Here is a 115,343-nt window from a genome sequence, read left to right as displayed (position 1 = left end):
TCCCTGCCGAGGACGTCACCATCGGCTTCGACCAGGGCCGCCCGGTGACGATCAACGGCAAGGAGTTCGGCAGCGCCGTCGACCTGGTGCTGGAGGCCAACGCCATCGGCGGCCGGCACGGCCTGGGCATGTCCGACCAGATCGAGAACCGGATCATCGAGGCCAAGAGCCGGGGCATCTACGAGGCGCCCGGCATGGCGCTGCTGCACGCCGCGTACGAGCGGCTCGTCAACGCCATCCACAACGAGGACACGCTGGCGAACTACCACAACGAGGGCCGGCGCCTCGGCCGCCTCATGTACGAGGGCCGCTGGCTGGACCCGCAGGCGCTGATGCTGCGCGAGTCGTTGCAGCGCTGGGTCGGCACGGCGGTCACCGGCGAGGTCACGCTGCGGCTGCGCCGGGGCGAGGACTACTCGATCCTGGACACCACCGGCCCGGCGTTCAGCTACCACCCGGACAAGCTGTCGATGGAGCGCACCCAGGACTCGGCGTTCGGCCCGGCCGACCGGATCGGCCAGCTCACCATGCGCAACCTCGACATCGCCGACTCGCGGGCCAAGCTGGAGCAGTACGCCTCCGTCGGCATGGTCGGCGGCGGCACCCCGCAGCGGGTCGTCGGCGCCGCCCAGGCGGCCTCGACCGGGCTGATCGGCGCCATGCCGCAGGGCGGCGCGGAGGCCATCGCGTCCCGGGGCGTGCCCACCGCCGAGGACGAGGCGCTCGACCGCGCCGCGATGGAGTTCGGCGTCGACTGACCGCCGCTTGTGTCTGACCGCCCGCCGGTCCCGCCTCTCCGGTGGGCCGGCGGGCGGTGTGGCTTTCGGCGACGGTGGTGACGCAGGGTAGCGTATCGCCCGTGTTCCCTACCGTGCGTGAGGTGCTGGACCTGGTGCCCGTGCGTCACGGCGCGCCCCGCCTGGTCGCCGGGAACGCCGGACTGGACCGGTCGGTGCGCTGGGTGCACATCGCCGAGGTGCCGGACATCGCCACCCTGCTCGGCGGCGGGGAACTCGTCCTGACCACCGGGATCGGGCTGCCGGCCGACGACGCCGGTCTCCGCGAGTTCATCGGCACCCTGGCCGACGTCGGCGCCTCCGGGCTGGTGGTCGAGCTGGGCCGCCGCTACCTCACCGGAGTGCCCCGGGTGATGGCCGCCGCCGCCGAACGCCGCGGCCTGCCCCTGATCGAGCTGCGCCGGGGCACCCCGTTCGTCCGGATCACCGAGGCGGTGCACGCGCTGATCGTGGACGCCCAGCTCACCGAGCTGCGCGCCACCGAGGAGATCCACCAGCGGTTCACCGAGCTGTCGGTGGAGGGTGCCGAGCCGGCCGAGGTGCTGCGGCAGGCCGCCGAGCTGGCCGGCTGCCCGATGGTGCTGGAGAACCTCTCCCGGCAGGTGCTCGCGTACGACCCGGCGGGGGAGAATGCCGAACTGCTGCTGGACGGCTGGGAGCGGCACTCGCGGCAGATCCGCCCGCCCGGGCGGACCGCGTACGACCCGGACAGTGGCTGGCTGGTCACCACCGTCGGCGCGCGGGGACAGGACTGGGGACGGCTGCTGCTGCGCTGGCCGGCGACCGAGTCGCCCCCGCCGACCCGGCTGACCATCCTGATCGAGCGGGCCGCCTCCACGCTGGCCCTGGGCCGGCTGATCCGGCGCGACGCCGAGGGCCTGGAACGACAGATCCACCGCACGCTGCTGACCGCCCTGATCGACCACACCCGCCCGGTGGACGAGGTGGCGCTGCGGGCCAAGGCGCTCGGCGTCGTTCTGGACCGACGGCACCTGGTCGGCGTCGTGGTCCGGCACCGCGCCGACGAACTCGCCGGTGATCCGGGCGCCCCCGACGACGAGGCCACCCCCGCCCGGCGCGGCACGCGCCGCGACACCGACGCCGAAGGTCCGCAGGCCGGCCCGGCCCGCCTGCGCGACCTCGCCGAGGCGGTCAGCCAGGCCGTCCGGGACGCCAAGCTCACCGCGCTGACCAGCCCGCTCGACGACCAGGCGGTCGGCGCGCTGCTGGCGCTGCCCGACCCGGCCGCCGAGGAGAAGGCCCTCGCCGCGTTCGCCACGGCGTTGCGCCGGGTACGCCTCGACGCCGTCCCCGCCGCCCGCTCGGCTCGACCGGCCGACGCTACCGACCGGCCCGGCGGTAGGGCTGTGGCGTCCGGGAACGGGCGGCCCGTCGACGCGCCGCCCCGGGCGGCGATCGTGGTGGCGGCCGGGTCCGGCGTGGGCAGCCTGCGCGAGGCACGCCGGTCGCTGATCGAGGCGCGGCAGGTCGCCGAGGCGGCCCGGCGGGATCCCCGGGATCTGCCCTGCTACCGGCTGCCGCACGTCGGGCTGGCCGGGCTGCTGCACCTGCTGCGTGACGAGCCCCGGTTGCAGACGTTCGTCGAGCGTGAACTCGGGCCACTGCTCGCCCACGACGCCCGGCATCCGCGGGAGCAGTTGCTGGGCACCCTGCGGGCGTACCTGGAGCAGGGGCGCAACAAGTCGGCTGCGGCGGCTGCCGCGCACCTGTCCCGGCCGGCGTTCTACGAGCGGCTGGCCCGTATCGGCCGCATCCTCGACGCCGACCTCGACTCGGTCGACAGGTGCCTGTCCCTGCACGTCGCCCTGCTGGCCCTGGACGCCATCCGCACCCCCTGACCCCGCCCGCCCTCCTCGTCCCCACCGGGCCTGCCCGCGTCGATCATGAAGTTGACGGTGCCGATCCCGGACAAACCGCCGGTCCAACCTCATGATCGACGCGGCTGGGTGGAGCGGGGTGGGTGGGAGGGGGAGGGGTCAGGTCAGGGCGGTGAGGGTTTTGGCGTACAGGGCGGGGACGTAGTTGTCGCCGCCGGGGGTGAACACGTCGGAGGTCGCGGCCGCCTGCCAGGCGGCGTCGGGCAGCGCCGCCACCAGGGCGCGTACCACCGGGGCGTCACGCCACTGGTCCTGCTGGGCGAGCAGGCTCAGCGCGACCACCGACTCCTCCACCTCGCCCACGCACTCGAACGGCTTGTGCCCGTCGATGCCGAGCAGCTCCCGGTAGCCGGGGACCTGGGACTCGTCGGCCAGCAGGTCGCCGCCGAAAATGCCGGTCAGCCGCTCGCGCGGCATGAACGGCGCCATGGCCAGGAACACGAACCGGCACTTCGGGCAGTCGCGGCACCAGCGCTCGGTCGCGTCGCGCAGCTTGAACGCGGCGTTGCAGCTCGTCACCACCGCGTCGTACCTGTCGATCTCGGCGAAGAGACGGGCGATGTGCAGCTCGGACAGGGAGCGCAGCAACGAGAAGTACGGCTCGGTGAGCCCGGCGTGCTCGGCCAGCGCGGCGCGCAGCAGCCCTTCCGCCTCGACGCCCTTCGACCACTGGTGGTTGATCTCGTGGCCGTTCCAGATCAGGTTCGGGTCGGACGCGGAACGCTCGTTCGACATCACCACCGGGCCGAGCCCGTGCAGGACGGCGGTGGCCACCGCGATCAGCGAGTTGATCGCGGTGACCGGGATGTGCCCGTTGCGCGCGCCGGCCGCGTTCAGCTCGAACAGCACCGGGTCCAGCCGTCGCCGGGCGGCGAGCGGCACCAGGTCCGACGCCTCGTTCACCGACACGATCACGTGGTTCGGGTTGACCGAGAACGGCACCGGGTCGAGGCCGGCACGGCGCAGCGCCTCCAGCGTGACGATGGAGTCCTTGCCGCCGCCCACCGCGGACAGCGGACGGCGGTCGGAGTTGTCCACCGGCACTGCCGGATCCACGGCGCCGGACGGCACCTCGGGACGCAGTTCCAGCACGTGCGGCAGCTCGTTGCGGTACGCGTACTCGGCGAGGCCCTTTGTGTAGACGGCGGTGACCAGCTCGACGGCGGCGGCGCCCAGCGGTGCCGGCAGCACCAGCCGGGGCGGCGCGGCGGCCTTGTAGTAGCTGACGCCGGCCACCACGTGCAGCAGCTCCAGCACCCGGGCCAGGGTGGCCGCCGTGGCGTCGGTGACCGGCTCGGCCGGCAGCGGAAGCGTGATCACCTCGGTGAATCGCTGCTCGCCGTCGGGACCGGTCAGGGCGTAGTCGAACAGGACCTCGCCGGTGGCGAAGTCGATCGAGTAGGACGGGAACGTGAAGGCGTCCATCCGCCGCAGCTGCTCGTTGGGCACACGCCATACTAGGCCCTGGTTCGTCCGGCCGTGTCCGGCTGGGCCGGACCCTGCCCGCCGTGCGTCGACCGAGTCCGAGGAGAGCCCGTGCGCCTGTCTGATCTGCGCGGACGTCATGTCGCCGTCTGGGGCGCCGGCCGCGAGGGCCGGGCCGCGGTGACCGCGATCGCCGCGCACGGGCCGGCCGGCCTGGTCGTCGTCGACGACAGCGCGAACTTCCTCACGCTGCCCTGGGACGGTCCGCTCGCCGCCGCGGCGCCGCTCGTCACCGGCGAGGAGGGCTTCGCGCGCCTGGCCGCCGCCGACGTGGTGGTCCGCTCGCCGGGTGTGCCGAACACCCACCCGTGGATGGTGGAGCTGCGCCGCCGGTCCGTGCTCGTCACGCAGGGCAGCGCGCTGTGGATGGCCGACCACGCGGACCGGACCGTGGGGGTGACCGGCAGCAAGGGCAAGAGCACCACGTCCAGCCTGATCAGTCACCTGCTCACCGCGATGGACCGGCCGAACGTGTTCGGCGGCAACATCGGGGTGCCGTTGCTGGACCTGCCCGAGGCGGAGCTGTACGTGCTGGAGCTGTCCAGCTACCAGTGCTCCGACCTGACCGACTCGCCGCGGGTGGCGGTGGTGACAGCGCTGTTCCCCGAGCACCTGGACGCGCACGGCGGCGAGCGGGAGTACTACCGGGACAAGCTGAACCTGATCGCGCACGGCCCGCACGCCGTGGTCGTCAACGGCGCCGACCCGCGCCTGACGGCGGAGCTGGGTGACCGGGCCGCGATCCGGGCCGGCACGCCGGACACCACGCACGTCGCCACCGGGCCGGACGGCACGCGGTGGTTCCACCTGCGGGACACGCCGCTGTTCCCGCGCGCGGTGCTGCCGCTGGTCGGGCGGCACAACGAGGGCAACCTCTGCGTCGCGCTCGCCGTGCTGGAGGCGCTCGGCGTCGACGTGGTGGCGCGCAAGGACAGCCTCGCCGTGGCGGTGGCCGAGTTCCAGGGCCTGGCGCACCGGCTCACCGAGATCGCCGACCCGTCCGGGCTCACCTTCGTCGACGACACGCTCGCCACCAGCCCGTACGCGGCCATGCACGCGATCGACGCGTACGAGGGGCGGCCGTTGACCGTGATCGTCGGCGGCGCCGACCGGGGGCTGGACTACAGCCCGCTGCGTGCCCACCTGGCCGGCCGGGAGATCACCGTGATCGGCGTGCCGGACAGCGGCCCCCGCATCGTGGAGGCGCTGTCCGGCTTGCCGTCGGTGCGTACCGAGCTGGCCGACGACCTCGTCGCCGCCGTCGGGCTGTCCCGCGATCTCACCCCGGCCGGCGGGGTGGTGCTGCTGTCCCCGGCCGCGCCGAGCTACGGCCGGTTCCGCAACTTCGAGCACCGCTCCGAGGTGTTCGCGCAGGCGGTCGCCGACACCGCCCGCTGAGTCAGCCGCGGTCGGCCCGGGCGTTCCCCGGCGGCCCCGGCTCGGCCGACAGGAGCGCGTCGAGCGACTCGGTGGGTGCCGCACTGTCCACCGGCTCGCGCGGCGCGGGCGCCGTCTCAATGGGCACCGTGTCAGTCGCGGCGGGCGCCGTCGCCGGGCCGGCGTGTGTCGCCCGTCGCTTGACCGGCGTCCAGGCGAACGCGAGCGCGCCGCCGACGAGCGCCAGCAGCATGCCGATCAGGAAGCCGCCCAGGTTCGAGGTGAGCCAGGAGACCAGCCCGAGCACGAGGGAGACCACCGCGTAGAAGACGCGTTGCTGCGGCGTGGTGATCAGCAGTACGCCGCAGATGACCAGGACGAGGGGGACCAGGTACGCGGCCAGCCCCTGCGGCCCGACGTGCAGCAGCACCCCGAGCGGCGCGCGCAGTGTCACGAGCATCTCCGCGCCACCGAGCGCGATGAGCAGCCCGGCGGTGAACGGCCGGGCCCGGCGCCAGCGCCGCCAGCGTGTGCGTACGCCGGCGGCGGGCGCCGAGTGCTGTCCCGCGCTCACCTCAGCACCCTTCGGAGCTGAAGCCCATGCGCAGGTTGGGCAGGGTGAACACGGCGGCCGTGGTGGCGTAGTTGTTCTGCCGCAGGTTGGTGATGGTCACGCTGTCGGCCTGCTGGGCGAACACACCCGGGTTGCCCTTGACCCCGGGGACCTTGTCGACGGTGCTGGCGTCCTGGCCCACGTCGATGTTCTTGAAGGAGGCGTTACCGGCGACCTCGTCGCCGTCGACCACGAGCGTGCGGGCGGTCACCGGCTTTCCGGAATTGCCGGCGGTGATCCGCAGATTCGTCCCGCCCAGGTTGATGCTCTGGCAGAGATTCGTCAGTTCGGCCTTGTCGATGGCCGAGACGATCACGAGTACCTGCCCGCCGGTGTCGCCCTGGTTGGGGCTGTCCGGGATCATCTGGTCGAGCGTGGCGAACTGCTCGAAGCCGGTGCCCTCCAGCTTGTCGGCGGTGACCGTGAACGGCATGCCCGAGATGGCGAACTGCGCGCCGAGCACACCCTGCGCGGTCAGCACCACCATGCCGGCCGCGCCGGCCGCCACGGCGCCGAGCGTGACGGCGAACCGGCGCCAGCGCACGCCACTCCGCGGTTGATCGGTCTCGATCTGCTCGATCTGCTCCGACATGCCGGCCCCTTTCGAGATCAATTCATTCGCGACGATGCGAGTGGGATTCGCAAGATGTGCGCGCCGAGGGCGCAGGCCGAAGTTACCGCTGAGTAAAGATGCGGTCAACTGTCTGTAGCAGATGGTTGGGCGGCATTTGCCAAAAGCGGCCAAAGTGAAAAACCGCTGCGGTTTTCCACCGCTCAGGGCTGAACGCAGGGCGCGGTGGCGGCCGGACCGTCGTCCGTCCGGGCCACCCGGGCCACGCGGCTCGCCTCTCCGGGGCCGAGGAACGGCGCGGTCGCCGCGTACGTGAGCGCCGGCAGCAGCAGCGGTAGCTCGTCGGCCCGCCCCTGCGCCACCCGCTCCCGGATGGTGGCGTGTATGCCGCCGACCACTGTGGACAGCAGTGCCTCCCGGTCCACCTCGGCGGGTGCCGGCCCGGCGTCGGCGAAGAACCGGCGGAAGCTGTGCAGCAGCGCGTCGCGCTCCCGGCGGGCGTCCGGGCCGGCCGCGTCCACCTCGACGAGCGCCATCCGGGCGAAGGCGGGCACACTCGCCAGCACGTCGAGCAGCGTGCGCAGCGCTGCCCGGGCGGCCTGCGGCCAGTCCGGTCCCGCGTCGCGGTAGGCGTCCTCCATCAGGTGCGAGACCACGGCGATCCCGTGCCGGTACGCGGCCAGGAACGCGTCCTGCTTGCCGTTGAACAGCGCGTAGAAGGCGGGCCGGGTGACCCCGGCGGCGTGGCAGATGTCGCTGACCCGCGCGTTGTCGTACCCCCGGGTGGCGACCTCCCGGACCAGCCCGTCGAAGAGGCGGTCGCGCTGGGTCGCCGCCACCTCCTCGGCCGGCACGCGGCGCGGACCGCGCTTGATGGCGCGATCCGGGTCGCGGCCGTGGCGGGCGCCCGGCAGTGGCGCGGGCGCCGGCGGCGGCGGGCTCGGCACTGTCACTCATCGACCTTTCTTGATTCGTTGACTTTACGACCCTCCGAGGTTTATAACTTTCGACACGCTCAGTTTGCGCCTCGTCACCGCTGGTGATCACTTCTCGTCGGTCACCCCGTACGCGTCGAAGGAGGGCCGGATGGCTGCCATTATCGCCGCGCGGACCCGTCCCCCCAAGGCCGGAGAGACCCAGGTGACGCGGCGACGCCGCACTGCGCCACGCCGCCCGGCCCGCTGAGGCCGCGACGGCGCACCACCACCATCGGCGGCCCGATCCCGGCCGCCGCATCCCACCGGCTCCGTCCAATCGGGACGCCGCCGGCACCTGTCCCACCGCCGGAAGGAACAACCATGCCCAGGTACGGACGCATCGGCGCGGGCCTCGCGGCCCTGACGCTGCTGACCGGTCTGGTCGGCGCCGCTCCCGCCACCGCCGCCCCCGCCCCCGCCACCTCGCTCGCCAGTGCCGTGCTGACCTACCCGACCGTCGGCGGCACCGCCGTGTCGGTGGGCGACGTCATCCAGGCCAGCCTGCGCAGCGGTACGAACGCCACGTTCTACTCCTCGTCCAGCGGCACCACCGGCATCAAGTGCGCCGCGTCCACCTTCAGCGCCAAGGTGCTGACCAACCCGACCGCACCCGGCACCGCGACCGAGAGCCTCACCGCACAGTCGTTCACCAGCTGCACGACAAACGTCATCGGCACCACCGGCGTAAAGAGCGTGACCGTCAACAACCTGCCGTACACCACCTCGGTGACCAGCGCCGGTGTGGTCAAGATCTCCGGGACGGCGGCGGCGCCGATCCAGAGCACCGTCGTGCTCAACTCGCTGCTCGGAACGATCACCTGCGTCTACCGCACCAGCACGAACTCGCTCACCGGCACGGCGTCGAACGCCACCAACTCGATCAGCTTCACCAACCAGCCCCTGACCAAGTTCTCCGGCCCGTCGCTGTGCTTCGGCACCGCGTACTTCACCGCGTCGTACTCGCCGGTGAAGGACACCAGCAAGACCGGCAGCCCGGCGGTCTACGTCAACTGACACCCGGCTCCCGGGCCGGTGCGCGGCGGATTCGCCGGGCACCGGCCCATGAGCCGGTCAGCCGGCGGTCAGCGTCGCGTGCAGCGCTCGCATCGACCGCAGCGCCGACCGGATCTCCTGGAGGTAGCGGCCCGGCGTCAGGGCCGGCTCCGGTAGGTCGACGACGGCGCGTGCGGCCGGATCCACCCCGACGGTCTCGACGCCGCAGCCGTACGGCACGGCGAGCGTCCGCAGCGCGTCGCAGTGCTGGAACGGCACGTAGATCGGGGCGGTCACCATCAGCACCGGGTCGTCCGCGCGCAGCCGCACGTGCTCGGCCCAGAACCGTTGCGTGTCGGCGGTGTGCGCGCGACGGCGGTCCGGCTCGCTGGACGGCGCGGCGAGCACCCGTACCGGGGGCGACCCGGCCGGCCGGTAGGTGCGCGAGGACCAGGCCCGGTGCGGATGACCGCCCGGCTCGCCACGCTCGTCGTCCGGCCCGGTCACGCCGAACGCCAGCCGCACACCGGCGTCGAGGACGTCCACCTCGGTGGCACAGCCGGACAGCCCGGCGGCGTCCAGCGTGTGGGACTCGGCCGCCGACAGCGGCCGGAAACTGCCCAGCACCGCCACCTCGCCGGACACCTCGGCCACCGTCCGGGCCAGCACCGCCGCGTACGCGGTGCGCCGCAGGCAGGCGTGCGCCAGCCCGCCGAGCACCAACAGGTGCGCGTACCCGGATCGGGCCGGCGCGACCGAGCGGACCAGGCCCAGCGATTCGGCGGCGCTCAGCACCAGTGCGGCGGTGGCCGGATCGAACGCCGGCTCCCGGGCGTCCGGGCGTTCCCGGCCCTGGCGGAAGTCCCAGCGGCGGGCGGAGAACGCGTCCAGCCCGGCCAGCACCGCCGCCAGATCACCGCCGGGCCAGTCGCCGCCGAAGTGCGACACCAGACGCCGCACCGGCGCCGACTCCACCCAGGACCGGACCTCGGCCAGCAGATGCGCGCGCGTCGCGCCGCCCGGCAGTGTCACCTGATCCGTACGCACCCGGCGGATGCTACCGCCGGACCGCTCCCGCACCGGCCGGGACGCGGATCGGACGGGCCTCCCGTCCGTCGCCTGTTGTCCCGGCCCCGGTGGTGGTGGGAGCGTGCGGGGATCCACCTCCGCTGAAGGGTGCGCCGATGACCTCCGACGACCTGCTGGCCCGGCACCGCGCCGTGCTCCCGTCCTGGATGCCGCTCTACTACGCCGAACCGCTGGAACTGGTGGCCGGTTCCGGCCGCCGGGTCACCGACGCGACCGGCCGGACCTATCTGGACTTCTTCGGCGGGGTGCTGACCACCATGGTCGGTCACGACATCCCGGAGATCCGGGAGGCGGTCGAACGGCAGCTGCGGACCGGGCTCGTGCACACCTCCACGCTCTACCTGATCCGGCAGCAGGTCGAGCTGGCCGAGAAGATCGCCCGGCTCTCCGGCATCCCGGACGCCCGCGTCTTCTTCACCAACTCGGGCACCGAGGCGAACGAGGCGGCGCTGCTCGTGGCCACGAACCACCGGCGCTCGCACCAGATCCTCGCGGTGCGCAACAGCTACCACGGCCGGACGTACGCGACAATGGGCGTCACCGGCAACCGCGGCTGGTCGGCCAGCGCCCTGAACCCGTTGCAGGTGGCCTGGCTGCACTCCGGTGAACGGCTGCGCGGGCTGCTGGCCCGGCTCGACGCCGCCGACCGGGTCGACGCGGCGGTCGAGGACCTGCGCGAGGTGCTCGCCACCCAGACCACCGGCGACGTGGCCTGCCTGATCGCCGAGCCGGTCCAGGGCGTGGGCGGCTTCGTGCACGGCCCGGACGGGCTGTTCGCCGCCTGGAAGAAGGTGCTCGACGAGCACGGCATCCTGCTGATCAGCGACGAGGTGCAGACCGGGTGGGGCCGTACCGGCGAGCACTTCTGGGGCTACCAGGCACACGGCGTGACGCCGGACCTGCTCACCTTCGCCAAGGGCGTCGGCAACGGCTTCGCGCTGGCCGGTGTGGTCGGTCGCGCCGAGGTGCTGGAGTCGGTGCCGGCGATCAGCTTCTCCACGTTCGGCGGCAACCCCGTCTCCACCGCAGCCGGCAACGCGGTGCTCGACTACCTGCTCGACCACGATCTCCAAGGCAACGCCGCCCGCGTCGGCGCGATCCTCGGCGACGGCCTGCGCGCGGCCACCGCCGGACTGGCCCAGGTCGCCGAGGTACGCGGCAAGGGGCTGATGCTCGCCGTCGAGTTCGTCCACCCGGGCACCGTCGAGCCGGACCCGGCGCTGACCACAAGCGTCTTCGAGGCGTGCCGCGCGGGCGGCCTGCTGGTGGGCAAGGGCGGCCTCTGCGGCAACGTGATCCGGATGGGCCCGCCGCTGACGCTCACCGAGGACGAGGCCCGGGAGGGCCTGGCGATCCTGGTCGACGCGATCAGCGCCGCGATCGGGGCGTGAGCGTCAACCCGGCCGGCGCCGGCCCGCCCGCCCCGACCTGAGCAGCCGCAGCAGACCCGCCCCGGCCAGGTACGCCACGAGCGCCGGGGCGGGCAGGCCCAGCGGCTCCTGGGCGGCCTTGGGCACGAGGCTGTTCAGCAGCAGACCGGCCAGCACGCCCGCGTACCCGGCCACGGCCAGGGTGGCCCGCAGCCGCCGGCCGTTCGCCCCGGCCGGCCCGGTCGGGGCCGGGCGGCGGGTGCGGGCCTCGACCGGCCCGAAGACGGCGACCAGCACGGCCAGCACCGCGGTGAGCGCGAGCAGCCACGGCACGCGCCACGCCCACCAGGCCGCCGAGCCGACCGGGGGAGTGGGCAGCACGCCGAGCGCGTCCAGCAGGCCGACGAGGAGCACCGCGGCGGTCAGGTGCCAGAGGAAGAGGGTGAGCACCACGGCGTTCACCGCGAGCACCGCCTGCCACGGGCCGGACCGGCGCAGCCAGCGCCCGGCCGGGCCGCGCAGCAGCAGGATCAGGCCGAGCTGTGCGGCGGCGGTGGCCATCAGCGCCAGGCTCGGCGGCGCCGCGTTGTCCAGCCGCTCGCCCGGCACGTGCAGCATCGCCACCGGGTACGGCCCGAGCACCGTGAGCAGCAGCAGCGCGACAAGGCCGCCGCCGAGCAGGACCGCGCCCGCGCGGCGGGACAGCGGCAGCCGGCGGCGGAACAGGCCCCGGGTTCCGGCGCCGGCCGCGTCGCCGGTCCGGCGGGTGTCCGCCCGGGCGGCGTCGTACCAGGCGAAACCGAGCTGGTGGACGACCAGCCAGCCGAACAGGTAGTTGCCGTCGGCGAGCGCGGCCGGGCCGAGGAGCCGGCCGAGGTCGCCGAGCGCGACGAGGACCACGAGCGCCACCGGCACGGCGAGCCCGAACCGGCGGTGCAGCGCGTACATCGGCGGGGTCAGCGCCACCACCGCGACGTAGGCGACCAGGAACCACAGCGGGATGGTGGCGAACCAGACCACCGCGCGCACCTGCGCCGGGTCGGCGCCGCGCAGCGTGGCGACTCCCGCCCCGGCGGCCAGGACGAGCAGCAACACGGTGGTCGGCCGGACCAGCCGGGCGCTGCGGTCCACCAGCCACCCGGCCGCCGACCCGCCCCGGCGCCGGCGGGCGGCCAGCGAGGCGGCGTTGGCGTAGCCGCCGACCAGGAAGAACACCGGCATCACCTGGGCCACCCAGGTCAGCGGCCAGGCCCAGCGCAGGTCGCCCAGCGCGGAGTGGCCGGCGGGGCGGCCGTGGTCGTACCCGATTACTGTCACGCCCCAGTGGCCGAGCACGACCATGGTGATGGCGAGCGCCCGGAGCAGGTCGATGTAGCGCTCCCGCCCCGGCGGCGTGCGTTGCGCGAGCTGCCGCAGGCGGCGCATGGGCTCAGGTTAGGCCAGCCGGCCCGGACCGGTACGGATAACGGATCGGTCGAGAGGGCTTGTGGTCCCCGCCGCACTGTCGTAGAAATTCTTCATTGCAAATGCGTCTTGTGAAGACAAGCGACAGGGTGCTCACCGCGCGTACCCGGACCGAGGAGATGCGATGAACAGGCGTGAGATCCTACGGCGCAGCGCCGCCGCCGGTCTGCTGGCCACCCCCGCCGCCGGCCTGCTCGCCGGCTGCGCCACCTCCGGTGGCGACGACAAGGGCGACGGCGGCGCGTACAAGGGCACCAAGAGCGAGCAGAACCCGCTCGGCGTCGCCGAGGAAGCCCCGCTGGAGGTGGTGATCTTCAACGGTGGCTTCGGGGAGGACTACGCCAAGGCCCACGAGGCCATGTACAAGGAGCGCTACCCGAAGGCGCAGATCAAGCACTCGGCCACCGCGGAGATCAGCAAGACGCTCCAGCCCCGCTTCGTCGACGGCAGCCCGCCCGACGTGGTGAACAACTCCGGCGCCGGCCAGATCGACTTCAACGGCCTGGTCTCCCAGAACGCGCTCGCCGACCTGGGCGAGCTGCTCGCCGCGCCGAGCCTCGACACGCCCGGCAAGACGGTCAAGGACACGCTGCTGCCGGGCACCGTCGAGGTCGGCTCCTACGACGGCCGGTTCCTGGTGCTGAACTACACCTACACGGTCTACGGCATCTGGCACTCCACCAAGCTGTTCGCCGACCGTGGCTGGGAGGACGCCAAGACCTGGGACGACCACATCGCGCTCTGCCGCCGGATCAAGGCCGCGGGCATCGCCCCCTGGACGTACGCCGGAGTGCACCCCCGCTACATGAGCTGGCCGCTGATCTCCACCGCGATCAAGCTCGGCGGGCCGTCTGTGGCGCTGGCCATCGACAACCTGGAGCCGAACGCCTGGAAGTCGGACGCCATGAAGACCGCCGCCGACGCCTGGCACCAGATCGTCAAGGACAAGTTCATCCTCGACGGCTCCCCGGGCCTGGACCACAAGCAGTCGCAGACCGCCTGGTGCCAGGGCAAGGCCGCGTTCATCTCCTGCGGCTCCTGGCTGGAGAGCGAGCAGAAGGACGTCACGCCGCCCGGCTTCAACATGACAGTCGCGCCGACGCCGAGCCTGGGCAGCGGCGACAAGCTGCCGTACGAGGCGATCCGGGGCACCGCGGGCGAGCCGTTCATGGTGCCGGCGAAAGCGCGCAACGTCGCCGGTGGCCTGGAGTACTTCCGGACCATGCTCTCCCGCAAGGGCGCGCAGGACTTCACCAAGAAGGTCGCCAGCCTGCCGGTGGTCGCCGGCGCCACCGAGGGCATCGACCTGCCGTACGGGCTCAGCACCGTGGTCAAGGCGCTCGACGCGTCCGGGTCCAACGGCTTCAACTGGGTCTACAACAACTACTACCGGAAGCTGGAGCGCAACCTGGTCGACGCGGCCTGTGGTGAGTTCTTCAGCGGCCGGATCTCCCCGGCCGAGTTCCTCGACCAGTGCCAGAAGGGCGCCGACTCGATCGCGCAGGACAGCTCGGTCAAGAAGTACAAGCGGTCGGCGTGATGCGACAGGGCCGCTACCCCCTGATCCTCACGTTCCTGCTGCCCCCGCTGGCGTTGTACGGCATCTTCGTGCTCTCGCCGTACCTCCAGGCCTTTCAGATCTCCACCACCGACTGGATGGGCTACTCCGCGCAGGCCGACCCGGTCGGCCTGGCGAACTTCCGCACGCTGCTGAACGACGGGTACGTGTGGAACGCGTTGAAGAACAACGCGATCCTGCTCGCCGTGGTGCCGGTGGTGACCATCGCGCTGGGCCTGTTCTTCGCCAGCATGCTCACCATGGGCGGACGCAAGGGCCGGGCCGGGGTGACCGGGGTGCGGGGCACCTCGGTCTACCGGCTCGTCTACTTCTTCCCGCAGGTGCTCTCGGTGGTGATCATCGCGCTGCTCTGGAAGGAGATCTACAGCCCGACCAGTGGCCTGCTCAACGGCGCCCTGCGCGCCGTCGGGCTGGCCACGCCGGCCTGGCTCGGCGACCCGCGTTTCGCGTTCTGGTGCGTGCTGGCCGTGATGGTGTGGAGCAACGTCGGCTTCTACGTGGTGCTCTTCGGCGCCGCCATGCAGGCGATCCCGCGCGACATCTACGAGGCGGTGCTGCTCGACGGCGCGTCCCGCACCACGATGCTGCGGAAGATCACCATTCCGCTGCTCTGGGACACCATCCAGGTCGCCTGGATCTACCTGGCCATCGCGGCGCTGGACGGTTTCATCCTGGTCCAGCTCATGACGAACGGCGGGCCGAACTTCTCCTCCGACGTGATCGGGCTGCGGATGTACGACACGTCGTTCGGCAGCGAGAACAAGTTCGGGTACGCGTCGGCGATCGGCGTGGCGATGTTCTTCCTGACCCTCTCGGTGGCGGTGCTGGCGCTGCGCACCGCCCGGCGTGATCGGATCGAGTACTCGTGACCACAGTGGATCCCGGTACGACGACCGCCGGTGCTCCCGTCCCGGCCGGCGCCGCACGACCGGGCGACCGGCCGCCGCGCCGCGAGCTGGGTGTGGCGAACGTCTTCTCGCACGGCTTCCTGCTGCTCTGGGCGGCGATGACGGTCCTGCCGCTGGCCTGGATGGTGCTCAGCTCGCTCAAGACCAACGGCGAGATCGTCGCCGAGCCGTGGGGCCTGCCGGAGGCGCTGCGGTTCGACAACTGGACGCGTGCCTGGACCACCGCCCACATCGGCCGGTTCTTCTTCAACAGCCTGGTCGTGGTGGCCGGCTCGCTGAGCCTGACCATGCTGCTCGGCGCCACCGCCGCGTACGTCTTCGCGCGCTACGAGTTCCGCGGCCGGCAGGTGGTCTACTACCTGTTCGTCGGCGGCATGATGTTCCCGGTCTTCCTGGCGCTGGTCCCGCTGTTCTTCGTGGTCCGCAGCGTCGGCATGCTCGGCACCTGGCCCGGCCTGATCCTGGTCTACACCGCGTACTCGCTGCCGTTCACCGTGTTCTTCCTGACCGCGTTCTTCCGGACGCTGCCGACGTCGGTGGCGGAGGCGGCGCTGATCGACGGGTGCGGGCACTTCCGGCTCTTCTTCCGGGTGATGCTGCCGATGGCGCGACCGGGATTGATCAGTGTGGGGATCTTCAACTTCCTCAGTCACTGGAACCAGTTCCTGCTGCCCCAGGTGCTGCTGCCCGGCGACGGGCAGGACCGGATGCTCGCCCAGGGGCTGAGTTCACTCGCGGTCAGCCAGGGCTACGCCGGTGACTACGCCCAGTTGTTCGCCGGCCTGACCATCGCGGTGCTGCCGGTGCTCGTGGTGTACGTGGCGTTCCAGCGTCAGGTCCAGTCCGGACTGACCGCCGGGCAGCTCAAGTGAGGTGGTTGCCACAGGCAACGGGGCAGTGGGAGAGATCGAGCTGACCTAGGGTGAGCCGGCACGCTCGTCTATCGACAGGAATATCATGTTCTTCCTCCTCTACACGCTGTTGCTGATGCTCGGCGGCATCGCGATGGTCGTCGTCGGCGCGGTGGTCAAGGAACAGGGGACCGGCTCCCGGATCCTCAACGTGGTCATCGGCCTGGCCTTCTTCGGGTACGGCTTCTACCTGCTGTTCCTCTTCGACGGCGACAGCTACCGGATCTTCTTCTACGTCTTCGTGCTGCCGATCCTGCTGATCGTGCGCGCGGTGAAGGCGCGCAAGGAGGCACGCGAACAGGCCGCCGCACAGCAGTTCGCCGGTGGGCAGCAGTTCGCCGGCGCGCCGCAGCAGCCGGGCACGTACCCGGCGGCGGGGCACGGTCAGCCCGGCCCGGCGTTCGGGCCCGCCCACGGCCAGCCGGCACCGTACGGCGCCGCGCCGCAGGGGCAGCCGGCGCAGTACGGCGCGCCGCAGGGACAGTCCGCGCCGTACGGCGCGCCGCAGGGACAGCCCGTGCAGTACGGCGCGCCGCAGGGGCACCCCGGTCAGGTGCCGCAGCAGCGTGCGGCGTACCCGCCGCATCCGGGGCAGCAGGCTCCGCAGGGCTGGCACCCGGGGCAGCCGGGCAATCCGAACGCCTGAGCATGCGACGCGGGCCGGCCGGGTCGAGCCGGCCGGCCCGCGTGCCGCATGACCGGTAGGAAATCTCCTACCTATTCTTGCGGCATGTCCGTCACCCACGTGCAGATCCTCTCGGTGCCCGTCAGCGACCAGGACCGGGCGCGTGACTTCTACGTCGACGTTCTCGGTCTCGACCTGGTCCGCGACAATCCGATGCCCGCCGGTCGCTTGGTCCAGGTGGCCCCCGCGGGCGCCACGACCACGCTCACGCTCGTCACCTGGTTCGACAGCATGCCGGCCGGTTCGCTGCGCGGGCTGGTGCTGGAGACCGACGACCTCGACGCGGACGTGGCCCGGCTGCGCGAGCGGGGCGTGGCGTTCGCCGAGGACGGCGTCCAGGTCGCGCCCTGGGGGCGCTACGTCACCTTCGCCGACCCGGACGGCAACGGGCTCGTCCTGCAGGAGACGCATGTCTGAGCCGGACGTGTTCACGGCGCTGGCCAACCCGACCCGGCGGGAACTGCTGCGGCTGCTCCGCGACGAGGGGGAGCAGCCGGTGCGGCGGCTCGCCGACCGCTTCGAGATGCGTCGTCCCAGCCTGTCGGAGCACCTGCGGGTGCTCAAGGACGCCGGGCTGGTGACCGAGCAGCCCGTCGGGCGGCAGCGGGTCTACGCGCTGCGCCCGGAGCCGCTTCGGGAGCTGGCCGACTGGCTCACCCCGTACGAGCGGTTCTGGCGGCAGCGGCTGGCGAGCCTGGGCGACGTGCTGGACACGATGCCGGATGAGTGAGCCGACCCGCATCGCGGTGGACCGGTTCCTGCCTCACCCGCCGGCCAAGGTGTGGCGTGCGCTGACCGATTCCGATCTGATCGAACGCTGGCTCATGCCGAACGACTTCCGGCCCGTGCCCGGGCACCGGTTCACGCTCCGGACCGAGCCGCGACCCGGCCGGCGGTTCGACGGGCTGGTCCACTGTGAGGTGCTGGAACTGGACGAGCCGCGCCGGATGCGGTGGGCCTGGCGTGGCGGCACGCTCGACACCGTGGTCACCTGGACGCTGGTGCCCGAGGGGCGGGGCACCCGCCTGTTCCTGGAGCACGCCGGGTTCGACCCGGACGACCCGCTTCAGCGCCGCACCTTCACGGTCCTCGACGGCGGCTGGCGTACCCGGGTCTGGACGCGCCTCGCCGGCACCCTGGCCGCGCTGCCCTGACCCTTCGCGTGCCCGGTGGGGTGCTCGCGGTCGCCTGTCGAGCTGAGCGCGGAAGCGACCGAACCCGCAGGACGGCGCGGCAGATGTCGTGAGTCGTCGTCACTCTCCGCTCGGCAGGAAGCCTGACGCCGCGCACCGCCCGCCGGACGACAACTCGCCGAGGCCGTCCGCGGCAGCCACGGGGCGGGTGGAACGCCACGGGTGTCAAACCGGGGCCATGGCGCCCATGGCGTTCCACCCGTCGGCCGGTCCAGCGGCAACGCGGGCGGTCCGGCGGCAGCGCGGGGCGGTCCGGCGGCAGCGGCAGGCGGCAGGCGGCGGCAGCAGGCGGGTCAGGGGCGTGCCGGGCGGGTCAGGCGGGTGGGGGGACCAGGCGGGCGTGCAGTGCCACCGGGTCGGCGACCTCGGGCAGGTCGCGGGCGGCCAGCCAGGCCGCGGCGGCGGCACCGTCCCCGGCGCCGTGCAGCGGTGCGCCGGGCCAGCGTGCGGCCAGTTCCGCGCGTACCGCGCCGGCCAGCGGCGTGTCGCCGGTGAGCAGTCCGCCGCCGAGCACCACGGCGTCGGTCGCGCCGGGTGGGCGGATACGGGACACGCTCTCCGCCAGCAGTGCCGCCGCCTCGGCGATCAGTGCGACGGCGGCCGGCTCCCCGTCGCGGGCCGACGACACCACGAGCGGCGCGAGCCGGGCGAGCTCCACCGGCGGTCGCCGGGTGACCGCCTGCACGACGGCTGCGGCGGTGGCGCGGGGCGCGTCGTCCACCTCGGTCGTGCCGGTCAGCTCCGCCAGCACGCGGCGGCCCAGGTCACCGGGCGGTTCGGCACGATCCAGGTCGGCCAGCAGCCGCCGGACCGCCTCACGGCCGAGCCAGAACCCGGAGCCGGCGTCGCCGAGCAGCCAGCCGTGGCCGTCGGCGGTGCGGTCCAGCCGCAGGTCGCGTACCTGGGCGGCGATCGCGCCGGTGCCGGCGACGAGCACCGTTCCGTCCGGCGCGGCGGTGCCGGAGGCGTAGGCGACGAGCGCGTCGCCGTGCACCGCGTACGGGCATCGCAGCCCCGCCTCGGCCCACGCCTGGTCGAACGCGTCCCGGCCGCGCGGGTCGGCCAGGAGGCGGCCGGCCCCGGCGAGGCCGATCACGCCGGCGCGTACCCGAGCCGGGTCGATGTCGGCGAGCGCCGCGCGCAGGGCGGCGAGCAGCTCGGCGGCGGCTCGCTCGGCGCCGTGGCTGGTGGGGTTGCCGCCGCCGGCGCGGCCGGCGCCCAGTCGCGCGCCGTCGAGGCCCAGCGCTGCCGCGCGGGTGGAGGTGCCCCCGACGTCGAGGCCGACCACGACGGTGTCCGACATGGAACTCATGCTGGTCGGCCGCGTCGCCGGACGCAAGATCGCGGCCTCGCGGGAGGTAACAGTTTGAAAACTTCACCCACGCCCTTGACACGGAGGGGCCTTCAGTAAGAACTTTTACCACTAACAGTTAACACTCTTTTCCGAAAGGCTTACGCCGATGGCCGAGCACGAGGTGGAGACTTCCGCGGCGACCGCGGTGGTCGATGCCGGCCCGGCCGACCGGCTGGGCGCCGACGGGGTGCTGGCCAGGGTCCGGGCCGGCACGGGGGAGCTGACCGGGGCGCTGCGCCGGGTCGCCGAGCACGTGCTCAGCGACCCGGAGGCGGCGGCCCGTGCCACCATCGTCGAGCTGGCCGAGCGCAGCGGCACCTCACCGGCGACCATCACCCGGTTCTGCCGGGCGATGGGCTTCGAGGGGTACGCGGACCTGCGGCTCGGCATCGCCGCCGAGACCGGCCGGGCCCGCTCGGCGGGCTGGACCGTCGACATCGGACGCGAGATCCAGCCCGGAGACCCGCTCTCCCGGGTGCTCGACCAGATCATGGCCGCCGACACGCGCGCCATGCACGACACCGCCGCGCTGCTCGACCTGGCCGAGGTGGAACGCGCGGCGCTCGCCATCGCCGCGGCCAGCCGGGTGAACATCTTCGGCGCCAGCGGCAGCGCGCTCGTCGGCGAGGAGATGCAGTTCAGCCTGCACCGCATCGGCGTCGCCGCGTGGGCCTGGAGTGACGTGCACGAGGGACTCGCCAGCGCCGCGCTGCTGGGCGCCGGGGACGTCGCGCTGGGCATCTCGCACACCGGGCAGACGCGGGAGACGATCGAGCTGCTCGCCGAGGCCGGCAGTCGCGGGGCCACCACCGTCGCGCTGACGGGCTTCCCCCGCTCGCCGCTGGCCGAGCTGGCCGACATCGTGCTGGTCACCGCCAGCCAGGCGACCACGTTCCGGCCGGACGCGCTCTCCGCCCGGCACCCGCAGCTCGTCGTCCTCGACCTGCTCTACATCGCGGTGGCGCAGCGCACCCACGACCGTGCCCACGCGGCCTTCCGGCGTACCGCCCAGGCCGTCGACGGGCACAAAGCCGCGAAGGGGTCCCTCTCATGATCAGCGCCCAGCGGTACGCCGAGGCGGTCCGCCCGGTCCTCGACCGGCTGGTGGACAGCCAGGCCGTCGCGGTGGACCGGGCGGCCGACCTGATCGCCTCCGGACTGCGCGCCGGCGGCGTCCTCCAGGCGTTCGGCGCCGGCCACTCGGAGGCGTTCGCCGCCGAACTGGTCGCCCGGGCCGGCGGCCTGGTCCCCGCCAACCGGATCTCCCTGCACGACCTCGTGCTGCACGGCGACGCGCCCCGCGACGTGCTCGCCGACCCGAAGCTGGAACGCGACCCGGCCGTGGCGCACCAGCTCTACGCGCTGGCGGCGCCGCAGCCGGAGGACGTGTTCGTGGTCGCCTCGCAGTCCGGCATCAACGGCTCGGTGGTCGAGCTGGCGACGCTCGTCAAGCGCGGCGGCCATCAGTTGATCGCTGTCACCTCGGTCGAGCACACCGCCCGGGTAGCTCCTCGGCACCCCTCCGGGCACCGGCTCGCCGACCTCGCCGACGTCGTGCTGGACAACGGCGCGCCGTACGGCGACGCACTGCTGCCGCTCGAGGGCGGCGGCGCGGTCTGTGCGGTCTCCTCGGTCACCGCGGCGCTGCTGGCGCAGCTGCTGACCGCCGAGGTCGTACGACGGTTCCACCAGGCCGGAGAGGTACCCCCTGTCTACCTCTCCGCCAACGTCCCCGGTGGGGACGAGCACAACCTCGCCCTCGAGTCGCGGTACGCCGGGCGTCTCCGGCGGACCGCCTGACCCGACCCACAAGGAGAGACAACATGTCGGTTTCCCCCGAGAAGTTCGGCGACGTCAGCCGGCGGACCCTGCTGCGGCGGGCTGCGGCGGCCGGTCTGCTGGCCGTACCGGCGGCGGGTCTGCTGAGCGCCTGCGCCGGCAGCGAGCCGAGCAAGTCCGACGGCGGCGGCGCGGCCAAGAGCAAGGACAACCCGTTCGGCGTCAAGGACGGCAGCGCGGTCAAGGTGGTCGTGTTCAACGGTGGCCTGGGCGACCAGTGGGCCAAGGAGGACAAGGTCGTCTTCAACGCCAAGCACCCGAACGTCACGGTCAACATGTCTTCCACCCAGAAGATCAAGACCGAAGAGCAGCCCAAGATGGCGACGCAGCCGAGCGACCTGGTGATGAACTCGGGCGCCGACATGATGGACCGCAGCACGCTGATCAACGAGGGCGCGATCGAGCCCCTGGACGACCTGCTCACCGCGCCGGCCTGGGACAGCGAGGGGACCGTGGCCGACAGCCTGCTGCCGGGCACGGTCGCCGACGGTACGCAGAACGGCAAGTTCTACGTCGTCAACGTCGCGTACACGGTCTGGGGCAACTGGTACAACGCCGCGCTGTTCAAGAAGGAGGGGTGGACGGCGCCGACCACCTGGGACGAGTTCTTCGCGCTCGCGCCGAAGATCAAGGCCAAGGGCATGGCGCCGTACGTGCACGACGCGGTGCACGGCTACTACCCGCGCTGGGCGCTGTTCGCCAGCATCTGGAAGGCCGTCGGCAAGCAGGCCGTCGTCGACATCGACAACCTGAAGGACGGCGCCTGGAAGGCCGACGGCATCGTCGCGGCGCTGGAGCCGTGGGAGAAGCTGGTCAAGGACAAGCTGCTGCTGCCGGGCAAGCTCGACCACACCCAGTCGCAGCAGGCGTTCCTGGACGGCAAGGCGGCCTTCATCCAGGTCGGCACCTGGCTGAAGAACGAGATGGCCGCGACCATCCCGCCGGGCTTCGAGATGACCATCTCCGACTACTGGAGCAAGAGCGGCGACAAGGCGGCCAAGGACGTCTTCGCCTCCTCCGGCGAGGGCTTCGTGGTGCCGAGCAAGGCGCCGAACAAGGAGGCCGCGAAGGAGTTCCTGCGGGCCATCCTCTCCAAGGCCGGTTCGGCGAAGTTCGCCGAGCTGACCAAGTCGCTGGCGTCCACCAAGGGCTCCGGCGACAACGTCCAGGACACCGCGCTGGCGTCGGCGAACTCGCTGATGAAGAACGGCAGCTCGGACCTGATCTCGGTGAAGTTCCCGGACTTCTACGCCGACCTGGACAAGGAGAGCCAGAACCTCTCCGAGGAGCTGATGGCCGGCCGCCTGACCGCGCAGCAGTTCGTCGACAAGATGCAGGCGGCCGCCGACAAGGTCGCCAAGGACTCGTCGATCAAGAAGCAGACCCGCACCGCCTGATCACCGCGAGGAAGTGAGTCAAATGCGGCACGGAGTCGCGCGTTTCGTCACGGGCTTCCTGGCCCTGCCCGTCGCGCTGTACCTGTTCTACGTGGTGTGGCCGTTCGCCCAGGCGGCGGGATACTCGCTGACCGACTGGGGCGGGTACTCCGATTCCCAGCGCTTCGTCGGGCTGGACAACTACGTCCGGCTGTTCTCCGACGAGCTGATCCGGAAGGCGTTCTGGCACAACGTGTTCTTCCTGGTCACCGTGCCGCTGTTCACGATCGCGCTGGCCCTGTTCCTCGCGTTCCTGCTCAACGTGGGCGGACGCGAGGACAGGGCCGGCATCCGCGGGGTGTTCGGCTCCGGGATCTACAAGGTCATCTTCTTCTTCCCGCAGGTGCTGTCGCTGGTGGTCATCGCCGTCATGTGGCAGCAGATCTACCGCACCGACGGGCAGGGGTTGATCAACGGCCTGCTCATCAAGATCGGGCTGGTCGACGCGGACAACCCGATCGCCTTCACCGCCGACCCGGAGCCGTTCCTCGGCGTACCGGCGGTGCTGTGGTGGCTGCTGTTCATCGCGGTGTGGAGCGGCGCCGGCTTCTACATGGTGCTGTTCTCCGCCGCGATGCAGTCGATCCCGAAGGACATCTACGAGGCCGCGATCCTCGACGGCGCGGGCCGGTTCCACACGTTCTTCAAGGTGACGCTGCCGCTGCTGCGGGACAGCATCTCGGTCGCCTGGGTGTATCTGGGCTTCATCGCGCTGGACATGTACGCGCTGGTCTTCGTCATGACGCCGAGCCAGGGCGGGCCGAACCACGCCAGCGAGATCTTCGCCTCGGTGATCCAGTTCAACGCGTTCCAGAAGGGCCAGTTCGGTTACGCCTGCGCGATCGCCGTCGCGCTGGCCATCTTCACCATCCTGCTGGCCGCGCTCCAGCTGAGGATCACCCGCCGTGAGCGGATCGAGTACTGAGGAGGTCTGGACGATGAGCACGGTGACCCACACCTCCGGTCCGGCCCGGTCCGACACGGCACCGCCGGACCGGCCACCCGCGGACCGGCGCGCGAAGGACGTCGGCAACGGCTTCGGCGGCCGGATCTTCAACGGCTTCTCGCACCTGTTCCTCGCGGTCTGGGCGATCATGGTGGTCTACCCGCTGCTGTGGGTGGTGATGTCGGCGCTCAAGACCGACTCCGAGGTGATCCGCGAGCCGTTGTCGCTGATCCCCGACGCGTTGCAGTGGGACAACTTCGCCCGCGCCTGGACCGCCGGGATCGACAGCTTCTTCCTCAACACGCTGCTCGTGCTCGTGTTCAGCGTGACGTTGACGATGCTGCTCGGCTCGATGGCCGCGTACGCGCTGGCGCGCTTCGAGTTCCGCGGCAACCGGCTGATCTACTGGATGTTCCTGTCCGGTCTGACGCTGCCGATCTATCTGGCAGCGGTGCCGCTGTTCAAGGGCGTCTACAACACCGGGGTCAGCCTCCCGCTGCTCGGCCCGAACAAGCACCTCATGCTGATCCTGGTCTACGTGGCCTGGTCGCTGTCGTTCACGATCTTCTTCATGCACTCGTTCTTCCGGACGCTGCCCGACTCGATCGCCGAGGCGGCCCAGGTCGACGGGGCCTCGCACACCCGGACGTTCTTCAGCGTGATGCTGCCGATGGCCAAGCCGGGCCTGATCAGCATCGGCATCTTCAACGTGCTCGGCCAGTGGAACCAGTGGTACCTGCCGACGCTGCTCATGCAGTCCGTCTCCGGCGAGCCGAAGAACCAGGTGATCGCCCAGGGGCTGATCGAGCTGTCGGTCAACCAGGGCTACAAGTCCGACTGGTCCGGCCTGTTCGCCGGCGTGACAATGGCGATGCTGCCGGTGCTGATCGTGTACATCGTCTTCCAGCGCCAGGTGCAGTCCGGCCTCACCGCCGGCGTCGGCAAGTAACCCTCCGGGTGCAAGGAAGGGCCCCTTGTTAACGCTCGGCGTTAACAAGGGGCCCTTCCTCTACCGCAGGCGTTAAGAGGGGGCCCTTCCTTCCACGCGGAGCGTGTCGGGGGGAGGGGGCAGAATGCGTTCGTGCTGATGGCGGTGGTGGCGGACGAGCGGGGTGGCGGCCTGCTGCAACCGCTGCACGCCGACGGCCGCCCGGCCGGCGCGGCCGAGGAGGTCGCCGACCTGGCCGCCGCGGTGGCCGCCCGCGAGGCGGCCGGCCACCCCCGCTGGCTGTGGGCCGCCTGGGCCGGCGTCTACCCGGCGCTGCTGCGCGCCGGGGTGCGGCTCGACCGCTGCCACGACGTCGAGCTGACCGAGGCGCTGCTGCTCGGGCACGCGGGCCGGTGGGGCGAGCCGCGCGCGCTGCCGGCCGCCTGGGCCCGGGTCACCGGCGCGCCGGTCCCACCGGACCCGGCGCCCCGCCCGCCCGAGCCGCCGGGCCACGCCCAGGCCACGCTCTTCGAGCCACCGTCCGGCCCGCCCGGTCCGGGCATCACGGCGTTGACGAGGGTGTACGCCGACCAGCTCGCCCGGATCGCCGCGACCACCCACCCCGGCCGGTTCCGGTTGCTGGTGGCCGCCGAGTCGGCGGGCGCGCTGGTGGCCGCCGAGATGGGCGCGGCCGGGCTGCCGTGGCGTGCCGACGTGCACGACGCGATCCTGGCCGGCCTGCTAGGTGAGCCGTCCCCGGTCGGTGGGCCGCCGCGCCGGCTGGCCGAGTTGCAGGCCCGCATCGCCGACGCGTTCGGCGTACGCCAGGTGCACGCCGACTCGCCCGCGGAGCTGTTGCGGGCGTTCGCCCGCGCGGGCGTGGACCTGCCGAACACGCGCGCCTGGGTGCTGCGCGGGGTGGAGCACCCGGCGGCCCCGCTGGTCCTGGAATACAAGGAGCTGTACCGGATCTGGACGGCGCACGGCTGGGCCTGGCGCGACGCCTGGGTGTCCGGCGGCCGGTTCCACCCCGAGTACGTGCCGGGCGGCGTGGTCTCCGGCCGGTGGGCGACCCGGGGCGGCGGGGCATTGCAGATCCCGAAGGTGATCCGGCGGGCGGTGGTGGCGGATCCGGGCTGGACGTTCGTGGTGGCCGACGCGGGCCAGCTCGAACCGCGCGTGCTCGCGGCGGTCTCCGGCGACGAGCGGCTGGCGGCGGCCGGTGGCGCCGGTGACCTGTACGCGGCGCTGGCCCGGGACTCGTTCGGCGGTGACCGGGCGAAGGCCAAGGTGGCCCTGCTCGGGGCGATGTACGGGCAGACCGGCGGGACGGCTCTGCCCGCGCTGGCGGTGCTGCGGAAGAGCTATCCGACCGCGTTCGGCTACGTCGAGGCGGCGGCGCGCACCGGTGAGGCGGGCGGCCTGGTCCGGTCCTGGCTGGGGCGTACCTGCCCGCCCGGGTCGGCCGGGTTCGCCGAGGGGGAGGAGGCGATGCCGGACGGCGGGGCCGATCCGCACAGCCCGTCGGCCCGGGCGGCCCGCTCGCGGGGGCGCTTCACCCGCAACTTCGTCATCCAGGCCACCGCCGCCGAGTGGGCCTCCACGCTGCTCGCCACGCTGCGCACCGAGCTGGCCGGCACTGAGGCGGAGCTGGTCTTCTTCCAGCACGACGAGGTGCTTGTGCACTGCCCGGCCGGGCAGGCGGCGGCCGTCGCCGAGGCGGTCAGCGCCGCCGGCGCGCGGGCGACCCGGCTGCTGTTCGGTGACACCCCGGTCCGGTTCCCGCTGGACCTGTCCACTGTCGATTGCTACGCGGACGCGGCATAGTCACACAATTTTCCGTTTTGCCCCGCTACCCGCCTCCGGCCGCGCTCGTTGGGCCCGGTGTGCGTACGACGGGACGGACCGGGCGGCTGTGCCCGGTCCGTCCCCTGATCGAGGGGGCACCGCTGAACCGGATCGCTGCAATGATCATCGCCGCCGGTGGCGGCCGCCGCATCGGCGGACCTGAAGCGCTGCTGCACCAGGGCGAGAAGCCACTGGTCAGCCGAATGGTCGACACGCTGGCCGAGGCGGGCTGCGCGCAGGTCGTGGTGGTGCTGGGCGCGGCGGCCGAGCAGGTACGGCAGACCACCGACCTGAGCGGCGCCACGGTCGTGGTCAACCGCGCCTGGGGCACCGGGGTCGGTTCCTCGATCCGGGCCGGGCTCGCCGCGCTCACCGACGACGACATCGAGGCGGTGGTCGTGGTGCCGGTGGACATGCCCGGGCTCACCGCTGCGGCGGTCCGCCGGGTGACCGCGCTGCCGTACCCGGACGTGCTGGTCTGCGCCACCTACGACGGGTTGCGCGGCTACCCGATGCTGTTCGGCCGCCGGCACTGGTCCGGCATCGCCACCCTGGCCAGCGCCGATGTCGGCGCACGGCCGTACCTGCTGGCGCACAAGGACCAGATCGTCGACATCGCCTGCGACTCGGTGGCCGACGGCAGCCGGATCGACAGCCCGGAGCTGATGGCGCTCTACGGCCTGTCCATCCCCGAGCAGCGCGTCGGGGCGTGATCCGGAAGCCGTTCCAGCGGGCCGACCCGGGGATCGCAGAGGGCTCGGAAATGCGCGACGAGTCGTCGCACCACCTCCGGGTCGCGGAGCACCACGCCCACCTCGACGTTGTGGGTCAGTGCCCGGTCGGTGAGGTTGGCGCTACTGATCAACGCGACCGTGTCGTCGGCGGCGACGAACTTGGCGTGCAGCGCGGCACGGGAGCTTCCCGTGGTGGGCCGTCGCGCGGCCGGCCAGTGCCAGAAGACCGCCCGGTGGCGGAGCGCGGCGAAGGTGGCTGCGGCCCCGGTTGAGCCACGCAACGCGCCACCGTCCTCGGCCGAGCTCTCCAGCATCAGATCGATGCGGACGCCCCGTTCGACTGCCGAGCGCAGTTCCGCGATCACCTCCGCCACCCCGTACGCGGCGAAGCTCGCCACCAGCAGTCTGGCCCGGGCGGCACGGATGACTTCCACGACCACCGAACTGGTGAGCCGTACGGGCACGGACGCGCTGGTCGGGCCGCTGACGGCCAACTCGGTCCGCTGCGCGTCGGTGCGCTGGTGCAGGACTGCGGCGCTGCGGAGCGCGAGCGCGACGGCGGAACCGGGAAGATCGGGTGCCTCGTGTCGCCAGGCGCTGGCCAGTCGTTCCGCGGGTGCGGCGATGGAGAAACCCGCACGTGCGTCGATGAGATCGGCCACCACGTTGCTGTCGCGGGCCGCCGCCTGCCGCAACACGCTTGCCCAGGCGGTGATATGGCCGGCGGGAAGGCCGGCGGCGATGTCCGCGAGCACCTCGGCGAACCGCTGGTGGCTCATGGGACGAAGAACCCGGAGCCGGGGTCGGTCAGGGTGTCGACCAGCAAGGTGCGGTCGAGGTAGTGGTTACCTCGCTCGCAGGAGGTTTCGGCCGCGAAGAGACAGGCGTGGCAGGCCGCGCCGGACAGGCGCGCGTGCACGGTCGGGTCGTGTTCCGCGCAGAGCGGGTCCGAGCTGCACAGCCGAGCGGCTTCCAGGGCCCGTTCGATGAGCGATCCCAGCCGGTCCTGCCGCCCGAGGGAGACCAGGCCGCCGAGGGTGCCTTCACTGTCTGGCGCCGAGGTGTACAGCAGCACGCCGGCGGCCGGTTCCTCGGCGGACCCGGGGTAGATGCGTTCGCCGATGCCGGCGGCGTTGTAACCGCATTCCAGGGCGAGTTCACGGATCAGCACATGGGCGAAGGTGTGCAGCAGGACGTACCGGGGGCCGGGATGCGGCGACGGGTCCAGCCCACGCTGCCGTCGCCAGTGGTCATGTGCGCGGGCCAGGAACTGCTCGCGTTGCTTGACCTGCGGACGGTGCTCCCACTCGGCGACCCGTTCCTCGGCCAGCCGCAGGAAGATCCCCTCTCCGCGCATCTCCGCGCAGGGCAGCCAGGTCGGCCGGCCGACGGTCAGCGGCGCCCGTCGCCGGTCGGGGGTGTCCAGCACGTCCCACTCGGGGGCGTCGATCCGGGTGAAGCCGTACAGCGCGGCTACCTCCCGGAGGCGGGGTGCGAGGACCACTTCCCGAAGCCAGTCCCGGTGCGGGAGCGGCACCGGCTCCGGTCGGATGGTGAAGTCGGGCAGCTCGACGGGAGTGCCCGAGGTGAAGGCCCGCCACTCGGGCGCACGCAGGTCGGTGTCGTCGTCCCCGGTGTCGTCGGCGGGCCCGTTCGTGGCGCGACGCTGGATCGCCGGCCAGACCCGCTCGACTCCGTAGGGCTTCAGCTTCGGCCAGCAACTCTGCGTCGGCAGGATCGCCTTGGCGGTGGCGGCGTCCAGGCCCGCGAGCACATGCAGCGTCGGCCACAGATCGGCGACCACCTGATCGACCGGATGCTCGGCGCGGGGGATGCTGAACACCGGCAGATGCATGGCGAACCAACTGTTGGTGGCGCCGAGGGCGAGCGTCCGCGCGGTGGCGGTGCAGGGCTCATACGTGCCGAGGTGCGGATGGCGCCCTCGGCAGGCGGGGAGGGTCCGCTCGGCCGGCAGGCCGATCGCCACGGACATGGGTCGGGACACGCCGCACTCACAGGCGATGAAGATGTTCGACGCTTCACCGGTGCTGCCGCGTTCAGCGAGCGTGAGCGAGTGACCGGGCCCGGGGTCGAAACCCCCATGCGCGACGTACGACCACGGAAAGTCGTCCAGATGACCGTTGTCGCAGGCGAGTACGAAGCGGGCCGGCACGGCGGTGGGCCGGGAGGCGCCGTTGCCCCGGCAGCCGTGCACGTAACGATTCTTGTCAGGTTGGGCGGGCGACGGGTGAAGGTCGAACAGCCCGGAGTCCACAGCGGCCAGACGGTTGCAGCGGGTGTCCGAGCAGCGCAGCCAGGTGGGGAAGAGCGTCACCGGCACGCCCACCCGCGTCCAGTCGGCGAACGGGTCGGAGGTCTCCGGCAGGTGCGGCGGCAGCCGGAGACTCTCCACCTGATTGCCGAGTCTGCGCCGGATCGCGGTCAGCAGCCGATCCTCGACCACCGGCGCCGAGTGCGTGAGATCCCAGTGCGTCAACCCGAGTGTCAGCACCGACAGGCTGGGTAGGTCGGCGACCGAGCCGACGCCGTACGTGTGCAGGAGTTGGTTGGGGCGGAGCGCACCCACCCGCAGGCTGCTCGGCTGGCCTCGGCTCATGACGGCACCCCCGGTCCGCCGGCAACGGGCGGCACGAACGGTGGTGGTTCGTCACCGACGGCACCACGTTGCAGTTGGAGCTGGATGGCTGGTTCCACGTCCCGCAGCGAGGTGGGGCAGGTCATCTGTTCCCAGACGCCCTCCTCCGGGCGGTGCAACAGGCCGGCGACGTCGTCGCTGTGGTGGGGTCGGTCGTAGGCCAGCCGCCGGGCGGGCCGGCTCCGCTCCCGCGCCCAGATGTCGAGGCGGGCCTCCAACTCGTCCTCTACCCGCTGGCGGACCGTGTTGTCGGCGGCCACCTCACTGCGGCGCTTGAGGAACCGTACGACGTGGTCGGCGAGTTGGCCGTGCCGCTCGAAGTCGGCGGCCCGGAGGTTGCCGTTGTAGGCGGGCTCCAGGCCGCGGACCAGCGCCATCAGCACCCCGGTCAGCCCGCGATCGATGGCCCGCTCGGCGAACGGGGTCACCGACAGCGCTTCGACCTGCCGGTAGACGGTGGCATGGAAGTGGTCGAACCGTTCGTAGTGTGACAGGTCGCGGGGACGGGCCCAGTTGTAGACGGTGAAGACCAGCCCCGGCGCGCGGCGGCCGACCCGGCTCGTCGCCTGGATGTACTCCGCCGCGGACTTCGGCTGGTTGGCCACCACCATCACACCGAGCCGGTCGATGTCGACGCCGACGGAGATCATGCTGGTGGCCAGGAGCACGTCGATCGGTCGAGGCGTGTTCTTGCCGCGAGCGCCGGTGAAACGCACCGCGAGCCGGTCCAGCAGCGGCCGGATCGCGTCCGAGGGCATTCGGGAGGTCAGCTCCTCCAAGTAGGGGTCGTAGCGGCGAGCGAGCCCACGCTCGTCGGCACGGATGAGACGGCTCGACACGTCGTCCTCGATCACGCGCCGCATCCCGCCGAGGTCTCGCAAGCTGTTGAAGTAGCCGACCAGGGTCATGTAGGGATCGGTCACCGGGTTGCGGCCGTACGTCTCGTGGAGTTTCTGCGCCGCACCGAGCACCGAGACGTACACCCGGATCAGGGTGGACCGCAGTCGATTGCCGTGCGCGCAGATGCCGACGTACCGGCGACCCGGGTGTTCTTCGGTCTCGCGTTGCCGGGCGAAGAAGCTGTCCCCGGCATCCACTCCAGGCGGTGGAAACACCCGTGTGCGCCTGTTGAACAGCGCCCCGATCTGCTGCTGCGCGCGCCGCACGGTCGCGGTCGAAGCGATGACCTTGGGCCGGGACAGGTGCCCCGGCTGCGGCTCCCAGCTCGCCAGCCGGTCCACCGCCGTCTCGTAGAGCCCGACGAGGGAGCCGAGCGGCCCGGAGATCAGGTGCAGCTCGTCCTGGATGATCAGGTCAGGTGGACGCATCCGCGCGCAGGTGACGACCCGGCTGCCGGGCCTGTGCGGCTTGCGCTCCCAGTCGGTGGACCGCAGATCCTCGGTGAGGTAGCCGTGCTGCGTGCAACGCTTGCCGACCTGGCCGAAGAGGGCAGCGGTCTCGCCCTTCCACGGCAACTGCGCGAACTTGTCCACGGTGGCGATCAGCAGCGCCGGCGGGTGGCGGTAGATCTCCTCGTCGACCAGGAGCACCGGCAGCCCGCGTTCGTCCTCGGGCGACAGCGCCCCGCTGGGGGACAGGCAGCCACCCACGGTGCTGAACGGGCACTCCGTGTCGGGGCAGAACACGAGGGTGCGCCAGAAGTCGCGATCCACGTCGATGTCCTTGCCCGGGTCGATCCTGGTGCCGCACCACGGACAACTGGTGAGCTGGTGCGGTGACCCGACCCCCCGGCTCGGGCGGCGTCGTCGTCGGTCGGTCAGCCAGTCCTTCGCGTCCTGGGTGCGGTTGGGCGTGACCCGGCCGCCGACCCACAGCCCGATCCGGATCGGCGTCTCACCCCAGGACCGCGGATCGGCGCGACGAAGGGTTTCCGCCGCACAGATCAGGGTGGCGGCGCGCTCGAACTGCTGGATGGTGAGCAGGCGCAGGGTATAGCGCATCAGCACGGCGAGCCCGGCTCCGCCGGTGAAGCCGTTGTAGTCCGGTTGCCGGCGGCGTACCCCGATCGTGAAGGCGGTGAGGCCGAGGTATGCCTCGGTCTTGCCGCCACCGGTGGGGAACCACAGCAGGTCGGTGACGGCACGGTCGATGTCGTCGCCGCGCTCCGGGTGCCGCGGGTCGGCGAGCGCCGGCAGGTTGATCAGCAGGAAGGCGAGCTGGAACGGACGCCAGCGGTGGTTTTCCGGCTGGTCGGCGGCATCGACCGCCTGCGCCAGCGAGAGCTGCGGCTCGTCCCGGCGGTAAGCGGCGGCGATGGTGTGCACACGTTGTAGGTACATCGCCCGGTTGGCGAAGCCGAACGCCGTGCGAGCCGTCGGGTCGACCGTGAGCAGGTCGATGCCGGCGGTGATCCGGTCGGCCGCCTCGCGGGCGTCGCGGAGCGCCTCCCGCACCTGGTCCGGGTAGGCACCGAGCCGGCGCGGCGGATCACCGGCGCTCGCCTCGTTCCGGTCGATCCAGGCCCGGTAACCGGTGACGAGGGGCCGCAACGCCGCGGTCAACGCCCCGGCCGGGCCTGCCTCGGCCAGCTCGGCGAGCCGCTTCATGTCCAGCTCCAGGTCGGCCAGCTCGGGCAGGTCCGCGTCCCGCGAGCTGTCCGGTACGTCGGTGAAGGGCAGTTCGTGCGTGGGGACCGTCGCGGTGCAGATCTTGATCGCTCGCAGGGGATCGGCGGGTGCCGGCTCGGCCCGGACGGCCGTGCCGTGTCCCACCGCGAACTCCGGGTGGAACCGGTAGGCCATCGCCGACCGGCGTCGCTCCGCCTGGTCGGCGGCGTCGCCACCGGCGACCTGGTCGGGCCGGGGCACGAAGACGGGCAGGCCCGGCTCGGGGCCGGTCACGCTCAGCTCCACCTGGAAGATCCAGCGCGCCGCATCCCGCGGCGACTTGCAGTCCTCCGCGTTGACCAGGAACAGGGAGACCAACCAGACTCCGTCGAGACGCCGGGCCCGGCCTCGTACGACGACCTTCGGCTGCGCCGGGTCGACGGACAACGGCTCGATCAGCCCTTCGCGCAGGTGCACCGGGACAGTGCCGCGCCGCTGGAGCCGTCGCCACACCTGGCCACCGGCATGTTCCTCCCGGTCGGAGGGGCCTCTCTCGTAGCAGCCCCAGGCAGCGGTCACCCGTAGCTCGGTGACCGCCGCCGGGACCGTGGCGGTGAAGCCGAATGCGGACGGGGCCAGACTCGGCACGCTCGGCGCGGCCGGCTCAGTGCCCCCCTCCACCAGATCGGACGGGGTCGCGTCGGCGACGCCGTCCTGAGTGGCCGGATCGATCGACTGACCGTTGGGGGCCAGCCGGCCGAGCACGTAACGGTCGAGCGGGCTTTCCTTCCGGGTCGGGAACTGCTCCGCCGGGTCGTCGAGCGGCCCGAGCAGATCGGCCAGGACCAGCCGCTGCAACTCGTCGCGGATCACCCGCTCATCCGGTACGGCGAGCACGTTCTGCCCAGTCATGTCGGTGACCGTAGCCTCTGGATGCGACAGGGAAAAAGGCCCGCTGGCGCACCGCGGCGGGGTGCGCGGAATCCGTTAGGCTACTGCGGGTCGTGGAAGCGGTGTTCCCGCAGGACAGGGCTCCGAGGCGAATCGAGGTGGCGAGATTTCCGAGCAGGTGACAGAGATCCTCGAGGAGTTGGATTCGCTCGGCCGAGCGACCGGCATCGAGTTCGACGACGCGCAGGACGCCCGGGCGGATCAGTCGATCGACACCATCCACACGCCGTTCGACCCCGAACGGATCGACGTGGTGACCCGGAACACCACCGTCGACCTGCTGTTGTCCCGCATCCGCACCGGCCGTGTCGATCTGCAACCCGACTTTCAGCGTCAGGCCGGCATCTGGAAGGCGATGGCCAAGAGCCGGTTGATCGAGTCGCTGCTGCTGCGGATCCCACTGCCCACCTTCTATGCGGCGGAGGGCGAGGACGAGGCGTGGGCCATGGTCGACGGGATCCAGCGCCTCACGACGATCGCGGAGTTCATCGAGCCGAAGGCGATCGGCCGCGACCCGTTGCGCCTGGTCAACCTCGAATACCTGGGCGCGGAGTACGACGGCAGGACGTTCGACGAGCTGCCCGGACGGTTGCAGACCCGGCTGCGGGAGACCGAACTCATCGTCCACCTCATCCGGCGGGGCACGCCGGATGAGGTCAAGTTCAACATCTTCGCCCGCATCAACACCGGGGGTCTGCCGCTCTCACGGCAGGAGCTGCGGCACGCCCTGATTCCGGGCAAGGGCCGTGAGATCCTCCGCGACTGGGCCGAGTCGGCCTTCTTCCGGTCCGCTACCCGCGACAGCGTACGCAGCGAGCGCATGGTCGACCGGGAGATGATCCTCCGATTCATCGCCTTCCGGTTGACCAGCCCGTACGACTACGACCACGATGACTTCGACCGCTTCCTGCGGGAGTCGATGGGCACGTTGAACACGCTTCCCGCCAGCCAGGTCGACCGGCTCTGGACGGAGTTCGGCATGGCGATGGGTGCGGCAAAGGGGATCTTCGGCCCGTACGCCTTCCGCAAGCGCGACCGTTCCGGCGGTGGCCGTCGCATGCCGATCAACAAGGCGTTGTTCGAGACGATCTCGGTCAACCTGGCCGAACTCGGTGGGCCCGGAATGGCGATTCTCATGGATCGACGCCAGCGAGTGGAGGACGAGTTCATCGGCCTGATGTCCGACGTCGACTTCCAGGGAGCCATCTCCCAGGGCACCGGTGACCCGGGCAAGGTGCGCATGCGCTTCGGGATCATCCGGGAGGTCTTCGAGTCGGTGATGGGCCGATGATCGATCGGGTACGGCTGGAGAACTTCAAGGCGTTCCGGCACATGGATCTCCCGCTCGCGCCGCTGACGCTACTCGGCGGCGTGAACGCGGCCGGGAAGAGCACCACCATGCAGGCGTTGGCGTTGCTGCGCCAGTCGTACGACGCGGGTGTGCTCGACCACCGAGGTGGCCTCCTTCTCAACGGCGAGCTCGTGGAGTTGGGCGTCGGGCAGGACGTGCTGCATGAGAACTACGCCGACGGCACGCACGGAGGCCGCATCTTCATCTCGGTCGCCGCGACGATCGATGGCGTCGAGAGCGTCTGGCGGGCCGAATACCGGACGGCCGAGGACCGCGAGGCCGATCTGCTCACCGTGCCGCAGGAGTCGAACGCCTCCGACCTGCCGTGGCCACCGGAACGGGCCGGCCTGTTCGGGCCGGGCTTCCAATACCTGCGAGCCGACCGGATCGTGCCCGCGGTGACCTACCCGAAGTCGTACGAGATGGCGGTCCGCCGGGGCTTTCTCGGTGTCCGGGGCGAGCATACGGTGAACTTCCTGCGGGCCCGCCAGGAGGACCGGGTCGCATCGGAACTACGTCATCCGGCCGGGAAGTCGACCGGCCTGCTGGACCAGACCGAGGCGTGGCTACGGGAGATCTGCCCCGGCGTCGACCTGAGGGCGGAAGACCTGCGTGGCACCGACATGGTGCGGCTGAGCTTTGGGTTCGGTGGCACGGCGGGCATCTCCTCGTCCAACATCCGCTACCGCCCCACCAATGTGGGCTTCGGGCTCACGTATGCGCTGCCGATCATCGTGGCCTGCCTGTCGGCGGCTCCGGGTCGGCTGGTCATGTTGGAGAACCCGGAGGCGCACCTGCATCCCCGTGGACAGACGATGGCGGCCCGGCTCGCGTGTCGCGCCGTCGCGGCGGGGGCGCAGTTGATAATCGAGAGCCACAGTGACCATGTGCTCAACGGACTGCGACTCGCCGTTAAGGAGCGGGTGTTGACGCCGGATCGCGTGGCGCTGCATTATTTCGACCGGAACGACGACGGTGAGATCGAGGTCAGCTCTCCCGAGATTGAGCCCGACGGCATGCTGTCGCATTGGCCCAGGGGTTTCTTCGACGAATGGGATAGGGCGCTCGATCGTCTACTCGACTGACGAGGAGTGAATCTTGCCCTTGCTGTTGGTGCTGAACGAGCTTTCCTACCGGGAAACCAAGGCGCGACGCGAGGAGATCTCAGATTCACTGCGAGGTCTGGTGCGGCTGCTGCGAAAGGTTCGGGAGCACCGCACCGACGTGGCTTTGGTGACCGAACGCGCATTCTTCGACCTCAACCTCGGCGACGACTACTCGGTCCGCGAGTGGGCGGGCGACGGGCGCAACCGCGATTGGCTGCGCTACCTGCTTGGCCTGCGCCAGCGCGCCCCGTTCCGGGATGTGGCGCCGGCAGATCTGCGCGACGGAACGGAATACCTCCACGATGGGCGACCGGCGGAGGGCCTGGGCACCGCGTATCAGGTGGGTGGGCTGGCGGTCAGCCTGTCCCTGGCGGAATCGTGGGAGAAGACGCGGCTCAAGCTGAGTCAACACGGCCTCGCCGAGGATGATGCGGGCACTGTCGAGGTCACCCGCACCGACGTGGACATCCGGCACGCCGCACGCTCTGAGCACGTCGAGCAGCATCGACAGTGGCTCTGCGACTCGGAGTTGACCCGCATCCACACCGGAGTCGAGCTGTGGAACGCACGCGACGACATCTTCCCGCACCTCCGGTTCCTGCCCCGCGTCGCTCACGACCTGCGCCGGCTGACACCTGCCTGGCTGCACCCGGTCAAGGAGCGGCTCGCCGAACTCGAACTCGCCACCGCCGCCTGGACGCCGACCCTGGACTCCGCTCCGCAGTGGCGGAGCAAGGTGACGCCGGAGAGTGACACGCGCAAGGCGCTCTGCCATTTCGAGGACACCGACGGCACCAGCCAACTCTTCGACTGGCACGCGCGGTTCACGCCGGGCGCGGGGCGGCTGCACTTCCGGATCGACCGGTCACGACAGCAGCTCGTGGTGGCGTACATCGGGGCCAAGCGGGTTTAGGCCGCCTGCTCGGCCGGGGCCGGGACGCCGCTGCCGGATCGAGGTGCGGATCACCGGCGGCGTGGGCGGACGTCGGCGACACCGCGGGCCGCGCCGGTCCGGCGCTCGCCTTCGACGGCTACTCGTGGGCCCGCTCGCTGACCGGCCTCAAGACCGAACAGGGGCGTTAGGGCGTCTCCTCCTCGACCAGCACCCAGACCTGCTTGAGGGGCAGCTCCGCACGAAGCTCGTCCGGAAGCCGGAGGTAGTTCCGGCAGACGGCGTCGATGAGGTCGTCGGCGTCCCACACTCGGATGCGAAAGTGCTGGTTGATCAGCAGTGCGCGAGCATGCCCGTTGAGACCGCCCCAGGCCACCAGCAACGCCTGATCCGCGCCGTGGCTGCTCAACGCGCCCTGGAGTTTCTGCACCACGTCAACGCCGACCGGGTTGGCGTCGCTCTTGACCTGCACCACTAGTCGAGGGCTGTCCAGGCCGAACGGCCCGCGACCGGCGAAGACGTCTACGCCCCCGTCGCCGGATGCCTTCGTGACTGTGCACGAGAAACCCTCCGCTCGCAGCACGGCAGCGACGAGATGCTCGAGCTTGTGCCCGGCATAGTGCTCGATCACCGTGCTGGTGATGCGATCGCGCGCGTAGCGTTCGACATCGACAGCCGGTGAGGCATCGGCCTCCACGTCGCCCGCCTGTGGCACATCCGAAGCGGCTGCTGCCGACGCGCCAACGGCAGGTCGCGCCCCGGGATCATGGCCCGATTTCAACACCTGGGCCATCCGCCACGCGCCGTCGTTGCGGCTCACCTCGCAAATAGTGAGGAACGCGCCCAACGTGTAGAGCAGATCCTGTTTGATCGCGGTCCGGGGAACATCGGTACGCAACCAGTGCACCGGCCGAACGTGGCGCCGTTCCGGGTCTGGATCGGTCAGATGCCGATAGCCGTCTACCACCTTGCCGAGGGCGATCTGCCCCGACGTCTTCATCGGCATCACCACGATGTCGCCCACCGCGATGCGCTCGCGCAGCGCCCAGAGCTGCCCGGTGTAGTTCGCCACCAGGTTCGGTTTTGCCTCAGGGAAGCCGGCCCGGACGCGTTTCGCCACGGCATCCCGGGTGGTCGCCTGCGTCAGGTCGTCAACCTCTCGGAATCCGCCTCCGGCAACCTGATTGTCGAGGGCCCAACCCGCGCGCTCGCCATGGCGGCCCGCTCGCACCAGCCAAACCCGTGGTGTCACCGATACTCCTCCTCGTCAGGGCAGCGCGTCCGGCACGCAGAACAGGCCGGTGTTTCCACGCGGGCGGCAAGACCATATCCGGCTGACCGAGTCGGACGCGTCAGATGGCGGCCGGGAAGTTGGCCTTGGCCGCGCGACCGACCAGGGCGGTGAGGGCGGCATCCACCCCGGCTCCGACGAGACCCCCCGCGAGCGGGATGCCCTTGGCCAGGGTGATGGCCGAACGCTGCGTCCCGTACTTGGCGAGGAGCATGAAGCCGACCCGCTCGTTGACCTTCCGAATGACGGCGATCGGAATCGCCTTGATCATTTGCGCGGTCAGCTTCGTGCCGACCTTGACGCCCACCCCGTGCAGCGTGCTCGCCAGCGTCCCGCCCGCCGTCGTGAGCGTAATGAACGTCTGGACGTGCGGGTCCGAGATGTCGTAGCCGCGAAGGTAGGCGATCGAGCCGACGAGTCGCGCGTTGATCACCAGTGATCCGGCGATGTTCGCGGGAAGCGTCAGGGGCATGGTCATGAAACCGCCCAGACCGGTGACGAACCCGTTCGTCGAGGCCGTAGCCACCGACTCCATGATGAGCCGATCGATCACCCGTTCGATCGCCGCCTCGCTCGCGTGGTCACGCAGTGGCCCGTCGCCGGCATCGACGACCTGGCTGCCTTCCTCCGGCCTGGCCTTGCTGAGGCGGGCCTCCGCATAGGGAATCGACCCGGTGATCGGGCCGACCCCATCTCGGATGACCTTCACGGTCGTGTCCTGGAAGAAGCGAACCACGGCATTTGAGACACCCTCATCCTGCTCGCCCGCGTCGGGCTCGTTCGCGGCCATCAGTTCACCTTCCGACATCGGATACCGGTTGTCGCGGATCGCTCTCAACGATCAGAAGAGCGCGTTCGGGGGAGCGAAGAGACCGTCGAGCAGCAGAGGTTCGGCCGAGGCAGCGTCTTCCGAGCGAGGCCGTGGAATGGGCTTGGCTCGCTTCGGCGACTTACGCGCTGTGCCGGCACGCGGCCCGGTACGTTCTTCCTCCCGATGACGCTCATGATTGAGTTCGAGCAGCAGGTCAAGCGCGTCGACCTGGGCGTCCGGGTCGATGGTGAACCGGATGCCCTGGCGGGTCTGGTGAAACCCGTGCTCGAGCGCGGGGCCAAACCGGTACGCCTCGGCCACCGCCTCGTCGACTTCGACGTGGATCTCCCGCAGGCGGCGGATGTCCGCGCTGGTCTCCTGATCGTCATGCACCAGGTTGTAGAGCTTCGTCAGCCCCAACTTCCGTTCCAGCATCACCGACCGCCGATACGAGTCCAACTCCGCCCCGACCCGCTCCATCCGCTCGGTCGACTCCGGCTGGGGAAAGGTTTCATAGACATCCGAAGGCGAGTAGTTGAGGTCGGCCTTCATCGTCGATGAGTTCTTCCAGGCCCACGAGCTGTGAAAGCTGCTGGACAGGAGGGTGAGGCTCGCCGGCTGCGCCGAGACGAAGACGCCGAGCTTGTGGGATAAAACCTGCCCAGTCGGAACGAACACGGGCAGTCCGGTTCTGCTGACCAGCGCGATCACCAGCACGCGATCGAGCCCTTCGACCGCTGAGTAGAGTTCGGGTCGGCGCCGCTCATACTGCCACCAGCGCTCCCGAGCGTTGACGCTGTACTTGTTGCCTAGCCGCTCCGGCTTGACCTTGTGTTCGACGATGGCGAAGCAGTCGGGATATTCCTGGGCCCGTTCGAGTGACCAGTTGTGGAAGTTGATGACCCAGCGGCGGGCCGAGCAGTCGGGGCGGCCGTTCAGGTCCTCGCCGTTGAGATAAGGGAAGAGCACGTCCGCATTGCGCGGGTCCCTGGCGATCAGCTCCTGCGCCTGCTCCGGCTCGAGCAGGAAGCCGGTGCCCAGGACATAGGAACCGATGTAGGACTGGTCGGCGTTGGCCGCCAGGCGATACGGCTTGCCGGTGACCCGGGACCGGGCGTCCAGCGACGGCGTGATGCCAGAGACCGGGCGGCCGTCGAGGACCGGCTGCTCGCCCTCGGCGACGTGACCGACCCAGAGCAGCGACACCTCCAGCGCGGCGGTGCCGGGCCACGGCTGCGACTTGTTCGCCCGGTACACCGTCCAGCCCATGTCGACCAGTTGGTCCAGGCCGACCTCCCGGGTGTCGCCCTGAGCGATCGTGTTGGTGGCGATGATGCCGACCCGGCCCCCGCTGGTGACGCTGAGACTGCGCAGCAGGAAGTACGAGCACAGGTCGGCGCTGCCCCGCCGACCCCGGCCGACCCGCTCGACCAGGTATTCGCGTACGTCCGGCCCGATCGCCCCGGTGAGGCGCTGGCCACCGACGAACGGCGGGTTGCCGATGACGGCGTCGAAACCGGCGCGGTTCACCACCTCGGGAAACTCCAGCGGCCAGTGCAGCGGGCGGATCGGCTCCGGCCGGGAGCCGCGCAACCATCCGTCAACGGTGATGACGAGGCGCTGCGCCAACTCCGGGTCGTCCGCCCCGCCGAGCAGGCGGTGCACGTCGTCGCTGATCCGGAGCAGGCGGTCGTCGTACTTCCGTTCCGGGTCGTCCTCGTCGTCGGCCGGATCCCACGGGCGACGCTGGGGCCGGACGGCGGTGGAGAGCGCGGCGCCGACCACCGCGTCGGCGGCCAGTCGCAGGACCCGGCCGAGATGTTCGACCTCGGTGAGCGCGGCTTCCTTGTCGGCGGCGTCGCGGACGTCCTCGACCACGGACGCGCCGATCGACTCACGCAGTCCGGTCATCTCACCGACCGTGTGATGCAGCCGGTCGACGAGGTCACCGAAGAGGCGGCTGTGCTGGAAACGGCCCGTCTCCGGGTCCAGGTGGAAGGCGGTGAGCTGGTCCAGCGAGGTGATCCCGACCAGCGAGTCCCCGCACCGCAACGCGTGGTCGAGGAAACCGAACGGCTTCCCCTTGGCCAGGGTCACCAGCCACAACGACAGCTTCGCCAGCTCCACCGCCATGTCGTCGCGGTCCACTCCGTAGAGGCAGCGGGCGGCGACCAGTCGACGGGCCGTGAGCAGCAGATCCTCCCGGTCCGGGTTGCCGTTGGCGAGGTCGGACAACTCGGCGGGCAGCCCGTCGCGCCGCCACGCCCGCACCACAACCTCGGCCAGATAGCGGCACGCCGCCACCAGGAAGGCCCCGGAACCCATCGCCGGGTCGAGCACCTTCAGCCGCAGCACGTCCTCGGCCGGCTTCGGCTCCCACCGCGCCTCGTCAGTGACGCCCTGCGCCGGGCCGGGGGAGAAGCAGAGCGGCGCGAGCGTGTGCGCCACGACCTCCTCGGCCAGCTCCCGCGGCGTGTAGTGGGTGCCGGTGGCCCGCCGGTCGCCGAACTGGGTGAACAGCACCGAGCCGGTGGGGAAGACGGTGGGCAGGTTCCGGAGGTCGGCGCGGAGGAGGCCCCACCAGGGGCGTACCCGTCGGGCCAGGTCGTCGTCGTTGTCGCAGGCCGCGTGCAGCGCGGCGAGCTGGTGCGGCGCGGGCGTCGCGGCGCGGGCCTTCGCCACCTGCCGGGCGGTGAGGCCGCATCGGGTGACCAGCCAGACACCCAGCTCCGACTCACCCCCGGCGGCGGCGGCCTCGAGCTCGGCCAGCGGCACCTCCGGCTCGTGCCTGCCGAGCAGACCGACGTACGGTTCCCCCACCCGCGCGCAGGAGAACTCCAACAGGCCCTCGTAGACGTGGCCGAGCTGCTCGACGCCGAGACTGGAGTAGCTGAGCTGCTCGGCCGCCCTGCCCCGGTGCCGGAGCACCAGCAGGGCGTCCAACATCTCGTGCACCACGCGATCGGTGACCGCCGCGCCCGCCAACCAGGCGAACCGGTCCGGATCGAACAGTGACCCCCCGTGCGCGGGGATGCGCAGGTCCGGGTGCTCGCAGCCGTCGTGCACCGCGCTGAAGAGCGCGAGCAGCCGGGGCCAGGCCGCCGTCCGCCGGTCGCCGACCTCGTCGCCGTGCAGATCCCGCAGGGCGCCGAGCTGGCCGTGCAGCGTGGCAGCAGCGTACGCCTGCGCGTACAGCGGATCGACCACCGGCAGCAGCCGCTGCTCCTCGGCATAGAGCAGAAAGACCAGGCGCATGAGTACGGTCAGCGAGCCCTGGTAGATCTCCCGGTCGCTGACCTTGCCGAGCAGCGCCCCCCCGGACTCCCGGTCCAGCCGGGCCAACTCGCCGACGAACAACTCCACCGCCCGACGGACCTGGTCGCCCAGCGTGGTGGTGACCTGGGTGAGCGCCTCGGCGCTGTGGGCCAACAACCCGGCGAGGCTGGTCGACGGTCGGCCGTCGACACCGGTCGGCGGGGTCAGCACCCGGGAGGCGGTGAGCAGGGTGGCGAACGCGCGCAACAGCGTGGGCTCCTCCAGCCACAGGTCGGCGTCGAAGACACCCACCCCGGTAGCCTCGCCCCGGCGGGCGTGCACCAATGCCCAGTGCTGCCCGTTGGTGACCAACGCCAGCGGCACGGCGGTGTCCCGGCAGATCTGCGCGGCGTGCTCGACCGGGGCCGCCCGGCCCCCACGGGCGACGGTGAGGGAGGTGCCGAACGGTAGCCGGTGCACATGCAGCCGAGCGGCCCGACCTCCGCCGGGCTGCGGACCGGACAACACCACGTCCGGCCGGGGACCGGCCTCGGCCTCCACCGCGCTGTGGGACCGGGCGGACCCCGGGTAGCGCAGCAGCTCACCGAGGATCAACTCGATCCAGGCCGGGCCGAGCAGGTCCGGGGCGTCCTGCACCTCCGCCCAACCCCGGCGGACCCGATCCCGTACGTCGTCCGGCACCGTGTCCAATCCGTGCGGCAGCGCCTCGACGAGCACCGGCACCGTCAGGAACGGGCCTTCCGGGCGTAGCAGCCCCAGCCACTCGGCGTGCTGTTCGTCGACGCGCTGCGCGGGCGGCCGGAACGGACGGCCGGTCGCGGCGCCGGCCCGGCGGGAGGAGCCTCGGGACTGGCGGGGGACGGCGGGCATCAGCGGGCACCTCGGGCCAGGGAGGCGGGGACCAGGAAGGTGACGGCGGCGGGGAACCACCGGGCCGTCGGGTCGGCGTATCGGCGGCGCAGCGCGTCGCCCTCCCGCTCGCGTTGCGCCGGAATGGCGCGCAACCGCGCCCGCAGCGCCTCCCGGTCGGTGTGCAACTGTTCCCGCTCGACGGCGAACAGGGTGGGCTGCTCCCAGTGCGGCTCGTCGGCGAGCTTGCCGCGGATCGAGGTCTCCAACTCGGTCAGGACCGCGTCGACGGCGGTGACCTCCTCCGCGCAGCGCCGGGCGAGCAGTCCGTGCAGGCTGCGTGCCCGCTGGTCGGCGCGGGTGGCGAGGGCCCGACCGAGTGCCTTGCTCAGGGCTGGCCACAGCTCGATCAGGCTCTGCCGGACCTGCTCGGCGGGAACCTGGTCGGTGGCGGCGGCGAGCAGGGCCGCCAACTCCTCCTGTCGGACCCGGGTCAGCTTCCCGCCCTCGATCGGCCCGCCGGCGGTGACGATCTCCTCGTGCAGCCGGGTGCCCTCCGCGCCGGTGATCACCACCCGGCCGTGCGCCACCAGTGCCGGAGTGCGGAGCAGGTCCCCGGGCACCACTCGGGCCGTGACCCGGCTGAGTCTCGCGCGACCGGCGCCGGCGTCGCCCCGGGCCTGTGCCCACAGCTCGGCTCGGAGCAGCCGGAGGCACATCTGCACCAGCCGGTGCCCGAGGTGCAGCAACACGACGTCGGTGCGCCCCACCACCGCGTCCGGATCGAAGGTGACCGGCCGTTCCCGACCGGTCACCGGGTGCAGGAGCCCGTCGTTGCGGGCTGCGGACCAGGCGCCGGGCAGCTCGGGCAACCGGAACCAGGGGCCCGGCACGCCGCTCGGAGTCGGCGCGTCGATCAGGTCCCGGCGGTGAGCCAGCCGCAGCCCGGTGCGAACCACGCGTTCCACGGTGGCGGGGATGAGGTTGAGTTCCGCGCGACTGCCCTTCAGCGTGTCGACGAGTCGTTGCAGATCCCGGGCCAGGTCACGTTCGACCCGCAGCCGCGCCCGGCTGGCCCGCCGGTCGATCTCGACGTCGGTCACCTTCCAGTCCGTCTGCTTGCCGGTCATCTTCTGCTCGATCTGGGTGGCGATCACCTCACCGGCGCTGCCCAGATCCGTGCGGATCGCCTCGACCTTCTCCACCGCCAGCCGGAGAAACGCCAACTCGTCCTCCAGCGAACCGTTGGCGTAGTCGATCTGCTGCCAGCCGGTCGGCACGAAGTGCAGCACCTCGACCCGGCCGGCGCGTTGGCCGTGCCGGTCGATCCGGCCGTTGCGCTGTTCCAGCCGGTTCGGGTTCCACGGGATCTCCCAGTGCAGCAGCCGATGGCAGTGCCGTTGCAGGTTGATGCCCTCGCTGGCCGCGTCGGTCGCGAGCAGGATCCGGACCGGGTCGAGGTCAGGGTGTTCGGTGAAGACGTTCTTGACGTGTTCGCGCTCGTCCGGGTCCTGGCCGCCGTGCAGCAGGGCGATCCGCTCCGGCGGGTAGCCGGCGCTGAGCAGCCGTTCGTGCAGCCAACGCTGGGTGTCGCGGTATTCGGTGAAGATGATGACCCGGTCGGGCCGCCACTCGCCGTCGGGCCGCACGATCGGGTCCAGCCAACGACGCAGCGCGGTGAGCTTGGCATCCGGCCGGTCCTGCGCCGCTCGGGCCCAGGTGCGCAGCTCGCCCAGGGTTGCCCGCTCCTCGGCCGACAGCGGCGCGGCGTAGCGCCGGACCGTGGTCAGGGCATCGGCTTCGGCGTTGCCGTAGGCGTCGTCGTCATCGGCCGTCTCGGCCAGCCGGTCGATCACCGGTTGCAGGACCCGCTCACCGCCCGACTGCTCCCGATCGCCGGTGGCGTCGTCGGCCCTGGCGGTCATCGTCGCCAGATGGGTGTCGACCGTCTCGGCGAACGCCTTCGGCGACGAGAAGAGCCGCCGCTTGAGCAGGGTGGTGACGAAGTCGGCGGCGATCTCGCCGGCCCGGCTGTCGGCGTTCACCCGGCGGCTCGCCGCGTAGCGGTTGAGCAGGTCGTGGGCGCGTCGCTCCGGGGCGGAGTAGTCGACCTCCAGGTAGTCGAGATGACGCTCCGGGAAGCGTGGGGTGCCGTCCCACTTCGGCGGCAGCTCGCTCTTGAGTCGACGCACCATCACCCGCGCCAACTGTTCGTCGGTCGGCTTGACGCCCCGGGCGAACCGACGGTCGTCGAGCAACTCCAACAGCGCGGTGAACGATTCGGTGAAACCGTTGTGCGGGGTGGCGGACAGGAAGAGCCGGTGCTCGCAGTGCGGAGCGAGCGCGCGAATGGCTTTTGTGCGCTGCGAGTCCACCGCGTAGCGGCCACGGCCGGACGGCGCACAGGTGTGCACCTCGTCCACCACCAGCAGGTCGAACGCGCGTGGATAGCGCGGTGTGACCGGCAGCACCTCGCGGAGCAGCCGCATGGGCCGATCCCGCTTGAGCCAGTCGACGCTCACGATCAACCGCGGGTAGTGCGTCCACGGATTGGTGTAGAGACCGCGGGTACGGCGTAGCTCGCGCAGCAGGGCCGCGTCGACGATGCGGAAGTCGAGCCCGAACTTGTCGCGCATCTCGTCACGCCACTGGCGGGTCAGACCGGCAGGGCAGACGATCATCATCGTACGAGCACGGTGGCGCAGCATCAGCTCCTGCATCACCAGTCCGGCCTCGATCGTCTTACCGAGGCCGACGTCATCGGCGATCAGCAGGTTGGTCCGCGGCATCGACAGCGCCCGGACCACTGGGTCGAGCTGATAGTCCTCGATCTCGATGCCGGAGCGGAACGGCGCCTGAAGCGCGGTCCGGTCGGCGGAGGCGATGGCACCCCAACGCACCGCGTCGAGAAACGCGTCCAACTGGCCAGGGGGATCGAATCCGTGTCGCGGATCCGGCAGCGTCGCGCTGTCATGCACCAACCGCCCCGGCTCCAGCTCCCAGATCACCCGCAACTCCTCGTCGCGGGCGTCGTCCTCGATGCTGACCAGGGTGGCCAGGTGTGGGATCTGGTCGGTGAAGACATGCGGATCGCTGCTGGCCACGTCGCTGTGAGCCACGTCAGCGACGACCCAACGACGATTGCGGACGGTAACGAGTTGGCCGGCTACCGGCGGCCCACCGATGTCGGTCGCCACGGTCATCCGGCTCGTACCATCGGTGTGCTCCTTCAGCCTGCGGGCCGTCCCGCCTGTTCCGATCATGCGAATCGCGAAGTGCCTACCCCGGATCGCAGACGTGAAGGTTAGACGACATTCCACATCGGAGACGCCGGTGCTCGATGTCCAGATGGACAAAGACGTCGATAGGGGGCCGGCAGTCGGGAATTCGACAGCATAGGCGGAGCCGGAAGGCCGCTGGCCCTCCCGCAGACGGTGGCGTACGCGCTCACCGCCGGCGGAGTGGGACGGGCGGCCCGGTTGTTCCGGCGCCGGACGGCCACTGCCGGTCCGCTGCGCGCCGAGGCGGGCTGACCCGGGCCGCTCCTGGACGTGCGCTCCGGCTACACCTGGATGTTGAAGCGTTGCAGCACCGACGGGGCGACCAGCCCCAGCGCGGCCAGCACGGAGAGCACCGTCATAGCGGTGCGCAGCACCACGGTCTCGGCCTTGCTGCCGGTGCGCAGGGCGATCTTGTTCGGGAGCCCGATCATCGTCCACATCCGGCGTTTGATCGGGATGGGCCAGAGGATCGGCACGCCGGCTCGGGTGATCATGTCGCCGAGGATGTGCACGAAACAGCCCACCCCGACCGCGAGGCCGATCATCGGATAGCCGCGGTCACCGGGCAGGTTGGCGAACGTGAACCAGGCCGCGGCGGCGGACACCAGCGTGACCACCACCCAGCCGGCGCGCTCGGCCCACTGGTCGAAGAGCCCGCGCAGCGCCAGGCCGATCATGAAGAAGAGGATGCCGACCACCGCCCACTTGCCGTAGTGGGCGCAGAGCGCGGTGGTACCCCAGCCGACGAGCACGGTGAACGGCACGGTGTGGGTCAGCGTGCGGTGCCCGTTGTTGCGGCGTGGATCCTTGCTGAGCTTGGTGGCGTAGTAGACGCCGAGCGAGATCTTCTCCACCACCTCGGCGACGAAGAGGCTGAACACGCCGAACGTGCGCGCCACGGTGGCGCCACCCTGGTTCCGGGTGACCTTGCCGGACAGGTCGAGGTCGGGGAAGAGCGCCCCGCCGGCGCAGACCGCGGTGCCCACCGCCACCGCCAGCGGTGTCTGGTGGTAGTCCGCGAACTGGGCCATCGCCCAGGAGCCGGTCAGCCACACCGCCGCGCCCGAGAGCGCGTGGGACGGTCCCATCATCTCGGCTCGCCCTTCCCGAAGATCTTGATCTACGAAACTACGCCACTGTAGTCAGCCGGTACGACGGCGGGGCATCACCCGGACGGTCCACAGGGGAAGGAGCAGCCGGGGACGCCGAGGTTCAGCCCGCGGTACGGGTGGGCCGGACCGTGCCGAGGCTCGCGCGGATGACCGCGAACTGTTTCGAGGCCGCCTGCCAGTCGGCGTCGGACGTGGTCCAGCCGAGCGTCCAGCCGGCCCGCTCGCCCGGCAGTACGCGCAACGCGTGCATCCGCTCCCCGTACGGCGCTGTCCACAGGCACTCCCATGCCGCTCCCGGGCCGTCGGGCTCCAACCGGAGCTTCTGGTACAGCGGCAGCCGGCCGGCGGATTTCAGGTCCCGCTCGGACGACTTCAACCGGCCCACCGGATCGCCGCCCGGGTAGGGCTCGACGCCGAGGATGCGCCGGGTGGCCGGGTCCTGGAAGCAGGTGGTGTCGCCGGAGCGCAGTTGCAGCCAGCCGGCGGGCAGCGCGATGCGGAAGCCGCCGGTGTCGGCGGGCCAGACCCAGCCGGCCGGAACCGTCACCGGCGGGTTGTCGGGGGGCGGCCCCTTGCGGACCGGTGTGCCGGCCACGTCGGGCCGGACGCAGGGGAACGGCGGGGGCGGCATGCCCGGCCCGGGCGGGCGGTCCCAGGGGCGGACGACAGCCTCGGTGGACGTGCTCGCCTGCGGCGGATCGTCGTGGCCGCCGCTGATCGCCAGCGCGGTGCCCACGCCCGTCGCCACCGCCAGCAGCACGGCGCCCAGCACGAGCCCCCAGCGGTGCAGCGGGTTCCCGTCGGCGGCGGGCAGCGGCGGGTCGGCGGGGCGGGGGACCCCGGCGGGGCGGGGCGGGGCGGGGTGCACAGCGCCGCTGTCGACCGGCCCGCTGTGCGCGACCGGGGGAGGCTTGGCCACCGGCGCGGAGCCGGGACCACCGATGCGCACCGGACTGAGGGCGTCGGCGCGGGGGGCCGACTCGGGCCCGCCCGGGCTGCCCGGATCGACGAAGCTGGTGAGGACCGTGGGACCGAGACTGATCGGGCCGGGGCGGGCCGGCCCGGCCCGGGGCGGGTCCGGCTCCGTGGCGGCGGCCGGGTCGTTCTGCCCCGGCGGGCCGGCCCGGCCGCGCTCCGGTGCGCCTGCGGGGGCACGACCCGGGGCCCCGGCCCGGTCCCGATCCGGGTCACCGGCCCGGGCGTGCTCCGGCGGCGCGGCCCGGCCGACGGCGACCGGGCGATCGGCCGCACCCTGGCGATCGGCCGCACCTGGGCGGTTGGCCGCACCGGAGCCGGCAGGTGCGGCCGGGCCACCGGCCGCGCCCGAACCTCCGTCGGCGGCCGGACCGCCTGACGCATCCGGGCGGCGGTCCGCATCCGGCCCGCCGGCCGCGGACGACGGGGACGGGAGGCCGCCGGAATCCGAGCGGCGGCCGGCCGAACCCGGCACGTCCGCCGGTCCGGTGGCCTCGGCCGCGTCGCCCGGTGGCGGCGCGCGGTCGCCCTCGGCGGGCGGGGCCCACTCGCTGCGCTTCGCCGCCCGGTTCCACGCCCGCGCGGCGGCGGCCGGCGGCATCAGGTCCGGGTAGATACCGCCAGCTGGTGCGGCCGGGCTTCCCGGGAGCGCCGCACCGTCACCGGCGGCGCCGCGTGCCGGGACGTCGGCCTCGCGGCCGGCCCCCGCCCGGTCGGAGGACGCGGCGGTGGCGCGGCCGGCGGACCCGGCGGCCTCCGCGTCGGCCTCCGACACCGCGGCGACGCCGAGCAGCCGGGCCGTCTCGCGGTGCCCCATGCGGGTACGCGGATCGCGGCGCAGCAGCCCGGCCAGCACCGGCGTCAGCGGGCCGGCGTGCGGCGCCGGGTCGGGCGGCCGGGTGGCGAGTGCGGCGAGCGTGGCCATCGCGGTGCTGCGGGCGTACGGCGAGCGGCCCTCCACCGCGGCGTGCAGCGTCGCGCCGAGCGACCACATGTCCGCCTCGACGCTGGACACACCCTCGGCGGCCCGTTCCGGGGCGACGTACTGCGGGGAGCCGAGGACCAGGCCGGGACGGGTCATGGCGCCGTCGCCGCCCTCGAACACGGCCAGCCCGAAGTCGGTGAGCAGCACCCGCCCGTCCCGGGCCAGCAGCACGTTCGCGGGCTTCACGTCCCGGTGCAGCACCCCGGCGTCGTGGGCGGCGCGCAGCGCGGCGAGCACCGACAGGCCGATCTCGGCGGCCCGCCCGGGCGGCAGCGGCCCGTCGCTCTCGATGATCTCCTGGAGCGAGCGGGACGGGACGTACTCCATGATCAGCCAGGGCTCACCCTGGACCCGGACCACGTCGTAGACCCGTACCACGTTGGGGTGGTTGAGCCGGGCGGACGTGCGCGCCTCGCGCAGCGTACGGGCGCGCAGCTCGTCCCGCTCGTTCTCGGCGAGCCAGTTCGGCGGCACCACCTGCTTCACCGCGACCTCGCGTTGCAGCTCCTCGTCGCGCGCCCGCCAGACCTGGCCCATCCCGCCGCGGCCGACCAGTTCGAGCAGGCGGTACCGCCCCGCGATCACTACCTCCCGCACCGCACTCCTCACCGCTGGTCAGTGGTCCACAATAGCCAACGGATCGGACGGTACCTATCGCATGTCAGTGCGTCATGTCCTCCGGGGGCCTAACTTGCCGCGCCGGCGAGCAGGTTCCCCTCCGGCACGGCGATCGGGGACCGGTCGCCGGCGAGCAGGGTGGTGGCCCGGCGGGCCTGGAACGCGTCGTGGTCGCGGCGGGCGGTCGCGTAGGCGGCAGCGGTCCGGGCGGCGATCGCCGACCAGGTGTAGCGCCGGCTGACCATGGTCCGCGCCCTGCGTGCCACCCGCCGGGCGAAGACCTCGTCGCCGAGCAGCCGGTCGACGGCGCCGGCCAGCGCGTCCGGATCGCCGTGCGGGAAGGTCACCCCGGTCACCCCGGGCTCGACGATCTCGGCCAGCCCGCCCGTGCGGGCCACCGCGAGCGGCGCTCCGGCGGCCGCCGCCTCCAATGCGATCATGCCGAACGGCTCGTAGAGGCTGGGAATGACCGTGGCGTCGGTGGCGGCCAGCACCGCGGGGAGCTGGGTGGCGTCCATGAAACCGGCGAACCGGACCGTGTCCCCCAGGTGCAGCCGCCGTGCCTGGTCGACCAGCTCGTCCCGGTACGGCCCGTCCCCGGCGATCACCACCCGCAGGCCGGGGTGTCGCTTCGCCAGGTGCGGCACCGCGTGCACCAGGTGCTGCACGCCCTTCTCGTAGACCAGCCGGCCGGCGTACCCGACGAGCGGGCCGCCCGCCGCGAAGCGGGCCCGGGCGGAGGCCACCGCGTGCGGCCGCGCCCGCCAGACCCGGTCGTCGACGCCGTTGGCGACCACGTCGATGCGCCCGGCCGGTACGCCGAACAGCCGTGCCACCTGGTCGCGCATGTAGCCGGAGCAGGCGATCACCCGGCCCGAGGCGTTGCTCAGCCAGTGCTCGACGCCGTGGATGGTGCGGTTCATCTCCTCCGGCAGCCAGCCCTGGTGCCGGCCCGCCTCGGTGGCGTGGATGGTGGTCACCAGCGGGACGTCCAGGTGCTCGGCCAGCGTGACGGCGGTGTGCGCGACCAGCCAGTCGTGGGCGTGGATCACGTCGTAGGTGCCGGTCGAGGCGGCGCGCAGCGCGGCCCGGGTCAGCGTGTGGTTGAAGGCCATGGTCCAGGCCAGCAGCGAGCCCGTGGCGAGCGGGAACCGGACCGGGTCCTCGGCGGCGCGGACGACGCGTACGCCGTCGGCGTACTCCTCCAGGGGAGCGCCCTCGGCGTGGCGGGTGACGACGGTGACCTCGTGTCCGGCGGCGGCCAGCGCCACTGAGAGGGCGTGTACGTGGCGGCCGAGCCCGCCGACGAGCACCGGCGGGTACTCCCAGGAGAGCAGCAGCACCCGCAGGCGCCGGGCGGGCTGGATGTCGATCACTTCGGCGTCGGCTGACACGCGGCCCCCTTTGAGTTGTGGCGTCCCCACCCCGGGCGGCGTCGCCGCGGTGTCCGGTGGGGTCGTCGCCCATCCTGCCGAGGGGTCGATAACCGGCGGCGACGCGCCGGTTGCCGGTCTGTAACGCGTTACCGGCGCATCCGCCGCGCGCGCAGCAGCTCGGCCACCGACCACGCCTGGAACGGGCAGCCGGTGGCCGCGTGCGGGGGCGTGCCCTCGGCGGTCTCGCTCACCGAGCCGAGGCCGTCCTCGGTGAGGTGGCCCACCAGTCCCACCAGCAGGTCGTCGGTGGGCAGCCCGGCCCGGCGGTACGCGTCCAGCAGCGGCCCGGTCAGCCACGGCCAGACGGTGCCCTGGTGGTACGCGGAGTCCCGCTCGGCGGGCCCACCCCGGTGCCGTCCGGTGAAGCCGGGGGAGTCCGGGGCGAGGCTGCGCGGGCCGAGCGGGGTGAACAACGCCTCGGTGATCCGGCGCAACGTCACCTCGTCCGGTTCCAGCGGCGCGTGCGGCAGCGACCAGGCGAGCAGTTGGTTGGGGCGCAGCAGGTCGTCGTCGTGGTGCGCGGCCCCGCCCAGCGGGTACGCGGGCGCCGGTGCGTCCACCACGTCGTGCAGCCAGCCGGCCGGGGCGGGGAAACGCTCCCGGAACGCGGCGGTGGCCCGGTCGTGCAGGGCGTGCAGCCCGGCGGCGTCGCGTCCGGCCAGCTCGGTCAGCTCGGCGAGCCCGGCCAGCCCGTTGATCCACAGCGCGTTGACCTCGACCGGCTTGCCGGTACGCGGGGTCACCGGCACGCCGTACACCCGGGCGTCCATCCAGGTCAGCGCCACGTCCGGCGGGCCGCCCTGGGCCAGCAGCCCGTCGGCCGGGTCCACGCCGATGCCGTACCGGGTGCCCGCCACGTGCGCCTCGACGACGCCGTGCAGCGCGGGCAGCAGCTCGTCGCCGAGGTCGGTGTCGCCGGTGACCGTGACGTGCCGGTGGACCGCGTGCAGGAACCACAGCGTTGCGTCCACGGTGTTGTACTCGACCCGGCCGGTGTCGGCGGTGTTCGCCAGCATGCCCTCGTTCAGCGTGGCCGCGTACGCCCGCAGCAGGTCCCGGCCCTCGTCGGCGCGGCCGGTGCACAGGAACAGGCCCTCGTAGGAGATCATCGTGTCCCGCGACCAGGCGCCGAACCAGGGGTAGCCGGCGACCACGTCCGGGCCGGTCGCGGTGCGTACCACGAACGCGTCGGCGGCCAGCGCGAGCGTCGCCTCGACCGCGTCGCCGGGTTTCGCCGCGGCCACCACCGCCCGGCTGCGCCGCCGGGTGGCCTCCACCACCGCGGTCGCCGGTGGCGGCTCCTCGGCCAGGTCGTCCGCCCAGGCCAGCACCGACACGGTAGCGCCCGGCTCGTCGAGCGCGCCGGTGAACCGGCCCGCGTACCAGAGGTCCTCGTCCGGGTGCAGGCCGCGCTCGGCCTCCACCCGGTGACGCACCCCGTGCCACCACTGCCCCTCCGGGGTCCAGTCCGGCCCGGACAGGCGGTACGCGCCGTCGACCACGGCGCCGCCCGCAGCCGGCTCCAGCCGGGGCGCCGGGCCGTCCGCCCGCCGCTCGCCGTGCGCGTCGCGCCAGGTGCAGGCCGCCGCCAGGTCCAGCCGCACCGGGCCGCCGGAGATCAGCCGGTGCACCACCGCCACGCAGGAGCGGCCGTACGTCATGGCGATCTCCCGCTCGATCACCACGTCGCCGATGCGCCAGCGCCAGCGCGGCACCCCGTCGGCCAGGTCGAAGTGCTCCAGCAGCTCGAAGCCGCGCGGGTCCACCACGCCCGAGGACCACTCGTGCGCGCCGAGGCGGACCTGCCGCCCCGACGGCAGGGTCACCGCCGGATCGAGGCTCACGAGTCCCACCTTGCGGGACGCGGGCGTGTCACCGGCCACCACGAGCAGTCCGTGGTACCGGCGGGTGCGCAGCCCGGCCACGGTGCCCATGGCGTACCCGCCGCGCCCGTCCGTGACCAGCCATTCCCGCGCGGCGGCGGTGGACAGCTCGCCGCAGACCCGCGGCCCGAAACGGATGTCGATCAACTTTCCTCCACCGGCAGCGAGGTGTGACATGCCACGGCGACAATGGCCGCTGTGGAGAAGTACCCGGGCGGCGTCGAAGATGAGCCAGTGATCACCGACCGGTCGACCTCCGCGTCCCCCGACCCCGAGCGGCACCGGCTCGCCCAGGCCGACGCCGGGGAGCAGGACTGGCGCGCATGGGGCCCCTATCTGTCCGAGCGGGCGTGGGGGACGGTACGGGAGGACTACAGCGAGCACGGCACGGCGTGGGACTACTTCCCCCACGACCACGCGCGGTCCCGAGCGTACCGGTGGAACGAGGACGGCATGGCGGGCGTCTGCGACGACCGGCAGACGTTCTGCTTCGCCCTCGCGCTGTGGAACGGGCGCGACCCGATCCTCAAGGAGCGGATGTTCGGCCTCGGCGGCGACGGCGGCAACCACGGGGAGGACGTCAAGGAGTACTGGTGGTACCTCGACAGCACCCCGACGCACTCCTTCATGCGCTGGCGCTACCACTACCCGCAGGCCGCCTTCCCGTACGACGAGCTGGTCGCGGTGAACGCGCTGCGCGGCCGGGACGACACCGAGTACGAGCTGGTCGACACCGGCATCTTCGACGACGACAGGTACTGGGCGGTCACAGTCGACTACGCCAAGGCGTCCCCGGCGGACATGTGCGTGCTGGTCACCGTGGCGAACCGGGGAGACCAGGACGCGACGCTGCACGTGCTGCCCACGCTGTGGTTCCGCAACACCTGGGCGTGGGGCCTGCCCGGCACCGACCGGGTGCCGAGGCTGACCGGCGAGGAGGCCGGGACGCGCGGCGGCGCCCGGCTCGTCGGTGACCACTGGGTGCTCGGCCAGCTGCTGCTGGAGGGCGACGGCGACCCGGTGCCGCTGCTGTGCGACAACGAGACGAACGCCGAGCGGCTGTGGGGGCTACCAGGGCGGTCGCCGTACCCGAAGGACGGCATCAACGACCACGTGGTGGCCGGCGCGGACACCGTCAACCCGGAGCGCACCGGCACCAAGGGCGCGCTGCACTACGTGCTGGACGTGCCGGCGGGCGAGAAGCGGCAGATCCGGTTGCGGCTGACCCGTACCGCGCCGCCGCCGGCCGCCGCGCCGCCCGCCCCGGCCGACCTGGGCGACGGGTTCGACACCGTGCTGTGGGCCCGCCGGGCCGAGGCGAACCGGTTCTTCGACAGCGTCATCCCGGCCGCCGCCACCGCCGACGAGGCACTGGTGGCCCGCCAGGCCATCGCCGGGCTGATGTGGGGCAAGCAGTTCTACCACTTCGACGTCGAACGGTGGCTGGCCGGCGACCCCGGCTCCGCGCCGCCGCCGGCCGGCCGCCGGCACGGGCGCAACAGCGCCTGGTGGCACATGAACAGCTTCGACGTGATCTCCATGCCGGACCCGTGGGAATACCCCTGGTACGCGGCCTGGGACCTGGCCTTCCACTGCGTCACCATCGCCCGGGTCGACCCGGGCTTCGCCAAGGAGCAGATCCTGCTGCTGCTGCGCGAGTGGTACCTGCACCCCAACGGGCAGATCCCGGCGTACGAGTGGGCGTTCGGGGACGTCAACCCGCCGGTGCACGCCTGGGCGGCGCTGAAGGTCTTCGAGATCGACGGCGCCCGCGACCACGAGTTCCTCGCCCGGGTGATGCACAAGCTGCTGCTCAACTTCACCTGGTGGGTCAACCGCAAGGACACCGGCGGCAACAACGTCTTCGAGGGCGGCTTCCTCGGGCTGGACAACGTCGGCCCGTTCGACCGCTCGGCCGCGCTGCCGGTGGCAGGGGTGCTGGAGCAGTCCGACGGCACCGGCTGGATGGCCATGTACGCGCTCAACCTGCTCGACATGGCGATCGTGCTGGCCGAGCACGACCGCACGTACGCCGACACCGCCACCAAGTTCTTCGAGCACTTCGCGTACATCGCCGCGGCGGCGTACCACCAGGGGCTCTGGGACGCCGAGGACGCGTTCTTCTACGACGTGCTGCGGCTCGCCGACGGCACCAAGGTGCCGCTGAAGGTCCGCTCGGTGGTCGGGCTGCTGCCGCTGGCCGCTGTCACCCGGCTGACCGCCCGGACCATGCGCCGCCTGCCGGAACTGGGCGCGCGGCTGCGCTGGTTCCTCACCAACCGCCCCGAGTACGCCGAGGTGATCGGCGCCCGCCGGCTCGGGCCGGACGGCCGCCAGCAGCGGCTGCTGTCGATGGTCGCCCCGGACCAGGTGGTACGCCTGCTGGCCCGGATGCTCGACACCGACGAGTTCCTCTCCGAGTACGGGCTGCGCACGCTGTCCCGGGCCCACCTGGACAAGCCGTTCACAGTCATGCTCGGCGGGCAGGAGTTCAGCGTCGGCTACGAGCCGGCCGAGTCGACCAGCGGCCTGTTCGGCGGCAACTCCAACTGGCGCGGCCCGATCTGGATGCCGACGAACTTCCTGCTGATCAGCGCGCTGCGCGACTACGCCGCGTTCTTCGGCGACGACCTCCAGGTCGAGTACCCGACCCGGTCCGGCGTCAAGCGCACGCTGGACGAGATCGCCGACGACCTGTCCGCGCGGCTGATCTCGCTGTTCACCCGCGACGACTGGGGACGGCGGCCGATCTACGGCGCCGCGCAGCTCTTCCAGACCCACCCGGACTGGCGCGACCTGATCTGCTTCCCGGAGTACTTCCACGGCGACAACGGCGCCGGCCTGGGCGCCTGGCACCAGACCGGCTGGACCGCGCTGGTCGCCGACCTGATCCTCACCTTGCGTCGCTGACGCGGCCAACCCTCACCTTGCGTCGCTGACGCGGCCAACCCTCACCTTGCGTCGCTGACGCGTGGGGCGCGGCGGGACACCGCCGCGCCCCGCCCGTTCACGGCAGCGGCAGGAACGCCAGCCGGGCGTGGTACTCCCCGGCCACCGTCACCGTGTCGCTGCCGACCCACAGGCCCCGGTCGGTGGCGTACAGCTCGCCGGTGCCCACCCCCCGGTCCTTTGTCGGGTTCCACGGCAGCGCCTTGCCCGTGGTCGGGTGGATCGCCCCGATGCCCGGCCGGGACACCGCGCCCGGGCCGGCCGAGTTGCGGCCCTGCGGGTTGTCCAGCCAGCGCTGGTGCCCCCCGACGTAGACCGCCGCGCCGGTCACCGCCACCGACAGCAGCGTGTCGCCGCCGGTGTAGTTGGCCCAGGTCGGCTGCTTGCCGCCGGTGGCCGTACCGAACTCGAAGCGCGCCGCGGTGTCGCAGAGCGTGCCCGGGAACGCCGCCCCGGTGGTCACCACCGCGAACCAGGTGCCGTCCGGGGAGATGTCCACCCCGCGCAGGTACGACGGCATCGACCGCGCGCACTGCGGCTGGTAGCGGTCGGTGGCCCAGCCGGAGAGCGTGGCGCCCGCGCCGGACAGGTTCGCCACCGCGAGCTGGTGCCGCGCCACACCGGCGACGGTGCTGAAGTTGCCGGCGAACACCAGCCGGGTGCCGTCGGGGGAGACGTCCAGCGCCTCGACCTTCACCGGGGCCGTCGCGCCGGAGGTGGTCTTGCGCGGGCCGGCCAGGTTCAGGTTGACCGACGCGTCGGCCGCCCCCGTGGTGGCGTTCACCGCCGCCAGGGCACGGCGGGTCACCCCGCCGACGGTCTGGAACGCGCCGCCGACGATCAGCCGGTTGCCGACCAGGCGCATGTCGTTCACCTGGTTGTTCAACGCCGGCGTGGAGAACCCGGCGACCCGGGCACCGGTGGCCGCGTCCACCCGGGCCAGCCGGGACGCCGCGGTGCCGTTGACAGTGGTGAACGCGCCGCCGATGTAGAGCGAACGGCCGTCCGGCGCGGCGGCGAGCGCCTTGACCGCGCCGTTCACCTGCGGCCGGAACGTGGTGTCGATCCGGCCGGTGGTCGCGTCCAGCGCCACGAGCCGGGGCATCGCCAGCTGGGCCGACTGACTGGCGTTGCGCACCTTGGTGAAGGTGCCGGCCACGTACACGCGGTTGCCGATCTGGAGGATCCGGTGCACCGTGCCGTCCAGCGCGTGCGGCGTCCAGTCGACCGGGTTCGTGCCGACCACCGTGGTGTGCGCGGCGTTGACGGCGAGCGCCGGGGAACCCGGCAGTGCGGCGCCCGCGACCGCCAGCGTCGCGGCCACCGCGACGGCCACCCGCCGCCGGCGTCCAGGTGGATGATCAGGTGAGGTCTTCATGGCCGAAGCATGCCGTCCGACCAGGGATTCCGCAGTCGGGTAGCCGCCGGTAACCGGCCGCCGACCGGATAAACCGCGTGGCCCGTCCGGCGGCCGGGCAGTACGGTGTCCGGGGTCCACGAGGGAGGGATGCGATGCCGCCGCGCCGGGAGGCCGCCGTGCTGGTCTTCGACGCCGACGACACGCTCTGGGAGAACAACGTCCTGTTCGAGCGTGTCATCGACGACTTCCTCACCTGGCTCGACCATCCGACGCTGGACCGGGCCCGGATCCGCGCGGTGCTCGACGACATCGAGCGCGCGAACGCCGTCGCGCACGGCTACGGCAGCAAGGTCTTCCTGCGCAGCCTCGGGGAGTGCCTGGAGAGGCTGCGCGAGCGTCCGGCCACCGCAGGGGAGCGCGCCGAGATCGAGCAGCTCGCCGCCGCGCTGGTCGGGCACCAGGTGGAGCTGATGCCGGGCGTGGCCGAGACGCTCGACGACCTGGCCGGGCGGCACGAGCTGCTGCTGCTGACCAAGGGCGAGCGCGAGGAGCAGCAGCGCAAGCTGGACGCGTGCGGGCTGCTGCACCACTTCCGGGCCGCGCACATCGTGCCGGAGAAGGACGCCGACACCTACCGCTGGCTGGCCCGCGAGCACGCCTTCGACCCGGCCGCCGCGTGGATGATCGGCAACTCCCCGCGCTCGGACATCCTGCCCGCGCGGGCCGCCGGGATGAACGCGGTCTTCATCCCGAACGAGAACACCTGGATCCTGGAGCACGACGAGCTGAACCCGTCCGACTCCCGGGTGATCCGGCTGGCCGCGTTCCCCGACCTGGTCCAGCACTTCTGAGCGGGCCGGTAACGTCCGGAGGGTGCCGCTGACCTTCCCGTCGCACCTGGCGCCGGTGCTGCCGCTCAAACTGTGGCGGCCGGGCTGGTTCGACGGCGTGGCACTGTGCACCGGCGCGGTGGCGCCGGACGTCGCGTACCTGTTCACCGGCACGCGACTGGCGCTCGGCATGCGGACGCACACGCTCGGCGGACTGCTCTGGTGGTGCCTGCCGGTCGCCCTCGGGTACGCCTGGGTGCTGCGCCGCGTGGTCGCCGGCATCGCGGTGCACCTGCCCGCGCGGCGGCTGTTCGGCTGGCAGTGGTACGCGACACTGGCCACTGTGCGCCACCCGTGGCAGGTGACCGTCTGCTCGGCGCTCATCGGCGCGTTCAGCCACGTGGCCTGGGACCGGGCCAGCCACAGCGAACGGCTGCCCCGGCTGCTCGGCGTCGCCGACTTCCACGCCCTGACCGGCGTGTACTGGTACCAGTTCGCCGATCTGGTGACCGGTCTGGGCGGCGGGCTGCTGGTGGCCGGGCTGGCCGTCTACGAGGCCCGCCGCGGGCTGCGGTCCGGTGACGTGCCCGTACCCGGGCCGGAGGCGAAGCCGAGCGTGTTCTGGCGGGTGGCGCTGGCGGTCACCGGGCTCGGCGCGCTGCTGCTGCCCGCGCTGCCGGCGGCCGGCGTCGCCGCCCCGGCCGGCGTACGGGCGCTGCACGTGGTCGCGTTGGCGCTCGTCGCCGGGGCGGTGGCGGCCCGGACCGGCCCGCCGTCGCCCGCCGGGCGGACTCGGCGTCTCGAAGTCGAACAGCGCGAAACCGGCTGACCCCGTTACGCCGACATGCCGCAATTCCGCATAGACATCAATCACAACCGCAGTCGTCGGTCATCGCTTGTCCGGCCTGCGCGGACGCGCCTAACCTGAGCCGGCGCCCATGCCTCGTCGGGGTGAGGCGGGGGCGCACCGGAGTCCGGTGGTGAGAGCACCGTGGAGCTGAGTGCGGGCATACCGGCTCGCCGTGCGGAGCCCGGCGGAAGGCGTCGTGCCACGCCTGCCGCGCTCCCGTGGCGCAGACCGCTACCCAACCGGACGGCCGGGGTCAGGACCGGGGAGTTGCGGACCCGGTCCTGACCCGTCCGGCGCCCGCCACCAGCACGCTGGATCGCCGCCCGGATCGCGGGTGGGACACCCCTGGTGCGCGAGCCGGTGACGGAGCGACACTGAGTCATGACACCTCAGCGCGTACCGCTGCTCGCCGGTCTGGTCGTGCTGTTCGTGACGGCCTGTACGGCGACCGGCCACGACGGCGCGTCCCCGGCGCCCACCCCGACGGTCGCGGCGGCGTCCGCGCCGGCCCCCACCGACGCGCCGGAGGCCACCCCCACCCCACCGGTTCCGACCGATGCCGCGTCGACCGCCGGAGCCTGGCGCGTCACCTGGGGGTGGGCGGTGCCCGGCGGCCCGGCCCGGGTGACCCATCGGGTACGGGTGCCGGTCACCCCGCCGCCCGGGGAACCGCTGCCCGTCCTGGTGGCGATCGACGTCGGTGACCATCCGGCGGAGGGGTTCAGCCGGATCACGTTCGCCTTCCGCGGTCCCACCCCGTCCTACGAGGTCTCCTACGTGCCGCAGGTGGTGACCGAGGGGCGGGGCGCGCCGGTCACGCTGCCCGGCACCGCGTACCTGTCGGTGCGGTTCGATCCGGCCCAGGCGCACGACGCCCGCGGCGGCGGAACGGCGGACCTGCCGCCAGCGGCGATCCGCTTCCCCACGCTGCGCGGATGGGCGGTGGCCGGCGACTTCGAGGGCCACCTCAGTTTCGGCCTCGGCCTGCAACCGTCCGACGGCGGCCGGCTGCCGGTGCGGCTGGGGGAGTCCGACCGCCCGGACGGCACCCACGTGGTGGCAGTCGACGTGCGGCGGAGCTGATCCGGCGAGGAGTCGGGCGAGGTCGTTGATTTCGAGCTTCGGATGCCCCGTCGATGAGTGAGTGTCAGCCGACCTCGCCGCGCACGATCGCCACCGCCACCCGGCAGAACTCGTCCATGTCCGGGTTGAACCCGGCGGCGATGTCGGGGTGCAGGCCGGAGCGGGTCTCGTCGAGCAACCGACGGCAGACGTCCTCCACCGGCTCGCCGGCGTAGCCGGCGCGGACCCGGTCGGCGGCCGCCTGCAGGGCCGAGGTCAGCTGATCCTCCAGCGGGCCGCGCAGCTTCTGCTGCACGGGGTCCAGCCCGCTCGGATCGAGCGTGACATGTGGCTCCGACATCGGCACTCCCTTCGTCGGCGTCCGCGGTACCCCACCGCGGACGTCGGTCAAACCATCGTCGGTACGGCCGACACCCGGACCAGATATGAGAACTCCTCCGCCGGCTGTTCGACGTACGACAGCCGGCGGATCTGCCGGTCGTCGGCCCAGAGCGCGACGTCGACGAGCACGCCGAGGTGGGCGAGACCGATGCTGGACACCCGCTTCTTGTCCTGGAGCACCGCGCACACCCCGCCCAGCAGGGTGCTGGCGTCGGAGGTGCGGTGCCCGGGCGGACAGCGCAGGGTCAGTTCCACCTCGACCGGCCCGGTCAGCGGGGTCCACCCGGTGCGCTGGGCCGCCGTGCAGGCGGCCTGAAGCAGGGCGCGGACCCTCGTCGCCTGCCGGTGCCCGGCGGCGAAGATGGACAGGGCCTCGGTCTTGACCGGGGGCAGGCCGCTCACCTCGAACGTCAGGGCGAGAGCGCGGGTGTCCTGCACGACGGCACCTCCTCGGGGGAATCCTGCCCAACCGGGGAACGCACGCAAGGCACTTCCCGTCAGAACCAACCGATCGGGCGGGCGATGGGGGACGGCCGGAGGCGCGTCGGCGTCGACGGCGACGCGCCGGCTACGGAGCTGGGCAAAACGCTAGCCGAGCCGGCTGACGCTGGGTAGCCTCCGCCGCTCCCGGATCGCCACGGCGGTCGGGCGCCGGTGTGCCGGGCCGCCGTCACATGTCCGTGATGTTTCGCTCCGTCGCAGGTCGGGCACGTTCAGCCGCACGACACGCCCGGGGCGTCGGGCGATCGGGCCCGTGCCCCGGTCGTCTCGCCGTGCACCGGGGCACGTGTCACTCCCCGGTTCTTCGCCGAAGAGAGGGGGAGGGTGATGACGACAGTCCCCGACACGGCCGCACGGCGGCCGGCCGGACGCGCGGCGGCAGCGGCCGCCGCGCTCGCGTTGGTGGCCCCGCTGGCCGCCTGCGGGTCCGGCGGCGACGGCGGCGTCCCCACGATCAACCTGTACTACCCGCCCGAGCAGAACCTGCAGAAGGTCGTCGACACCTGCAACACGGCGGCGCAGGGGCGGTACCGGATCGACTACCGGGTGCTGCCGCGCGAGGCCGACGAGCAGCGGGTGCAGATGGTGCGGCGGCTCGCCGCGCAGGACAGCGGGATGGACGTGCTCGGCCTGGACGTCACGTGGACCCAGGAGTTCGCCAGCGCGAAGTGGATCAAGGAGTGGACCGGCCAGGACAAGTCCGAGGTCGAGCAGGGCACGCTCGGCGGCCCGCTGGAGACCGCCCGGTACGAGGACAAGCTCTACGCCGCTCCCAAGAACACCAACGTGCAGCTGCTGTGGTACCGGTCCGACCTGGTGTCGCAGCCGCCGAAGACCTGGGACGAGATGATCTCCGCCGCCCAGCAGCTCAAGGAGCAGGGCAAGCCGTACCAGGTGCTCACCATGGGCGCCCAGTACGAGGGCCTGGTGGTGCTCTACAACACGCTCGCCGAGAGCGCCGGCGGCAAGATCCTCAGTGACGACGGCAAGAAGGCGGAGATGGACGCCGGCGCGGTTCGCGCGCTGGACCAGCTCCAGAAGTTCGCCACGTCGGGCGTGACCTCGCCGTCGTTCAGCAACGCGCTGGAGGACCCGGTACGGCTGGAGTTCCAGTCCGGCAAGGGCGCGTTCCAGGTGAACTGGCCGTTCGTCTATCCGGCGCTGCAGGAGGCCAACCCCGACCTGGCGAAGGACGTGAAGTGGGCCCGGGTGCCCGGCATCGACGCGGACACCCCCAGCAAGGTCACCATCGGCGGGGTCAACCTGGCGGTCAGCAGCTACTCCAAGCACCCGGAGGAGGCGTTCGAGGCGGCCCGCTGCCTGCGTAACGCCGAGAACCAGAAGTTCTCCGCCGTCAACGACGGCGTGCCGCCCACCATCGAGGCCGTCTACGACGACCCGGAGATGACCGAGGCGTACCCGATGAAGGAGACCATCCTGGAGGAGCTGAAGGACTCCGCGGTCCGGCCGCTGACCCCGGCGTACCAGAGCATCTCCACGGTGATGTCGGCGATCCTGTCGCCGCCGTCGGCGATCCGGCCCGAGCAGACCGCCGACGAGCTGCGCAAGGCGATCTCCGACGCGCTGGAGTCCAAGGGGGTTCTGCCATGAGCGCGAGGAGTGAGCCGGTCCTGCGAGCCCCGCAGTCGCGAAAGAAGGTGGCACTGTGAGCGTGAACGCCACCCCGGCCGGCGCGCAGGCCGCCGCCGAGGCCGAGGCCGAGCAGCCGGGCGGCCGGCACGCCGCCGTACCGGAACAGCGGTCCCGGCGTGGATCCCGCGCCCCGCTGAGCGAGAACAAGCGGGCCGAGCGGCGTCTGGGCTGGCTGCTGTGCGCGCCGGCCGCGCTGGTCATGGTGCTGGTCACCGCGTACCCGATCCTGTACTCGGTCTGGCTGTCGCTGCAACGCTTCGACCTGCGCTTCCCCGACGAGCGGGAGTTCGTCGGTCTGGAGAACTACGTCACCGTGCTGACGAACGACTTCTGGTGGACCGCGTTCGGGGTGACCGCGCTGATCACAGTGGTGACCGTCGCGGTCGAGCTGGTGCTCGGCATGGGCCTGGCGCTGATCATGCACCGGACGCTCGTCGGCCGCGGCATCGTCCGCACCGCCGCGTTGATCCCGTACGGCATCGTCACTGTGGTCGCGGCGTTCTCCTGGCGGTACGCCTGGACGCCGGGCACCGGCTACCTGGCGAACCTGTTCGACGGCAGCGCCCCGCTGACCGAGCGGGCCAGCTCGCTGGCGATCATCATGCTGGCGGAGATCTGGAAGACCACCCCGTTCATGGCGCTGCTGCTCATGGCCGGGCTGGCACTCGTGCCGGAGGACCTGCTCAAGGCGGCCTCCACCGACGGCGCGACGGCGTGGCAGCGGTTCACCAAGGTGATGCTGCCGGTGATGAAGCCGGCCATCCTGGTCGCGCTGCTGTTCCGCACGCTCGACGCGTTCCGGGTCTTCGACAACATCTTCGTGCTCACCAACGGCGGTAACGAGACGTCGTCGGTGTCGATGCTCGCCTACAACAACCTGATCCGGGGCCTGAACCTCGGCATCGGTTCCACGATGTCGGTGCTGATCTTCATCACCGTGGCGATCATCGCCTTCGTGTTCGTGAAGCTGTTCGGCACCGCTGCCCCGGGCAGCGACGATGGGGAGAGGCGCTGACATGGCAGTGGAAACCACCACGCGGGCGAAGGTGCGTTGGGGCCTGCTGGACGTCGTGGTAGTCGTCTTCGCGCTGGTCCCCGTGCTCTGGATCGCCTCGCTGTCGTTCAAGACCCCGGCCACGCTCACCGACGGCAAGTTCTGGCCACGGGAGTGGACGCTCGACAACTACCGGACCATCTTCGACACCGACCAGTTCGTCCGGGCCCTGGTCAACTCCATCGGCATCGCGCTGATCGCCACCGCCATCGCCGTGGTGCTCGGGACGATGGCCGCGTACGCGATCTCCCGGCTGGACTTCCCGGGCAAGAAGCTGCTCGTCGGCGTCTCGCTGCTGATCGCGATGTTCCCCCAGGTGTCGCTGGTGTCGCCGCTGTTCGAGATCGAACGGCAGCTCGGGCTGTTCGACACCTGGCCGGGGCTGATCCTGCCGTACATCACGTTCGCGCTGCCGCTGGCGATCTACACGCTGTCGGCGTTCTTCAAGCAGATCCCGTGGGACCTGGAGAAGGCGGCGAAGATGGACGGCGCCACCCAGGCGCAGGCGTTCCGGCGGGTGATCGCGCCGCTGGCCGCACCCGGCGTGTTCACCACGGCGATCCTGGTCTTCATCTTCTGCTGGAACGACTTCCTGTTCGCGATCACGCTCACCTCGACCGAGCGGTCCCGCACGGTCCCGGTGGCCCTGCAGTTCTTCACCGGCGAGTCGCAGTTCGAGGACCCGACCGGGGCGATCTGCGCCGCCGCGGTGGTGATCACCGTGCCGATCATCCTGTTCGTGCTCTTCTTCCAGCGCCGCATCGTCTCCGGTCTGACCTCCGGCGCAGTCAAGGGATAGGTGGTAGCAATGGCCGACATCGTGCTGGACAAGGTGAGCAAGCGGTTCCCGGACGGGACCACCGCCGTACAGGACGTCGACCTGGAGATCGCCGACGGCGAGTTCGTCATCCTGGTCGGCCCGTCCGGCTGCGGGAAGTCCACCACGCTCAACATGATCGCCGGGCTGGAGGACATCAGCTCCGGTGAGCTGCGCATCGGCGGTGAGCGGGTCAACGACAAGGCCCCCCGGGACCGGGACATCGCGATGGTCTTCCAGTCGTACGCGCTCTACCCGAACATGACCGTCCGGGAGAACATGGCGTTCCCGCTGCGGCTGGCGAAGCTGGACAAGGAGACCATCAACCAGAAGGTCGACGAGGCGGCGAAGGTGCTGGAGCTGACCGCGCTGCTGGACCGCAAGCCGGCCAACCTCTCCGGCGGGCAGCGGCAGCGGGTGGCGATGGGCCGGGCGATCGTCCGCCAGCCCAAGGCGTTCCTGATGGACGAGCCGCTGTCGAACCTCGACGCCAAGCTGCGGGTGCAGATGCGCACAGTGGTGTCCCGGCTGCAGAAGCAGCTCGGCACCACCACCGTCTATGTCACCCACGACCAGACCGAGGCGATGACGCTGGGCGACCGGGTGGTCATCATGCGCGGCGGCGCGGTGCAGCAGGTCGGGCCGCCGCAGGAGCTGTACGACCACCCGCGCAACCTTTTCGTCGCCGGCTTCATCGGCTCGCCCTCGATGAACTTCGTGCACGCCGTCGTGGAGGACGGCCGGCTGCGGACCGCGATCGGTGACGTGCCGGTCGGCGACCGGATCCGCCGCGAGCTGGAGGGCGCCGACGCGCCACGGGAGCTGATCCTCGGCATCCGCCCGGAGCACTTCGAGGACGCGGCGCTGGTCGACGACGAGACCCGCCGCCGGGGCATGGAGTTCGAGGCGCCCGTCGACATCGTCGAGTCGATGGGCTCGGACAAGTACGTCTACTTCACCGTCGAGGGGGAGCGGGCCACCGCCGCCGAGCTGGAGGAGCTGGCCGCCGACACGGGTGCGGCGGACTTCGCCGGCGCCGGGTCGAACCTGGTCACCCGGCTGTCGGCGGAGTCGCCGGTACGCGAGGGCGAGTCGCGGCGGGTGTGGTTCAACCTGGAGAAGATCCACCTGTTCGACCCGGGCAGCGGCCGCAACCTGACGCTGCACGAGGGCCGCTCGGCCGGCGCGCTCGCCGACTGATCCCGGACCCGCCCGAGGGCCGGTGGCATGTCTGCCGCCGGCCCTCGGCAGGACCGCCGGAGGGGATCGGCAGGCCCTGCGCCGTCACCAGGAGTGGCGCAGCGCAAGGCCGAGGAAACGGGCGTAAGCCGCCAGTGCGGCGTCCACCCGGGATCGCAGCGCGGCGTCGAACGGCACGAGCTGGTGCACGGTCACCCTCACCGCCTTCGCGCCGATCGTCCGCGTCCAGGTGCCGGCCACGCGCCCGCCGCGCACCACAGTGGAGCGGAACATCCCGTTGTTGCCGGGGACCACGGCGGCGGCGTGCGCCGGGTCGAGCATCAGCGACCGGTCCTTGAAGCCGAGCAGGTATTCGTCGAAGCCGGGCAGCGTGTGCACGTCGTCGGCGGGCGCGCGGGGCGCGTCGAGCAGCGCGGTGTCGACCACCGCGGGCTCGCCGTCGACCTCGACCGGGGAGAGCAGGTCACCGGCGAGCGTGATCGCCCGGGTCGCGTCGGTGACGGTCAGGCCGGTCCACCGGGCCAGCTCGTGCCGCGACACCGGGCCGTGGCCGCGCACGTAGCGGTGCGCCAGCAACGCCAGCGCCTCGTCGCGCTCCGGACGGTGCGGCTCGGGCGCCCACTCGTCGAGCAGGACGAATGTCTGCTCGGTGCCGACGTGCGGGGCGATGCAGGTGACGCCGCGCTGGCTGGCGTACCACAGCAGGTGGTAGCCGCGCTGACCGTCCGTGTCCAGCCCGGCGGCGCGCAACGCGGCCAGGCACTCGGCGCGGGTGAGCCGCCCGCCGCCGGTCAGCGCCGCGCCCAGCACGTCGCCGGCCCGGTCGCCGTCGGCGAGGGTCAGCCCGAGCTGCCGCCACCGCCCGCCGATGCCGGCGAGCGTCCGCGCCCCGGTCAGCTCCAGCATCCACCGCGTGTCGCGCGCCGGCACCAGGTGCACGGTGCCGCGCATCGGCCAGGTGCGCAGCGCCTCGCGCCGCTCCAGCGCCGCGCTGACGTCGGCCTGGGTGGCGCCGGGCAGGCGTACGCCGAGCGACCACAGCCCGCTCGCCGCGTCCTGCACCTGCATGGCGCCGAACCACTCGACCACGTCGGCGACACCCGTCGGGCGGGCGGTGGGGTGCGGGCGCAGCAGCAGGGCGGTCATGCGCAGCGCGAGCGCCTCGGCGCGGCTGAGGCGTACGGTCACGGGCGTCAGCCTAGGCCCGGGGTACGACAACCCGGCCCCTGATCGCGCTGCGCCGGCGGCGCTGCCGACACCAGCGCGATCCCCCGTTCAGGTTCCCGGCGCGGGGCGGCCGGTGCGGCCGGCGCCGGTCCGATCAGCATCCCGTGTGAGCTGGGCGCAGGCAGCGGTTGCCGGCGGAACTTGCGCAAATCTTGAGCCACGCTCAAGCCAGGCGCCGGTGCATCACCAGCAGGTCGACGTACCCCCGGGTGGGGTGCCGGAAGCCCTCCGGCACCCGGCCGATCACCTCGAAGCCCAGCGACCGCCACAGCGCGACCGCCCGGGTGTTAGTGGCCACCACGGCGTTGAACTGCATGGCCCGGTAGCCGTCGGCCCGGGCCGCGTCGAGCACGTGCGCGGCCAGCGCCCGGCCGACGCCGCGCCCGGCGGCGGCCGGGTCGACCATGAACGAGGCGTTCGCCACGTGGTCGCCCGGACCACCCTGGTTGGGCGCCAGCTTGGCCGAACCGAGCACCGCGCCGTCCGGCGCCACCGCGACCACGGTGCGCGCCGGCGGGGCCGGCATCCAGAGCCCACGCGCCTGCTCCTCGGTGAGGTCGCGGGGCCAGGTGTACGTCTCGCCGGCCGCCACGATCTCGCGCAGGAACGGCCAGATCAGCGGCCAGTCGGCCGGCGTGGCGGTACGGATCTGCACCCGGCGAGCATGCCACGCCCGGCGTTTGACGGAGCAAGTAACGGGTAGTCGCCGGAGCTGACCCGAAACGAGGAGGAAACGTCTGATGGATGGCCAGGTCAAGGTCGCGGTGATCTATTACAGCGCGACCGGCATCACCTACCAGATGGCGCAGGCGGCGGTCGAGGCGGCGGGGGAGGCCGGCGCCGAGGTGCGCCTGCGCAAGGTACGTGAGCTGGCGCCCGACGAGGCGATCCGCTCCAACTCCGGCTGGCAGGCGCACCGGCTGGAGACCCAGGACGTGATGGAGGCCGAACCGGACGACCTGGCCTGGGCGGACGTGGTGATCATGGGCGCGCCGACCCGGTACGGCATGATCGCCGCCCAGCTCAAGCAGTTCATCGACACCACCGGGCCGCTGTGGGCCAACGGGGCGCTGGCCGACAAGGTCTACACCGGGTTCACCTCGACCGCCACGTCGCACGGCGGCCAGGAGGCGACGCTGCTGTCGCTGTACACGGTCTTCTACCACTGGGGCGGTGTCGTGGTGACCCCCGGCTACACCGACCCGAGCCAGTTCGTCGCCGGCAACCCGTACGGCGCGTCGCACACCAGCAACAACGGCGAGGTGGCCCCGGACCACGTGGCCCTGACCGCCACCGCGCTGACCGCCAAGCGGGCCGTGCTGATGGGGGCGGCGCTGAAGCGGGGCATGGCCGGCTGACCGGCGCGACCGGGTGACCGGTGGCCGGGCGGGGGCTCTCGAACCCGTCCGGACCACCGGTCGCCAGTGCCCTACCCGCGATCGGCCGCGCCATGCGCGCTCAGCGCCGGCCGGTCGAGCAGATGCCCGAGCAGATCCGCCAGGACCTTCGTGCCGTCCTGGCTCAGCACCGACTCCGGGTGGAACTGCACCCCGGCGAAGCCCGCGCCGCGCAGCGCGTGCACCGCGCCGTCGGCCGGGTCGCGGGACACCTCGACCGGGCCGTACGGGCCGGCGACCCGGTCGGCGTCGGCGCGGGCGGTGAAGCTGGCGTAGAACCCGACGCGGCGGGTCACCCCGAACACCGGCACGTCCCGCGGCAACCCCTGGTACGGCGCGTCGCGGCGGTGCAGCGGCAGGCCCAGCAGCCCGGCGAGCAACTGGTGGCCCAGGCACACCGCGAGCGTCGGCCGGCCCGAGTCGAGCAGCTCGGTCAGCAGCGCCCGCAGCGCCACCATCTTCGGGGCGGTGGCGTCCCGCGGGTCACCCGGCCCCGGGCCGACCACCACCAGGTCGTAGCCGTCCAGCGGGCCCGGGTCCGGCCAGTCCCGCCGGGTCACCGCCAGGCCCAGCGCGCCGAGCTGGTGGGCGAGCATGCCGGTGAACGTGTCCTCGCCGTCGACGATCAGCGCCCGGCGTCCGGCGAGCCCGCGCAGCGCGAGTGCCCCCGGCTTCCGCTGGTCCAGCCAGAACCGGGCCAGCGGGGCGTTGCGGGCGGCCAGCGCGGCGCGTACCTCGGGGTCGTCGGCGTACCGGACGGCCGGCTCGGTGGCCGAGCGCGGCGCGTCCGGGCCCAGACCCAGCGCGGCGAGCACCCCGGCGGCCTTCGCGTGCGTCTCGGCGACCTCCCCGGCGGTGGTCGAGTGCCGGACCAGCGTCGCGCCGACCGGCACGCGCAGCGCGCCGTCCGGGGAGATCTCGGCGGTACGGATCAGGATCGGCGCGTCGAGCGTCTGCCGGCCCTGCTCGTCGCGGCCCAGCAGGGCGAGCACCCCGGCGTAGTAGCGCCGGCCGGCGCGCTCGTGCCGGGCGATCACCCGGCAGGCGTTCTCCATCGGGCTGCCGGTGACCGTCGGCGCGAACATGGTCTCCCGCAGCACCTCGCGGACGTCCCGGGAGCAGCGCCCGGCCAGCAGGTACTCGGTGTGCGCCAGGTGCGCCATCTCCTTCAGGTACGGCCCGACCACCTGGCCGCCGTGCTCGGCGACCACGGCCATCATCTTCAGCTCCTCGTCCAGCACCATGTACAGCTCCTCCACCTCCTTCTCGTCGTGCAGGAAGCGCAGCAGCTCAGCCCGGTCGACGGTCGCGCCCCGGTGCCGGAACGTGCCGCTGATCGGGTTCATCTCGACCAGCCCGTCGGCGACGCTGACGTGCCGCTCAGGGCTGGCGCCGACCAGGATCCGGGTGCCGGTGTGCACCAGGAACGTCCAGTACGCGCCCCGCTCGCGCAGCAGCAGCCGGCGCAGCGCGGCCAGGGCCGCCGCAAGCGGGTCGCCCTGCACTGTGGCGCGCATGGTGCGGTGGATGACGAAGTTCGCGCCCTCGCCCCGGCCGATCTCGTCGGTCAGCACCCGTTCCACTATCGCCGCGTACTCGTCGTCGGGGATGTCGAAGCCGGCGTCGCGGGTGCGTACCTCGGCGTCGGGCAGGTCGTCGAGGAGTTCGGCGAGCGGTATCCGCCGGTGCTCCTCGACCGCCAGGAACTCCAGCGGCAGCCCGTCGTCGACGCACTCGAAACCGCGTTCGGTGATCTGCCGGTACGGCACCACCGCCAGCGTGTGCGGCCCGGGGCCGTGTTCGGGCAGTGGCAGGTCGGCGAGCCGGTCGGCGGTGCGTACCGGGCCGGTGAACAGGTCGACATGGCCGGCGCCCTCGCGGCGGACGAGCGCGAACGGGCCGGGGTCGCGGCCGGCCGCGACGGCGGCGAGCGGGTCGGACGGGCGGGTCATCGGGTCTCCTCGGTGGGCCGGTGGCCGCCGGTGAAGGCGACCCGGGATGCCGGGGAAGACCGGCGGCCGCCTCGTCGGGCGGCCGCGTGGGGAAAGCTACGCGCGGGGGTGGGCCGCCGGGTCGGCGGGCCACCAGCAGGACAGATGCGCGAGCATGACGGTCACTGTACGCGGTCGGCGGTCGGCGCGGAACCCGATCACACGAGAGCGGTACGGATCTTGGCGTAGCCGCCGGTCACGGCGGGTAGGTTGACCGGCGATGGACATTCTCGCTCTGGATCTGGGCACCTCCTCGGTGCGCGGCCTGGTGCTCGACGCGGACGCCGTGCCCCGTCCGGGCGCGCTGGCCCGGCGCCGGGTGCGCCTGGTCACCGGGGAGGACGGCAGCGGGACGCTCGACGGCCCGGCCTATCTGGCCTGCCTGATCGAGTGCGTGGACGAGCTGGCCGCCGGTGGGCACCTGCGGGACGTGGAGCTGGTCGCCACCTCCGCGCAGTGGCACTCGGTGCTGCCGGTGGCCGCCGACGGCACACCGTCGGGGCCGGTGCTGACCTGGCTGGACACCCGGCCGGAGCCGCTTGGCGGAGCGACCGGGCCGGCCGACCCGGAGGACTTCCACAGGCGTACCGGCACCTGGTGGCACCGCTGCTACTGGTCGGTGCGGCTGCCCTGGCTGCGCGAGCGGGCCGGCCCGGCCGCCCGTTTCACCGGGCTCACCGAGTACGCGCTCGGCACGCTGCTCGACGAGGCGCCGATGTCCGTGTCGCTGGCCTCCGGCACCGGGCTGTTCGACCTGTGGCGCCTGGACTGGGACGCGGAGGCGTGCGAGCTGGCCGGCGTACGCCCGGATGGGTTGGCGCCGCCGGCCCCGCGGGGCTGGCACGGCCGGCTGAACGCGACGTACGCCCGGCGCTGGCCGCAGTTGGCCGGCGCGCGGTGGGCGCCGCCGGTCGGCGACGGCGCGGCGGCGAACGTCGGCTCGGGCTGCGTCGAGCCCTCCCGCGCGGCGGTGACCGTCGGCACCTCGGCGGCGGTCCGTGTGATCCAGGCGCTGCCGGCCGGTGCGCAGCCGCCGCCGCTGCCGGCGCAGCTCTGGCGCTACCGGGTCGACCACGACCACGTGGTGACCGGCGCGGCGTACTCCAGCGGCGGCAACCTCTTCGCCTGGGCGGCCCGCGAGCTGCGGCTGCCGGAGGGCGCGGAGCTGGAGGCGGCGCTGGACCGCACCGCCGGCCCGGTGCGGGCCGATCCGCGCTTCGGCGGCGACCGTCCACCCGGCACCGCCCCGGCGGGCTCGGGGGAGCTGCGCGGGCTGAGCTTCGGCACCACCGCCGTGGACATCCTCGCCGGTCTGATGAGCGGGCTGTGCCGGCTGGTCGCCGACGACCTGACCCTGCTGGAGGCCGACATCGGCGAGCCGACGGAGGTGATCCTCGGCGGCGGGGCGCTGACCGCCTCGCCGTGGTGGCGCGGGGCGTTCCTCGACGCGCTCGCGCCGCGCCGGGTGGCCTGGCAGCGCAACCCGGAGATCGGCGCGACCGGCGCCGCGCTCATCGCGCTGGGCCGGCTCGCGGAGGCGGGCGAGATCGCCGGGGTCGGCCGGACGGACGAGGCCGCCTCGCACGCGTGACCGTCCACCCGCGGCGCTGACCGTCCTGGTCATGCCGTCCGGGCGGCCGTTGACACCGACCGCCGGCCTGATTGGATGGACTCCGCTCCCCGACGTGGTGGGGCGGGACGAGGAGGCAACCGTGGGCGCAGGTCCCGACCCGGTTCGCGGTGCGGCCCCTCAACCGCACCGGCGGCGCTCCGGGTTCCGGCTGCGGGACTGGCGGATGGGCACCAAGCTCGCCACGGTGCTGGTGATCCCCTCACTGGCGTTCCTGATCCTGGCCGGCATCCAGACCCGGGGACTGGTCGGGCAGACCACCACGCTGAGCGCCTTCGCCGAGCAGGTCGGCATCGGCCGGCAGATCTCCGCCGCCGTGGACCGGCTCCAGCACGAACGGGACCGCACCGCCGGTGAACTGGCCGCGCTGCGCCGCGCCGGCACCGGCGCCGACCGGGACGCCGCCGTCGCCGCGCTCAAGCCGCTCCAGGAGGCCACCGACCGGGCGATGACGGAGCTGCGCACCGCCGCCGCGCCGCTGGCCGACGCCGACGCCGCCTGGCGCGTTTCCTACTCCGAGGCCATCGAGGCGTACGACCAGGTGGTGAACATCCGGGCGGCGGTGGCGCCGGCGGTGCTGTCCAGCGACACCGTGCTGAGCAACTACCACAGGTCCGTCGCGGCGCTGCTGCGCCTGCTGGCCGAGCCGTCGCCGGGCGACGGCCGGCAGGACCTGACCGAGGCGGTGCTGCGGTACGTGCAGGTCTCCCGGGTCAAGGAGCTGTCCTCGCGCATCCGCGCGGAGCTCTACGCCGCCGCCCGGTCCGGCCGGTACGAGCCCGACGCCCAGGTGACGCTGAGCGACCTGCGGGCCCAGCAGCTCACCGCGCTCGGCGCGTTCCGGGTCGCGGCGACCTCGGACCAGATCCGCCGCTACGACCGCACCTCGGTCGACCCGGCGTTCGTCGCCGCCACCCGGATGGAGGAGCGCACCCTGCCCGGCGGCGAGGCGAAGCCGGCCCTGCTGGACGCGGCCCAGTGGTGGGCGGCCGGCGAGCAGCGGCAGGAGCTGTTCCGCCAGCTGGAGAGCGAGATCGTCGCCGACGCGGTACGCGAGGCGGACGACGCCAGCGCCCGGCAACTGCGCGACACGCTGCTGGTGGGCGGCGCGATCGCCACGGTGCTCCTGGCCGCGGTGCTGATCTCGCTGCTGGTCGGCCGGTCGGTGGCCCGCGCCATGCGGCAGCTCCGCGGCCAGGCGCTGCGGATCGCGCAGGTGGACCTGCCGCTGACGCTGGAACGGCTGCGCACGGTGGACCGCCCGGTGGGCGCGATCGACGTACCGCCCGCGGTGATCGACTCGCAGGACGAGATCGGCGAGCTGGCGGAGGCGTTCGTGGCGGTGCACCGCAGCGCCGTCGACGTGGCGGTCGAGCAGGCGATGATGCGGCGCAACGTCAACGCCATGTTCGTCAACCTGGCCCGGCGCAGCCAGGTGCTCGTGGAGCGGCAACTGGAGCTGCTCGACGACCTCGAACGCGAGGAGAGCGACCCGGACCAGCTGGAGAACCTGTTCAAGCTCGACCACCTCGCCGCCCGCATGCGCCGCAACGACGAGAGCCTGCTGGTGCTCGCCGGCAGCGAGTCGACCCGGCGGTGGAACCGCCCGGTGGGCCTGGGCGCGGTGCTGCTGGCCGCCAGCGCGGAGATCGAGCAGTATCAGCGGGTGCGCCACGAGAACCGGACCGACCTGCACGTCGTCGGGCACGCGGTGGGCGACCTGGTGCACCTCTTCGCGGAGCTGCTGGAGAACGCCACCGCCTTCTCCCGCCCGGACACCGCGGTGCGGGTGGTCGTCGAGCCGGACGGCCGGGGCGCGCTGGTGCAGGTGGTCGACGCGGGCCTGGGCATGAGCCCGTCGGCGCTGGCCGAGGCGAACGCGGTGCTCGCCGAGCCGCCGGCCGCCGACGTGTCGGCCTCGGAGCGGATGGGCCTGTTCGTGGTGAGCCACCTCAGCGCCCGGCACGGCGTACGGGTGCGGTTGAGCGCCAGCCGGGCGGGCCTGGTGGCCCGGGTGCGGATCCCGGCCGAGCTGCTCGCCGAGGCGCCCACGCCGGAGACGGACCGGCCGGGGCCGGACCGGCTCGGGCGCGGCGCGGAGCAGCGGGCGCTCACCGGTCGGGTCGCGGCGTCCGGGGCGCTCGTGGCGGCGACCGCCGAACTGCCGGTGGCCGGATGGCGTCCGGCGCCGGGCCAGCCCGCGGCGCTGCCGGTGTCCCCGCTGACCGGCCGGCCGCTCGGCGACGGAACCGACGCCGCGCCCGGCGCGCCGGCGCCGGCCGCCGCGCCGGTCACCGCGCCACGGCCCCGGCCGGGACGGGCCGAGGACGTGCTCACGCCGGACGCCGGCGCGGCGGGCGGCGGCTGGTTCAGCCGGCAGGGACCGGCCGCGTCGGCGCCGGGTGTGACGCCGGCCCCGGCGGCGACGCCGGTGACCGGAGGGACGAACGAGCGGGGCCTGCCGGTACGCGTGCCGATGGCCCAGCTCACCTCGGTCGCCCCGGCCGGGCGTCCGGACCGCCCGGTGGTGCGGCACGAGCCGGATCCGGAGGCGGTCGGCGGCATGCTGTCGCGCCTCTACAGCGGCGTACGGCGGGCCGAGGCCGAGGAGACCACCGAGATGTACCTGCCGCACGACGAAGGAGGGCGACGACAGTGACGACGTTGAGCCAGGAGGCACGCGACCTGAGCTGGCTGGTGAACGCGTTCGCCGAGCGTGTTCCGGGGGTGGCCCACGCGGTGGTGGTGTCCTCCGACGGGCTCCTGGTGGCGATCTCGGCGCACCTGCCCCGCGACCACGCGGACAAGCTCGCCGCGGTGACCTCCGGCCTGATGAGCATCACCGCCGGGGCGGCGCAGATGTTCGACGGTGACGTCGTCAAGCAGACGGTGGTCGAGATGGGGCGCGGCTACTTCCTGGTGATGCAGATCCGGGACGGCTCGATCCTGGCCACGCTGGCCGGGGCGGACGCCGACATCGGCGTGGTCGGCTACGAGATGGCGCGGCTGGCCAAGCAGGCGGGCGAGATGCTCACCCCGGCGTTGCGCGCCGAACTCCAGCAGGCGCTGCCGCGCTGAGAGCGCGCCCGGCCGGTGGTCTGCCGGCCGGGCGCGCACCGGGTCACAGGCCGTTGCGGCGGATCACGTCGCGGTACCAGTGAGCGCTGCGCTTGAGCACCCGTCGCTGGCTCGCGTAGTCCACGTAGACCAGGCCCCAGCGCTGCTCGTACCCCTCGGCCCACTCGAAGTTGTCAAGCAGTGACCAGACGTGGTAGCTCTCCAGCGGCACCCCGTCGGCGACGGCCCGGTGGGCGGCGGCGAAGTGGTCGCGCAGGAAGGCGACCCGCCCGGCGTCGTCGATGTTGCCGTCCGGACCGGGCACGTCGGGGCAGGGCAGGCCGTTCTCGGTGATGGTGATCGGCACCCGGCCGTAGTCGCGGGTGACCCGGGTCAGGATGTCGTACATGCCCTCCGGGTAGATCTGCTGCCACTCCGCCTCGGAGGTGGGCCACTTGCGGACCGTGTCGCGGGTGCCGGTGACGTAGAGCGGCGTGTAGTACTGCACGGCGAGCAGGTCGACCGGGCTGGAGATGATCTTCAGGTCGCCGTCGCGGACGCCGCGCGCCATCCGGCTGTCCGGGCCGAGGTCGTCCAGCACGTCCTCCGGGTACGCGCCCTTGAAGATCGAGTCGAGGTAGAGGCGGTTCTCGTAGCCGTCGTGGAGCCGGGTCGCGGCGGCCGACTCGGCCGAGTCGTCGGCCGGGTAGCAGGGGTGCAGGTTGAGCGCCGGGCCGATCCGGCCGGTGACGCCGGAGGCGCGCAGCGCCCGCACGGCGAGGCCGTGGGCGAGCTGGAGGTGGTGGGCGACCAGATACGCCGCGTCCTCGTCGCGGATGCCCGGCGCGTGGTGGCCCCAGATGTAGCCGTTCTGCACCACAGTCTTCGGCTCGTTGATGGTCAGCCAGACCGGCACCTGGTCGCCGAGGGCGCGGAACACCACGTCGGAGTACTCGGCGAAGCGCTCGGCGGTGTCCCGGTTCTCCCAGCCGCCGGCGTCCTGCAGAGCCTGGGGGAGATCCCAGTGGAACAGCGTGGCCATCGGCGCGATGCCGCGCTCGTGCAGCCCGTCCACCAGGCGGCGGTAGAAGTCGAGGCCGCGCTGGTTGGGGCGGCCGGAGCCGTCGGCCTGGATGCGCGGCCAGGAGATGGAGAACCGGTAGCTGCGCAGCCCCAGCTCGCGCATCAGGTCCAGATCCTGGGCGTACCGGTGGTAGTGGTCGGCCGCGACGTCGCCGGTGTCGCCGTTGCGGGTGCGGCCCGGCGTGTGGCTGAAGGTGTCCCAGACGGACTCACCCCGCCCGTCCTCCTTCGCGGCCCCCTCGATCTGGTACGCCGAGGTCGCCGCCCCCCAGCCGAAGCCGTCCGGGAAGCGCAGCCCGCGATCCGGCTCCGGGTCGGTGGTGCGCTCGGGCCGGCTGTCGCAGCCGCCGAGCGCGACTGTCGACGCGGCGACCCCGGCCGCGGTGGCGCCGGCGAGCCCGGTCCGGGCCGCGCCGGCCGCGGTCGCGGAGAGGGCGGCGCGGCGGAGCAGGCGCCGTCGGGTGAGTAACGACATGAGGCTTCTCCTCGGAGTGACGGGCCGCCCAGGGCCGGGAGCGCTCCCAGCATAGCCAGGGGCGGCCGGCCCCGATCCGGCGGTCGCGGCGAGGATGCGGCGCGGCCGGCGGGCGGCCGGAAGGGTGTGGGGTGGGCGGGGGCGTCGCTCGGGAACGTCGCTCGCGGCGGCGTGAGCGGCGAGGGATGGGGCGGATAGCGCGAAAGGCCGTCCGGGTGGCGTGTCACGCCTGTCCCGTCGGCCTCTTTTGCCGTCGACAACGGGGGTTTAGTGTGGGGACGGGGGAGGGCAACCCCCGTCCCCACCGATGGTGCACACACGCACGAAGTGGAATTGGCGTCCGTCGTGCGCGTCGCGCGGGAGCCGGGCCACGCGAGTGGCTCTGGTTCCACCTCCCTCCGTCTGGCGGGTGGCGGCCGGCGGCGGCGTCCGGGCTGGTCCGCCGTCGGCCTCTGGGCCGACGCGCCGGGCACGGGTGTACCCGGCGATCCAGTACTTATATCTCCGTCGATGGAAGCGCTCCCATCGGCGATGCTGCGACTGTAACGCTCGTCACGGGTTTGGAAAAGACCCTAAACGAGATCGAAACATGGAAGCGCGTATCTGCCCTGGCCGTTGTGGTGGGAGCGCTTCCATGTCACACTCTCGTCACGCAGCGCGGAGCCAGTGAACGCGAGCGCGGGCCGCCGAGGGCACCCGGTGACGAACCGGTGCGGCGCCCCGATCCCCGGCACGGCCGGGACGACCACCTTTCCGGACGCCTCCGTCCCCCCGCGTACGCCCGTCGTCGCGTGGAGGCGCCCTGCCGGGGCCCCGAGGTCCCGGCCCGGTCCGAGGAGACACCGCCCACATGAGACTTCTGGCCAGACGTCGCCGTACGGCGATGGTCGCCGCCACCGCCCTCGTCATAGGCGGGGTGGCCCTGCCCGCGGGCGCCGCACAGGCCGCGCCCGCCTGCGACGTGACCTATGCGACGACCGACTGGAACAACGGGTTCACCGCCAACGTCACCATCAAGAACCTGGGTGACGCGCTGAACAACTGGTCGCTGAAGTTCGCCTTCCCGAACAGCAGCCAGCGCGTGGTTCAGGGCTGGTCGGCCCGGTGGAGCCAGTCCGGCAGCGAGGTCACCGCGACGAACGAGTCGTGGAACGGCAGCCTGCCCACCGGCGCGTCCACCAGCATCGGCTTCAACGGCAGCTACAGCGGCAGCAACCCGAAGCCCACCGCGTTCACCCTCAACGGGGTCGCCTGCAACGGCGCGCAGACCAACCAGCCGCCGACGGTCTCCCTGAGCGTGCCGGCCGGCCCGTTCGAGGCGCCGGCGGACGTCCCGCTGACCGCGACCGCGAGCGACACCGACGGCACCATCAGCAAGGTCGAGTTCTACCGCAACGGCCTGCTCGTCAACACCGACACCACCGCGCCGTACGGTTACGACCTGCTCGACCTGCCGGCCGGCAGCTACACGGTGCAGGCCAAGGCGTACGACAACGCGGGCGGCACGGCGGTCTCGGAGAAGTCGTTCACAGTGACCGCGGCGAGCGGGCCGAAGCTGGTCGCCAGCCCGTCGGCGGTCACCGTGTCCGAGGGCGGCAGCGCCACGGTCCGGTACACGCTCAGCGCGGCACCCACCGCCAACGTCCCGGTGACCCTCGCCGTCACCGGCGACAGCGACATCACCGTCTCGCCGTCCACGCTGACGCTCACCCCGAGCAACTGGAGCACCGGCGTCACCGCGACGGTCTCCGCCGCGGAGGACGCCGACACGGTCGGCGGCACCGCCACGATCACCGCGTCGGCCACCGGCTACGCGCCGATCTCCGTCGTGGCCACCGAGGCGGACAACGACACCCCCGGCGGCGACAACGCCTACATCAAGAAGTTCCTCGACCAGTACGGCAAGATCAAGAACTCGGGCTACTTCAGCCCCGAGGGCGTGCCGTACCACTCGATCGAGACGCTCATCGTCGAGGCGCCCGACCACGGCCACGAGACCACCTCGGAGGCGTTCAGCTTCTGGCTCTGGCTGGAGGCGCAGTACGGCCGGGTCACCCAGAACTGGGCCCCGTTCAACAACGCCTGGACGGTGATGGAAAAATATATTATTCCGAATCATTCAGACCAGGCGACGGCCGGTTCGCCCGGCACCCCGCAGTACGCCGCCGAGCACAACCTGCCCAGCCAGTACCCGTCGGCGCTGGAGGCCAGCGTCCCGGTCGGCCAGGACCCGCTGCGCTCGGAGCTGCAGTCCACCTACGGCACCGGTGACATCTACGGCATGCACTGGCTGCTGGACGTGGACAACACCTACGGCTTCGGCCGCTGCGGCGACGGCACCACGCGGCCCGCGTACATCAACACGTTCCAGCGGGGCACCCAGGAGTCGGTGTGGGAGACCGTGCCGCAGCCGTCCTGCGACACGTTCAAGCACGGCGGTCCGAACGGCTACCTGGACCTGTTCGTCAAGGAGTCCAGCGCCCCGGCCAAGCAGTGGAAGTACACAAACGCCCCGGACGCCGACGCGCGTGCCGTCCAGGCCGCCTACTGGGCGCTGACCTGGGCCAAGGCGCAGGGTAAGCAGGCCGACGTCGCGGCCACCGTGGCCAAGGCCGCCAAGATGGGCGACTACCTGCGTTACGCGCTGTTCGACAAGTACTTCAAGAAGATCGGCAACTGCGTCGGGGCGAGCACCTGCCCGGCCGGCAGCGGCCGTGACTCGGCGCACTACCTGCTCTCCTGGTACTACGCCTGGGGCGGCGCGTACGACGCCTCGCAGAACTGGTCGTGGCGGATCGGCTCCAGCCACAGCCACTTCGGCTACCAGAACCCGTTCGCGGCCTGGGCGATGACGAACGTCGCGGAGCTGAAGCCGAAGTCGCCGACCGCGGTCTCCGACTGGCAGAAGAGCCTCGACCGGCAGCTCGAGTTCTACACCTGGCTCCAGTCCGCCGAGGGCGGCATCGCCGGTGGCGCCACGAACAGCTGGGACGGCAGCTACGCCCAGCCGCCGGCCGGCACCGCCACCTTCTACGGCATGTACTACGACGTCGACCCGGTCTACAACGACCCGCCGTCGAACCAGTGGTTCGGCATGCAGGCCTGGTCGATGCAGCGCATCGCCGAGCTCTACCTGGAGACCGGCAACGCGAAGGCCAAGGCGCTGCTGGACAAGTGGGTGCCGTGGGCGATCGCGAACACCACGCTGGGCACCAACTGGTCGATCCCGTCGGACATGAAGTGGACGGGCCAGCCGGCCAACTGGAACCCGAGCAGCCCGCAGCCGAACAGCAACCTGCACGTCGAGGTGACGGTGAAGGGCCAGGACGTCGGCGTCGCCGGCGCCTACGCCCGCACGCTCATCGCGTACGCGGCCAAGTCCGGCAACACCGCGGCGAAGGACACCGCCAAGGGCCTGCTGGACGCGCTCTCGGCGTCCGCCGACAGCAAGGGCGTCTCGACGCCGGAGAAGCGCGGCGACTACAAGCGCTTCGACGACGTCTACAACGCCGCCGACGGCCAGGGTCTCTACGTGCCCAACGGCTGGACCGGGAAGATGCCCAACGGCGACGCGATCGCCCCGGGCAAGAGCTTCCTGGACATCCGGTCGTTCTACAAGAACGACCCGGACTGGCCGAAGGTGCAGGCGTACCTGAACGGCGGTCCCGAGCCGGTCTTCAACTACCACCGGTTCTGGGCGCAGGCGGACATCGCCATGGCGTACGCCGACTACGGCACCTACTTCCCGCAGGGGTGAGGTGACCCCTCCTCCGCGGGCGGGCGCGAGCCCGCCCGCGGAGGAGGCCGACCCGGCCGATGGGGGAACGGAGCGGCCGGGTCGGCGAACGGCCTGACGCCCACGGTCAGGCCGGGTGGGCCGGCCGTCCGGCCGACGCAGCGGACCGGCCGGCCCACCACTCCGCCCGGCGACGACCCATGGCGCGAAAAGGCACGCGAAATTCAGCGGTCCAGGGATCACATCCGGGCCGTGGACGGAGTAACGTATTTGACGGAGAGGCCGCTCCCCCCGTGGCGGCCTCTCCATTATTCTGTGCGCGGCGCTCTACGGTCCGTGTCCATCGGGTGCCGCAGCCCCGGATGCCCGGCCGGCAGTGAGCGCCGGATCACCACCCAGCTCCCCGCCAGCGCCGCCGCGATCAGCGGCCAGGTCAGCGCCGCCCGCGCCACCGTCAGCGCGACCACCTGCCCGGACAGCCACAGCGGCACGAACACCGCGACGCGCAGCACGTAGCTGGCGGTCCACACCCAGCTGCCCCGGCCGTACGCCCGCAGCAGCGCCGGGTCGCGCCGCCACCGGGTCCGCTGGCCCAGCGCCGTGCCGACCACCACACCCAGCAGCGGCCACCGCACCACGATGCTCACCGCCCAGGCCAGCGCGCTCGCCGCGTTGGCGGCGATCTGGAGCAGGAAGAAGTCGGCGGCCCGGCCGGTCCGCAACGCGATCAGCGCGGCCACGCAGACCGCGAGCAGCCCGACCAGCACCGAGCGGGGCCGGTCGCCGCGTCGCCACCGCCAGCCGGCCACCGCCGTGCCGGTCAGCACCGCCGCGAGCACGCCGCCGCCCAGCCCGCCGAGCGCCCAGCCGAGCCCGAACGCCAGCGCGGGAAGCGTCGCGTCCACCGCCCCGCGCCGGCCGCCGAGCAGGTCGGCCAGCGACTCCGGCCGGGGCTCGCCCTCCGGTCGCGGCCCTGGCGTGCCGGTCACGGCCCACCTCCTCACATCGCCCGCCTCACCGTACGCCGCCGCCGCTGGCGCTCCGCCGCGCGCCGGAGCGGACCTACCGTTAAGTTGTCCGGGTGCGTGAGACGGCGAGGGGTTGGACGGCGGTCTGGTTGGTCGTACTGGCCCTACTCCAGACAGCCGCGTTCGGGCTGGTGTGGCGCTTCGCCGTACACACCGAACTGGGGCAGTGGCTGGACACGGTGGCGTTGACCGGCAACCGGATCGGCCAGGACCGCATCGACGGTCCGGTGGACACGATCCTCAACGCCATGTCGGTGGTGTCGCTGCTGGCCGCGACCGCCGTGATCGGTTTCATCGCGCTGATCCGGGGCCGCAAGGCGCTCGCCGTCACCGCGACGCTGCTGATCGCCGGCGCGAACGTGACCACGCAACTGCTCAAGCACTACCTGGTCCGGCCCGACTTCGGCATCGACCCGGAACGGGCCGCCGCCGGCAACAGCCTGCCCAGCGGGCACACCGCCGTGGCGGCCTCGGTGGCGATCGCGCTGATCCTGGTGCTGCCGCGCAAGGTGCGGGCGGCCGGTGCGTTCCTCGGCGCCGGGTACGCCGCCGCCGCCGGCGTCGCCACGCTCTCCGCCGGCTGGCACCGGCCCAGCGACGCGGTCGCCGCGTACCTGGTGGTCGGCGCCTGGGCCGCGGTCGCCGGACTGGTGCTGCTGTTCTTCCAGCGGGAGCAGGCGGTGGTCGAGCCGGGCGACGCGCACCGGGTGGCCGGCGCCGTGCTCGGCGGCATCGGCGTGGTGGCCCTGCTGGCCTGCGCGGTGGCGCTGTCCTGGCTGGTCGACCGCTCCACCGTCCCGGTCGAGGCGCTGGGCCGCCGCCCGCTGTTCGTCGGGTACGCGGGCAGCGCGGCCGGCATCGGCGGCACGGTCGCCGTGGTGGCCGCGCTGGTGCTGGTCGTGGTGCACCGGCTGGTGCCCCGCTGGAAGGGCTGACCCGCCGTGAGCGACGTACCGGCGGCGTTCCGGTCCGAGTGCGAGCGCCTGGAACGGGTGCTGCGCGACCTGGACGACGCCGCGCTGGACCGGCCCACGCCGTGCCCGCCCTGGTCGGTACGGGACCTGGTCGCGCACGTGAGCACCGGAGCCGGACGCCTGGCGGGGATGCTCGCCGAGCCCGCGCCGCCCCGGGCCGAGGTCGACGCGGCCGCCTACTTCGGCGCGGCCAAGTTCAGCCCGCCGGTCGACCTCGACCGCGTCGAGTCCGCGCGGCGGGCGGCGCGGGAGCACCCGGGCGCGGCCGCCGTGGCCGGGGAGTTCGGCCGGGCCTGGCGGGCCACCGGCGAGGCGGTCGCCGTCGCGCCGCCAGGCCGGGTGGTACGCACCCGGCACGGTGACGCGATGGCGCTGGCGGAGTTCCTGCGTACCCGTGTGGTGGAGGTCGCGGTGCACGGCCTGGACCTGGCCGACGCGCTGGACCGGCCGCCGTGGCTGACCCCGGCCGCGGCGGACGTGGTGGTCGGGGTGCTCACCGGCGGCGTGCCGGTGCCGCCGGGCCTGAGCTGGGACGCGCTGACCGTGCTGCGCAAGGCCACCGGTCGGCTGCCGCTCACCGGCGACGAGCGCGCCCAGCTGGCGCGGGCGGGCATCGGCCGGCTGGCCTTCGGCGGCTGACCTCAGCGCGCCGCGCAGCGCCGCAGGTGCGCCAGCACGATCGGGTCGATCCGGCCGGGCACGAAGCGTTCCTCCAGGTTCTCCAGGCCGCTCCAGGCCGCCAGCGCGTCGTCCAGGCCGGCCGGGCCGACCGGGTGGCCGGTGGCGGCGAGCAGCTCCGCCACCTCGGCCGCGAGCGGACCGGCGAGGTCACGCAGCGAGGCCGGGTCGGGGCGGCCGAACAGCATGTGGTGGATGTCGAGCAGGCGGCTCAGCTCGGAGACCGGGTCCACGTGGTCGTCCACGCGCAGGTCCACCAGCTCGTCGCCGGTGCCGGCGTAACCGCCGTGGCGCCGCACCACGAGCATCGCCGCGCTCTGCCGGCCGCGCCGGTCGCCGCCGGCCTGGTCACCGGCGATGAGCGCGGCCAGCAGGCGTTGCGGGAACGGCAGATCCACGCGGGCCAGCCAGGCGTCGCGCAGCGCGTCGATCACCTGCGGCCCGCTCAGGATGTTGCCCTGCGCGGCCCAGCCGTCGCCGGCCTGCCCACCGGCCCACGGGTGGCAGCGCGTCCCGGTCCAGGTCGCCCCGTCGCCGGCCGCCCCGACCACGGCGAGCTGCCGGTCGTCGCGGCCGGGGTCGGCGGCCACCAGCCCGGCCACCGCGTCGGTGGCGCTGACGCCGGTACGCAGCAGCGCGAGCGCCTGCGACCGGTAGGCGAGGTTGGCGTGCGCCTGGGTGGCGACCGCTCCCACCTGCGCCTCAGCCGCCGGCACCAGCGCCCCGGCGGCGAGGAACCGGCTGGCCACGACGACGCCGTGCAGGAGCCCGTCGGCGGAGCGGGCGACGAGCGAGAAGGTCACGCGCGGATCGTAGCCCGGGTGCGGCGTGCGGGACCGGCGTCGCCGCCCGATCGCCCATATCGGCCTGGATCTTGCTCCCGGCGGTGCCGGACGGGCACGATCGACGGGTGACGAACCGATGGGGCATGACCGTGCCGCTGGGCGGCATCCCGCTCGCCGACCACGCCGCCGTCTACGCGGCCCTCGACGACGCCGGGTTCACCGACGTGTGGTCGTCGGAGGTGGCCGGCGCGGACGCGTTCACCCCGCTGGCCCTGGCCGCGGCCTGGTCGCCGCGGCTGCGGCTGGGCACCGCGATCACGCCGGTGTTCACCCGCGGGCCGGGACTGCTCGCGATGAGCGCCGCCGCGCTGGCCGAGGCCGCGCCGGGCCGCTTCGCGCTCGGCGTCGGCGCGTCGTCGCCGGTGCTGGTGCGCGACTGGAACGCGATCGAGTTCGACGAGCCGTTCAAGCGCACCCGGGACGTGCTGCGGTTCCTGCGGGCCGCGTTGCGCGGCGAGACAGTCGACGGCGCGTTCGACACGTTCGCCGTCCGCAAGTTCACGCTGGAACGCCCGCCCGCCGTGCCGCCGCCGGTCGTGCTGGCCGCGTTGCGCCCCGGCATGCTGCGCCTGGCCGCCGCCGAGGCCGACGGGGTGATCCTCAACTGGCTGTCCGCCGAGGACGTGCCGACAGCGCTGGCCGAGGTGGGCGAGCGCCGGCCCGGCTTCGAGGTGGCCGCCCGCATCTTCGTCTGCCCGACCGAGGACGCCACGTACGCCCGCGCGCTGGGCCGTCGCATGATCACCGGCTATCTGACGGTGCCCGCGTACGCCGCGTTCCACAGGTGGCTGGGCCGCGAGGACTCGCTCGGCCCGATGTGGCAGGCGTGGGCGGCGGGCGACCGGCGGGGCGCCTCCGCCGCCGTACCGGACGAGGTGGTCGACGCGCTGGTGCCGCACGGCTCACCCGAGCAGTGCGTGGCCGCCGTCCGCCGCTACGCCGACAACGGCGTGGACGTGCCGGTGGTCGCGGTGCTGCCCACGCCCGAGATCACCGAGGGTGGCGCGGCGGCCTGGATGGACCTGCTGCCCCGGCTCGCCCCCGGGAAGGTGGCCTGAGATGAACCTGACCGACCGGGTTGTGGTGATCACCGGCGGGGCCGGCGGGATCGGTGCGGCGCTGGGCCGCCGGTTCGCCGCCGAGGGCGCCGCCGCTGTCGTCCTGGCCGACCTGGCCGCCGACGCGGCCCGCGCCACCGCCGAGGCGATCGGCCCGGTGGCCAGCGGCGTCGGGCTCGACGTCACCGACGAGGCGGCGGTACGCGCCCTCGTCGAGGAGACCGAGCGCCGCCACGGCCGGATCGACCTGTTCTGCGCCAACGCGGGCGTGGCCACCGGCGGCGGCATCGACGCGCCCGACGCGGAGTGGGACCGGGCCTGGCGGGTGAACGTGCTCGGGCACGTGCACAGCGCCCGCGCGGTGCTGCCCGGCATGCTCCGCCGGGGCCAGGGCCACCTGCTGCTCACCTGCTCGGCGGCGGGTGTGCTCACCGCGGTCGGCGACGCCCCCTACACCGCCACCAAGCACGCGGCGGTCGGTCTCGCCGAATGGCTGGCGATCACCTACCGGGACGCCGGGATCCGGGTCAGCGCGCTGTGCCCGCAGGGCGTGGACACCCCGATGCTCGCCGACGGCCTCGCCGAGGGGCATCTGGGCGCCCGGGTGATCGCCGCGTCCGGGACGATCCTCACAGCGGACCAGGTCGCCGACTCGGTGATCGCCGGGCTGGCCGAGGAGCGGTTCCTGATCCTGCCGCACCCGGAGGTGGCCGACTACGCCCGCCGCCGCGCCGAGGATCCGGACGGCTGGCAGGCCGGGCTGCGCAAACTCGTCCGCAAGCTGCGCGCTGCCGACCGCTGAGCCCGGCCCGTCACTGCGGATTCCCGGGTACGGCGGGTCGCACCCGGCGGCGGGCCGCATCCGGCCGGTCGGCCGCCGTACGCCCGGCCAGGCCTGTCAGCGGCGCCACCGCAGCGGCCCCGGGTGGACCGTCCACAGCAGCCGGCCCCACCGCGACCGCGCCGCCCGCAGCGTATCGCCGAAGCCCTGACTCAGCCGCGCGGCCCGCTCCGCCTGTTCCGGCGTGACACTGACACTGCCCGGCGCGAAGCCTGCCTGGTTGAGCAGGGCGGCCAGCTCGTCGACCGCCGACTCGTCCGGACCGCCGGACGCCGTGCCGTCCCCGGCCCGGTCCGTGAGCCCGGCCGCGCCGTCCCTGATCCGGTCCGTGGGCTCGGCCGCGTTCCCTCTGGATCGGGCCGCGCGGGCATCGGCGAGCGTCCGGCGGGCCCGCTCGGCGACCTCGGCCGCCGTCAGGTCCGGCCCGACCGGGTGCCCGGCCAGGCGCAGCGCGTCCGCCAGCTCCCGCCACGCGCCCGCGACCCGCGCCTGCGGGTCACCGGCCTCGAGGCGGGAGCGGGTCAGCCGGCGGCGCATCGCGTACAGCACCGCCAGCACCGCGCCGACCAGCAACGCCAGCCCGCCGACGCCGCCGACGACCAGCAGCGGCGTACCGAGCCCGCTCTCGTCCCGGCCGGGGGCGGGCGCGGCGGCCGGGGGCGTGGCGCTCGGCTCCTCGGTGGGCGCGGGCACTTCCGACAGCGGCGGATCCTCCGGCTTCGGCCGGAAGTCCTCCTCCACCGGGCGGGGCTCGGAGTCCGGGCGCGGCATCGGGTCGAACGGCACCCAGCCGACGCCGTCGAACAGCACTTCCGGCCAGGCGTACGCGTCGGCGGCCCGTACCGGACCGTCGCCCCTCGGCTCGAACCCGACCACCACCCGGGTCGGCAGGCCGGCGAGGCGGCCGAGCACCGCGAACGCGGCGGCGAACTGCTCCGAGGTGCCCCGCTGCCCGCCGCCGTTGCGCGGTCCGAACAGGAAGAACGCCAGGTTCGGGTACGCGTGCCCGCTGGGCGCGTCAGCTGTCACCCGGTAGTGCTCGGCCAGGAACGCGGCGATCGCGTCGGCGCGCGCGTACGGGGCGCCGTTCGACTCGGCGAGCTGGGTGGCGAGCCGTCGCAGCGGCTCCGGCGCCCCGTCGGCCACCCGCAGCACCCGGGCCACCTCGTCACCGGCGGGCACGTTCGCCGTGCTCAGCAGGTTCACATCCGGGCGCTCCCGAATCGAGGACACCTCGTACCGCAGCCCGGGCGCGAGCCCTTCCGGCCGGATCAGCGTCCCGGTCGCCGGGTCGTACGCCACCCGCGCGCCGGTCACCTCGCGCGGCGTGGGCACCGCCGGCAGCAGCCGCCCGGTCAGGTCGCCGACGGTGATCTGCTGGCGCACCTCGTCGGTGCCCGTGCCCGGGGGCGGCTCGGCGGCGGGCAGGATCCGCCCCGCGTTGCGGTACGTCGCGCCGACCCGCCAGGTCACCCCGTCGTAGTCGCTGAGCACCGCCAGCCGGATCCGCGGCGGCCCGCCCTCGCCGGCGCCCGCGACGGTGCGCACGTCGAGCAGCCGCTGATCAGGGTTCAGCGCCCACCCGGAGATCCGGATCAGCGGGTTCTCGTCCAGCGACTCCACCCGCGGCGGCTCCACGTAGCGGCGTGGGTCGACCGGCCGCTCGTCGACCTGGGCGGCGACCACCGGGGCGAGCAGCGCCGCCAGCGCCACCACCACCGCCAGCCCGGCCGCGCTCGCCGCCGCCAGCCGCAGGCGCACCGCCGCGCGTACCGCAGGGGTCAGACCGGCGACCGGATCGGGTGCCGGGCCGTCGCGGCGTCCGGGCGTCGCCAGGCCGGCCGCCGCGACGGCCGCGAACAGCACAGTCGGGCCGATCGCCGGATCCGCGTTCGGCCCGACCACGTAGAGCGCGCCGGCGTAGAGCAGCGCCGGCGGCAGGTAGCCCAGCAGCACCCGTCCGGCCCGCAACGCCACCTCGGCGGCGGTCAGCCCGGCCAGCCACGCGGCCACCACCGGGACCAGCACGGTGTCCGGTGCCGGCTCGACCGGGATCATCGCGGTGAGCAGCCGGGGGATCGCGTTGCGGGCCGCGTCGGCGGCCACCTCGCCGAGCCCGCCCGGCAGCGCCGCGTGCGCGGCGGCCAGCCGCAGCGACAGCAGCGTCCACCCGGCCAGCGCGGCCACCGACAGCGGCGCCACCAGCCAGGACGGCAGCCGCCGCGCGGCCACGCTGACCAGCACCGAACCGATTGCCGCACCGGCCATCAGCCGGGTCGGCAGCGGGTCCGCGTACACCCGGCCCAGCACCACGCCGGAGAGCGCGACCAGCACGACCAACGCGGCCGGCACGGGCACGGCCCGCAACACCCGGACCGCGCGCGCCGCCGCGCCGGTGCGCGGCGGCGTCACCACCGGCGGACCCCGTCCCACTCGGCGGCGAACGCCGCGCCGTCGGCCGCGTCCAGCACGGTGAGGCCCGCCGTGCCGGCCGCCGTCGGACCGTCCGCGCCGAACATCCCCACCACCACCGAGGGGTACGCGCCACGCAACGCGCCCACGTGCCCCAGGTCGTCGCGGCCACCCGGCCCGGTCAGGAAGACGAGCGTGTCGCCGAGCCGGTCCCGGCGCAGCCGCCCGGTCGCGGCGGGCAGCACGTCCGGCCCGGCGTCCGCCAGGTCCACCGCGGCCAGCCGGTCCAGCGACCCGGCCGCTCCGGCGGGCTCCACCTCGGCGGGTACGACGAGCAGCAGGTGCACCGGCAGGTCCTCCCGCACGGCGGCGGCCACCACCGACGCCGCCGCCTCGCACGCCGACTCGAACGACTCCGCGACGCCACCGGAACGGCCGGGATGCGCCGACGCCCGGTTGTCCAGCACCACCACCAGGCGCGGCAGGCTGGTGTCCACGTTCTCCCGAACCATCAGCTCACCCACCCGGGCGCTGGTGCGCCAGTGCACGCGGCGCAACTCGTCGCCCACCACGTACTCCCGCAGCGAGTCGAACGTGATCGACCCGTGCGGCACGCTGTCGGTGCGCCCGTCCAGGCTGCGTCCCGCGCCGGTGGGCACCGCGGAGAGGGGATGGATGCGCGGGTGCACCCACACCGGCACCGTGCCGCCGTAGCCGCGCGCCAGCGCCACCAGGCCCAGCGGATCCCGGCGCACCACCCGCAGCGGCCCCACCGGCACCACCCCACGCCGCTGCGTCGGCACGTCGTACCGCACCACGGTGTCCCGGCCCGGACGCAACCGCAGCAGCGGCACCGGCACCAGCGCCCCGGCGCAGCGGTCCTCGGCCACCAGGTTCGCCGCGCGCAGCCGGCCGGTGTTGCGCACCGTCAGCTCCATCGCCGCCGGCTCACCCCGGGCCACCCGGTCCGGGTCGGCCCGCCGCGCCACGCTCAGCCGGGGCCGCCAGGCCGCGTTCACCACGGCATAGCCGACCGCCACCCCGGCCGCCGCGCCGAGCACAGTCAGCTCCGGGTACGCGTACCGGAACCCCACGCCGAGCAGCACCAGGGCGGCGACAAGTAACCCGACCCCACGGGCGGTGATCCCCACGCTCAGCCGTGCACCGCTGTGGCCTGGCCCGTCGGCAGCGGCACCGGCACCGACGCGACCGCCTGGCGCAGCACCTCGGCGGGCGTGACGCCGCGCACCTGCGCGTCGGGGGTGAGCAGCAGCCGGTGCGCGAACACCGGTTCGACGAGCGCCTTCAGGTCCTCCGGCATGATCCAGCCCCGGCCGTCGATCAGCGCGTACGCGCACGCCGCGCGGGTCAGCGCGATCACCCCGCGCGGGCTCACCCCGACCCGCACCTGCGCATGGGTACGCGTCGCCGCGGCCAGTCGCACCGCGTACGCGTAGAGCGGCTCGGCGATGTGCACCCGCCGGGCCATCTTCACCATCTCGCCCACAGTGGCGGTGTCGGTGACCGGGCTCAGCGAGTCGGGGGAGCGGACCGTGGCGCCGCGCAGCACCTCCACCTCGACCGCCTCGTCCGGGTAGCCGACCGAGAGCTTCACCAGGAACCGGTCGAGCTGCGCCTCGGGCAGCCGGTAGGTGCCGTCCATCTCCACCGGGTTCTGCGTGGCCACCACCAGGAACGGCTGCGGCACCGGGTGCCGTACGCCGTCCACTGTGACGGTCCGCTCCTCCATCACCTCAAGCAGCGCCGACTGCGTCTTCGGCGACGCCCGGTTGATCTCGTCGGCGATCACGATGTTGGCGAACACCGGCCCCGGGTGGAACTCGAAACCCCGGCTGGCCTGGTTGAAGATGGTCACGCCTGACACGTCGGAGGGGAGCAGGTCCGGCGTGAACTGGATCCGCCGCCACTGTCCCTTCACAGTCGCCGCGATTGCCCGCGCCAGCGTGGTCTTGCCGACGCCCGGTACGTCCTCCAGCAGCACGTGCCCCTGCGCGAACAGCGCGGTCAGCGCCAGCCGCACCACCTGCGGCTTGCCCAGCACGACCGCGTTGACGTTGTCGGCCAGCCGGGCGGCCAGGGCGGCGAAGCCCTGCACCTCCGGCTGGCTGAGCGGTTCGTGCGTGTTCACTGATGCGCCTCTCGTGCGGTCAGCAGGTGGGCAGGACGCCGAGGTCGTCGCCGCCCTCCAGGTTGAGCCAGGCCCACGGGATGTACGTCTTGCCCTTGTAGTCCACCTGGATCCACCAGGTGCTCTTCTTGTTGTTGTTGTAGATCCAGGCGTCGACGTCCTCGCCCTTCACCTTGCAGTACGTGCGCAGCCGCCGGCCGTCCGGCACCCAGCCCGCCTGCCGGTCGTTGTCCTGCCTCGGCACCTCGAAGATCTCGTTGCCGTTGCGGCCGTCGACGTCCTTGTCGCAGTACGTCCGCTGGTCGCCGTCCGGACCGTTCTTGCAGGTGGCGATGCCGTACAGCGGGTCTGTGCCCTGCGCCCGGGAAGCGGTGCCCTTACCGGCGGCGTTGCTCGCGGTCAGCGTCACCGTGTACGCGGTACCCGGCGTCAGCCCGGTCACCCGCAGGCTGGAACAGCTTCCGCTGGCCGTCTTCCCGCCGGTCGCGGCCGTGCAGGTGGCCCGGCCGCCGCCCGCGTCCACGGTGAACGTCACAGTCACCGACGTGGCGTCCGCTGACGAACCGGTCACCGTGATCCGGGGCTCGGCCACCGTGCGCGCGGTGGTGCTCGCCTCCGGTCCCGGCCCGGCCTCGTTCACCGCCTTGACCTTCACCGTCACGTTCTGCCCGTTGCCCAGCCCGCCCACGGTGGCCCGCACGTCGGTCACCTCGACGGTCTTGCCGGCCGCCTCGACCAGGTACTTCGTCACCGGCCGGCCGTTGTCCAGGGCCGGGGACCACTGCACGGCGACGGTGCCCGGCTGGTCGGCGACTGTGGACGCGCGCAGCTCGGTCGGTGCCTTCGGCACGGTGAACGGCACCACCGTGTTGCTCACCGGTGACGCCTTCGACCCGGCGCCCTTCTCACTCACGGCGGTCACCGTGAACGCGTACTGGGTGCCGTACTCCAGTTGCCCGGCCGGCACCACCAGCTCCGTCTTCGGCGACTCGCCGGCCGGGGCGCTCGCGCCCGCCGAGGTCGCCGTCACCGCGTACTTCGCGATCTTGTTGCCCTGGCCGTCGGCCTCGGGCCAGCTCACCCGCACCGTGCCGTCCGGCCGCGCCTCGGCGGTCACCGACGCCGGTGGGTCCGGCACCTCGGCCGTCGGCACCACCGGGTTGCTGCGCCGCGCGGGCCCCTCGCCCTTGGCGTTCACCGCGTGCACCGAGAACGTGTACGTCTCACCGTTCGTCAGGCCGGTGATCTCCAGTGCACGCTGGTTCGCGCCGACCTGGTGGGTCTGACCGGCGCCCTCCACCACGTACCGGGTGATCTCGGCGCCGTTCGACGCGGCGGCCTGCCAGCTCACCCGGGCCGACGCGTCACCGGCGGCGGCGGTGACCGACTTCGGGGCACCCGGCTTGGACACCTTCGGCTTCTTCGGCGGGGGCGGCGGCGGAGCGACCGGCGGCGGGCCGCCTCCGAGCACGTCGTTTGCGTACTTGTCGACCTCACGCACCTGGTTGCGGTCGTCGACCACCTGCGCCGTCGACGAGTCGGGCGGGTTGATGAACAGGTGGTTCTCGCGCACCTCCAGCTCGACCGGGCCGGGCCGGCCGGAGCCCTTGACGGTCTGCACGAGCTGACCCTCGGCGTCGAAGGCGTACACCGTGCCGGTGTTCTCGTCGGCGCAGTAGAACCGGCCCGCCCACGCCACCGCCGGGCTGAGCCGGACGCCGTCGCCCGGCACCGTGAACCGCTTCACCTCGCGGCTGTCCCGCACCACGTGCACCGACCGTTCACCGGGAACCGTCACCGGCACCTGCTGCCCGCTGGTACGCGTCGGCAGGTAGCCCGGCGCGGTCATGCTCAGCTGCGCCCGCTTCGTCTGCCCGCCGACCACAGTCACCAGCGACGTCGAGGTGCGGTCCAGCACCGCCACGCCCTCGTCCAGCGTGGACACCACCAGCTCGTGCGCCGGCTCGGCCACGTCGTACGTCTCCACGCGCTTCGGGCTGAGCCCGGCGGGCGGCGCGTCACCCGGCGTCTCCGGCAGCTCGGCGGCGGTCACCGCCGAGACGGTGCCCTCGCTCGGCACCGCGACCCACAGCTTGCCGGCGCCGTCGAACGTGCCGCCGGTGATGCCCGGCGGGTAGCGGACCGGCTCACCCACAGGTGTCAGGGCGCGCGGGTCGAGCTGCCGCACGATGCCCTGCACCGCGTCCACCACGAACGCCGCGTCCTCGTGCAGCGCCACGCTCACCCCGAGCCCCGGCGCGGTCGGTGTGGTGGCGGTGATCTGCAACGTCGCCAGGTCCAGCGAGCTGACCCGACCGGTGTTGAGGTCGCGCAGGATCAGCAGCCGGTCGGTCTGGGCCACCTGCATCTGGTGCCGCCGCCCGCCCGGCACCTCCATCCGGGTGTCCACCCTCGCCGTGACACCGTTGACCCGGGCCAGCTCGCTGCGGGTGGTGCTCCACAACCAGGAGGACGCGTCGAAGCTCGCCACCGCGTTGTCGGCGGCACCCAGCCCGAGCACCGTCAGGCCCATCGCGGCCAGCAGCGCGGCCACCGTGCCGATGGTGACGAGTCCGCCGCGCATCCGCGACCGTGGCCGGGCCGGCGCCGGCCCGGTGCCCGTGACGTCCTCAATGGTGGTCACTGCCGGCTGCCTCCCCGCGTCGGTGGGGGAGGGACACCGAGCACGGCCGACCCTCCCCAGAGCCGGGAGCCATCATAGGTGCCGCCCGGAGCCGGTGAAACCCGCACCGTCCTCCTGTGGACACCGAGCGTGTCGCCCGAGGCGCTCAGTTCGCCGTGCCGCCGGCCTCCCGGTCCGTGCAGACCTGACCCGAGGTGGCGTACGAGTCGGTCGAGTAGACGGCCAGCACCGTGAAGCAGTAGTCCAGCTTCGCGCTCAACCCGTTCACCGTGTAGCGGGTCTGCCCGGCGTCGACAGTCGCCATCACCCCGAGCTTCTGCCCGGCCCGGCCACCCGCCACCACGAACGGCACCCCGCCGTTCGTCGGATCGGTCCAGGTCACCGTGACGGTGGTGGTGTCGTCGCGTAGCTTCAGGTCCCCCGGCGGCGGACCGGCCACCTTCGGCGACGCGGCACCGGACGCGGGCACGGGGGCCGGTGGCGGCGCTGCCTCCCGGTTCAGCAACACCGCGCCGATACCGACCGCGGCCAGCACCGCGAGCACCGCACCGCCGACGACCAGGGCCAGCACCGTCCGACCGGACCGCTCCGGCTCTATCGGGTACGCGTCCGGCGGCTGGACCGGCGGCGGCTGGTGGAACATCGGCGGGGTCGCCGGCCAGGCGCCCGGCTCCGGCTGGCCCGGCTCGCCCGGCGGCTCCGGCCGGGCGGGCTCGGGGAAGTCCAGCAGGTCCTCGTAGATCGTCATCTGCCGGTTCGGCTCCGCCGTGTCGGAGCCCGGCCCGTCCGCCGCGTCGGCGGGTGCCGGTTCGTCCTCGTCCGGCTCCGGGGCGGTGGGCCGGTCGACCGGCTGGGACGGGGCGGCGCTGCTCCACGGCGGCGCGACCATGCCCCACGGCGGTACGGAGGAACCGCTGACGGGTGCCGCGCTGACCGGTGCGGCGGGTGGTCCGCTGACGGGCGGTGGATAGGTGCCGGGGGGAGCGCTGACCGGCGGGTACCCGGCGGGCGGCGCGCTGACCGCTGGCGGGTAGGCGGGCGCGGGTGGTGCGCTGATCGGCGGTCCAGGAGGACCGCTGACGGGTGGTGCGCCGGCCAGCGACGGGTAGCCGGATCCGGGTGGCGCGCTGATCGGCGCAGCGCTGGCGTGTGGAGCGCTGATCTGGGGCGCGGCGGGCGGCGATGGCGCGTCTGCCGCCGGGGCACCGGCTGCGGGCGCGCCCACGGTGCTCGGCACACCCGGCGAGGGCGCGCTCGGCTGCATCACGCTCGCGGCAGCGTCGCCGTCACCCGTAGCCGGCGGTCCGCTGATCGGGGATGTGCTCGCCGGCGGCGCGCTCACCGCAGGCGTCACGGACGAGGCGGCCTCGGACGAGACGGCGGGCGGCGCGCTGATCGGCGGTGATCCCTCGGGCCGTCCGCTGGGCGAGGGCGCGCCGATCGGAGGGCTGCTGACCGGCCTTGCGCCGGCCGGGGTCTCGCTGGCGGCGCCGGTCACCGTGGGCTTGGCCGGGGCGCCGGGGGCCGCCGTCGCGGCGTTGCGCGCCGCCTCCTCTTCCAGCAGCGGGCCGATCTGCTGCACCTGGATCGTCGGCTTGTCCCAGCCCGGTCCACCCGGGACAGGCGGTGTCGTACCCGGGCCGGAAACGTCGGTGCCGGTGCCGGTGCCGGTGCCGACCGTCCGCTCCGCGGCAGGCCGTGGGGGAGCGGTTGCCTCGGCCGTGGGAGTCGCCCGCGGGGCGGGTGCCGGTCGCGGCGGTACAGGTGCGGAGGCCGGCGTCGGTGCGGTGGCAGCGGCCGGCGCCGACTCGGCCACCGGCTGGGGCGTGGGCGCCGGTGGCGCTGCCGCGGCCGGAGGGGTGACCGGTTGCGGAGCGGGCGGGGACGACACCGGCGGGACGACCGGAACGGCCGGTGGCGGAGGCAGGTCGCCGGCTGCCGGAGCCGGCACGCGAGGCGCCGGCGGCAGGACGGCCGGAGGCGGCGGCAGGAGTCCCGCCGAGGGCGCCCGCGACGGTGGCGGAGTGATCCCGGCAGGCGGCACCTCGGTGACCGGCGGCGCGGGCGGCGGCGGGATGACCGGCGGGGGCGGAAGTGGGGATGTGCCGGCGGTTCCCGGCATCGGCAGCGCGGGAGCGCCGATGGTTCCGGGCATCTGTGCGGGTGCCTGCGGAGGCGTGCCGGCGGTGGCCGGGTGCGAAGGCGTGACGGGGGTGCGGGGCGGCACCGGGGTCACACCGGGAGCGGCGGCCGGTCGGCCGTACGTCGCCGGTGGTGCCTGGGGGACACGCTGCGCCGGGGGAACCGGGATGACGCCCTGAGCCGGGGGCACGGGGCGGACACCGGGAACCTGCGGGGCTGTCCCGGCAGCCGGTGGCCTCGCCGGGGCGGTGGGTTCGACGGGCACTACCGGGAAGCGGGTCGTCGCCTCATCCGTGATGGGCGCGAACCGCGTGGTCGCCTCCTCGGTGATGGGCGCGAACCGGGTCGTCGCCTCGGAGGCAGGCGGCGAGGGCGGCGCCCACGGACTCGCGGGTCCGCTCGGTCCGGTTGCGGGAGGCTGCTGCGGCGGGGCAGGTGCCACAGGGGGTGGCGGAGCGACCCGCGGGTTCGGCGCGGACTGAGCCGGCTGCGCGGCGTGGGGCGCCTGCGGTGCCGGGCCCGGGCGGGGAGCCCACTGCGAACCGGGTACCGGCGGACTCGCCCCGGGCACACCCGGGGTGACGGGCCGAGGCGGTGCGGGCGGGTGCGGTGGAGTGACCGCCCGCAGCGAGACGGTGGGCTCGGACAGCCCGTGACCGGGGTACCCGGAGGAGGCGGGACCGGGCCGGGCCGGACCAGGGCTTCCCGGCAGCGCCGGATCGGGGCTTGCGGGCGGGCCCTGGTTCGGATGCCGGGGCAGGGACTGATCGGGGTGCCCGGGGCGGCCCGGATTCGGGTATCCGGGCAGGGTCGGAGCGGCGTGCGGACCGGCAGCGGCGGCGAAGCCGCCGGGGAAGGGGCCATAGCCCGCGGGAGCGGCGGCGGAGCCGCCGAGGTACTGGCGGGCCGCGCGTACCGCTGGGTGGTCCGGACCGAGCACGGCGGGCCCTACGGTCGCCACGCGGCTGTAGTTGCGGCGGGCCTCGTGCCGGTTGCCAAGCTCCTCGGACACCCCGGCCAGGTCGAAGCTGAGCGCGAGCATCAGCGGGTCGGCCTCGCCGCGGCGGCGCTCGCCGGCGGCGTAGGCCTCTTCGAGTACGCGCCGGGCGGCGGCCGGGTCGTCGGCCTCGCGGTGCAGCCGGGCCAGCAGGTGACCGGTGGCCATGACGTCCTGGTGGTCCTCGCCGTACGCCGGGCGTGCCGCGATGATCGCGTCGGCGAGCAGGCGGCGGGCGCTTGTCAGGTCACCCGCGGCGCGCAGCGCGAGGGCCTGGTGTTGAGTGGCGATCAACGGGGAGGGGTGGGACACGTGAGCAATGCTGCCCGGAATCGCCTGTTGCGCGCTACCCACGCGATTGTTGTGGCAGCTGACCTGCGCAAACGTGCCGCCCGGGAGCTGATGTGCATGATCGTTCTGGGCCGTGTACAGTAATGCCCCGTGCGGCCCGCCGGGCCGACCGATGCGGCGAGTAACTCACATTGGTCGACCAGGTAGGCTGGTACGTGCAGGTCCGGGTGGCGGAATGGCAGACGCGCTAGCTTGAGGTGCTAGTGCCCGTATAGGGCGTGGGGGTTCAAGTCCCCCCTCGGACACATCATTACCACATATCGATCATGATCCGCGCAGGTTGACCTGCGCGGATTTTTCTATGGTTGGTGTGCAGTGTTCCTGGTCGCAGACGATGGTGATCTTCCTCCCGTGTAGGAGTGTGACCCTGCTGCTCCATCGTCTTGGCAGCCCGCTCAAGTTGCTCATACAACTGCCCAACGGCGTGCAGGCGTCGAGCCTCGTCGGACCATGCCTGCCATTGCTCAACCCAAGCGTCGAAAGCACGCACAATCCGTCCAGGCGGTGCCTCGCGACTGTCATCGCCGCTCAGCCGAGCGTCCAACAGGCGCGGCACAGAACCAGCGAACCCGCCCACGGAGTCCATGTCGATCCACTCGTGCAGCACCTCCGGCGGCGCCGGCTCCGCTGGTGGCCGAGACGGACGCAGCCGCATGATCACATCATCGGCAGGGCTAGCCATCCACTGAACGCCCCGCGGCAGGGCATCGAGCCAGATGACGGGATCAGGCGCGTCCGGATCTTCCAGAATGTCACAAACTGGGTCCCGCTCGACTGCGGCCGTCACCTCAGCGAGAAACTCGACCAACTTCGTTGTCTTCTCGATCGCATCCTGACTGAGAGTCACGCTCGCATGCACCCCCTGTTAGTTGACGGGCAACGTCACAGACTGCGCTGCCTACAACCAAGATCACAAGGGTGATGCCGTGCGTGCAGCATGAGTGAACCCTCCGAGCAGGGCGCGGACCAAAATCGGGCGCCCGTCGCCACCTCACCTCTGCAGTGTTCGCGGGCGGTGCCGCGATAGTCTGCAACGGATGAAGCCGTCGGCTCGAAGGTGAGGCTTGCCCAATGGGTACCAGCTATGAACCGATGACTCTGACCAGGTTGGCCACCCATCTGGCATCCGCTGACACCGACCAGACTCGCTGGAAGCTCATATGGGAGTTTCTGGAGGAGTACCGCTGGGAGCCCGCCGACACCAGGGTCGACCTGTTGCGAGATGAGCCCGGGCTAACCGAGGACCCACGGTGGGACGCGCTGCTTGCCGCGCTCGCGGAGCACCTGCTAGCTCAGGCAGATCTTGCTCCGCCCGCATGGGTCGACGCACGTGTGCTGCGCCGGGCATGGTTCCCGGCCGAACTGGCCATTCACCGGGCCGACGCCCTGGCATGGGCCCCGGCTGCATTCCGGAAGCACGGTGTGTACCTGTCCGTTCACGACCTGGCCGCGGCGTGAGCGGATCAGACGGCGTCCTCATGGGGCGCGCGGAACTCGAACGCGCGTTCGCTCACCTGGGCGACCGGCTTGTCCGCCGCGGAGTCGTCGCTGACATCTTCATTGTGGGTGGTGCCGCGATGGCGCTCGCCTACGACGCGAAACGGGTGACCAGGGACGTTGACGCGATGTTCGTTCCGCACGGAGTTGTCCTCGATGAGGCGCGTGCAGTGGCCGACGAGCTGGGGCTACCGCCGTGGTGGCTCAACGAGCAGGCCAGCGTGTACGTGTCCGGCAAGGACGACCCGGGCAAGCGGCGGGTCTTCGACCACCCTGGCCTGCGCGTGATGGCGGCCTCTCCGGAGCACATCTTCGCGATGAAGGCGCTCGCGGCGCGAACCCGCGACGTGGACGACCTTCGCGCCCTGGCGGCGCTGGCCAAGGTGACGACGGTGGACGACGCTGTACGTCTGTGTGCCGACTTCTACCCCGACGAAGCGATCTCGCCACGAGCAATGGGAGTTATCCGCGAACTTTTCGGATGATGCGGACCCCCGGCAGCTCGGCAGTCAGATCACTTTCGATTGCTCAGGCATTTAAGCAGGATTCCCACCTGTCCGCGGAAAGCGCGTGAAACGTGACCGTAAAGCGGGCGCTTGCTCAGAATCCTATCTACGGTTGTTCGCCTCGGACATGGAACAGTTGGTGCCGTCGGGGGAGAGGTGCTGCGGGAATCTGCCGTTCCTGTCAGCGTCGTGCGACGACAGGAGGGGGCAGGTCTGACGGCCGTGGCCGTCTACTGCAGCTCCGACACCGCAGCGGTCCGGCGACTGATCTGGATCCAGACCCTCGCCCTGGCCCGCTACCGGAGAACGCGAGCGGCACGGGTTGCCGTCAACGCCGGTCGACTGAAACTCACCAGGACCCTGCGGTGGGGCTCAAGCTTGAGGCCTGCAGGTTCATTTCGGTCAGTTGATAACCGATCCAGCTGGCTGGCAAGATTGGACCATACGCAGCCCGACTTCGATTCATGCTCACGCCCGGTAATTAGCGCACGAGGTTGAGCCAACCCTGGACGTGCCGTAATCTATGAGCATGTGCACCCGAAATGGAGCACCGATGATACGTACAAGAGTTCAAGTCCCCCCTCGGACACGACCATTGCCCCACGGTGCGCGTTGAGATCCACTTCAGCGCGCACCGTTTGCGTTTCTGGCTGGTAGTTCAGTCGGAGGCCGAGTTGCCGGTAGACATCGACCTTGTCAGCGGTAGTATGCGTCGCCGTGGTTGTACTGGCCCTGCATGCGACGGTGGCAGGCTGCGCAGTAGATGAGGCCGCGGAACACGTAGGGGTAGCGGGTGCGCTGCCGGACGTGTTGTCCGCCGGCTCCTCGGCCCCGACGCTGCAGGATCGCTTGGGCCTGCTCGAAGGTCGCGTATACGAACACCAAGTATCGGTCCGCTGAACAGGGATGACATGGTGCACTCCCGAAGAGCCGACGACTTTCGGAGTCAGTCTTCACCGAGCGGCGGCGTAGGTCGGATCCTTGATCTGGCAGGGATCGGGTTCACGACTGCCTTGGGTGACCGAGGGCTCCTACGCTGAAATGTGTGGAAGATGTCGATGACGCCCGCGAGCTCGTTGAGCAGCGGATGCGCGCCACGGGGTTCGAGGAGGACATCCTCGACAAGGTCTTGGATCTGCTGGAACGCTTCGACACCGATCGGGAGAAGCTGTTCGAGGAGATGCTCTCCAAGCTGGAGCAACCGGGCTATGACGGCCTGACCGACCGGTGGGAGACCAACTGCGAGCAGGCCGACGCGCTGATGGAGCGCCTCGAATCGGACATCCGGTCGGTGCTGGAGGACAGCCAGGCCAACGCCATGTCCGTCGACGAACGGTGGACCGCGGTCGGCCCGCGTGACTTCCTCGCCGGGGAGCGCAAGATCTGGGCGCAGGTCGCCCGGCTCGACGTCCCCGAGGTCGCCACGCTGATGAGCAAGGTCCTGGAGGCCGACCTCGCGCTCATCAAGAAGTGCGAGGAGGACCTCAAGAACGCGCGCAGCAACGACGCGATCGTCGAGCAGCTGCTCCTCAAGAACTTCGGCTCCATCCAGGACACGGTCAAGAGCCTGCTCGTCAAATACCTCCCGACCTCGGGCGCCCGCCTGATCGTCCTCTTCATGAAGGACCCGTCGTCCAAGGAGGCCGCCAACGAGGCGATCAAGAACTTCGAGAAGCTCACCGCGGAGAACCTCATGGCGGCCAAGCAGAAGCGTGCCGCGAAGCAGACGGTGGTCGACAACATCAAGCTGCTGACCGCGGCCCGCGAACAACTCGACGAGGACTGGATCGACAAGCTCTTCGCCCGCGGCGCCGAGGCGGCGGGGAACTGGCGCGGCATCGGCGCGTCCGGCGACTACCGGGCCACCGACTGGGACTGGATGAAGGAGAACGTCCTCGACCGAGGGCTCGACACGCGGGCCGAGGCGGCCAAGGAGCAGTCCAGCAAGCTCTACGACGAGCTCTTCCCCACGCTCGTGGAGGAGAGCACCAACGCCTTCGCCCAGCTGACCGATGATCCGGGCACGCTGGCGAAGTTCAACGAGGAGCTGGCGAAGGCCTCGGCATCCCTGGAGTCGCTGCTGGCGACCGAGGAGGAATACGTCAGGGACCTGGCCGAGGGACCCTACAAGCAGACGGGTCTCGCCGCGTTCGCCCAGGTCAGAGACGCGGTCAAGGTGGGCTTCAAGCTGCTCGCGGACAAGACGGAGGAAGCCGACGACGAGGTGAAGAAGTCATGACCGACCTTTTCGTCGCGGCTGGCGGCCCGGTCGGAGACGGCACCCGGGCCCGGCCGTTCCACGACCCGTGGCTCGCCCTGCGGCAGGCTGCGCCCGGCGACCGCATCCACATCGCGGCGGGCACCTATACCGGGCGCGGTGAGCGCTCCTCGTGGGTCGTCGACACCCCCGAGCTGACAGTGCTCGGCGGATACAGCCCCGACTTCGCCCGCCGTACCCCCTGGCAGACACCGACGGTCTTCGCGGCAAAGGCCGGCCTGCGCGTCCCGAACGAGCCGAACATGCTCCAGGGCATCGGCGGCCACGACGGCCTCGTCCTGGACGGGCTGTTCTTCGACGGGGCCGGGCGCGACGACTACGACGAGCAGGGCGGCCTGCGGCGCGCCTCCTACGGGGACGGCCCGCTGGTGAGCCTGCGCGGCGAGCGCATCACCGTCCGCGACTGCGGCTTCGCCAACGGCAGCTCCGGCGGCGTCGAGCTCGGTGGCGACTCCGCGGTCTTCGAGAACAACATCGTCGTCAACTGCGTCGGCCTCAGCCTGCTCACCGTCCGTGACGGCGCCCCCGAGACCCCGGCCGCGGTAAGCCGCAACACCTTCGCCTTCGCCCACGACGACTCCGACCCGCCGCGCGGCTCCGGCGCCGACCGGGCCGTCGGCGTACGGGTCGGCGGCGCTGCCGCGATCGCCGACAACGTGTTCGTCGGCTGCGGCAACGCGGCCATCGCCTGCCTGCGCGACGTCGGACAGATCGCCATCGACCGTAACCTGTTCTTCGCCACACCGCGCGACATCGTGCGCAGCCGGGTGCCGGGCGCGGAGGCCGAGCTCACCGAGGAGTACGCCGCGGAGCTCGAAGACGTCGGCCTGCGCTCGGCGGCCGGCAACACCGTCGGCGACCCACAGCTGACCGGGCTCCCGGCGGCGTGGCTCGACACGTACACGGTGGACGTCGCCGTCACGTACGAGCGCCCGCCGATCGCCGCCCTCAACGCGCTGCGGGAATCGGCCGGCCTCGGTGAGCTGCCGTCCACATCAGACTTTGATGTTCAGCGGCCCGTCATGCGCCGGCTCGCCCCGGCCGAGGTGCTCACCCTCGCGGTCGGCGCGGCGCCGGGCGCGCATCCCGCCGACCTGGCGGCGCCGGAGCCGTTCACCGAGCTCCCGGCCGGTCCGGCGTACCAGGCCGTCGACTGGGCGCGGCTCTACGAGGCCGACCCGGCGCTCGCCGGAGCCCCGGTGCAGGTGCGGGCCGGGGTCGGCTTCGACCAGAACACGCAGATCCTCCCCGAGCTCGCGGAGACGCACATCGGCGTCGCCGTCTACGAGCCCGGCACCGACAACAGCCCGTGGTGGGCGCTCGCCCCGCGCTACGGCCTCGTCCATCACCAGACTGAGGAGGCCGTACGGTATTCGCGCGGCCTCGACGTCGAGTCCACGTACCTGCTCCGCGGCACGTACCGCCTCACGCCGCCCGGCGGGCGTCAGAGCGCCACCATCGTCCTCGACTCCCTCGCGCCCGTGCTCGACGTCACGGCCCCCGAGCCGCCCCGGCCGGCCGGGCGCGACTGGTTCGTGCGGGCCGGATCCTCCGGCGGGGACGGCAGCCGCGAGGCGCCGTTCCGCGACCCGTTCCAGGCCCTCGAAAAGGCCGCCGAGGGCGACCGCATCCTCGTCGCCGCGGGTGAGTACACGAGCCGCCTGCGGTCGGGCACGTGGCGCATCCCCGTACGCAACCTGACGCTGCTGGGCGGGTGGGACGCCGAGTTCGCCGCGCGCGACCCCTGGCGACACCCGGTGCGCTTCGTGCTCACTCCGGAGACCAAGGCGAAGGGCATCTTCGGCGATCCGGTGCTCACCGGCGAGGACTCGGGGGAGGGCCTCATCCTCGACGGGTTCATGTTCGACGGGGCGACCTACAACGCGTACGCCGACAGCGGCGCCCTCGACGCGGGCCATTCCCAGTCGGCGGCGCTGCTCGACCTGCGCGGCGGCAGCGGCGGCATCACCGTACGCAACTGCGTCTTCGCCAACGCGGCGTACTGCGCCGTGCGGCTCAGCGCGGCGTACGGGACGTTCGAGAACAACGTGGTCGTCAACACGAGCGGCACCGCCGTCCGTATCCAGGCACCGGGCGCGGGCCCCTGGGCCATCCGCGGCAACACGGTCCTGTTCGCCGCCGACCCCACCGGCCGGGCCTCGACCGGGCAGTCCACGACCGGCTGCCTGCTGGACATCTCCGGCCGGGGTGTCATGCGGGTCGAGGCCAACGTGCTCGCCTTCGCCGACAGCATCGCCGTCCGCGCGACCGTGCCCGGCCAGAACCTGCTGCTCGACGGGAACGTGCTCGCCGCCAACCTGTACGCCGACCTCCACGACGGCCGCCACGTGCTCGTCGACGCCGAGAACCGCGACCGGGTGTTCCGCGACGCCCCGTTCGGCGCTCAGACCGGCACCCGGTTCGAGCTGCCGGCGGTGCCGGTCGACGCCGCGTACGCCCACCAGGCCGTCGGCCGCCTCTCGGCGCTGGCCGCCGCGATGCCGAAGGACGGGCTCAACGCCGCCGCGGCGGCGCTCGGCGTCTCAATTGCGGCGCCGAAGACGGAGGCACCCGTCGAGGCGGCGCCCCCGGAGCCGAAGAAGGAGCCGTCAGTCGCCGACCTGCTCGCGGACCTCGGCCGGGCCCGCGAGGCGTTCGAGGCGAAGGACGCGTCCCCGCCGGCCACAGACACTCCGCTGTACTGCCCGGTCTATCCGGTCGAGGCGGCGCTGAGGCTGGCCCTCGACGCCCCGCCAGGCGAACCCGGTGCCCACGCCCCGCCTTCATGATCGAAGAGCTTGTTCCGGCCACAAGCCGCGGGCGGCGCTTCAGGTGGAGGTGCGTTTCCGCCACGCCCGCAAGCGGTCACGCAGCCAGTGGTAGCTGGCCTTGGGCGTACGGGATCCGGTGCCGTAGTCGACGTGGGCCAGACCGAAGCGGGGCCCGTACCCGCGGGCCCACTCGAAGTTGTCGATGAGCGACCAGTAGAAGTACCCCCGCAGATCGAGCCGGTCGTCGACGGCGGCCGCACGGGCCGCCGCCGCCAGGTGCCCGGCTACGAACGAGATCCGTTCCGGGTCCGGCTCGGGTCCGTCCCGCAGGTCGGCGCAGCCGTTTTCCGTCACGTACACGGCAGGCAGGCCCGGGTAACGGTCCGCGAGCCCGGTCAGGGTGTCGAACAGCCCTTGCGGCTCCACCGGCCAGCCCAGGTCGGTGGTGGGCAACCCGTCCGGCCGTAGCTGCCGGACCCCGATGTCGAACGCGCTGCGCAGCGCCGGGTCGGGCTGCTCGTACGGGGCGTCGGCGACGTGCACCCGGTAGTAGTAGTTGACACCGAGGAAGTCCAGCGGCGTGGAGATCACCGCCAGGTCACCGTCCCGGCGAAACGACAGATCGCTCACCCCGGCGTAGAGCCGCTCGAACCCGGGCGGGTACGCGCCGCCCAGCACCGGATCCGTGAACTGCCGGTTGAGCATGAGGTCCTGCCGTTCCGCCGCCGCCCGGTCGGCCTCGGTATCGCTGGCCGGCACGGCGGGGGAGAGGTTGAGCGTGATGCCGACGCGCGACCGCGGGCCGGCGGCGGACCGGACTGCGGCGACCGCCCTGCCGTGCCCGAGCAGCAGGTGGTGGGCGGCGGCCAGAGCACCATGTCCTTCGGCGGTGCCGGGAGCGTGCCGGCCCTCCGCGTAGCCGACCATCGACGAGCAGTACGGCTCGTTCAGCGTGATCCAGTCCTGGACCCGGTCACCGAGGACGCCCGCCACCGCGGCGGCGTACTCGGCGAACCACTCGGCGGTGTCCCGTACCCGCCAGCCACCCTCGTCCTCGAGCGCCTGGGGCAGATCCCAGTGGTACAGCGTGACGAACGGCCGGATGCCGTGCCCGCACAGGGCGTCGACGAGCCGGTCGTAGTAGTCGAGGCCCCGCCGGTTCACCGCGCCCCGCCCGGCCGGCATGACCCGTGGCCAGGCGACCGAGAAACGGTAGGCATCCACGCCGAGGCCGGCCAGCAGGTCCACGTCCTCCCGCCAGCGGTGGTAGCTGTCGCAGGCGACCGAGCCGGAGGTGCCGTCGTCGACGGCACCGGGGCGGCGGCAGAAGGTGTCCCAGATCGACGGCCCGCGGCCGTCCTCGTCGACCGCCCCCTCGATCTGGTACGCCGCTGTGGCCGCGCCCCAGATGAAGCCGGCCGGCAGGTCCGGCAGCTCGGGCAGGTCCGGCCGGGCTGCGGGCGCGGCGGCGCCTTCGGACGTGGTGGTCATCCCTTCACCGCCCCCTGCATGATGCCGTCGACGAGGTGCCGGCCGAGGAGCATGAAGACGACGAGGATCGGCAGCGTGGCGAGCAACGTGCCGGTCAGCGTCAGGGTGTAGTCGGTGGTGTAGCCGCTGGCCAGTGCGGAGAGCGCCACCTGCACGGTCGCGTTGTTCTGCAGCACGACCAGCGGCCAGAAGAAGTCGTTCCACGCCTGCATGAAGGTGAACAGCCCGAGCACCGCCGCGGCGGGGCGGGCCGCCGGCAGGACGATGTGCCAGTACAGGCCGAACGTGCTGGAGCCGTCGACGCGGCCGGCCTCCAGCAGTTCGTCGGGCACGGCGCGGCCGAGGTACTGGGTCATGAAGAAGACGCCGAACGCGGTTACCAGCCCAGGCACGATCACGGCGGTGAGGCGCCCGGTCCAGCCGAGGTCGGCCATCAGGATGTACAGCGGGATGATGCCGAGCTGGTGCGGCACCATCGAGGTCGCGATGGCCACGACGAGAAGCGCCTTTCGGCCTCGGAACCGCAGTTTGGCGAAGGCGAACCCGGCCAGGGTCGAGAAGAACACCACGGAGACGGTGATCGAGCCGCTGACGATGAAGGAGTTCACCAGGGCCCGGCCGAAGTCGGTCGTGTCGAACACGCGCGCGATGTTGTCGAAGAGGTGCCCGCCGGGCACCAGGGCCGGCGGCACCTTCGTGACGGCTTCGCTGGTCTGCGAGGACACGACGATGGACCAGTAGAGCGGGAAGACCGACCCGGCCACGACCGCCAGCAGGGCGCCGTAGCTCCAGACCGAGCCCTTGCGTGGATACCCGAAGCCCCGGCGCCGGTGGGACCGGCGTTGCGGCGGCGAGGGTGTGGTGCCGGTCTGTGTGGGGTCCGCGAGGGTGGTCACGGCATCCTCCTCAGTCCTCGTCCTTGGCGATGCGCCGGGTGAGCAGGAAGTTGATGATCGCGAAGATGGCGATGACCAGACAGAGCGTCCACGCGACCGCCGAGGCGTAGCCGAAGCGGAACTCCCGGAACCCCTGCTCGTACATGAACAGGGCGACGGTCTGGAACTGCCGGTCGGAGCCGCCGGTGGGCGTCTGGGAGCTGGCGAACAGCAGGGGTTCGGCCATGATCTGCAGGCCGCCGATCGTCGAGATCACCGTGGTGAAGATGATCGTCGGCCGCAGCATCGGGACGGTGATCCGCCTGAACTGCTGACCCTGCGACGCACCGTCGAGGTCGGCGGCCTCGTACAGGTGGTGCGGGATCGCCTGCATCGAGGCGAGGTAGATGAGGGCGTTGTAGCCGGTCCACCGCCAGGCGACGATGAACGAGATGGCCAGGTGGGAGCTCCAGGTGTTGGCCTGCCAGTCGATCGGGCCGATGCCGACGAGGCCGAGCGCCCAGTTGACCATGCCGAAGTCGCGGCCGAACAGCTGGGTGAAGACGATCGTCACCGCCACGATCGAGGTGACGTTGGGCAGCAGCACGCCCATCCGTAGCGCGGTGCGGGCCCGCAGCCGGTGGTTGAGCAGGTGGGCGATCCAGAGCGCGGCGAGCAGTTGCGGCACGGTGGACAGCAACCAGATGCTGAGTGTGTTGCCCAGGGCGTTCCAGAAGTACGCGTCCTGCAGCATCTCGCGGTAGTTCGCGAGGCCGACCCAGCGGTGCGACCCGGAGTCGAGCAGGTCCCAGTCATTGAACGAGACGTACGCCGTGTACAGCAGCGGGAACAGCCCGAACGCGGCGAACAGCAGGAAGAACGGCAGGATGTAGAGGTAGGGCGAGCCCTTGGTGTCGAGCCGGCTCAGGCCGGCCCGCCGGGCCTGGTGGAGGTAGGTGGCCATCGTCGATCCTTCGTCGCCGGGGGCCGCCGGCGGTCAGGGGCGACCGCCGGCGGCGCGGGTCGAGTTACTTGGCGAGGCGCTCGACGTCGCTGACCATCTGCTTCCAGGACTCGTCGGAGCTCTGCTTGCCCTGTTCGATGCGGACGAGGGCGTCGCGGATGGTGGTCTGCACGTCTCCGGCTCGCGGGCCCTGGTACTGGGGCTTGAGTTGCTTTGCCGCGGTGGTGAAGAGCTGGCCCACCGGGGCGTTGTTGAAGAAGGCGTCCTTGTACTGGGCAATGTCGGGCTTGTCGTACAGAGCCGGGATGGACGGCAGGTTGCCCCGCGCGGTGAACACCTTGGCCTGCTGTTCCGGGGCGGTCAGCCACGCCGCGAGCTTCTTGGCCTCCTCGATGTGCTTGCCCTGCTTGGGAACGGTGAGGTACGAGCCGCCCCAGTTGCCGCCGCCGCCCGGGACGCTCGCCACGTCCCACTTGCCGGCGGCGTGCTTCGCCTGGTCCTTGATCTTGGTCATCATCCAGGCCGGGCACGCGATGGTGGCGAACTGGTCCTTCGCGAAGCCGTTGTTCCACTCCTGCGAGCTGCCGATCAGCTTGGCCGACAGGTTGCTCTGGATCGCCTTCACCGTCAGGTCCCAGGCCTTTCGGACATCGGGGCTGGTGCCCACGACGATGGCGTTGTCCTCGTTGTAGTACCCGACCGGGGCCTGGCCGATGATGGCGTTGAACAGTTGGCCTCCGCCATCGAAGAAGGCGCTGCCGGCCGGGGCCTTCGCCGCGTACCGCTTGCCGAACTCGATGTACTGGTCCCAGCCGCTGCCCCAGGCGGCCGACACCTGGTCGCGGTCGAACGGCATGCCGGCCTTCTCGAACAGGTCACGCCGATAGCAGATGGCCAGGCCGCCGACGTCGGTGCCGTACCCGATCTGCTTGCCGTCCTTGGCCAGCGACGCCGCCCACTTCCAGTCGAGGTACTCGGACTGGCGGTCCTTGCCCAGGTCGACGAAGAGGTTGCCCCGCTCGCGCATGTGCGCGATGAAGCCCGTGTCGACGCCCTCGATGTCGCCCGCGCCGGAGCCGGTGGCCAGGTGGGTGATCAGGTCGCGATGATGGTCGTTGTAGGCGGCCGTGCGCTCCTGGATCGTGATGTTCGGATGCGACTTCTGGTACTCGGCGTACAGGTCCTGGTACCCGAAGTTGCCGAACAGGTTGACGTTCAGGGTGATCTTTTCGTTGCCGCCGCCGGAGCCTCCGTCAGTGCCGGTGCCACACGCGGTCAGCAGTACTCCGGCGGCCAGGGTGGCCGCCGCCAGTCGCAACAGTCGGTTTGGGTGCATGCCAGGGAACCCTTTCGTGCGATGTAACCGGTTACCTGAAACCGGTTACATTGTCGGCGAAGCGATGGTGGTAGGGGTGGGTGGAATTGGATGAAGATCGGATGCCGGCCGGGTTGCGGGTGACCGCCGGTGAGCGCCTTTCCTGGGAAGTGTGAACGGGTTCGGCTAGGGGGTGTCAAGTTACAAAACGGTAACGGTCGATGCGTCTTGACCAGCGGACATCGCTGGCGCTACGGTCGTGAAACCGGTTACAGAGAAGGCACCACATTGACCACTATCAGGGAGTTGGCGCGCCGCTCCGGCGTGTCCGTCGCCACCGTGTCCCGCGTCTTCAACACCCCCGAGGTCGTCAGCCAGCACACCCGCCAGCGCATCCTCGACCTGGCCGCCGAGATCGGCTACCTGCCGAACGGGTCGGCCCGGACGCTCGCCACGAAGAAATCCAACATGGTGGGCCTGGTGTGGGACACCGACCATCGCCGCCCTGGATGGCGCCACCCATTCCTGCAGGAGATCCTCGTCGCGCTCAAGACGGCGCTCAGCGCGCACGGGCTGAACCTGCTCATGCTCGCCGGCCACGACGCGGCGGGGCCCGACGACGGGCAGCGATACGTGCGCGCCGTCCGCCAGCACAACCTCGACGGCGCCGTCATCATCGACAACGGCACCCGGGACCCAGCCGTGCTCGCCCTCGTCGAAGCCCAGGTGCCGTGCGTCGCTCTCGACCTGCGGGTCGACGGCCCGGCGTCGACCTACATCACCTCGGACAATGCCGGCGGCGCGGCGCTCGCCGTGCGCCACCTCGTCGAACGCGGCCACCGGCGCATCGCCACCATCACCGGCCCGCTGCGAACCTGGCCGGGAGCCGAACGGCTCGTCGGCTTCCGGGCCGCGCTGGCCGGGGCCGGCCTGGCGCTCGCCGACAGCCACGTCATCGAGGGAGACTTCTATCTCGACGGCGGTCACGCCGCGATGAACCGGCTGCTCGCCCTCGACGACCGCCCCACCGCAGTGTTCGTCGCCGGTGACGAGATGGCTGTCGGCGCGATGCGGGCGGCCCAGGCGGCCGGCCTACGGATCCCCGACGACATCGCGATTGTCGGTTTCGACGACATCGAGGTGGCCGCGCTGATCCCGCCCGGGCTCAGCACCGTCGCCCAGAACAAGCCCGGCTTCGGCACGGCCGCCGCCGAGGCGCTGGTCGCCATGCTGCACGGCGGCGACGACCCGCCCAAGCCGACCGTGTTGCCGACGACGCTTGTCGTCCGCGGCTCCACCTGACCCGAACCGCGCGACGTCGGCGCCGTCCCGCTCTGGATCGTGCTGCTGCTCGCGGTCGCTGTTGCCGGAGCCGCTGTCACCGACCCCGCAACCGGGCCTGCCTCGGCGTCACACCTGTGCCTGTGCCTGGGCGAGGTCGCGGCCGGCGGTCTAGCCGGCGGCCAAACAGTGATGTAGTCGGGCCATCCCTTCGTCGATGCGGTGCGCGTCGATCATGCCGTACCCGAAGATCACTCCCGGCGGATCGGGTGCCGCGGCGGCGATTTCCGGAAAGCTCGCCACGACGACGCCGGCAGCCCGGGCCCGGACGAGCGCATCGGCGGCGGTGGCTCCCCGCACCATCGCGCTCAGGTGCAGGCCGGCCGCCGACGGCACGACCCTGAGGTACGCCGACAGCGGGCCGGCGAGCGCAGCCGCGATGCGTTCGTGACGCTGCCAGTACACCCGGCGGACCCGCCGCAGGTGCCGCGTGAACATGCCCTGCTCGAGGAAATCCGCCATGGCAGCCTGCAGGGGCAGGTTGGTGTGCCAGTCGGTGACGAATTTGGCGGCGTGCAGGGCGTGGCGTAGCGACGGCGGATGGATCAGGAAACCCAGTCGCAGCGTGGGCAGCAGAACCTTGGAGAACGATCCGACGTAGAGGACCCGGCCGCTGCGGTCGAGGCTGTGCAATGGTTCCAGCTGCTGTCTGGTGTAGCGGAACTCGCTGTCGTAGTCGTCCTCGACGATGGCCGCGTCATGCCGCCGGGCCCACGCGAGCAGCTCGACGCGCCGCCGCAGCGACAGCGCCACGCCGGTCGGGTACTGGTGGGACGGCGTCACATAGACGAGCCGAGCGTTCGCGGGCAGCGCGTCGACGATCAGGCCCTCCTCGTCGACCGGGACGCCGGTGACCCGGACGCCCTGGGCTTCCCATACAAGTTTCGCAGGTTCATAGCCGGGATTCTCGATCGCCGCCGTGGCGCCAGGTTCGAGCAGCACCCGCCCGACCAGGTCGAGCGCCTGCTGCACGCCGCAGGTCATCAGCACATCCCGCGGATTCGCCCTGATGCTCCGGGCCGTGCCCAGATGACGGGCGATGAGGGTACGCAGTCGGAAGTGGCCGGCCGGCTCGACAGGCATCCCGGTGCCGACGGCCGTCGGCCGGAACTGGTTGCCCAGGAGCCGGCGCCAGGCCGCGTACGGGAACAACCGCGTATCGGGCGCACCGACCCGGAAGTCGAACTCCGGTGCGTCGCCGAAATCGGGCGGCACCGGGATCGACGGCCACACGGCGAGCGGCGTGAGAGGTCCGGACGGCAGCATGGGCGCGGTCGGCTCTGCGAGGGGCAGGGCGTTGACGAACGTTCCGGAGCCCGGCCGCCCGGTCAGATAGCCCTCGGCCACCAGCCGCTCATAGGCGGTCGTCACGGTGTTGCGCGAAACCTGGAGCTGCTCGGCCAGATCCCGGCTGGAGGGCAGCGCCTCGTCCGGGCGAAGCCGCCCGTCCAGGACAGCATCGCGTAGCTGCCGGTAGATCTGCCCCGCCAGGATCCCGTTCCGGTCCAGCCGCACGGCCACATCCACGTTCCGAGATCCTAAGTGGCACCGTCAAGGTGCCGGCGAATTGGCTCTGGGCGACGACCACCGCGGCTTCTACGGTGATGACGAGGGCAGGGAAGCAGAATGCGATCGGCATTCCGCCGGACTGTGACCGTCCTGGATCGCAGGACGATTGAGCGCACAGTCCACCGTGAACATCTGTGCCCGGTCGGTAAGAAAAACCACCGGAAGGAAGAACCATGGTGCGATCCGTAAGACGTATGACCGTGATCTGCGTGGCGCTGGCGGCAATGGCGACCGCCCTGGCAGCTCCAGCTCAGGCGGACCAACGTGGCGTTGGTGCGGAGGCCGCAACTACCGAGCCGGCGACCCGGACCAGCAGCATTACCACGATCAGCAGCGATATGGCGCTGCTCTCGACGAGCTGCCGTACCTTGAGGGATTTGAACCCCTGGACGTACCTCAGCGCGAGTTGCACGCGTAGCTCGTTGTACCCCTCCGCGGCCTACAGCGTCTGGCTGACATGCTGGGACGTGAGCGCTGGGGTGTCGTACACCGCGTTCGGGCGGGTTTACACCGCACCGTGGACGTCGTACGGACCCACGTCGACGGCACAATGCGACTCTGGCGACTATGCGACCAGCGGCTTTGTTCACACGTCCTGACGCCGAAAGCGCGGGCTGAGCAGCCGGCGGCCGGGACGGTTCGGGAGCCGCTCGGGGGGCTTCCGAACCGTCCCACGTTCAAGCCGTAGGTGCGGCAGCTGACGGCGCGAACGTGCCAGAACCTGTTGCCCCCGCCGGTGACGATCCTCTACGGTCTGCTCAAGCGGTGGGCGGTGCGGTCCGCATCCGACCGACACCGCCGGGTGCTCGTCGCGCGGGCCGGGACGGTGGAGTCCCGGGCCACCCCGTCGGCGGCGTCGCGGCGGTCGTGTGACTCCCAGCTCGTACTCCGGGTGGTGCTGCCCGGTGTGGCTCCGCGCGGAGCCGACGGCGAGCGGGCCACGCCGATCCCCACCGGAGAATCCCGTGTTCCTCACCCCGCACGAGCAGGACCGCCTGCTCGTCCACGTCGCGGCCGACGTCGCTCGCCGCCGCCGCGAGCGCGGCCTGCGACTCAACTATCCCGAGGCCGTCGCGATCATCGTCGCCTTCCTGCTGGAAGGGGCCCGCGACGGACGGTCGGTGGTCGACCTCATGTCCGCCGGCCGGACGGTGCTCGGCCGCGAGGACGTCCAGGACGGCATCCCCGAGATGCTGAGGGAGGTGCAGGTGGAGGCGACGTTCCCGGACGGTACCAAGCTCGTGACGGTGCACCACCCGATCCCGTGATCCCGGGGGAGATCCTGCCGGCGGCCGGCCCGGTCGAGATCAACGTGGGTCGGCCGGTGACCACAGTGGTCGTGGTAAACACCGCCGACCGTCCGGTGCAGGTCGGCTCGCACTACCACTTCGCCGAGGCCAACCCGGCCCTGATGTTCGACCGGAACGTCGCCTGGGGTCAGCGTCTCGCCGTTGCGGCGGGTACCTCCGTCCGGTTCGAGCCGGGCGTGAGCCGCACCGTCGAGCTGGTCCCGCTCGGCGGCGCACGCGTCGTGCCCGGTCTCCGCGGCGAGTGCGCCGGACCGCTGGACGAGGCGCCACCGACCGCCCCGGGAACGGAAGCGCCGACGACCGACGGGCCGGCGCGGTGAGCGCCGTACGGCGGGACCGCTACATCGACCTGTACGGGCCGACCACCGGCGACCGCATCCGGCTGGCCGACACGAGCCTCCTGATCGAGGTGGAGACCGACCACTGCGTGGGCGGCGACGAGGCGGTCTTCGGCGGCGGGAAGGTGATCCGCGAGTCGATGGGCCAGTCGCGGGCCACCCGCGCGGCGGGCGCCCTCGACACCGTCGTCACCGGCGCGGTGGTGCTCGACCACTGGGGCGTGGTCAAGGCCGACGTGGGTCTGCGCGACGGGCGGATCGTGGCGCTGGGCCGGGCCGGCAACCCGGACACCATGCCCGGCGTCCACCCCGAGCTGGTCATCGGCCCGGCCACCGAGGTCATCGCCGGCAACGGCCGGATCCTCACGGCGGGCGCCGTCGACACCCACGTGCACTTCATCTGCCCGGAGATCGTCACCGAGGCGCTGGCCAGCGGCGTCACCACACTCGTCGGCGGCGGCACCGGCCCCGCCGAGGGCACCCGGGCGACGACTGTCACCCCGAACGCCTGGCACCTGGCCCGCATGCACGAGGCGCTGGACACGCTGCCGGTCAACGTGCTGCTGCTCGGCAAGGGCAACACCGTCTCTCCGGAGGCGCTGTGGGAGCAGTTGCGCGCCGGCGCGGGCGGTTTCAAGCTGCACGAGGACTGGGGCACCACACCGGCGGCGATCGACGCCTGCCTGCGGGTGGCGGACGCCTCCGGGGTGCAGGTGTCCATCCACACCGACACCCTCAACGAGGCCGGCTTCGTGGCCGACACGCTGCGGGCGATCGCCGGCCGGGCCATCCACTCGTACCACACCGAGGGCGCGGGAGGCGGGCACGCGCCGGACATCATCACGGTGGCCGGCGAGCCCAACGTGCTGCCGTCGTCGACCAACCCGACCCGGCCGTACACCGCCAACACCCTCGCCGAGCACCTGGACATGCTGATGGTCTGCCACCATCTCAACCCGTCCGTGCCGGAGGACCTGGCCTTCGCGGAGAGCCGCATCCGGCCGTCCACGATGGCCGCCGAGGACCTGCTGCACGACCTCGGCGCGATCTCCATCATCGGCTCCGACGCCCAGGCGATGGGCCGCGTGGGCGAGGTGATCCTGCGAACCTGGCAGAGCGCGCACGTCATGAAGGAGCGGGTCGGCGCGCTGCCGGGCGACGGCGCGGCCGACAACCACCGGGCCCGCCGGTACGTGGCGAAGTACACCATCTGCGCGGCGATGGCGAACGGACTGGACCGGGAGATCGGCTCGGTCGAGCCGGGCAAGCTGGCCGACCTGGTGCTGTGGGATCCGGCGTTCTTCGGCGTACGCCCGCACCTGGTGCTCAAGGGCGGCATGATCGCGTACGCCCAGATGGGTGACGCCAACGCGTCCATCCCGACGCCGCAGCCGGTGCTGCCGCGCCCGATGTTCGGGGCGTACGGCGCCGCGGCGTCTGCCACCAGCCTGGCGTTCGTCGCGCCGGCCGCCCTCGACGCCGGGTTGCGCCTCGACGTGCGGCGGCGGGTGGTGCCCGTGGCGGACGTGCGCTCGCGGGGCAAGGCCGACCTGCCGGAGAACGACGCGATGCCCCGGATCGAGGTGGACCCGGACACCTTCACCGTGCGGATCGACGGTCAGGTGGTGGAGCCGGAACCGGTGCCACGCCTGCCGATGGCCCAGCGGTACTTCCTGTTCTGATGGCGACGTCGAGTCTGCTCCTGCTGCTGGCCGACGGTCGATTCCCGGCCGGCGCGCACGCCCACTCCGGTGGCCTGGAGGCCGCCGTCGCCGCCGGCCGGGTCACCGACCTGGCCACGTTGGAGGCGTTCCTGGCCGGCCGGCTGGCCACCGCCGGGCTGGTCGGCGCGGCGTTCGCGGCGGCGGCGCACCGGGCGGTGACGTCGGCCGGTTCCGCCGTACGCGGTTCCGCGCTGGTGTTGCTCGACGCGGAGCTGGACGCCCGGACGGCGGCACCGGCGCTGCGCACCGTGTCCCGTCGCCAGGGACGGGCTCTGCTGCGCGCGGGCCGGGCCGTCTGGCCGGAGGCGTCCTTCGACGACCTGCCCTCCACACCTGGCGGAGCGCACCAGCCGTTGGTGCTCGGGCTGCTCTGCGCCGCCGCCGGCCTGAGCCGCGCCGAGACCGCCACTGTCGCCGTGCACGGGACGGTGACCGGTGCGGCCAGTGCGGCCGTACGCCTGCTCGGCCTCGACCCGTACCGGGTCCAGTCCCTGCTGGTCGGTCTCGCCGGCCTGTGCGACGGCACCGCCGCCGCGGCGGCCCGGGCCGCCGACGACCCGCCCGAGCGGCTGCCCGCGGCAGCCGCGCCCCTCGCCGACATCCATGCCGAAGCTCATGCCACCTGGGAGGTGCGTCTCTTTGCGTCCTGACACCGCTGTGCCGACCGCTGCGCCCACTGCCGGCCAGCATCCTGCCCCGCACGACGAGACCGTTCCGCACACCCACCCCGAACCGGGGGTGGACCCGCATCCGCCGCTGGCGCGAGCCGGCCGGGCGCTGCGCGTCGGCATCGGCGGGCCGGTCGGATCCGGCAAGACCGCCCTGGTGGCGGCCCTGTGCCGGGCGTTCGCCGGCGAGCTGCGACTCGGCGTGGTCACAAACGACATCTACACGACCGAGGACGCCGACTTCCTCAAGCGGGCCGGCGTGCTGGAC

The 115,343-nt window shown here is 72.4% G+C and carries 87 protein-coding genes, 1 tRNA gene and 1 pseudogene (2 of these 89 running past the window's edge); 50 read left to right on the top strand and 39 right to left on the bottom strand.

The features are described from left to right. Together argG and ACGFIA_RS07700 are read left to right on the top strand one after the other, a co-directional pair. Nucleotides 1-758 carry the 3' portion of an argininosuccinate synthase gene (gene argG, locus ACGFIA_RS07705; RefSeq protein WP_357477017.1) on the top strand. It extends 694 nt beyond the left edge of the window, so only the last 758 of its 1,452 coding nucleotides appear in the window; its start codon lies beyond the left edge, outside the window; its stop codon occupies nucleotides 756-758. A 101-nt stretch (nucleotides 759-859) separates the two neighbouring features. Beyond that, the gene (locus ACGFIA_RS07700; protein ID WP_357477020.1) at nucleotides 860-2,656 is read left to right on the top strand and encodes a PucR family transcriptional regulator; all 1,797 of its coding nucleotides are present in this window, start codon (nucleotides 860-862) and stop codon (nucleotides 2,654-2,656) included. A 138-nt stretch (nucleotides 2,657-2,794) separates the two neighbouring features. Here the strand turns inward: ACGFIA_RS07700 and ACGFIA_RS07695 are convergent, their stop codons facing one another. Next, entirely contained in the window at nucleotides 2,795-4,144 is a 1,350-nt protein-coding gene (locus ACGFIA_RS07695; RefSeq protein ID WP_357477023.1) for a hypothetical protein, read from the bottom strand. 87 nt (nucleotides 4,145-4,231) lie between these two features. On the opposite strand from ACGFIA_RS07695, the gene murD reads away from it, so the two are divergent. Beyond that, nucleotides 4,232-5,578 (top strand): UDP-N-acetylmuramoyl-L-alanine--D-glutamate ligase, encoded by a 1,347-nt coding sequence (gene murD, locus ACGFIA_RS07690; protein ID WP_357477026.1) that lies wholly within the window; start codon nucleotides 4,232-4,234, stop codon nucleotides 5,576-5,578. A gap of 1 nt (nucleotide 5,579) precedes the next feature. Here murD and ACGFIA_RS07685 read toward each other — a convergent pair whose 3' ends face one another. The 3 genes from ACGFIA_RS07685 to ACGFIA_RS07675 all read right to left on the bottom strand — a co-directional run bounded on the left by ACGFIA_RS07685 (nucleotide 5,580) and on the right by ACGFIA_RS07675 (nucleotide 7,694). Further along, nucleotides 5,580-6,131, bottom strand: a complete 552-nt coding sequence (locus tag ACGFIA_RS07685; protein ID WP_357477029.1) for a DUF6114 domain-containing protein — start codon at nucleotides 6,129-6,131, stop codon at nucleotides 5,580-5,582. 1 nt (nucleotide 6,132) lies between these two features. Further along, nucleotides 6,133-6,762 carry a DUF6230 family protein gene (locus ACGFIA_RS07680; RefSeq protein ID WP_357388048.1) on the bottom strand — a complete coding sequence of 210 codons (630 nt, stop codon included), beginning with the start codon at nucleotides 6,760-6,762 and terminating at the stop codon, nucleotides 6,133-6,135. 182 nt (nucleotides 6,763-6,944) lie between these two features. Beyond that, nucleotides 6,945-7,694: a TetR/AcrR family transcriptional regulator gene (locus tag ACGFIA_RS07675; RefSeq protein WP_357388050.1), complete on the bottom strand. Its 750-nt coding sequence runs from the start codon at nucleotides 7,692-7,694 to the stop codon at nucleotides 6,945-6,947. 345 nt (nucleotides 7,695-8,039) lie between these two features. Between ACGFIA_RS07675 and ACGFIA_RS07670 the strand changes: the two genes are divergently transcribed. Continuing rightward, nucleotides 8,040-8,732, top strand: coding sequence for a Tat pathway signal sequence domain protein (locus ACGFIA_RS07670; RefSeq protein ID WP_393259116.1), 693 nt, complete (start codon nucleotides 8,040-8,042; stop codon nucleotides 8,730-8,732). Nucleotides 8,733-8,789: 57 nt separating this feature from the next. Here the strand turns inward: ACGFIA_RS07670 and ACGFIA_RS07665 are convergent, their stop codons facing one another. Then, nucleotides 8,790-9,743 carry a hypothetical protein gene (locus ACGFIA_RS07665; protein WP_393259326.1) on the bottom strand — a complete coding sequence of 318 codons (954 nt, stop codon included), beginning with the start codon at nucleotides 9,741-9,743 and terminating at the stop codon, nucleotides 8,790-8,792. A gap of 152 nt (nucleotides 9,744-9,895) precedes the next feature. On the opposite strand from ACGFIA_RS07665, the gene ACGFIA_RS07660 reads away from it, so the two are divergent. Then, complete coding sequence (locus ACGFIA_RS07660; protein ID WP_393259114.1) at nucleotides 9,896-11,191, top strand: aspartate aminotransferase family protein; 1,296 nt, start codon at nucleotides 9,896-9,898, stop codon at nucleotides 11,189-11,191. A gap of 3 nt (nucleotides 11,192-11,194) precedes the next feature. Here the strand turns inward: ACGFIA_RS07660 and ACGFIA_RS07655 are convergent, their stop codons facing one another. After that, nucleotides 11,195-12,595 (bottom strand): acyltransferase, encoded by a 1,401-nt coding sequence (locus tag ACGFIA_RS07655; protein ID WP_393259112.1) that lies wholly within the window; start codon nucleotides 12,593-12,595, stop codon nucleotides 11,195-11,197. A gap of 163 nt (nucleotides 12,596-12,758) precedes the next feature. On the opposite strand from ACGFIA_RS07655, the gene ngcE (ACGFIA_RS07650) reads away from it, so the two are divergent. The 7 genes from ngcE (ACGFIA_RS07650) (at nucleotide 12,759) to ACGFIA_RS07620 (ending at nucleotide 17,871) form a co-directional block, all read left to right on the top strand. Beyond that, nucleotides 12,759-14,174, top strand: a complete 1,416-nt coding sequence (gene ngcE, locus ACGFIA_RS07650; RefSeq protein ID WP_393259110.1) for an N-acetylglucosamine/diacetylchitobiose ABC transporter substrate-binding protein — start codon at nucleotides 12,759-12,761, stop codon at nucleotides 14,172-14,174. Next, on the top strand, nucleotides 14,174-15,082 hold the full coding sequence (locus tag ACGFIA_RS07645) for a sugar ABC transporter permease (protein ID WP_357388137.1): 909 nt from the start codon (nucleotides 14,174-14,176) through the stop codon (nucleotides 15,080-15,082). Before ngcE (ACGFIA_RS07650) ends, ACGFIA_RS07645 begins: the two co-directional genes overlap by 1 nt. Further along, the gene (locus ACGFIA_RS07640; RefSeq protein ID WP_357388060.1) at nucleotides 15,079-15,993 is read left to right on the top strand and encodes a carbohydrate ABC transporter permease; all 915 of its coding nucleotides are present in this window, start codon (nucleotides 15,079-15,081) and stop codon (nucleotides 15,991-15,993) included. Before ACGFIA_RS07645 ends, ACGFIA_RS07640 begins: the two co-directional genes overlap by 4 nt. Before the next feature lie 85 nt (nucleotides 15,994-16,078). After that, complete coding sequence (locus ACGFIA_RS07635) at nucleotides 16,079-16,678, top strand: hypothetical protein (protein ID WP_393259108.1); 600 nt, start codon at nucleotides 16,079-16,081, stop codon at nucleotides 16,676-16,678. A gap of 84 nt (nucleotides 16,679-16,762) precedes the next feature. Beyond that, nucleotides 16,763-17,134, top strand: coding sequence for a VOC family protein (locus ACGFIA_RS07630; RefSeq protein WP_393259106.1), 372 nt, complete (start codon nucleotides 16,763-16,765; stop codon nucleotides 17,132-17,134). Then, a complete protein-coding gene (locus ACGFIA_RS07625) occupies nucleotides 17,127-17,447 on the top strand; it encodes a metalloregulator ArsR/SmtB family transcription factor (RefSeq protein ID WP_357388066.1) in 321 nt (106 codons plus the stop codon). Before ACGFIA_RS07630 ends, ACGFIA_RS07625 begins: the two co-directional genes overlap by 8 nt. Then, entirely contained in the window at nucleotides 17,440-17,871 is a 432-nt protein-coding gene (locus tag ACGFIA_RS07620) for an SRPBCC domain-containing protein (RefSeq protein WP_357472527.1), read from the top strand. The genes ACGFIA_RS07625 and ACGFIA_RS07620 overlap by 8 nt, the downstream gene beginning before the upstream one ends. 352 nt (nucleotides 17,872-18,223) lie before the next feature. On the opposite strand, the gene ACGFIA_RS07615 is transcribed toward ACGFIA_RS07620, so the two are convergent. Next, nucleotides 18,224-19,213, bottom strand: a complete 990-nt coding sequence (locus ACGFIA_RS07615; RefSeq protein ID WP_393259103.1) for an N-acetylglucosamine kinase — start codon at nucleotides 19,211-19,213, stop codon at nucleotides 18,224-18,226. Between the two features lie 157 nt (nucleotides 19,214-19,370). On the opposite strand from ACGFIA_RS07615, the gene ACGFIA_RS07610 reads away from it, so the two are divergent. The 7 genes from ACGFIA_RS07610 to ACGFIA_RS07580 all read left to right on the top strand — a co-directional run bounded on the left by ACGFIA_RS07610 (nucleotide 19,371) and on the right by ACGFIA_RS07580 (nucleotide 26,974). Then, on the top strand, nucleotides 19,371-20,318 hold the full coding sequence (locus ACGFIA_RS07610; RefSeq protein WP_357388072.1) for a MurR/RpiR family transcriptional regulator: 948 nt from the start codon (nucleotides 19,371-19,373) through the stop codon (nucleotides 20,316-20,318). Continuing rightward, nucleotides 20,315-21,064: an SIS domain-containing protein gene (locus ACGFIA_RS07605; RefSeq protein ID WP_357388073.1), complete on the top strand. Its 750-nt coding sequence runs from the start codon at nucleotides 20,315-20,317 to the stop codon at nucleotides 21,062-21,064. The genes ACGFIA_RS07610 and ACGFIA_RS07605 overlap by 4 nt, the downstream gene beginning before the upstream one ends. Nucleotides 21,065-21,087: 23 nt before the next feature. Continuing rightward, nucleotides 21,088-22,500, top strand: coding sequence for an N-acetylglucosamine/diacetylchitobiose ABC transporter substrate-binding protein (gene ngcE, locus ACGFIA_RS07600; protein ID WP_357388075.1), 1,413 nt, complete (start codon nucleotides 21,088-21,090; stop codon nucleotides 22,498-22,500). A 22-nt stretch (nucleotides 22,501-22,522) separates the two neighbouring features. Beyond that, the gene (locus tag ACGFIA_RS07595) at nucleotides 22,523-23,464 is read left to right on the top strand and encodes a carbohydrate ABC transporter permease (protein WP_120569017.1); all 942 of its coding nucleotides are present in this window, start codon (nucleotides 22,523-22,525) and stop codon (nucleotides 23,462-23,464) included. Nucleotides 23,465-23,477: 13 nt separating this feature from the next. Further along, complete coding sequence (locus ACGFIA_RS07590; RefSeq protein ID WP_357388077.1) at nucleotides 23,478-24,434, top strand: carbohydrate ABC transporter permease; 957 nt, start codon at nucleotides 23,478-23,480, stop codon at nucleotides 24,432-24,434. Between the two features lie 138 nt (nucleotides 24,435-24,572). Beyond that, a complete protein-coding gene (locus tag ACGFIA_RS07585; RefSeq protein ID WP_357472635.1) occupies nucleotides 24,573-26,240 on the top strand; it encodes a bifunctional 3'-5' exonuclease/DNA polymerase in 1,668 nt (555 codons plus the stop codon). A gap of 140 nt (nucleotides 26,241-26,380) precedes the next feature. Further along, on the top strand, nucleotides 26,381-26,974 hold the full coding sequence (locus tag ACGFIA_RS07580) for a nucleotidyltransferase family protein (protein WP_357472520.1): 594 nt from the start codon (nucleotides 26,381-26,383) through the stop codon (nucleotides 26,972-26,974). Here ACGFIA_RS07580 and drmC read toward each other — a convergent pair. The 3 genes from drmC to drmA are packed head-to-tail and all read right to left on the bottom strand — an operon-like array spanning nucleotide 26,935 to nucleotide 33,130. Further along, nucleotides 26,935-27,774 (bottom strand): DISARM system phospholipase D-like protein DrmC, encoded by an 840-nt coding sequence (gene drmC / locus ACGFIA_RS07575; protein ID WP_357477050.1) that lies wholly within the window; start codon nucleotides 27,772-27,774, stop codon nucleotides 26,935-26,937. The two genes, ACGFIA_RS07580 and drmC, sit on opposite strands and share 40 nt — an antisense overlap. After that, nucleotides 27,771-29,612 carry a DUF1998 domain-containing protein gene (locus tag ACGFIA_RS07570; RefSeq protein WP_357477053.1) on the bottom strand — a complete coding sequence of 614 codons (1,842 nt, stop codon included), beginning with the start codon at nucleotides 29,610-29,612 and terminating at the stop codon, nucleotides 27,771-27,773. The genes drmC and ACGFIA_RS07570 overlap by 4 nt, the downstream gene beginning before the upstream one ends. After that, entirely contained in the window at nucleotides 29,609-33,130 is a 3,522-nt protein-coding gene (gene drmA / locus ACGFIA_RS07565) for a DISARM system helicase DrmA (protein WP_357477055.1), read from the bottom strand. The genes ACGFIA_RS07570 and drmA overlap by 4 nt, the downstream gene beginning before the upstream one ends. Before the next feature lie 157 nt (nucleotides 33,131-33,287). Here drmA and ACGFIA_RS07560 point away from each other — a divergent pair, with 157 nt between their 5' ends. From ACGFIA_RS07560 to ACGFIA_RS07550, 3 genes are read left to right on the top strand one after another with little or no spacing between them, the layout of a single operon-like run. After that, nucleotides 33,288-34,460, top strand: a complete 1,173-nt coding sequence (locus ACGFIA_RS07560) for a DUF262 domain-containing protein (RefSeq protein ID WP_357477058.1) — start codon at nucleotides 33,288-33,290, stop codon at nucleotides 34,458-34,460. Next, nucleotides 34,457-35,605, top strand: coding sequence for a DUF3696 domain-containing protein (locus tag ACGFIA_RS07555; RefSeq protein ID WP_357477061.1), 1,149 nt, complete (start codon nucleotides 34,457-34,459; stop codon nucleotides 35,603-35,605). Before ACGFIA_RS07560 ends, ACGFIA_RS07555 begins: the two co-directional genes overlap by 4 nt. A gap of 13 nt (nucleotides 35,606-35,618) precedes the next feature. Next, nucleotides 35,619-36,539, top strand: a complete 921-nt coding sequence (locus ACGFIA_RS07550; RefSeq protein ID WP_357477064.1) for a hypothetical protein — start codon at nucleotides 35,619-35,621, stop codon at nucleotides 36,537-36,539. 166 nt (nucleotides 36,540-36,705) lie between these two features. On the opposite strand, the gene ACGFIA_RS07545 is transcribed toward ACGFIA_RS07550, so the two are convergent. The 8 genes from ACGFIA_RS07545 to ACGFIA_RS07510 all read right to left on the bottom strand — a co-directional run bounded on the left by ACGFIA_RS07545 (nucleotide 36,706) and on the right by ACGFIA_RS07510 (nucleotide 53,182). Next, nucleotides 36,706-37,770 carry a restriction endonuclease gene (locus ACGFIA_RS07545; RefSeq protein WP_357477067.1) on the bottom strand — a complete coding sequence of 355 codons (1,065 nt, stop codon included), beginning with the start codon at nucleotides 37,768-37,770 and terminating at the stop codon, nucleotides 36,706-36,708. A gap of 100 nt (nucleotides 37,771-37,870) precedes the next feature. After that, nucleotides 37,871-38,599: an EcsC family protein gene (locus ACGFIA_RS07540; RefSeq protein ID WP_357477070.1), complete on the bottom strand. Its 729-nt coding sequence runs from the start codon at nucleotides 38,597-38,599 to the stop codon at nucleotides 37,871-37,873. A 51-nt stretch (nucleotides 38,600-38,650) separates the two neighbouring features. After that, a complete protein-coding gene (locus tag ACGFIA_RS07535; RefSeq protein ID WP_357477072.1) occupies nucleotides 38,651-42,766 on the bottom strand; it encodes an Eco57I restriction-modification methylase domain-containing protein in 4,116 nt (1,371 codons plus the stop codon). Continuing rightward, nucleotides 42,766-45,948, bottom strand: coding sequence for a DISARM system SNF2-like helicase DrmD (drmD, locus tag ACGFIA_RS07530; RefSeq protein WP_393259096.1), 3,183 nt, complete (start codon nucleotides 45,946-45,948; stop codon nucleotides 42,766-42,768). The genes ACGFIA_RS07535 and drmD overlap by 1 nt, the downstream gene beginning before the upstream one ends. Before the next feature lie 359 nt (nucleotides 45,949-46,307). Beyond that, complete coding sequence (locus tag ACGFIA_RS07525) at nucleotides 46,308-47,117, bottom strand: metal-dependent hydrolase (RefSeq protein ID WP_357388087.1); 810 nt, start codon at nucleotides 47,115-47,117, stop codon at nucleotides 46,308-46,310. A 121-nt stretch (nucleotides 47,118-47,238) separates the two neighbouring features. Next, nucleotides 47,239-49,695, bottom strand: a complete 2,457-nt coding sequence (locus ACGFIA_RS07520; RefSeq protein WP_393259094.1) for a protein kinase — start codon at nucleotides 49,693-49,695, stop codon at nucleotides 47,239-47,241. Nucleotides 49,696-49,784: 89 nt separating this feature from the next. Further along, nucleotides 49,785-51,110: a glycosyltransferase family 4 protein gene (locus ACGFIA_RS07515; protein WP_357388091.1), complete on the bottom strand. Its 1,326-nt coding sequence runs from the start codon at nucleotides 51,108-51,110 to the stop codon at nucleotides 49,785-49,787. 128 nt (nucleotides 51,111-51,238) lie between these two features. Next, nucleotides 51,239-53,182: an amylo-alpha-1,6-glucosidase gene (locus ACGFIA_RS07510; protein ID WP_357388093.1), complete on the bottom strand. Its 1,944-nt coding sequence runs from the start codon at nucleotides 53,180-53,182 to the stop codon at nucleotides 51,239-51,241. 42 nt (nucleotides 53,183-53,224) lie between these two features. Between ACGFIA_RS07510 and ACGFIA_RS07505 the strand changes: the two genes are divergently transcribed. Further along, nucleotides 53,225-55,945: a glucosidase gene (locus ACGFIA_RS07505; protein WP_357388095.1), complete on the top strand. Its 2,721-nt coding sequence runs from the start codon at nucleotides 53,225-53,227 to the stop codon at nucleotides 55,943-55,945. Nucleotides 55,946-56,042: 97 nt separating this feature from the next. Here the strand turns inward: ACGFIA_RS07505 and ACGFIA_RS07500 are convergent, their stop codons facing one another. Next, complete coding sequence (locus ACGFIA_RS07500; protein WP_357388097.1) at nucleotides 56,043-57,362, bottom strand: hypothetical protein; 1,320 nt, start codon at nucleotides 57,360-57,362, stop codon at nucleotides 56,043-56,045. 134 nt (nucleotides 57,363-57,496) lie between these two features. Between ACGFIA_RS07500 and ACGFIA_RS07495 the strand changes: the two genes are divergently transcribed. The 3 genes from ACGFIA_RS07495 (at nucleotide 57,497) to ACGFIA_RS07485 (ending at nucleotide 60,107) form a co-directional block, all read left to right on the top strand. Beyond that, on the top strand, nucleotides 57,497-58,195 hold the full coding sequence (locus tag ACGFIA_RS07495) for an HAD family hydrolase (RefSeq protein WP_357388099.1): 699 nt from the start codon (nucleotides 57,497-57,499) through the stop codon (nucleotides 58,193-58,195). A 22-nt stretch (nucleotides 58,196-58,217) separates the two neighbouring features. After that, nucleotides 58,218-59,003, top strand: a complete 786-nt coding sequence (locus tag ACGFIA_RS07490) for a DUF4184 family protein (protein ID WP_393259090.1) — start codon at nucleotides 58,218-58,220, stop codon at nucleotides 59,001-59,003. Between the two features lie 402 nt (nucleotides 59,004-59,405). Next, entirely contained in the window at nucleotides 59,406-60,107 is a 702-nt protein-coding gene (locus ACGFIA_RS07485) for a hypothetical protein (protein WP_393259088.1), read from the top strand. A gap of 64 nt (nucleotides 60,108-60,171) precedes the next feature. Here the strand turns inward: ACGFIA_RS07485 and ACGFIA_RS07480 are convergent, their stop codons facing one another. Both ACGFIA_RS07480 and ACGFIA_RS07475 read right to left on the bottom strand, forming a co-directional pair. Then, nucleotides 60,172-60,447 (bottom strand): hypothetical protein, encoded by a 276-nt coding sequence (locus ACGFIA_RS07480; RefSeq protein WP_354873181.1) that lies wholly within the window; start codon nucleotides 60,445-60,447, stop codon nucleotides 60,172-60,174. 47 nt (nucleotides 60,448-60,494) lie between these two features. Next, on the bottom strand, nucleotides 60,495-60,926 hold the full coding sequence (locus ACGFIA_RS07475; RefSeq protein WP_357388105.1) for a hypothetical protein: 432 nt from the start codon (nucleotides 60,924-60,926) through the stop codon (nucleotides 60,495-60,497). 390 nt (nucleotides 60,927-61,316) lie between these two features. On the opposite strand from ACGFIA_RS07475, the gene ACGFIA_RS07470 reads away from it, so the two are divergent. Genes ACGFIA_RS07470 through ACGFIA_RS07455 form a run of 4 tightly spaced genes read left to right on the top strand, consistent with a single transcriptional unit; the run spans nucleotide 61,317 to nucleotide 65,713 of the window. Further along, nucleotides 61,317-62,600 carry an ABC transporter substrate-binding protein gene (locus ACGFIA_RS07470; RefSeq protein ID WP_357388107.1) on the top strand — a complete coding sequence of 428 codons (1,284 nt, stop codon included), beginning with the start codon at nucleotides 61,317-61,319 and terminating at the stop codon, nucleotides 62,598-62,600. Between the two features lie 55 nt (nucleotides 62,601-62,655). After that, entirely contained in the window at nucleotides 62,656-63,657 is a 1,002-nt protein-coding gene (locus ACGFIA_RS07465; RefSeq protein ID WP_357388109.1) for a sugar ABC transporter permease, read from the top strand. Nucleotide 63,658: 1 nt separating this feature from the next. Next, entirely contained in the window at nucleotides 63,659-64,495 is an 837-nt protein-coding gene (locus ACGFIA_RS07460; RefSeq protein ID WP_357388111.1) for a carbohydrate ABC transporter permease, read from the top strand. 9 nt (nucleotides 64,496-64,504) lie between these two features. After that, the gene (locus tag ACGFIA_RS07455; RefSeq protein WP_393259085.1) at nucleotides 64,505-65,713 is read left to right on the top strand and encodes an ABC transporter ATP-binding protein; all 1,209 of its coding nucleotides are present in this window, start codon (nucleotides 64,505-64,507) and stop codon (nucleotides 65,711-65,713) included. Between the two features lie 84 nt (nucleotides 65,714-65,797). On the opposite strand, the gene ACGFIA_RS07450 is transcribed toward ACGFIA_RS07455, so the two are convergent. Together ACGFIA_RS07450 and ACGFIA_RS07445 are read right to left on the bottom strand one after the other, a co-directional pair. Next, nucleotides 65,798-66,901, bottom strand: coding sequence for a winged helix DNA-binding domain-containing protein (locus ACGFIA_RS07450; protein WP_393259083.1), 1,104 nt, complete (start codon nucleotides 66,899-66,901; stop codon nucleotides 65,798-65,800). A 202-nt stretch (nucleotides 66,902-67,103) separates the two neighbouring features. Next, entirely contained in the window at nucleotides 67,104-67,595 is a 492-nt protein-coding gene (locus ACGFIA_RS07445; protein ID WP_357388117.1) for a GNAT family N-acetyltransferase, read from the bottom strand. An 85-nt stretch (nucleotides 67,596-67,680) separates the two neighbouring features. On the opposite strand from ACGFIA_RS07445, the gene wrbA reads away from it, so the two are divergent. Beyond that, the gene (gene wrbA, locus ACGFIA_RS07440; RefSeq protein ID WP_357388119.1) at nucleotides 67,681-68,298 is read left to right on the top strand and encodes an NAD(P)H:quinone oxidoreductase; all 618 of its coding nucleotides are present in this window, start codon (nucleotides 67,681-67,683) and stop codon (nucleotides 68,296-68,298) included. 71 nt (nucleotides 68,299-68,369) lie between these two features. On the opposite strand, the gene ACGFIA_RS07435 is transcribed toward wrbA, so the two are convergent. Then, a complete protein-coding gene (locus ACGFIA_RS07435) occupies nucleotides 68,370-70,289 on the bottom strand; it encodes a chorismate-binding protein (RefSeq protein WP_393259080.1) in 1,920 nt (639 codons plus the stop codon). 259 nt (nucleotides 70,290-70,548) lie between these two features. On the opposite strand from ACGFIA_RS07435, the gene ACGFIA_RS07430 reads away from it, so the two are divergent. From ACGFIA_RS07430 to ACGFIA_RS07420, 3 genes are read left to right on the top strand one after another with little or no spacing between them, the layout of a single operon-like run. Then, complete coding sequence (locus ACGFIA_RS07430) at nucleotides 70,549-71,919, top strand: FGGY family carbohydrate kinase (protein WP_357388123.1); 1,371 nt, start codon at nucleotides 70,549-70,551, stop codon at nucleotides 71,917-71,919. A gap of 31 nt (nucleotides 71,920-71,950) precedes the next feature. Further along, on the top strand, nucleotides 71,951-74,617 hold the full coding sequence (locus tag ACGFIA_RS07425) for a nitrate- and nitrite sensing domain-containing protein (RefSeq protein ID WP_393259078.1): 2,667 nt from the start codon (nucleotides 71,951-71,953) through the stop codon (nucleotides 74,615-74,617). Nucleotides 74,618-74,622: 5 nt separating this feature from the next. Then, nucleotides 74,623-75,036: a roadblock/LC7 domain-containing protein gene (locus tag ACGFIA_RS07420; RefSeq protein ID WP_196806755.1), complete on the top strand. Its 414-nt coding sequence runs from the start codon at nucleotides 74,623-74,625 to the stop codon at nucleotides 75,034-75,036. Between the two features lie 43 nt (nucleotides 75,037-75,079). Here ACGFIA_RS07420 and ACGFIA_RS07415 read toward each other — a convergent pair whose 3' ends face one another. After that, nucleotides 75,080-76,573: a GH1 family beta-glucosidase gene (locus ACGFIA_RS07415; protein WP_357386603.1), complete on the bottom strand. Its 1,494-nt coding sequence runs from the start codon at nucleotides 76,571-76,573 to the stop codon at nucleotides 75,080-75,082. 859 nt (nucleotides 76,574-77,432) lie between these two features. Here ACGFIA_RS07415 and ACGFIA_RS07410 point away from each other — a divergent pair. Continuing rightward, nucleotides 77,433-80,330 carry a glycoside hydrolase family 48 protein gene (locus ACGFIA_RS07410; protein WP_393259323.1) on the top strand — a complete coding sequence of 966 codons (2,898 nt, stop codon included), beginning with the start codon at nucleotides 77,433-77,435 and terminating at the stop codon, nucleotides 80,328-80,330. 287 nt (nucleotides 80,331-80,617) lie between these two features. Here the strand turns inward: ACGFIA_RS07410 and ACGFIA_RS07405 are convergent, their stop codons facing one another. Then, complete coding sequence (locus ACGFIA_RS07405) at nucleotides 80,618-81,298, bottom strand: DUF3159 domain-containing protein (RefSeq protein ID WP_357386605.1); 681 nt, start codon at nucleotides 81,296-81,298, stop codon at nucleotides 80,618-80,620. Between the two features lie 92 nt (nucleotides 81,299-81,390). Here ACGFIA_RS07405 and ACGFIA_RS07400 point away from each other — a divergent pair, with 92 nt between their 5' ends. Next, the gene (locus ACGFIA_RS07400) at nucleotides 81,391-82,272 is read left to right on the top strand and encodes a phosphatase PAP2 family protein (RefSeq protein WP_357477106.1); all 882 of its coding nucleotides are present in this window, start codon (nucleotides 81,391-81,393) and stop codon (nucleotides 82,270-82,272) included. Between the two features lie 6 nt (nucleotides 82,273-82,278). Further along, nucleotides 82,279-82,950: a maleylpyruvate isomerase N-terminal domain-containing protein gene (locus tag ACGFIA_RS07395; RefSeq protein WP_357386609.1), complete on the top strand. Its 672-nt coding sequence runs from the start codon at nucleotides 82,279-82,281 to the stop codon at nucleotides 82,948-82,950. 2 nt (nucleotides 82,951-82,952) lie between these two features. Here ACGFIA_RS07395 and ACGFIA_RS07390 read toward each other — a convergent pair whose 3' ends face one another. After that, complete coding sequence (locus ACGFIA_RS07390) at nucleotides 82,953-83,792, bottom strand: DUF1028 domain-containing protein (protein ID WP_393259074.1); 840 nt, start codon at nucleotides 83,790-83,792, stop codon at nucleotides 82,953-82,955. Nucleotides 83,793-83,917: 125 nt separating this feature from the next. Between ACGFIA_RS07390 and ACGFIA_RS07385 the strand changes: the two genes are divergently transcribed. Continuing rightward, on the top strand, nucleotides 83,918-84,892 hold the full coding sequence (locus ACGFIA_RS07385) for an LLM class F420-dependent oxidoreductase (protein ID WP_357477287.1): 975 nt from the start codon (nucleotides 83,918-83,920) through the stop codon (nucleotides 84,890-84,892). A gap of 1 nt (nucleotide 84,893) precedes the next feature. Continuing rightward, nucleotides 84,894-85,694, top strand: a complete 801-nt coding sequence (locus ACGFIA_RS07380; protein ID WP_393259072.1) for an SDR family oxidoreductase — start codon at nucleotides 84,894-84,896, stop codon at nucleotides 85,692-85,694. Nucleotides 85,695-85,790: 96 nt separating this feature from the next. Here the strand turns inward: ACGFIA_RS07380 and ACGFIA_RS07375 are convergent, their stop codons facing one another. From ACGFIA_RS07375 to ACGFIA_RS07350, 6 genes and pseudogenes are all read right to left on the bottom strand, one after another. Continuing rightward, nucleotides 85,791-88,148: a transglutaminaseTgpA domain-containing protein gene (locus ACGFIA_RS07375; RefSeq protein WP_393259070.1), complete on the bottom strand. Its 2,358-nt coding sequence runs from the start codon at nucleotides 88,146-88,148 to the stop codon at nucleotides 85,791-85,793. Then, nucleotides 88,142-89,296 (bottom strand): DUF58 domain-containing protein, encoded by a 1,155-nt coding sequence (locus ACGFIA_RS07370; RefSeq protein WP_393259068.1) that lies wholly within the window; start codon nucleotides 89,294-89,296, stop codon nucleotides 88,142-88,144. Before ACGFIA_RS07370 ends, ACGFIA_RS07375 begins: the two co-directional genes overlap by 7 nt. A 2-nt stretch (nucleotides 89,297-89,298) precedes the next feature. Beyond that, nucleotides 89,299-90,294: a MoxR family ATPase gene (locus ACGFIA_RS07365; RefSeq protein WP_357386619.1), complete on the bottom strand. Its 996-nt coding sequence runs from the start codon at nucleotides 90,292-90,294 to the stop codon at nucleotides 89,299-89,301. Nucleotides 90,295-90,313: 19 nt separating this feature from the next. Continuing rightward, entirely contained in the window at nucleotides 90,314-92,878 is a 2,565-nt protein-coding gene (locus ACGFIA_RS07360; protein WP_393259321.1) for a fibronectin type III domain-containing protein, read from the bottom strand. A gap of 205 nt (nucleotides 92,879-93,083) precedes the next feature. Further along, nucleotides 93,084-94,520: a hypothetical protein gene (locus ACGFIA_RS07355; protein ID WP_357477292.1), complete on the bottom strand. Its 1,437-nt coding sequence runs from the start codon at nucleotides 94,518-94,520 to the stop codon at nucleotides 93,084-93,086. Between the two features lie 1,695 nt (nucleotides 94,521-96,215). Further along, nucleotides 96,216-96,389: pseudogene (locus ACGFIA_RS07350) on the bottom strand (hypothetical protein); the annotation flags it as partial. 200 nt (nucleotides 96,390-96,589) lie between these two features. Here ACGFIA_RS07350 and ACGFIA_RS07345 point away from each other — a divergent pair. Continuing rightward, a tRNA-Leu gene (locus ACGFIA_RS07345) sits at nucleotides 96,590-96,673 on the top strand. Between the two features lie 5 nt (nucleotides 96,674-96,678). Here the strand turns inward: ACGFIA_RS07345 and ACGFIA_RS07340 are convergent. Beyond that, the gene (locus ACGFIA_RS07340) at nucleotides 96,679-97,275 is read right to left on the bottom strand and encodes a hypothetical protein (RefSeq protein ID WP_357477120.1); all 597 of its coding nucleotides are present in this window, start codon (nucleotides 97,273-97,275) and stop codon (nucleotides 96,679-96,681) included. A 224-nt stretch (nucleotides 97,276-97,499) separates the two neighbouring features. Here ACGFIA_RS07340 and ACGFIA_RS07335 point away from each other — a divergent pair, with 224 nt between their 5' ends. The 4 genes from ACGFIA_RS07335 (at nucleotide 97,500) to ACGFIA_RS07320 (ending at nucleotide 103,498) form a co-directional block, all read left to right on the top strand. Beyond that, nucleotides 97,500-97,886 (top strand): hypothetical protein, encoded by a 387-nt coding sequence (locus ACGFIA_RS07335; protein WP_357477123.1) that lies wholly within the window; start codon nucleotides 97,500-97,502, stop codon nucleotides 97,884-97,886. Continuing rightward, complete coding sequence (locus tag ACGFIA_RS07330) at nucleotides 97,883-98,410, top strand: DUF6036 family nucleotidyltransferase (protein ID WP_357477126.1); 528 nt, start codon at nucleotides 97,883-97,885, stop codon at nucleotides 98,408-98,410. Before ACGFIA_RS07335 ends, ACGFIA_RS07330 begins: the two co-directional genes overlap by 4 nt. A 1,066-nt stretch (nucleotides 98,411-99,476) precedes the next feature. Continuing rightward, nucleotides 99,477-100,670 carry a hypothetical protein gene (locus tag ACGFIA_RS07325; RefSeq protein ID WP_357386636.1) on the top strand — a complete coding sequence of 398 codons (1,194 nt, stop codon included), beginning with the start codon at nucleotides 99,477-99,479 and terminating at the stop codon, nucleotides 100,668-100,670. Next, the gene (locus ACGFIA_RS07320; RefSeq protein WP_357386638.1) at nucleotides 100,667-103,498 is read left to right on the top strand and encodes a right-handed parallel beta-helix repeat-containing protein; all 2,832 of its coding nucleotides are present in this window, start codon (nucleotides 100,667-100,669) and stop codon (nucleotides 103,496-103,498) included. The genes ACGFIA_RS07325 and ACGFIA_RS07320 overlap by 4 nt, the downstream gene beginning before the upstream one ends. A 39-nt stretch (nucleotides 103,499-103,537) precedes the next feature. Here the strand turns inward: ACGFIA_RS07320 and ACGFIA_RS07315 are convergent, their stop codons facing one another. The 4 genes from ACGFIA_RS07315 to ACGFIA_RS07300 form a co-directional block, all read right to left on the bottom strand. Next, nucleotides 103,538-104,971 carry a GH1 family beta-glucosidase gene (locus ACGFIA_RS07315; protein WP_357468170.1) on the bottom strand — a complete coding sequence of 478 codons (1,434 nt, stop codon included), beginning with the start codon at nucleotides 104,969-104,971 and terminating at the stop codon, nucleotides 103,538-103,540. Further along, complete coding sequence (locus ACGFIA_RS07310) at nucleotides 104,968-105,867, bottom strand: carbohydrate ABC transporter permease (RefSeq protein WP_393259064.1); 900 nt, start codon at nucleotides 105,865-105,867, stop codon at nucleotides 104,968-104,970. The genes ACGFIA_RS07315 and ACGFIA_RS07310 overlap by 4 nt, the downstream gene beginning before the upstream one ends. A gap of 10 nt (nucleotides 105,868-105,877) precedes the next feature. Beyond that, the gene (locus ACGFIA_RS07305; RefSeq protein ID WP_393259062.1) at nucleotides 105,878-106,810 is read right to left on the bottom strand and encodes a carbohydrate ABC transporter permease; all 933 of its coding nucleotides are present in this window, start codon (nucleotides 106,808-106,810) and stop codon (nucleotides 105,878-105,880) included. Nucleotides 106,811-106,874: 64 nt separating this feature from the next. After that, entirely contained in the window at nucleotides 106,875-108,146 is a 1,272-nt protein-coding gene (locus ACGFIA_RS07300; RefSeq protein WP_393259060.1) for an extracellular solute-binding protein, read from the bottom strand. Nucleotides 108,147-108,413: 267 nt separating this feature from the next. Here ACGFIA_RS07300 and ACGFIA_RS07295 point away from each other — a divergent pair, with 267 nt between their 5' ends. Next, nucleotides 108,414-109,427, top strand: a complete 1,014-nt coding sequence (locus ACGFIA_RS07295; protein WP_393259058.1) for a LacI family DNA-binding transcriptional regulator — start codon at nucleotides 108,414-108,416, stop codon at nucleotides 109,425-109,427. Nucleotides 109,428-109,577: 150 nt separating this feature from the next. On the opposite strand, the gene ACGFIA_RS07290 is transcribed toward ACGFIA_RS07295, so the two are convergent. Further along, nucleotides 109,578-110,993 carry a PLP-dependent aminotransferase family protein gene (locus ACGFIA_RS07290; RefSeq protein WP_393259056.1) on the bottom strand — a complete coding sequence of 472 codons (1,416 nt, stop codon included), beginning with the start codon at nucleotides 110,991-110,993 and terminating at the stop codon, nucleotides 109,578-109,580. Between the two features lie 1,007 nt (nucleotides 110,994-112,000). Between ACGFIA_RS07290 and ACGFIA_RS07285 the strand changes: the two genes are divergently transcribed. The 5 genes in view from ACGFIA_RS07285 to ureG are tightly spaced (each overlapping or abutting the next) and all read left to right on the top strand, a layout consistent with a single transcriptional unit that may run on beyond the window. Continuing rightward, nucleotides 112,001-112,303, top strand: coding sequence for an urease subunit gamma (locus ACGFIA_RS07285; protein WP_357477134.1), 303 nt, complete (start codon nucleotides 112,001-112,003; stop codon nucleotides 112,301-112,303). Continuing rightward, nucleotides 112,300-112,665 carry an urease subunit beta gene (locus ACGFIA_RS07280; protein ID WP_357477136.1) on the top strand — a complete coding sequence of 122 codons (366 nt, stop codon included), beginning with the start codon at nucleotides 112,300-112,302 and terminating at the stop codon, nucleotides 112,663-112,665. Before ACGFIA_RS07285 ends, ACGFIA_RS07280 begins: the two co-directional genes overlap by 4 nt. After that, complete coding sequence (locus tag ACGFIA_RS07275; protein WP_357386652.1) at nucleotides 112,662-114,365, top strand: urease subunit alpha; 1,704 nt, start codon at nucleotides 112,662-112,664, stop codon at nucleotides 114,363-114,365. The genes ACGFIA_RS07280 and ACGFIA_RS07275 overlap by 4 nt, the downstream gene beginning before the upstream one ends. Beyond that, nucleotides 114,365-115,057, top strand: coding sequence for an urease accessory UreF family protein (locus tag ACGFIA_RS07270; protein ID WP_357477138.1), 693 nt, complete (start codon nucleotides 114,365-114,367; stop codon nucleotides 115,055-115,057). The genes ACGFIA_RS07275 and ACGFIA_RS07270 overlap by 1 nt, the downstream gene beginning before the upstream one ends. Further along, nucleotides 115,047-115,343: the start of an urease accessory protein UreG gene (ureG, locus tag ACGFIA_RS07265; protein WP_357386656.1), read on the top strand. Its footprint extends 474 nt past the window's final position; 297 of the gene's 771 nt are visible here — the first part of the coding sequence; it begins with the start codon at nucleotides 115,047-115,049; its stop codon lies off the right edge, out of view. The genes ACGFIA_RS07270 and ureG overlap by 11 nt, the downstream gene beginning before the upstream one ends.

It is taken from the genome of Micromonospora sp. NPDC049203, assembly GCF_043197215.1.
GTDB lineage: Bacteria > Actinomycetota > Actinomycetes > Mycobacteriales > Micromonosporaceae > Micromonospora.
This window is presented reverse-complemented; position numbering and strand designations above follow the sequence as displayed.

What these genes read in the sequence shown, in the direction of transcription:
- ACGFIA_RS07645 (WP_357388137.1), top strand. Translation starts at nt 14,174, where the DNA reads ATGCGACAGGGCCGCTACCCCCTGATCCTCACGTTCCTGCTGCCCCCG.
- drmC (WP_357477050.1), bottom strand. Translation starts at nt 27,774, where the DNA reads ATGAGCCACCAGCGGTTCGCCGAGGTGCTCGCGGACATCGCCGCCGGC.
- ACGFIA_RS07360 (WP_393259321.1), bottom strand. Translation starts at nt 92,878, where the DNA reads ATGCGCGGCGGACTCGTCACCATCGGCACGGTGGCCGCGCTGCTGGCC.
- ACGFIA_RS07630 (WP_393259106.1), top strand. Translation starts at nt 16,763, where the DNA reads ATGTCCGTCACCCACGTGCAGATCCTCTCGGTGCCCGTCAGCGACCAG.
- drmD (WP_393259096.1), bottom strand. Translation starts at nt 45,948, where the DNA reads ATGACCGTGGCGACCGACATCGGTGGGCCGCCGGTAGCCGGCCAACTC.
- ACGFIA_RS07460 (WP_357388111.1), top strand. Translation starts at nt 63,659, where the DNA reads ATGGCAGTGGAAACCACCACGCGGGCGAAGGTGCGTTGGGGCCTGCTG.
- ACGFIA_RS07385 (WP_357477287.1), top strand. Translation starts at nt 83,918, where the DNA reads ATGACCGTGCCGCTGGGCGGCATCCCGCTCGCCGACCACGCCGCCGTC.
- ACGFIA_RS07470 (WP_357388107.1), top strand. Translation starts at nt 61,317, where the DNA reads ATGACGACAGTCCCCGACACGGCCGCACGGCGGCCGGCCGGACGCGCG.
- ACGFIA_RS07505 (WP_357388095.1), top strand. Translation starts at nt 53,225, where the DNA reads ATGGCCGCTGTGGAGAAGTACCCGGGCGGCGTCGAAGATGAGCCAGTG.
- ACGFIA_RS07480 (WP_354873181.1), bottom strand. Translation starts at nt 60,447, where the DNA reads ATGTCGGAGCCACATGTCACGCTCGATCCGAGCGGGCTGGACCCCGTG.
- ACGFIA_RS07605 (WP_357388073.1), top strand. Translation starts at nt 20,315, where the DNA reads ATGATCAGCGCCCAGCGGTACGCCGAGGCGGTCCGCCCGGTCCTCGAC.
- wrbA (WP_357388119.1), top strand. Translation starts at nt 67,681, where the DNA reads ATGGATGGCCAGGTCAAGGTCGCGGTGATCTATTACAGCGCGACCGGC.
- ACGFIA_RS07540 (WP_357477070.1), bottom strand. Translation starts at nt 38,599, where the DNA reads ATGGCCGCGAACGAGCCCGACGCGGGCGAGCAGGATGAGGGTGTCTCA.
- ACGFIA_RS07500 (WP_357388097.1), bottom strand. Translation starts at nt 57,362, where the DNA reads ATGAAGACCTCACCTGATCATCCACCTGGACGCCGGCGGCGGGTGGCC.
- ACGFIA_RS07305 (WP_393259062.1), bottom strand. Translation starts at nt 106,810, where the DNA reads ATGGCCACCTACCTCCACCAGGCCCGGCGGGCCGGCCTGAGCCGGCTC.
- ACGFIA_RS07570 (WP_357477053.1), bottom strand. Translation starts at nt 29,612, where the DNA reads ATGAGCCGAGGCCAGCCGAGCAGCCTGCGGGTGGGTGCGCTCCGCCCC.
- ACGFIA_RS07495 (WP_357388099.1), top strand. Translation starts at nt 57,497, where the DNA reads ATGCCGCCGCGCCGGGAGGCCGCCGTGCTGGTCTTCGACGCCGACGAC.
- ACGFIA_RS07300 (WP_393259060.1), bottom strand. Translation starts at nt 108,146, where the DNA reads ATGCACCCAAACCGACTGTTGCGACTGGCGGCGGCCACCCTGGCCGCC.
- ACGFIA_RS07485 (WP_393259088.1), top strand. Translation starts at nt 59,406, where the DNA reads ATGACACCTCAGCGCGTACCGCTGCTCGCCGGTCTGGTCGTGCTGTTC.
- ACGFIA_RS07625 (WP_357388066.1), top strand. Translation starts at nt 17,127, where the DNA reads ATGTCTGAGCCGGACGTGTTCACGGCGCTGGCCAACCCGACCCGGCGG.
- ACGFIA_RS07620 (WP_357472527.1), top strand. Translation starts at nt 17,440, where the DNA reads ATGAGTGAGCCGACCCGCATCGCGGTGGACCGGTTCCTGCCTCACCCG.
- ACGFIA_RS07615 (WP_393259103.1), bottom strand. Translation starts at nt 19,213, where the DNA reads ATGTCGGACACCGTCGTGGTCGGCCTCGACGTCGGGGGCACCTCCACC.
- drmA (WP_357477055.1), bottom strand. Translation starts at nt 33,130, where the DNA reads ATGACTGGGCAGAACGTGCTCGCCGTACCGGATGAGCGGGTGATCCGC.
- ACGFIA_RS07590 (WP_357388077.1), top strand. Translation starts at nt 23,478, where the DNA reads ATGAGCACGGTGACCCACACCTCCGGTCCGGCCCGGTCCGACACGGCA.
- ACGFIA_RS07455 (WP_393259085.1), top strand. Translation starts at nt 64,505, where the DNA reads ATGGCCGACATCGTGCTGGACAAGGTGAGCAAGCGGTTCCCGGACGGG.
- ACGFIA_RS07610 (WP_357388072.1), top strand. Translation starts at nt 19,371, where the DNA reads ATGGCCGAGCACGAGGTGGAGACTTCCGCGGCGACCGCGGTGGTCGAT.
- ACGFIA_RS07670 (WP_393259116.1), top strand. Translation starts at nt 8,040, where the DNA reads ATGCCCAGGTACGGACGCATCGGCGCGGGCCTCGCGGCCCTGACGCTG.
- ACGFIA_RS07525 (WP_357388087.1), bottom strand. Translation starts at nt 47,117, where the DNA reads ATGATGGGACCGTCCCACGCGCTCTCGGGCGCGGCGGTGTGGCTGACC.
- ACGFIA_RS07595 (WP_120569017.1), top strand. Translation starts at nt 22,523, where the DNA reads ATGCGGCACGGAGTCGCGCGTTTCGTCACGGGCTTCCTGGCCCTGCCC.
- ngcE (WP_357388075.1), top strand. Translation starts at nt 21,088, where the DNA reads ATGTCGGTTTCCCCCGAGAAGTTCGGCGACGTCAGCCGGCGGACCCTG.
- ACGFIA_RS07585 (WP_357472635.1), top strand. Translation starts at nt 24,573, where the DNA reads ATGGCGGTGGTGGCGGACGAGCGGGGTGGCGGCCTGCTGCAACCGCTG.
- ACGFIA_RS07660 (WP_393259114.1), top strand. Translation starts at nt 9,896, where the DNA reads ATGACCTCCGACGACCTGCTGGCCCGGCACCGCGCCGTGCTCCCGTCC.
- ACGFIA_RS07315 (WP_357468170.1), bottom strand. Translation starts at nt 104,971, where the DNA reads ATGACCACCACGTCCGAAGGCGCCGCCGCGCCCGCAGCCCGGCCGGAC.
- ACGFIA_RS07555 (WP_357477061.1), top strand. Translation starts at nt 34,457, where the DNA reads ATGATCGATCGGGTACGGCTGGAGAACTTCAAGGCGTTCCGGCACATG.
- ACGFIA_RS07635 (WP_393259108.1), top strand. Translation starts at nt 16,079, where the DNA reads ATGTTCTTCCTCCTCTACACGCTGTTGCTGATGCTCGGCGGCATCGCG.
- ACGFIA_RS07335 (WP_357477123.1), top strand. Translation starts at nt 97,500, where the DNA reads ATGGGTACCAGCTATGAACCGATGACTCTGACCAGGTTGGCCACCCAT.
- ACGFIA_RS07415 (WP_357386603.1), bottom strand. Translation starts at nt 76,573, where the DNA reads ATGTCGTTACTCACCCGACGGCGCCTGCTCCGCCGCGCCGCCCTCTCC.
- ACGFIA_RS07435 (WP_393259080.1), bottom strand. Translation starts at nt 70,289, where the DNA reads ATGACCCGCCCGTCCGACCCGCTCGCCGCCGTCGCGGCCGGCCGCGAC.
- ACGFIA_RS07680 (WP_357388048.1), bottom strand. Translation starts at nt 6,762, where the DNA reads ATGTCGGAGCAGATCGAGCAGATCGAGACCGATCAACCGCGGAGTGGC.
- ACGFIA_RS07270 (WP_357477138.1), top strand. Translation starts at nt 114,365, where the DNA reads ATGGCGACGTCGAGTCTGCTCCTGCTGCTGGCCGACGGTCGATTCCCG.
- ngcE (WP_393259110.1), top strand. Translation starts at nt 12,759, where the DNA reads ATGAACAGGCGTGAGATCCTACGGCGCAGCGCCGCCGCCGGTCTGCTG.
- ACGFIA_RS07320 (WP_357386638.1), top strand. Translation starts at nt 100,667, where the DNA reads ATGACCGACCTTTTCGTCGCGGCTGGCGGCCCGGTCGGAGACGGCACC.
- ACGFIA_RS07535 (WP_357477072.1), bottom strand. Translation starts at nt 42,766, where the DNA reads ATGCCCGCCGTCCCCCGCCAGTCCCGAGGCTCCTCCCGCCGGGCCGGC.
- ACGFIA_RS07380 (WP_393259072.1), top strand. Translation starts at nt 84,894, where the DNA reads ATGAACCTGACCGACCGGGTTGTGGTGATCACCGGCGGGGCCGGCGGG.
- ACGFIA_RS07580 (WP_357472520.1), top strand. Translation starts at nt 26,381, where the DNA reads ATGATCATCGCCGCCGGTGGCGGCCGCCGCATCGGCGGACCTGAAGCG.
- ACGFIA_RS07425 (WP_393259078.1), top strand. Translation starts at nt 71,951, where the DNA reads ATGCCGTCCGGGCGGCCGTTGACACCGACCGCCGGCCTGATTGGATGG.
- ACGFIA_RS07655 (WP_393259112.1), bottom strand. Translation starts at nt 12,595, where the DNA reads ATGCGCCGCCTGCGGCAGCTCGCGCAACGCACGCCGCCGGGGCGGGAG.
- ACGFIA_RS07430 (WP_357388123.1), top strand. Translation starts at nt 70,549, where the DNA reads ATGGACATTCTCGCTCTGGATCTGGGCACCTCCTCGGTGCGCGGCCTG.